This is a genomic window from Bacillus sp. HMSC036E02 (assembly GCF_001836235.1).
In the GTDB taxonomy this organism is placed as follows: Bacteria; Bacillota; Bacilli; order Bacillales; family Bacillaceae_G; genus Bacillus_A; species Bacillus_A cereus.
Map to the genome: position 1 here is coordinate 72,757 of NZ_KV827831.1, position 115,343 is coordinate 188,099.

Genomic DNA, 115,343 nt, shown 5'->3' on the forward strand with positions numbered 1-115,343 from the left:
CAATACCAACGATAGCGTTCGCACCTTTTTCTTTTGCAAGTTCTTTCATTTCGCCCATTGCAATATCACGAGCGTCTTTTAGTTTACTTTCGTAAGCACCAACACGGCCACCGACAACATCACGAACGGAAGCGAATAAATCGCGGACAATATTTGCACCCATAATAGCTTCACCATTTACAATATCAATATACTCAATAATCTCTTTACCTTGAATTCCAGAAGTTGTTGTTACAATCATGACTGACACTCTCCTAATATTTTATAATTTTTGATTAGCTTTCTTATGTCATAGAAAAAGTAGTTCTGGTGCCAAAAATGCTTGATAGAAACATAGAATATTTTTGGCATCAGAAACAAGTCTAGTTTCTTACAGAATGAAAGCAAGGCAATTGTTTAACATATGTATCGCTATAACATATGCAATGGATCTTTTAGAAATAAGATAAGCCGCAGTAAGTATCAACGATCCAGGTAAATAAATAGCAATATCTGAAAGTTGGTTCGTATGAAGAAGTGTAAAAATCATAATCGAAATGATAGATGCAATAGCAGTACCAATATGGTAAGAAAAACGATTTATTAATATGTGGCGAAACACAATTTCTTCAAGTATTGGACCCAGAATACCAAATACAAGCAATGTAAATACAAGCGGTACCTCTGCACCCGTTTCAAGGAGCTGCTCTTGGTTCTCTGGTTGACCAGTTGCTAGAAAATACATAACACACTGTTCCACAATTAACGTAAATAAAACTACCATAGGAATACTTACTATTTTCAAAATTGTCTTCTCTTTAAAATAAGTAAAACTTTCAATAATTTCTTTCCTAAAGCAAATGATTCCTACAATAGCAGGTACAGTAAAACCGATGGCACTAAGAACAAATTCTGATTCAACTAAATTGACATTAGCTAAAAGTGATATGCCAAATAGTATGTACAAGCCAATTTGAAATGGTACAAACAGTGTAAAGATTATTAGCAGAATGATTTCTTTTTTATTCATTTTTATAAAGTTCACTGTATTGCCCCCATAATTAAATTACCTATAATTTTTGATTTTTCTTTCTGCATAACGCTCTCCTTCTAAATATATTTATATAAGATTATAAACCGGACGGTTCGGTCCGAATCGAAATCTAATGATACTACAAGTTTCTAGTTTTTTAAACCCTTTTTATAAAGTATTAACAAAATCAAAATGGAAAAAAGCAAATATATTTATATTTCAGTTGCTTTGTTACAATTTAATTCCAGTAATCATTAATGGTTAATCTTTTATAGAATGAAGTGAAAGTGGGAGTAGTTCAAACACTTTAGCTAAACATATTAATAAAAATTATATATAATAATCATATGTCTATACATTAAAATTAACTATATATTTTTACACCTCTACGATTTTAGATAAAATTAGTTGTATAATATGACTGAACTAAACAATTGGTCATGTCGTTTTGACAGAAGATTCACTTAATTTATGTAGGTAATACAATTTGATTAACTTCTTTTCAAACCGTATTCTTTGAGGTTTCCATAAGATAGGGATTGATAAGATATTTCTGTTCCAAACTTATTTATACTTACAAAAAAATTAAGAAAATAGAGGGTAAACATTACCTAGAATATTAGGATCGTTTTCATTAGGAGGATTACAAAGCATGACTAAAGTTGATAAGGTTAAAGAAAAAATTATTGAAACATCTTTATATTTATTTAATACTAATGGGATAACTCGCACATCCATCCAGGATATAATGACAGCTACTGAACTACCTAAAGGATCTATTTATCGTAGATTCAAAAGTAAAGAAGAAATTGTCCTTGCTGCCTACGACAAAAGTGGTGAGATTATGTGGAGTCATTTTCATAAAGCAATGGAAAATAAAAAGACAGCAATTGATAAAATCCTTGCAATTTTCCTTGTATATCAAGATGCAGCTAATAATCCTCCTATTGCTGGAGGCTGTCCATTACTTAATAGTGCCATTGAAAGTACTGGAGTATTTCCAGAATTACAAAAAGCAGCAGCAAAAGGTTATGATGATACAGTAATGTTAATGGCTTCTCTCATAAAAGAAGGAATAGAGAAACAAGAATTTAAAGAAGATATAGAGGTTATATCACTCGCTTCCTTTCTTGCCTCTTCAATGGAGGGGGCTATTATGGCAAGTCGAGTATCTAACGATAATATACACCATCATTATTTTATTGAACAAATAAAACATCATCTTTTCACTTATTCTAAATAAGTGAGAACTTGCATTGTTTCCATCCAATTTTTATAAAATTAAATTGTGTAAATACCCCTTATAAATAGTAACTTCTGTTTATAAGGGGTATTTGAATAGTTTTTAGATGATGTTTCATGTTTCTTATTGAACGGCTTTGTTATCGTTACTACAGAAAAAATGTGAATTAAATGTTAATTGATTTACATGTTTCAAGCGTATCTATATTGAGTTTGTAAATCTACACAATAAGTTTTCATTATATATTAAGTGTAGTAGAAGTTCAGATAGATAAAATTCGGTAGTCGAATTTTTTTACATAAAGCTGTATAATGCTTGTAACGAAAGGGAAATACAGGAAGGGATTTGTAATGAGTTACTATGGAAAAAGATAAACAACAATTAAGCGTTGAAGTTGCAAGATTATATTATCAATCAGATTATAGTCAGCAAGAAATTGCTAACAAATTAAATATTTCAAGACCAACAATTTCTAGATTGTTAAAGTACGCGAAAGAAAAAGGGTTTGTTCAAATTAGCATCGCTGATCCATTTGCGGATTTAGATAACGTCGGGAATTTACTGAAAGAAAAGTATAACTTATTAGAGGCACATGTTGTATTTTCTCCAGTTCCGGAATATGCAACGATTACAGAGTATATTAGCAAATATGCAGCTGAGTATATGGAAAAGACGGTTAAAAACGGTGATATTGTTGGTGTAAGCTGGGGAATGACGATGTATGAAATCGCTAGAAAAATCGTACCGCAACATGTAAAAGGGGTAGAGGTTGTTCAGTTAAAAGGTGGTATTAGTCATTCGAGTGTAAATACATATGCGAATGAAACAATCGCTTTATTTGCAGATGCTTTTCAAACGACGCCAAGAAATCTCCCCCTTCCAGTTATATTTGATAATGCAGTGACAAAAGAATTAGTAGAGCAGGATCGACATATTCATCACATTATCGAAATGGGGAAACAAGCGAATATTGCAATTTTCACTGTAGGAACAGTGCGAGACGAAGCGCTATTATTCCGATTAGGTTATTTCGATAAGGATGAAACGAGTTTACTCAAAAAACAATCGGTCGGTGACATTTGTTCACGATTCTTTGATGGGGACGGAAATATTAGTAGTGAAGAAATTAATAAGCGGACCATTGGAATTGAGTTAGAAGAACTGAAATTAAAGAAACGCTCTATTTTAGTTGCAGGTGGTAATAGAAAAATCAAAGCAATTGATGGTGCGTTACGTGGCGGGTATGCAAATGTATTAATTATCGATCAGCATACAGCAAAAGAATTGTTACATTATCAAAAAGATTAGAAATAAAAGGCGTTCTCAAGATGTTAATTTTGAGAACGCCTTTTATTTTGTTATGTATGAATGATAGGAGTTTTTTTGAACACAAATTGCCTTTTTAAAAATAATTATGGATATGGAGATACATACTACCATTGTTAACATAAAAATTTTGATTATATATTTGAAATGTTCTTTGTTAGAATGCGCTTTATTTACTACAAGAAAATTCCTTTTAAAAAAGAATGAACAAAATTTCAAAAGTGTATTTACATTTGTTCAACTAAGAGTTAGAATGAAGTTGTTAAAAGATATGAGGAGTGAAGATAATGAACATTGCAAAGTTAATTGACCATACAATTTTAAAAGCTAATACTACTAAAGAAGATGTTATGAAAGTAATCGAAGAAGCAAAGGAATATAAATTCGCTTCTGTTTGTATTAACCCAACATGGGTAAAATTAGCGGCTGATGAACTAGCTGGACATGATGTAGACGTTTGTACTGTAATCGGTTTCCCATTAGGAGCAAGCACGACTGAAACAAAAGCATTTGAAACAAAAGATGCTATTGCAAAAGGTGCAACTGAAGTTGATATGGTAATCAACGTAGGCGCTTTAAAAGATGGTGACAACGAACTTGTTGAAAAAGACATTTATGAAGTAGTACAAGCAGCAAAAGGAAAAGCTCTTGTAAAAGTAATCATTGAAACTTGCCTATTAACAGATGAAGAGAAAGTACGCGCTTGTGAATTATCAGTAAAAGCTGGTGCTGACTTCGTAAAAACTTCAACTGGATTCTCAACTGGCGGAGCAACTGCTGAAGATATCGCATTAATGCGTAAAACAGTAGGACCAAACGTTGGTGTAAAAGCATCTGGCGGTGTTCGTACACGTGAAGATGCAGACAAAATGGTAGCTGCTGGAGCTTCTCGCGTTGGAGCAAGTGCTAGTGTTGCAATCGTATTAAATGATGCAAAAGGTGCTACAGATAACTACTAATCATTAATGAAGTGAAGAGCAATAGATACACAAAGTAAAGTGTATCTATTGCTTTAATAATTGAAAAAAATGTAAGCGGATACGAATGGGAGGAGACGGCTTATGAAATACTTAATTGGTATTTTTGGCCTCGTATTGATTTTAGGTATCGCTTGGCTTGCTAGTAATAATAGAAAGAAAGTCAAATATCGCCCAATCATAACGATGGTTATATTACAATTTATTTTGGGGTTTTTATTATTAAATACAAGTGTAGGGAATATATTAATTAGCGGAATAGCAGATGGTTTTGGAGAGTTATTAAAATATGCCGCTGATGGTGTGAATTTCGTATTTGGTGGATTAGTAAATCAAAAAGAGTTTTCGTTCTTTTTAAGTGTATTAATGCCAATCGTATTTATATCAGCTTTAATAGGTATTTTGCAACACATTAAAGTATTACCTATTATTGTGAAATCTATCGGTCTAGCATTAAGTAAAGTAAATGGAATGGGGAAACTAGAATCATATAATGCAGTTGCTTCTGCGATTTTAGGACAATCTGAAGTGTTTATTTCAGTTAAGAAACAATTAGGGTTATTGCCAGAGAAAAGAATGTATACATTATGTGCATCTGCAATGTCTACCGTTTCAATGTCTATCGTCGGATCATATATGGTGTTATTAAAACCGCAATATGTTGTAACCGCTTTAGTGCTTAACTTATTCGGTGGCTTCATCATTGCTTCTATCATTAACCCGTATGAAGTTACTGAGGAAGAAGATATGTTAGAAGTACAAGAAGAAGAGAAAAAGACTTTCTTTGAAGTATTAGGGGAATACATTATTGATGGATTTAAAGTTGCGATTACAGTAGCAGCTATGTTAGTCGGTTTCGTTGCTCTTATCGCATTCATTAATGCAGTATTTAAAGGTGTAATCGGTATTTCATTCCAAGAAATTCTTGGTTATGTATTTGCACCATTTGCATTTATTATGGGTGTACCTTGGCATGAAGCAGTTAATGCCGGAAATATTATGGCAACAAAATTAGTATCGAATGAATTTGTCGCTATGACAGATTTAGCACAAGGAAACTTTAATTTCTCAGATAGAACGACAGCGATTATATCTGTATTCTTAGTTTCATTTGCAAACTTCTCTTCAATTGGGATTATTGCAGGGGCGGTTAAGAGCTTAAATGAAAAGCAAGGGAATGTAGTCGCAAGATTTGGTTTGAAATTACTATTCGGTGCAACATTAGTAAGTTTCTTATCAGCAACAATCGTTGGCTTATTATTTTAATAGATTCGTATCATATAAAAAGGAATGGTGATTGTAATGAGAATGGTAGATATTATTGCAAAAAAACGTGACGGCAAAGAATTAACGACTGAAGAAATCAAATTCTTTATTAATGGATATACAGACGGAAGTATTCCTGATTATCAAGTGAGTGCGCTTGCAATGGCAATCTTCTTTAAAGATATGACAGATCGCGAACGTGCAGATTTAACGATGGCGATGGTTGAGTCTGGTGAAACGATCGACTTGTCAGCAATTGAAGGAATTAAAGTAGATAAACATTCAACTGGCGGTGTTGGTGATACGACAACATTAGTATTAGGACCATTAGTAGCTGCTTTAGATGTACCAGTAGCAAAAATGTCTGGTCGTGGTTTAGGACATACAGGCGGAACAATTGATAAATTAGAAGCGGTAGAAGGATTCCACGTTGAAATTACGAAAGAGCAGTTCATTGATATTGTAAACCGTGACAAAGTAGCTGTTATTGGACAAACAGGAAACTTAACACCTGCAGATAAAAAGATTTATGCATTACGCGATGTAACAGGAACGGTTAACTCAATTCCTCTCATTGCAAGTTCAATTATGAGTAAAAAAATTGCAGCAGGTGCTGACGCAATCGTACTTGATGTAAAAACAGGTGCTGGTGCATTTATGAAAACAGAAGAAGATGCAAAAGAATTAGCACATGCAATGGTACGTATCGGAAATAATGTAGGACGTCAAACTATGGCTGTTATTTCAGACATGTCACAACCGCTTGGTTTTGCGATTGGTAACGCTCTAGAAGTAAAAGAAGCGATTGATACGTTAAAAGGTGAAGGTCCAGAAGATTTAACAGAATTAGTACTTGTATTAGGTAGCCAAATGGTCGTACTTGCGAAAAAAGCAAATACGTTAGAAGAAGCTCGTGAAATGCTAATTGAAGTGATGAAAAACGGAAAAGCAACTGAGAAGTTTAAAGAGTTCTTAAGCAATCAAGGCGGAGATAGCTCAATTGTAGACAATCCAGAAAAAATGCCACAGGCGAAGTATGTAATTGATGTACCTGCAAAAACTTCAGGTGTTATTTCTAACATTGTTGCAGATGAGATTGGTATTGCAGCTATGTTACTTGGTGCAGGTCGTGCAACGAAGGAAGATGAAATCGATTTAGCAGTAGGATTAATGTTACGTAAAAAAGTTGGCGATGCAGTAAAAGAAGGCGAGCCATTCGTAACAATCTACGCAAATCGTGAAAATGTAGAAGATGTAAAAGCAAAAATTTATGAGAACATCTCTATCGCTGAAACAGCAGTGGCTCCTAAATTAGTTCATACAGTTATTACTGACTAATCATCATTTCGTTTACTTTGAGGGGGAAATAATATGGGTAAGAAAAAATATATTGAAGAAGCAAACAAGATGTTATCGAAAGCGTATATTCCGTATTCTAAATTTCCTGTTGGCGCAGCGTTAGTTACGAAAGAAGGGAAAATCTATACTGGTTGTAATATAGAAAATGCTTCTTACGGTTTATGTAACTGTGCAGAAAGAACAGCAATATTTAAAGCAGTATCAGAAGGTGAGCGCGATTTTAGTTACTTAGTTATTACAGGAGAAACTGATGGACCGATTTCACCATGTGGTGCGTGTAGACAAGTAATTGCTGAATTCTGTGATCCGAAAATGCCTGTATTATTAACGAATGTAAAAGGTGATGAAAAAGAAGTGACTGTTGAGCAGTTACTGCCAGGTGCTTTCTCAATAGAAGATTTAAAATAAATTGAAAAGCCATTCTACAATTATTATTTGTGGAATGGCTTTTTTATTTTCAAAAATTGAATGTAATATTTTGTTCATACTCCGTTCATAAACTTTGCTTAAAATAATTGCAGCGAATATAGAAAGTTTACAACAGGAGGAATAGAATGAAGAAATTATATAATGCGGCATTTATTTACTTAATTATTGGTTTATTATCAGGTGTATTTGCAAGAGAGTATTCGAAAGCACAAGGAATTAAAGGATCCACAATGTTGCAATTAGTGCATACACATGTATTAGTGCTCGGTTTTGTATTCTTTTTAATTGCTTTAGCCTTATGTAAAGTGTTTCATGTACAAGAAACAAAGAGCTTTTGTGCATGGTTTGTTGTTTATAATGTAGGAGTAATCTTTACTATTGCTACAATGCTATGGAGAGGTCTTCTACAAGTAAATGGAACTGACTTTTATGGTTTAAGCCATATGGCTGGATTAGGTCATGTTATTATAAGTGTCGGGCTCGTTTGGTTTATGATTTTGCTCAAAAAGTCTTTTAAGTAGATAGGAGTGGGAAGAGTATGATAGCACTTTTATCAAGTATTTTAGCGGTTTGTATGGCTGTTGGTGTCATGTTTCTGCGCTTTAAAGCAGCGAAAAAACCGGTAACGAAAAAGAAAATTATATTGCCGCCAATTTTTATGAGTACAGGCGCAACGATGTACTTTTTACCAGAGTTTCGATTAACATCGTTAGAAATAGTTGAGGCAATTAGTATAGGGCTTATCTTTTCTATTTTTCTTATTAAAACAACTAAGTTCGAAATAAAAGGCGAACATATATTTATGAAACCGTCAAAAGCATTCATATTTATTTTAGTAGGCTTATTAGCTGTACGCGTGGCATTAAAGTCATATTTAAGCCAATCAATTGATTTGGCAGAGTTAAGCGGTATGTTTTTCTTACTTGCATTTGCGATGATTGTGTCGTGGAGAATTGCGATGTATCGCTCGTTTACTAAATTAAAAAAGACAATAAAAAGAGCTGGAATTTCTATATAGGAAATCCAGCTCTTTTTATGTTTTATTAGAATTCTTTAGCGCGGAACTCATTTGCTTAATTTTAAACGTATTTGAGCATCTTGTAATGCAGCAGGTGTAACGTTAAGACCATTTTGATCAACAATTTTTGTGTTTAATAAAATGGAATCTAAGCTTCCACGAAATGTTTGTGTATAGTTTTGGCGCAACATTTGTTGTTCTTGTTTTTCATCAACTGTTAATCCATTCGCTTTTTCTTTTTTTGACAATTCGTTAATACGGAATAAAATGTTTTTCATTTGTTTCACCTCTAGTTAGATTTAATTACATTAGCTACTTACTAATGTATAGTTATTGTAACCTATCTTTTAATAAGTGTCAATGTCTATAAAATGCTTTGTTTTGTATGTGTATGGATGAGAGAGGATGTAAATGAATACTAATACTTGAAATAGAAAAGATGCTAATATACAATACTATGGTAGGGTATAAAGAGTTGTTGTTTTACATTATGAAAGTAATAAGTAAAAAGGAGTATGCAATAATGAATGCAGTAATTTCAAAGAAAGAAACAATCATCTCATATACGATTGCTATTTTATTTATTTTAGCTATGGTAACAGCTGGTGTGTTATTAAATGATCCGGAAGTCATTTTGCCGGAAATAGCAGCGATGGCAATTGCTTTATGGGCGTATCGTGAGCCAGGATGGTTAAGACAACCAGAAAAAATCTTTATTGCACCGTCAATAACAGCTGTTATTGGTTTTGCAGTGAATCAAATGGATATTTCCTATATAGGAAAAGTTAGCTTAACACTTATATTAATGATGTTGTTTTTATGTGTTATTCAATCCAATTTAGCACCATCCATTGCGACAGGTTTATTACCGTTAGTAACAAATGCGACGGAATGGTCATTTGTTATCGCGGTATTTGCTTTAACATTTATTTTAATGATAGGTGTTCTTATATTTAAATTGAACAACGGTATTGAGCGAAAAGTGCAAATACAGTATAAATATATGACTGTATTTCTAATACTAAATTTCGTATGGATCAGTTTATGCTGGATAACTGGTTATGAACAATTAGCAGTTATTCCACCAATATTAGTTGTTGTGTATGAATCACTTCAAAAGCCGATGTATAATGAAAAAATGGCTTTTAAACAAATATTAGTATTAACTGCATCGGCAACTGTTGGAACTTTATTGTATTTTGCAATTGATTCATGGATTGTAGTCACGTTATTAAATATGATATTAATGGTTATTTTATTAAAAATCGTTGGAGTACGTATTCCAGCAGCGTATGCATTTCCATTATTACCACTCGTATTTCCTGATGAAATGATAAAAATGTTACCAGTAGCTTCATTTGTTGCGGGAGTATTTTTATTTGGTGCAGTACTACTGTATAAAAAGTGGGAGATGAAGCAAAAGGACATGTAGAAGAGTTAAATATAATTTTTAAAAAAGGTAAGTTCAAATGAATTGAACTTACCTTTTTGTATGTATTACCAATATAGAGCAGTATCATAAAGTCCGATTAAAATAAGGAGAACACCGGCTATACGTTGAATGTTTTTTCCTATTTTTCGGCTCTTTTTAAGTAGTGCCCCATTTAATCCTAGATAGGAGATGATGGACATTAATACGACGATAGGCAGAGCAGTTCCTATCGAAAAGAATGTAGGAAACAAGTACCCGTAATTATAGGGTAAAGATAAAGGGAGTAACGTTCCGAAAAATAGCACAAACATAGTCGGACAGAAAGCTAAAGAAAAGAAAAAACCAAGTAAAAATGAGCTGACTTCATTTTGTTTTCGAATAAATTTAATAGGGAAAAGGGTAGAGAAGAAATTTCTTCCTCTTATAATATCTGATAATATTAGACCTATTATTATTAATAAAGGTCCGATCAGTTTGCGTAACCATGGGAAATACAAAGTTAATGTTTGTTGAATTTCTTTTCCTAATAACCAGACTAAAAGTCCAAGTGTCGTAAAAGCTATTACTTTTCCTAAAATGAATAACAGTATATGTTTCCAGGTATGTCCCTTTTGTAAAGATTGATTTCCATAAAGTGTAATAGCGCTAATGTTTCCTGTTAATTGGCAAGGAGCAAGTGTACCTACAATGCCTAATAAAAACGCAAATAAAAGAGGTACTGATTTCGTAGCATTCGCGACATCTATTAAAGGAGACATGAGTTGATAGCTCCATTCACTAATTATTGAAAACACGTTATATTCACCCTTCTAATTAATTTGGAATGTTCCTTCTTTAGTAAGCTGCTTCCATGTTTTACCCTCATCCGTAGAAAGGAACACATTTGCTTTCATTGTAGCAAATACAATTTCAGCTGAATTTTGAGGGTTTTGTGATATATACATAATTGTATCTTTAGGATCTAAAGGTGGAATTTGTATGTTTGTCTCCTCATTTGTAGCAATTGATTTCTTCGTTACGATTTGCTTATTGATAGGCGCGTAAATAACATCTTCATTACTTAATGTAATTGCGGTCGATTCAAGTGATTTAGCGAATATTTCAAACGTATTTCCGTAATCTGTAGATAAGTAAACACCGTCTTTGGCACTTACTGCGACTACACTAGATTGATTCGGATGTACGGAAAAGGAATGAATCGTACTTGAAAGACCTTTTAACTTACTATTTTCCCAATCTTGTCCGTTGTTCGTACTGAAATAAAAACCTTGTTGTAATTTAGAATTTGGACGCTCATTGTATAAATAAATTGCTTCTGTATTATATCCGACAGCAAGGTTATGAAAATCAGATTCTCCGTAAAACGCTAGCTTTTCAAGTGTATTACCGCTATCAGAACTTTTCATTAATCCTAAAGGATTTTTTAAATCTGCTCCTGGTTCAGGATGACCGCTGGCAAAGAACCCGTTCTTCGTTGCCTGAAACCCCATATAATCATGTAATCCAGTCTTAGTTTCAAGCCATTTTCCATCTTGATAAACTTTTATCCCGCTATGAGTGGCGATAGAAACCCCAGATATATTTCCTGCATAGCCAATTCCGTGAATGTGCTCGATTTTTCCAGATGTAATTTCTTTATAGAAGTCTTGCGGACTCGTATTTGCTGTTTCTATATTTTTTGACTCAGATTGCACCGTTTCTTTCTTCACGGGTGCTGTTTCGGTGTTGCTAGAACATCCAGTAATTATGAATAAGGAAGTAATTGCTAACCCTGTTGCTACATAATGTTTCAAAGTTGTGGCTCCTTTCCTATATATGAGATTTTAAGTATATGGAATAAATGTCAAGAAATTGTGGAGTGGTATGCATAATGTAGATTAGATGGGCACTAGTAAGGGGGGATTTTCCTTTTTCTATGAGTACTATTAATTGACGAAAAATTGTAACAATAATAAAATGAATTGATTAGATCATTAGTTTTTTAATCATACATAGAACGCTAGGGGGATTATCATGAAATCAACATTTTTTGCTCAAAATAGAGAACGATTAGCAAACACATTACCAGAGGGATCTATTACGATTTTATTTGCGGGACAAGCACCGCATATGTCAGCTGATGCACATTATAAATTTGTACCGAATCGTAATTTTTACTACTTAACGGGAATCGATGAACCAAATGTTATTTTTATGCTGAAAAAGGTTGGAAGTAGTGTTGAAGAAACACTTTTCATTGAAAAGTCAGATCCAGTAATGGAAAAATGGGTCGGTAAAACAGTTTCTAACGAAGAAGCAGAGAAAATTTCAGGTATAAAGAAAGTTGTATATTTAGATAGCTTTGAAAAGACAATGTCAAATATACTTTTTACAGAAAATGCGAAGCATCTATATTTAGATATAGAACGTCGTGATTGGAATGGTACGGAGACAAAAACATTAGCATTTGCTAAACATGTAAGAGAAAAATACCCACACGTAACAATTGGTAATGTATATCCGAACATTTGTGAATTACGAGTATTTAAAACAGAGGAAGAAATTGAAATTATTAAAGAAGCGATTGCTATAACGAAAGACGGTATTTACAACGTACTTAAGCATGCAAAAGCAGGCATGATGGAGTATGAATTAGAAGCACAATTTGATTTTACACTGAAGTCATCTGGCATTAAGTACCATGCGTTCAATACAATTTTGGCGAGTGGGAAAAATGCTACAGTTCTTCATTATGAAGATAATGATGCACAAATTCAAAATGGTGACTTAGTATTACTAGATTTAGGTGCTCAAAAAGACTACTATAACGCTGATATTAGTTATACATTCCCGGCAAATGGAACATTCTCTAGTCGCCAAAAACAAATTTATAATATTGTATTAAAAGCATTAAAAGAAACAACAGAGATTATTAAGCCAGGATTAAAGTTCGCTGCATTAAATGAGCATACAAAAAAGGTACTGGCAGAAGAGTGTAAAGCAATTGGTTTAATTCAAGAAGATGAAGAGTTATCAAAATACTATTATCATGGTGTCAGCCATTTCCTTGGTTTAGATACACATGATGTAGGAACATATAAAGATAGAGTGTTAGAAGAAGGTATGGTTATAACAATTGAACCTGGTCTTTATATTGAAGGAGAATCAATTGGAATTCGTATTGAAGATGACATTCTTGTAACGAAAGACGGGTATGAAAACTTGTCAAAAGATATCATTAGGGAAGTTGAAGAAATTGAAGAATTTATGAGTGTAAATAATGAACATGTAAAAGGAAACCAAGCTGTAGTTAAATAATAAAAGAGTCATCACTAATTTATTTGAACTTTATCTCGAATCGTGGACAATTAAAAAATCCATGATTCGGGATAGGGTTCTTTTCTTCGAAATACTAATCTTTAATTATTAATCCTAATAAAGTAGCAAACTGAACAGCTTGATATGTCGATACTTTACATCCTCTTAAATCGTTCACTGAAACTGTAAGTGTATCAAAGGTAGAAGAACTAATATCTATCCCCTTCAGTGATGTCTGATCAAAATTAGCTTCATCAAGACTACATAATTGGAATTCAACTTTTTTAAGTTTACAGTCAAAAAAATCTGCATTATTTAATGAAGTTTCATTGAAGATGATTTTTTCTAGTTTAGAATTTCCAAATGCCGCTAAATTCAAAATTGAATTCTCAAATTTAACATTTCCTAAGCTAGATCCTGTGAAATTTACTCCGATTAATTTACTGTTTTTAAATTCGACTCTGTGAACAGAAGAATTACTTAAATTAACATTTGATAAATCACAGTTTTCAAAACAAACATCTGTAATATCAATATTGCTAAAGTCTGTATTAGTAAACTTACAGTTTTTTATCACCGCATCATATAACCGCACTCTATCTACAGATTCATTTTCGAAAGTGGAGTCTATAATTTCACACACTTCCAATGTTGGATCTTCTTCATAAAAAATATCTTGAAAATTCTTTGAAGATAACTCTGGTGAAATTTTTGGTCTATCAATTTTCATCGTATATCAATCCTCTTCTATTTGATATATTTGTGTAATTTGAGTCCATTGTCTGTGAGGAACATTAGTTCTTATTATACAGAAATCTAAGTTCTTTTGTGAAGAGCATTTTAGCTGCATTTTTCTTATTTAATAATAGCAGTGTTATTGTTTCTTAAGAAATAACGTCAAAACAAATACGAGAACGGCTAATATAGTCGCTACAAGGAAAGCATTTTGTATTACTAAAATATTCGTCTCTTGTAATGTCTCCGCTTTTAGTAATTTTCCAATTAGCTTACGTAAGAGCTAATTACATCTCCTTATTTTCTTGAAAATCAACTTCTATAATGATTTTGAAAAAGAATAAGGAGGGATTGTCCATGAAGCGAGTTGTATTAGCAGCCGTTACTGTCTCTGTAATATTTTTAATTGCTGCCTGTTCTGTGACGACAAATACAACAAATGATCATAAAAATATGAATGATAACAAAACACTACAGACTGAAACAGCTACAAAACCATTGAAGGTTGAAAAAGGGCCAGAAGTTACTTTAATAGCGAAAGAAGAAAAGCAAAAATTAAGTAACGGTGTTATTGTTCCAGTCTGGACATTTAATGGCTCATCTCCTGGTCCAGAAATTCGAGTGAAAAAAGGTGAAAAGGTGAAAGTGACATTAAAAAATGAATTATCTGCACCAGTATCTATTCATTGGCATGGATATCCTGTCCCAAATAACATGGATGGAATTCCGGGCGTGACACAAGATGCAGTTGAACCAGGAAAAAGTTTCACTTACGAATTTGAAGCGAACGTACCAGGAACGTACTGGTATCACTCGCATCAAGATTCTGTAAATCAATTAGATAGAGGTTTGTATGGAGCGCTCATTGTAGAGGATACAAAGGAAAAATATGATAAAGATTACACATTACTGTTGGATGAATGGGTTACAGATAAAGAAGAAATTAAAAAGCAGTTAAAAGAAATGACAAAAGGGCAAATAGGTAATAAATCTAAAGGTGATGAAAATACGAAAAAGAATGATGATAAGAACGGCATGGATCATTCTGGTATGGACATGGGCAGTGATCAAAAAGACTCTGGCAATATGGCAGGAATGGACCATGGAAATATGAAGATGGAAGGTCATGATATGAGTATGTATGATTTATTCACAATCAATGGAAAAAGCGGTGATTTAGTAGTGCCATTGAAAGTGAATAAGGGAGATAAAGTTCGTCTTCGACTTGTTAATGCTGGTTATCTATCACATGATATACATGTTCACGGTCATGATATAAAAGTAATTGCGACAGATGGTCAACCAATAAACAATCCAAAAGTTATAAAGGATAAAGTAATTTCAATCGCACCGGGTGAACGTTATGATATTGAATTTACTGCTAATAATCCTGGGAAGTGGTATGTTGAGGACCATTCAAAAAATAAAGGTGCAAAAGGAATGAAAGCTGTTATTGAGTATGATGGCAGCAAAGAGATGAAAGATAAAGCAGATGAAAAGGGAAAATTAGCGAAATTAGATATGACGAAATATGGTGCTAAAAAATTAGGTAGTTTCACGTTAAATCAAGAGTATACTGCCACATATAATATGGACTTAAATACGCAAATGAATGAAAATGAAATGGTATATACAATTAACGGAAAGGTATTTCCGGATATTGACCCAATTCAAGTAAAAAAGGGTGATTTAGTAAAAGTGAAATTGGTAAATCGTTCTAAAATGGATGATCACCCAATGCATTTACATGGTCACTTCTTCCAGGTGTTGAGTAAAGATGGAAAACCGATAGAAGGTTCTCCAATTGTAAAAGATACATTGAACTTAAAACCAGGAGAAGAATATGAAGTAGCCTTTGTAGCAGACAATCCCGGTGAGTGGATGTTCCACTGTCACGACCTACATCATGCTTCAGCAGGGATGGTAACGGAAGTGAACTATACAGATTATAAATCTGACTATGTTCCAAACCAAAACATTCCTAATAAGCCAGAATAATAGGAAGCAGTTATCCTATGGATAGCTGCTTATTCATTTTTGTTGCAAGTACTAATGTATATGTTGATTATGCCCAGGTGAAGGTGCAGGAGTATGATCTGGGAATGTCGCGAATACGGCAACGATAATTACTACACTAATTGAAAGGAATAACAAAAAACGACGTTGGATAAAAGTAGAAAAGTTCTCCGATAACAATTGAATCACACAGGACATAGTAATCGTTATAGTAAGTAAAAGGCTAATGAACAATATACTATGAGCTTGTTGAGCGTTTAACATTTCTGTAATCATTGCTCCCATCATACTTGCCATTAATCCAGAGAACATTCCTTCTAAAGCAGTATATAGGTGAAAACGTAGACCCACTAAAAAACCGATAAAACCACTAATTAAAATAGCAAGTAAAGTAGAATATAGTAATTCCCCCTTAAAGAGAATGCCTAAATAAAAACCAATACTTAAACCGATACTCATACTAAAAGACATAATAAATACCATATACTCCATTAGGGTACCCTTACGTTTAGAAATATTGGATACAATAAGAATTGAGGTACAGCAAAGTGTTAAGGTAGTTAACGTATAAGCAAACATTATGATACCTCCTTGTCCTATCGTTCATTTCATCATATGTGTACTTATGATAATTTATATCTGCATATTATCTGCACAATTTCATAGATGTAAGCAAAGGAACGCTTGATTTTTTAGGGCGTCTTTTTTAATTGTAAGCATGTGAAAGAAATTGTTATATTATGAGTTTCTATTGTGAAGCCATAAAGAATAAGCGTATAATATTATAGGTCTCCCATTTGCGAGACAAACCGCGAATGATAAATAAGATTGTTGTTTTATCATCGCTTCTAAACATATAGACAATGAAAGTAACACTGGAATACAGATAGGGAGTTATAAAATGAAATTAATTATTGCCGAGAAACCAGATCAAGGGTTGGCTCTTGTTTCACAGTTTAAATATCGCCGGAAAGATGGATATTTAGAGGTAGAAGCGAATGAGTTATTTCCAAATGGAGCGTACTGTACATGGGCAATTGGTCATTTGACGCAGTTATGTAATCCAGAGCATTATCACGCAGAGTGGAAAAAATGGTCACTTAATACATTACCGATGATTCCAGAGCGTTTTCAATTTGAAGTAACAAAGTCAAAGTATAAGCAATTTAACGTTGTGAAACAGCTGTTACATAATCCACAGGTAACAGAAATTATTCACGCAGGCGATGCTGGGCGTGAAGGGGAACTAATCGTACGAAATATTATTAATCTTTGTAACGTGCAAAAGCCTATGAAGCGTCTATGGATTTCGTCTTTAACGAAGCAAGCTATTTATCAAGGGTTTAAAAATTTACTTGATGAATCAGATACAATTAATACGTATTACGAAGCATACACGAGATCTTGTGCTGACTGGGTTGTTGGCATGAATGCATCACGTGTGTTTAGTATTTTGTTAAAGAAAAAAGGAATGAATGATGTATTTTCTGCTGGTCGTGTCCAAACACCAACGTTAGCATTGATTGTAAAGCGTGAAAAAGAAATTGAAAACTTTAAGTCAGAGCCTTTCTGGGAAGTGTTTGCAACCTTTAATATAGAAGGAAAGAAATATGACGGGAAATGGGAGAAGGATAATGAATCCCGCTTAAAAGACCCTGATATGGCGAATAAAATTGCGGCATTTTGCCAAGGGAAACCGGCTGTTGTGAAGGAAATGAAAACGGAGCGTAAAGAGTTTCAGCCGCCGCTTTTATTCAACTTATCATCACTGCAAGCAACGGCAAATAAAGCCTTTAAGTTTTCACCGAAAAAGACGCTTGATATAACGCAAGCACTCTATCAAAAAGGGATTGTTTCTTATCCACGTTCAGATTCTAACTATGTTACTCAAGGAGAAGCAGCGACTTTCCCTGATATTTTACAGAAGTTAAGTCAGTTTGATGAATATAAAGGCTTATTACCGGCACCAATTGAATCCATTATGAACAATAAGCGTTATGTGAATGAAAAGAAAGTAACAGATCACTACGCAATTATTCCGACAGAGCAAGTTACAAACCCAAGCAGATTATCAGGTGATGAAAAGAAAATATACGATATGATCGTAAGAAGGCTTATTGCAGCTCATTATGAAGTTGCAATCTTTGACTATACAACGATTGTAACGCTTGTAGATGAACGTGCTGAATTCATTTCAAAAGGAAAACAGCAAATTCAAGAAGGTTGGCGTAAAGTTATTTTCCAAGACGATAAAGATGACGAAACCATTCTTCCAATTGTAGCTGAAGGTGAAGAAGGAAAAGTTGTAAAGGTGAAAGTGAAAGAAGGAAAAACACAGCCACCGAAGCGTTATACAGAAGGACAACTTATTACGTTAATGAAAACAGCCGGTAAGTATTTAGAGAATGAAGAGCTAGAGAAGGTATTGAAGAAAACAGAAGGTTTAGGTACGGAAGCGACCCGCGCGGGTATTATTACGATGCTGAAAGACCGTAAATATATAGATGTAAAGAAAAACCAAGTGTATGCGACTGATAAAGGAAAAGTATTAATTACCGCAATTGGTGACAAAATACTAGCTTCACCGGAAATGACTGCGAAATGGGAACAGCGTCTTGCGGAAATTGGTGAAGGTACAGCTTCACCAGCAACTTTTATGGAACAGACGAAAAAGCTATCAGCTAAAATTATTGAAGACGCAGTGGAAATGTCTGAGAAGTGGGATTTCACGGGACTACATGTTGAATCGATTGAACGAAAAGGATCGAAATTTACAACGGGTAAAAAGGTTGGTAGCTGTAAAAAATGTGATGGCGATGTAATTGATAAATCAACGTTTTACGGTTGTTCTAACTATAATACAACGCAATGTGATTTCACCATTTCAAAGAAGATATTAAGTAAAACAATTTCGCAAAAGAATATGACAAAGCTCTTAAAAGGTGAAAAGACTGATTTAATTAAAGGCTTTAAAAAGGGCGAGAAAACGTTTGATGCGAAATTAGAGTGGAAAGATAATAAGATTAATTTTGTATTTGAGAATTAATTTGTTAAAAGAGCATGACATAAAACTGTCATGCTCTTTTGTTTTTTCTTTTATATAAAATTTAACAATAAAAAAAATCCTTTAAATAATAATTTTTTATTGTAAAACGATAAATTTTGTATTAAAATCATAATAAATGAGTGAGGTGCTTTTGTTAAAAGGTAACAACCTTATTTTTAAAATTAGAGGAGGTATAACTATGAATATTAACAATTTGATTGTTAAACATATGGATAACCCCCATGAGTTGGAGAAGATGTATAGAAAAGATCCGAAAGCTTTTAAAAAAGCATTCTCACAAGCATGGGACCAAAACCCTGATTCCCAGGTTCTAGGTGCTTGGTATGAAAGGTTGCATTTCAAGGAGAAAGTAAATAAAGAAAAAACATCTTTGTTTCAAAAAGGTTTCTTATTCATGGGCCTTTTAGCTATTTTGGCCGGCATAAGCACCAGGATCATTTTCCACTTTGTTGAGCAGGAAGCAATTGCTCCAATAAACTTGGCTTTTGGTGTAATTCCCTTTATTGCTGCTTATTTTGTTTACAATAATAAGCCGAAAAAAAGTATTATTTATTCCCTTATAGCGTTATTCCTAGTTTCCGGGGTGTATCTTAATACATTGCCAATAAATTATAAAGACAGTACGATACTTGCTTATTTACATCTTCCTATATTTTTATGGGTCTTAGTAGGGCTTGCATTTACAGGAAATGAATATTCAAAAGGCAGTACAAGATTAGCCTATATTAAATTTAATTTAGAATATTGTCTTCTCTACGGGAGCATGGCAGTGAGCGGAATGATACTAGCAATATTCACCATGCGTTTATTTAGCTTTGTTGACTTAGATATAGGAGAATTCTATTTTAGTAATGTTGTTTTATTTGGAGCAGCGGCTCTCGCTATTGTGGCTGCATACTTAGTATCAATGAATCTTAAGCTTGCTAAAAATATTACACCATACATATCTAAAATTTTTAGTCCTCTCGTCCTGATCACGTTGCTTATCTATCTTATAACGGTAATTTGGGTGGGGAAAAATCCGTTCTTGGATCGCAATTTCCTAATGGCTTTCAACGGAATACTCCTTGGTGTATTGGCTGTTACCATATTTTCTATCGTTGAAAGTGACTCGGACGAGAAAAAGAACATTTCAGATTATATAAATTTTTCCTTAATTGTTCTGGCACTTATTATTGACACTGTCGCATTGTCAGCCATAGTATTCAGACTTTCTTCTTACGGGATTACGCCTAATAGACTTGCTGTTTTAGGAGTAAATGTACTGATTTGGGCAAATCTCATTTGGATTATGTTTTCCTATATGCGTTTCTTGCAAAACAAATCAGGACCAAAAGCTATCCAAGATGCCGTTACGAAGTATTTGCCAATATACGGACTTTGGGCAGCTTTCGTTATATTTACGTTTCCTATCATTTTTAATTAGAAAGGATCTGTTAATGCGGGAGTGGTGAGGGCTAATAATCATTGGGGGATGAACAAAACCCCCAATGATTAAAGTTTCACTTTATTATAATTGGTATTATTATGTTTGTAGTTTCGGTAATTTCATTTGTAATGATAAATAAGAAATAAGTGTTGTATGTAATCTTTCCATAATAAAAAACGTCCCAAAATGGGACGTTTTTTATTATGCGTATTGCCGTTTTTTCTTAATAAGCAACAAAACTTGTGACACACAAGCTAGTACCGGTAACTCAATCAATGGTCCAATAACGAGTGCAAGTGCGATAAGAGGTTCGTCTGGAAAAGCGGTTACAGCGATAGCGAGTGCAACAGGTGAGTTTCTTGCTAACGTTGTTAAGCTTAGACTTACTGTATCTTTGTAAGATAAATGCATCATGTGCCCGATAAATTGTCCTAGTAAAAAATTAATGATGAAGAACAATAGAACAGGAACGAGTAATAATAAAACAACATTCATATTTTGTAGTAAATATTTACCTTGTGATGCAAACATCGCTACTATTGCTAAACTTAAAAATACAATTTGAGCAGAGCTGAAAAACGGAATGAGTTTATTCTCGAGAGTTTCAGCTTTTTTCATTTTATTCATAATGAACTTTGTAGCGTGTGCAAGTATAAATGGTAAGACGATTACGATAACAATACTTTCTACTAAAACAGAAATCGCTACAGTTTTCATGACACCAGCAAATAAAAATAAATAAATGGGAAGGAGCAGTACTTGCAAAATTAAATTTACAGGTAAAATTGTAGTAGAAAGTGCTACATTACCTTTCGCTATTTCAGTAAAGATTAAGTACCAATCTGTACATGGAGTAACCATTAACATTATAAATCCAACCCAAAGTGCTGGATGATCGGAAAGAAATAGTGCTCCTAACCCCCAAGCGAGTAAAGGTGTCCATAAGAAGTTAATAGTAAGACTTGTTCCAGCAAATTTTAAATTGCGAAATCCGTTTTTTATTTCTTTTAATGGAATGCTGAGGAATAATCCATATAGCATGAAAAATAAGAAGGGGACAATAAATTTGTCTGAATACGAATGTATCATATTAAATTGTCCGAGTACGATGCCGCATGTAACAGCAAAAAGAATAATAAAAGTTTGAATCTTTTCTATAGTGCTCATGAATAAATCCTTTCTATATATGAATTTTCCTCTCTAAGTTTATTATACAAGTAATAAAGATGTATTTGGTGTTCAATTGTATCTCGCTTAATATTTTTAAGTCGAGATTTTATTTTTTATTAAAAGTTACTTGACTAAAGTAAGTGGCTATATTACAATCACTTACATAAGGTAATTAAATAACAAAAAGTTACAATGGCGTAACTTAAGGTATCTATTGGAACTTTTTCTTAGAATAAGAATTTTTATGATGATGAATAATGAATATGAAAAGAAAGATTAGGTGAAGAAAATGGGACTATTTAGCTCATTATTTGGTAAAAAAGAAGAAAATAAGAATGTAGAGGGGAATAAAAAAATGTCAAAAGTATTATTTGTAAAAGCAAACGATCGTCCAGCGGAGCAAGCAGTTAGTTCAAAAATGTATGAAACATTTGTAAGTACTTATAAAGAAGCAAATCCAAATACAGAAATTACGGAATTAGATTTATTTGCATTAGATCTTCCTTATTACGGAAATATCGCGATTTCAGGTGGATATAAACGTAGCCAAGGTATGGAGTTAACAGCTGAAGAGGAGAAGGCAGTTGCTACAGTAGATCAATATTTAAATCAGTTTTTAGAAGCTGATAAGGTTGTATTTGCATTCCCATTATGGAACTTTACAGTACCAGCACCATTAATCACATATATTTCATACTTATCTCAAGCTGGAAAAACGTTTAAATATACAGCAAATGGCCCAGAAGGTTTAGTTGGTGGTAAGAAAGTAGTTGTGTTAGGTGCTCGTGGTTCAGATTACTCTTCAGAACAAATGGCTCCTATGGAAATGGCAGTTAATTACGTAACAACTGTACTTGGATTCTGGGGAATTACAAATCCAGAGACAGTTGTAATTGAAGGACACAATCAATATCCAGATCGTTCACAACAAATTGTTGAAGAAGGTCTAGAAAACGTTAAAAAAGTAGCAGCGAAATTTTAATTTATGATAGTAAATGGAAAAACCAACATGGATGACCGTGTTGGTTTTTTAGTCTATTTTTCATGTTAAAAAATGTATATTTATAAAATAAAAGAAAAGTTCGAAAATAGTATTGCAAAATATTATATAGCAAACTATAATGAGTTCAAGAATAGTTGATACTTAAATTAAATATTCAGAAAATTCAATTAGTTAAAATTGGAAAATGAGATAAGGAAATTTGAATGGGGGTTATATTATGGCGAATAAAGTACCGTTTTCGTTCATAGTAGTTATTGGATTAATGTTATTTGCACTATTTTTTGGAGCAGGAAATTTAATTTTCCCAGCGATGCTTGGTCAATCAGCAGGAGAGAATGTATGGATTGCTAACGCTGGATTTTTAGTAACTGGTGTTGGATTACCATTACTAGGTGTACTAGCATTTGGTTTTTCAGGTAAAGATGATTTACAGTCATTAGCAAGTCGTGCTCACCCAGTGTTCGGGATTGTATTTACAACAGTTTTATACTTAGCGATCGGTCCATTATTTGCAATACCGAGAACAGGAAATGTATCTTATGAAATTGGTCTTAAGCCGTTTATGCCAGAGGGAGTAGGTTCTACACCTTTAATTCTTTTCACAATTATATTCTTTAGCATCACTTGTTTTTTTTCGCTAAATCCCGCGAAAATTGTCGATATTGTTGGAAAAATTTTAACGCCAATTAAGTTGACTTTCATCGGTATTTTAGTAATCGTTGCTTTTATACATCCGATTGGAGATATGCAAGCACCAGTGGAAGCTTATACATCACATGCATTCTTTAAAGGATTCCAAGAAGGATACTTAACGATGGATACGCTTGCATCATTCGTATTCGGGATTATCATCATCAATGCTATTAAAGAAAAAGGTGCGAAAACGAAAACACAAATTATGGTCGTTTGTGCAAAAGCGACAATAATTGCAGCATCTATTTTAGCAATTATCTATACAGCTCTTTCTTATATGGGTGCTTCAAGTGTTGCAAAGCTTGGACATTTAGAAAACGGCGGAGAAGTATTAGCGAAAGTTTCTAACTACTATTTCGGATCATATGGCGGAGTATTATTAGGATTAATGATTACAGTAGCTTGTTTAACAACTAGTGTGGGACTTGTATCAGCATGTTCTTCATTCTTCCATAAGTTATTCCCAAATGTTCCTTACAAAGCAATTGCAATCACGCTATGTGTATTTAGTGCAATTGTTGCAAACGTAGGATTAACACAGTTAATCGCAGTTTCTGTTCCAGTATTAACAGCAATTTATCCACTAGCAATCGTATTGATTTTCTTAACATTCTTCCATTCATTATTCAAAGGAAGAGCTGAAGTTTATCAAGTGAGCTTAATCGTAACATTTATCATCAGCTTATTCGATGGATTAAGTGCAGCTGGAGTTAACATTGAAGTAGTAAGCCAAGTGTTCACTAAATTCCTTCCGATGCAGGAAGTAGGATTAGGCTGGATCTTCCCAGCGATTATCGGTGGATTTATCGGATATGGCATTAGCGTTGTAAAAGCAAAAAATCAAGTTCAACCAGCAACTAGAGCGGATAAGAAAATAGGTTAAATAAAAAAGTTATAGAACTTGTTTCTATAACTTTTTTTGTTACTATTAATAATGAGAAAAAATAAAGTAGTAGGGGAAATAAAATGAAAAAAACAATTGATCATATCGGAATCGCAGTTCGTGATATAGATAGTACCATACGTTTTTATGAACAGGTTCTATCAGGAGAATTAATAGATCGTTACGTAAGTGAGGCACCAGGTGTAGAAAGCGAAGTAGCCATTCTTGAAGTGGATGGAGATAGAATTGAATTACTTGCGCCGACAAATAACACCACTTCACCAATTGCCCGATTTATAAAACAAAAAGGTAAAGGTGTACATCATGTTGCGTATCGTGTCGATGATTTAGATGTGGCTCTAGAAGAGTTAAAAGAACAAGGTATTCGGACATTAGAGCATACACTACGCATTAATAAGCACGGTAGAAGGTTAATTTATCTTAACCCAGCGGATACTGAAGGAACGATTATCGAGTATTGTGATTATCCGGAAGAGAAATAGAAGAGGGATATTTTTTTAAAGGTGTTACGTAATAACGTAATACCTTTTTATTTATGTATTTCACATTTTCTTCACAAATGATTCACGATAACTTTTCTTCTTTGATAACTTACATAAATATATTTTATGATATAATAACAATCGGCTTTAAAAATGTAAGTTGTATCTATCGTGATAGTTACTATTATATTAGAAGTTTATATTTAATCAGGTTAATATTTCGCCCGAGAATCAAACTTCGGAAGTTAAAGTAATGAAAATAGAGCAATGAGGAAGAAAGAAGTGAAATGAGTGTGAAAGTAATGAGAAGATTAGGGACATGGCTATTACTTGTGTGTGTGCTTATCATATTGATACCGCAAAGTGCATCTGCTCATGCGTACGTTGTGAAATCAAACCCTACTGAAAATGAAACATTGAAGAAAGCACCATCTGTTGTAAAAATCGAATTCGATGAGGACATACAAGTTTCAAGTTTTAATACATTGTACGTGAGAGATACATCAGGTAAAAGGGTCGATTTAAAAGATGCTCATATTGATAAAAAAAATAAAAAGCTATTAGAAGCTGGATTAAAAGACAATCTCAAAAATGGTCTTTACTCTATTCAGTGGAAAGTGATTTCAGCTGATGGACATCCAATTCAAGGAGTTATCCCGTTCCGGGTTGGATTAGCGGAAGCGGAAACAGACGATATACAAGTGGAAGAGATGGGCTACGTCCCACAAATCGATATGATTATGGAACGTGGAATTTTATATACAAGTTTCTCACTATTTATAGGAGTGCTATTCTTTAATCTTATTATGTATAAAGGCAATGCAACCTCGGTTCGATCAAGGAGTAAGAACATAATATGGATCTCTTTATTTGGGATATTGATTAGCTTGTTATTCAATCTACCACTGCAAGCGAAAATAAATGCTGATGTTTCATGGCTAGAAGCATTCAATCCTTTACTATTAAAAGAAACATTACAGCTTTCTGTTTTTGGTTATGTATGGATTACTCAAATGGTTCTCATTAGTACGCTTATAATTGTTACGTATTTTGCGGTGAAGCATGAGAAGTTTTCGTCGTTTAAAGTATGGAGTATTCCAATACTATTGTTTATAGGGCTACTTGTTATGAAGGCCTTTAATAGTCACGCATACGGTTTAAAGTTTAAAGACATTGCTGTCGTTATGGATTTTCTACATTTATTAGCAGCTTCATTATGGGTTGGTGGTTTATCATCTATTATTCTTCTTTTATGTAAAGAGGATAATAAGTGGCATATGTATTGGGATATGATTAAGCGTTTTTCACCGTGGGCAACAGGTGCTGTCATTGTGATTTTAATAACAGGCCTTTTTAATAGTACATTTTTTATTCCAACAATCCACTCGTTATTTGATACGAAGTATGGATTGGCTTTATTAGCAAAGATACTATTATTTATTTTCATGGGGATATTGGGAATTATTCATTATGTGAAAGGGAGAATAAGAGCGCAGCAAGGATTAGGAGCTACGGTGAAAGTAGAGTTTGTCATTGGAATTATCATTTTCGTAATCGTAGCTTTTATGACAAACGTACAAACACCACCGATGCCTCCTACTGGACCATTTACAGAGAGTAAGCAATTAGATAATGGATATGAACTTACGCTAAATGTAAGTCCGAATAAGGTAGGACAAAATAAATTCCATATTACACTAAAGGACGAAAAGGGACAGCCTGTTACTGATATGGAACAAATGATATTGACGACTCAATCATTAGATATGAACATGGGAAAAGGTTCATTTAAAGTTTCAGTAGTTTCACCAGGAGAATATGAAGCAGAAGGTATGTATATTAATATGACAGGAAACTGGAATATACATGTTCATGGATTAACAAAATCTCTTGATAGTTTCGATACAGATTTTAAATTTATTGTAGGTGGCAGATAAAATTTTACCAATCATGCTGCTAGCGAGTAGCAGGATAAACAGATGTTATAGATGAAAAGGAGTAAATAGAAAATGAAACGTATAAAAAAATTAGGAACAACAATGATCGCAACAATTATTGCAATGGGAATGTTTTCGTTACCTGTTAGTGCGCACGTCACTGTAAAACCAGCAACTTCTGACGTTGGTTCTTGGGAGACTTATACGATAAAAGTACCAGTTGAAAAAAATGTAGCAACGACAAAAGTTACACTGAAAATACCGTCTGGAGTGGAGTTCCAACAGTATGAACCAGTGCCAGGATGGAAAGTTGAGGAGCAAAAAGATAATGCCGGAAAAGTTAAAACTGTAGTATGGGAAGCGACAGGAGAAGGAATTTTAACAGGTCAGTTCCAGCGATTTACTTTCGTCGCTAAAAATCCGGATAAAGAGCAAAAAATAGCTTGGGACGCATATCAACAATATAAAGATGGAGAAATTGTTGAATGGACAGGTGATGAAAAAGCTGAAAAACCGCATTCACTTACTACAATTGCAAAAGGTACGTCATTAACAGGAGAACATGGTGAAGTGTCTAGTGTAGAAAAAAATGAAGGTACTAGTAATATGCAATTGATAGCAATTGTCTTATCTATTTTTGCCATAGTATCGTCGGTAAGTGCGTGTGTTTTTGTAGTACGTCGTAAAAAGTAAGACGTAAGAAAGAGCCTACAAACAGTAGGCTCTTTCTTACGTTTATTTCAATTCAACTTGCTGCCTTACAGCAAGTGTTTTCGGTTTTATATTTACAAAACAAATACTCACAACAATAAATAATAGTCCGATGAATAAGCTAATGGTAATAGCCTCATGTAAGAAAATTGAACTTACAATAATAGCTATTAGTGGAATGAGGAATGTATAAGCCCCAACTTTACTTGCTTCACCAGCTCCAACAAGTGTGAAGTATGCAAGCCACCCCATTGCAATAACAAAGAATGAAATAAAGAGAAGTACGCTAACAAATGGCATACTCCAAGCGATACTAGACCAGCTTTCAAACTCTGAACCAAATCCAATTAAGCAAAGGCCACCAATAATAAGCTGAAGTGTTACCATCCAAATGGCATTAACACGGTGACCAGTCTTCTTAATAAATACTGTGCCAAGTGCCCAGCCGATAGCGCATCCTAACGCGAGAAGGATTCCAATGATAGAAATATGTCCTGTTAAACTGCTAGAGCTAATAACACCTACACCAATAAATCCGAGAACAAGCCCGAAAATTTTCAAGCCGTACATTGATTCTTCAAGCCATATCCACGAGAAAATACCGAGTAAAACTGGTTGTAGAAATACAATGGCGGAAAATAACCCAGCAGGCATATATTGAAGGCCGACAGTTTGTAATCCGTAAAATATAATGATGTTAAGTAAAGAAGAAATAACGTATAAATGCCACGTTTCTTTTAAATGTAACTCTTTGTATTTCGGTAATGCGAACAGGAGTAAAATGAATCCTCCAATTAAAGTTCGAACGCCTGCAAATAAAACAGGTGGTGTATAATGCAGGGCAAACTTTGATAAAGGCCAATTGATTCCCCACATGAAAACGAGAAAGGTAAGGATGATGGCCGTCTTAGTTCGAGAAAGCTGTGTCACTGAAAGACCTCCTTGTTGTTATTCATTTCACTATGATATGATATCGACTGTAATAAATAAAATGAATCTTTTTTATGAGGAGTATAAGTGATTAGTTATGACCATTACACAACTGCAAGTATTAATAAAAACTGTTGAGTTAGGTAGTTTTACGAAAGCTGCCAGGGTATTAAATATGACGCAGCCAGCTGTTAGTCATGCGATTTCAAGTATTGAGTCAGAGTTAGGAGTTACTATTCTTATACGTGATAAACGAAAAGGGCTCCTCGTTACGGATGTAGGAAACAGGATTCTTGTACATATTAGAGAGATTTTGAACGGTGTAGAGAAGATTGAACAAGAAGTTGCGATGGAGAAAGGACACGAAGTTGGGACGATTCGAATTGGTAGTTTTCCGAGTGCTTCTGCACATTTCTTACCCAAAATGATAAACCTTTTTAAGGAGAAGTATCCGAAATTAGAAGTGGTTCTTTGTGAAGGAACGATTAAAGAAGTTGAAGATTGGTTAGTATCGAGGGTTATTGATATAGGAATTGTTATTTTGCCTAATAAAGATATGGAGATTGTTCCATTAACGAAGGGGAAAATGGTTGCTATCTTAAGAGAGGATCATCCTCTCTGTAAGAAGGACTCTATTACAATTAGTGATTTAGAGAATGAACCAATCATATTATGTAAGGGCGGATACGAACCACCTATTATTGATATGTTTAAACAAGCAAACGTACCACTTCGGGCTGAGTATGTAATTTCGACAGTTACTACAGCTTTAAATATGATTCAAGAAGGATTAGGCATTGCAATATTAGCTGAATTATCTTTAACGAATTTACCAAAAAATGTGCAAACGAGAGAATTGGAACCACAAGTATGGAGAGAAATTGCTTTAGCTGTTCCTTCATTAAAGGATTCTTCAATCGCTGTGCAGCTATTTATTGAAGAATTTCAATCGCTATTTGCAGAATAAAAAGAGGTGTCTCATATATCATAATGGGACACTTTTTAATTTACTTATAAAAAATCTATGAAAAGGATTGACTTATTTTTCAGTTGTAACTATAATGATTACATCGAGGTGGTGATTACGATGAAAATTAGTAGCCGCTTTTCCATAGCTGTTCATATTTTATCTATTTTGAAAAACAATCCATCTTCACTTTGTACTTCAGACTATATGGCTGAGAGTGTCAATACAAATCCAGTAGTCATTCGTAAAATCATGTCGTACTTGAAACAAGCTGGCTTTGTTTACGTAAATCGTGGACCGGGTGGCGCGGGATTACTAAAGGATTTACATGAAATCACATTGTTAGATGTGTATCATGCAGTGAACGTAGTCGAAGAAGACAAGCTATTTCATATTCACGAGCAACCAAATCCAGATTGTCCAATTGGGGCGAATATTCAAGCGGTGTTAGAAATTATTTTAATTCAAGCACAATCCGCGATGGAAGAAGTTTTGAGAAATATTACGATGGGGCAGTTGTTTGAAACTTTGCAAGAAAAAATGAATGCTTAAATAATATTTATATTTTTTTATCATTAATGTAACTGATTTGATTACAACGATAAGGTAAGGTGTAAAAGTTATGACTGTAAAAATGAAAGTATACTCAGATTTTATATGTCCGTTTTGTTTTTTAGCAAAAGGTCCATTAGATGAGGTAGCGAAAGAGAAAGATGTAGAGATTGAATGGATGCCATTTGAATTACGTCCAAGTCCATATTCAAAAATAGATCCATGGAATGAACCAGAAAAATTAGGTTCATGGGATGCTTTCATTCTTCCGACAGCGAAGAAATTAGGAATCGATATGCGCTTGCCACGTGTTTCACCGCACCCATATACACATTTAGCTTTCGAAGGATGTCAATTTGCAAAAGAACGTGGACTAGGTAATGAGTATCACCACCGCGTATTCACAGCATTTTTCCAAGAAGAGCAAAACATTGAAGATATTGATGTGTTAACAAAATTAGCGGTAGAAGTAGGACTTCCTGAAGCAGAATTTAAAGATGCTTTAGTAACTCGTAAATATAAGGAAAAACATCAAGAAGCAATTCAGCACGCATATGATGAAGCGAATATTATGGCTGTTCCAACTGTCATGATTGGAGATGAAGTCATTCAAGGGCTTGCTAGTAAAGAAACACTAGAAAGGGTCATTGATAAAGAAATTGAAAAGGATAAAACAAATTCATTTGAAGGTATGCAATGTAATACCGATGGATATTGCTAATTAGCTTGTTATGAAATAACAAAATAAATTATAAAACAAACATTTGGAGGAATTAAAATGTCAGCAACTACAACAAACTTAAAAGAAGCAATTGTGAACCGCCGTTCAATTCGTAAAGTAGCAAAAAACGATGCAATTACGAAAGACAGAATTGAAGAAGTGTTAAAAACAGCTTTACACGCACCAACATCTTTCAATATGCAAAGTGGTCGTATGGTTGTATTAATGGATGGAGAGCATGAAAAGTTTTGGGATATCGTTAAAGAAACACTAAGAGCCCGCGTACCAGCAGAAAACTTTGAAGCGACTGTAGAAAGACTAAAAGGCTTCCATGCAGGTGTAGGAACAGTTCTATTCTTTGAAGATCAAGCAACTGTAGAAAAAATGCAAGAAAATGCGCCATTATATAAAGATCAGTTCCCATTCTGGTCTCATCAAGGAAATGCGATGTTACAACATACTGTGTGGATGCTATTATCTGCTGAAGGAATTGGAGCGTCATTACAACATTACAACCCAATCGTAGATGCTGAAGTGAAAGAAACTTGGAACATTCCGGCAGAGTGGAGCTTAGTAGGTCAAATGCCATTTGGTGAACCAAACGAACAACCAGCAGAAAGAACGTTCTTACCTACTGAAGATGTAGTGAAATTTTATTAAGAAATACAATATGTAACGAGAAGGAAGCTGTGCTTAAAAACAGCTTCCTTTTTTGTAGTGGTGTTAATTTATGCGTATTTAGGGAAGAAATATAAGAAATAATACGGTGAGAAGGGAATTAGAAAAATGAATGATGAGAAAAAATATACAGTGGTAGGTACTGATGTTGAGGAAGTAAAGCGTTTAAATAAAAATTCAGGGTTAACGTATAATCAAGTGAAAGAAATGTTAGCAAAGCAAATGCAAAAAAAGAAGTAATTAGATTGAAATCTTTCATTTTTTCATTTAGCATTTTGATTGGAGAGAGTTAAGTAAAAGGTAACTCTCTTTTTTGTATAGCTAAGCATCTTATAGAGTGGAGGAAGCAACATGAAGAAATGGGTAAAGGTAACGCTGTCTATCACTGGAGGCATTGTCTTATTAGCGTGTGCTGGTGGATATTACGTGTATAAAAATTATTTTCCAAAGGAATCTGAGCGTATTGTATATGATAAAGAAAGAGTGCTACAACCGATACATAATCAGCTTAAAGGAATCAATATAGAAAATGTAAAGATAAAAGAAAAAGAAGTCGTAAATGCGACTGTAGATGAGCTTCAAAAAATGATTGATGATGGAAAGTTGTCATATGAAGAATTAACGAGTATTTATCTCTTTAGAATACAAGAACATGATCAAAATGGAATAACATTAAATTCTGTTACAGAGATAAATCCTAATGCGATGGAAGAAGCAAGAAAGTTAGATCAAGAGCGGGGTAGAAACAAAAATTCGAATTTATATGGTATTCCTGTCGTTGTAAAAGATAATGTACAGACGGAAAAAGTGATGCCGACTAGTGCAGGAACTTATGTATTAAAAGATTGGATTGCAGATCAAGACGCAACAATTGTGAAGCAGTTGAAAGAAGAAGGAGCATTTGTTTTAGGAAAAGCGAATATGTCTGAGTGGGCGAACTATTTATCTTTTACAATGCCAAGTGGGTATAGCGGGAAGAAAGGACAAAATTTAAACCCGTACGGTCCGATTACATTCGATACTTCAGGATCAAGTTCAGGATCTGCTACAGTAGTTGCAGCAGATTTTGCACCGCTTGCAATTGGAACAGAAACGACGGGATCGATTGTTGCACCAGCGGCGCAGCAATCAGTAGTTGGGTTACGTCCATCTTTAGGTATGGTAAGTAGAACAGGAATTATTCCGTTAGTTGAAACTCTTGATACAGCAGGACCTATGGCAAGAACGGTAAAAGATGCAGCAACGTTATTTAATGCAATGATAGGTTATGACGAAAAAGATGTTATGACAGAAAAAATGAAAGATAAAGAAAGAATTGATTATACAAAGGATTTATCAATAGATGGATTAAAAGGGAAAAAGATAGGGCTTCTTTTTTCTGTAGACCAACAAGATGAAAATAGAAAAGCAGTAGCAGAAAAAATTAGAAAAGACCTTCAAGATGCAAGTGCGATATTAACTGATAATATCCAGTTAAGTGCTGAGGGTGTAGATAATTTGCAAACATTAGAATATGAGTTCAAGCATAATGTAAACGACTATCTTTCACAGCAAAAGAATGTACCGGTAAAATCGTTAGAAGAGATTATAGCGTTTAATAAAAAGGATAGTAAAAGACGAATAAAATACGGACAAACATTAATTGAAGGGTCTGAAAAATCTGTTATAACGAAAGAAGAGTTTGAAAACGTAGTGCAAACGAGTCAAGAAAATGCAAGAAAAGAGCTAGATAGGTATTTAGTAGAAAAAGGTTTGGATGCTCTAGTTATGATTAATAACGATGAAGTTCTTCTATCAGCTGTAGCTGGTTATCCGGAATTAGCGGTTCCTGCTGGATATGATAAAAATGGAGAACCAATCGGTGTAGTGTTTGTAGGGAAACAGTTTGGTGAAAAAGAGCTTTTCAATATTGGATATGCGTATGAACAGCAGTCTAAAAATAGAAAATTACCTAGTTTATAAAAGATTATATGAAAAATAACTGGAATCCACCGAAATATGTTGGTGGATTCCAGTTAAACGAATCTAACAATATGAAAAGAAAAAAAGGATTCTTCTCAATTAGTAAGAAAGATTGTCTATAGGAGTTCATAAAATGTAATATATTCAATTTCCATCCATTGAAGGGGGAGGTTAATTCTTAATGAATGAAGTAAAGAGTTTTTTTCGAAGTAGAGGGTTTCAACGGTTTCTCGTTTTAATAATAGTAGCGCTTGTATTATACGCATTAAAAAGTATGATTAATTTAATATTAATTACGTTTATACTGACGTTTTTAATGGATCGATTTCAACGTTTTATTTCAAGAAAATTGAAAGTAAACCGGAAAATTGTTATTGCATGTTTATATATAATACTAGTTTCCTTTATAGGCACAACGTTATATAAATATTTACCTGTGCTGACGATACAAATTTCACAATTAATTTATCAGTTTAAACTATTTTTTCAAAATCCACCTGATAATGAAATCGTTAAATATGCACTTTCGACAATTAATGGGATGGAAGTATCAAAATATATAGAACAAGGTGTAGATGTCATATATCAATCAATAGCAAATATAGGGAAGGTAAGTTTACAAATATTATTATCTCTAATTTTAAGCTTATTTTTCTTATTAGAAAAAGAGCGTATTATTACATTTACATCTAAGTTTAAAGATAGTAAGTTAAAAATCTTTTATGAGGAAATTGCATATTTTGGTGAAAGATTTGCAAGATCGTTCGGAAAAGTAATTGAAGCTCAGTTTTTAATTGCCGTGGTAAATTGTATTCTTACTGTTATTGCATTAATCGTTTTAGGATTTCCACAGCTACTTGTATTAGCTGTTATGATTTTCTTACTAGGCTTGATTCCTGTTGCAGGTGTGATTATTTCTTTGTTTCCACTTTGTATCATTGCTTACAACGTAGGCGGAGTTATGTACGTAGTATACATACTCGTATTCATAACAGTAATCCATGCTCTTGAAAGTTATTTTTTAAATCCGAAGTTTATGTCTGCAAAAACAAATTTACCAATATTCTACACATTTATGATTCTTATCTTCTCAGAGCATTTCCTCGGAATATGGGGGCTTATTATCGGGATACCAATCTTTATCTTTTTATTAGATGTACTTGATATAAATAATGAGGATGCGACTAAAAAATAAGAAATGATAGAAAATCACAAAAAGTCATAGGAGATAATGAAAATAAAAAGCAATCCAAAATAAATTGGATTGCTTTTTATTTTCATTAAAGAACCGGAGCCATTGTTTCTTTCAATACTTGAACAGAGTGATCGAATTTTAATTCTTCATCTTCACTTAATTCAACTTCTAAAATTTCACGAACACCGCCGCGATTTAAAACAGCAGGTACCCCTATATAAACATCTTTTTGACCATATTGCCCTTCTAAGTAAGCTGATACAGTTAATACACTATTTTCGTCGTTTAAAATTGCTTTTGTAACACGTAGAAGTGACATGCCGATACCATAATAAGTTGCGCCTTTACGCTCAATAATATGGTAAGCTGCATCACGGACGTTTATGAAAATTTTGTCTAAATCTTCTTGATTATACGTGTTGTCTTTTTCAAGCAGTGTTTGTAGTTTTTGGATACCAACGGAAACATGGCTCCAAACTGGAAGTTCAGTATCGCCGTGTTCTCCGATAATATAAGCGTGAATGTTGTGTGGACCAATATCGAAGTACTCACCTAACATATAGCGGAAACGAGCAGAATCAAGCGTTGTACCAGAACCGATTACACGTTCTTTCGGTAAACCAGATTCTTTCCAAGTTACATAAGTTAAAATATCTACAGGGTTTGTTGCGATTAAGAAGATGCCATCAAATCCGCTATCCATAATACTGCGAACGATTTGTTTAAAGATTTTGGCGTTTTTCTCAACTAAATCTAAACGTGTTTCGCCTGGCTTTTGTGGTAATCCAGCTGTAATAACTACAAGGTCAGCATCTTTACAATCTTCGTAGCTGCCTTTCCATACTCTAGTTGGAGCTGGTGCGAATGGAACAGCATGACTTAAATCCATTGCTTCTCCTTCAGCTTTTGCCTCATTTACATCGACTAAAACAAATTCTTCAGCTACGGCTTGGTTAATCATGCAGTAAGCATAACTACATCCAACTGCTCCTGTTCCTACTAATACAACACGGTTAATACCTTTTTTCATTTCAAAATTCCTCGCAATTTCATTGGTTTTGTTATGTAAGATAATACGTCTTACTTCTATAGAGTCATATCTAGTTTATTACATTTTATAAAAGATATTCAAGTATTTGAAAATGTATCCGTGCAAATCCGCGAACAAAACATAGGAATTCAGTGAACCGAATATAATTCAGTAAAATCCTTTGTAAAAGGGGAAATGGCATGGGGAACCCATTAGCAATGGAAGAAATGCTTCATATTATTCATGCAGGGCTTTTTAAAAAGAATAACCCAAAACGGATTACGATTGCAGGTGCAGGGATTTCTGGATTAGTTGCAGGTTCTTTATTAAAAGAGGCTGGGCACGAAGTAACGATTATAGAAGCAAATAACAGAATAGGTGGCAGGGTGTATACGATTCGGGAACCATTTAGTGTGGGTTTATATTTTAATGCGGGACCGATGAGAATCCCTGACACCCATAAGTTAACCTTAGCGTATATTCATAAATTTAAACTACCTTTAAACCTTTTTATAAATAAAACTTTTGCAGATATCATTTATACGAATAACATTCAAACGAGATTGAATGTGTTTGAAAATGATCCAAGTGTACTTGAATATCCGGTTTTGGATAAAGAAAAAGGAAAAACGGCAGAAGAGCTAATGATTGAAGTATTAGAACCAATACTAAATTATATTAAGAAGGATCCTGATAAAAACTGGCTTATCGTTGAAAAAAAGTATAAAACGTATTCGCTTGGTTCATTTTTAATGGAGTATTATTCAGATGGTGCAATAGATATGATTGGGGTACTTCTTGATATGGAAGCTTATATGGGAATGTCCTTAATTGAAGTATTACGTGAAATGATTTTCTTTACTTCAACAACGAAATATTATGAAATAACTGGTGGAATGGATAAGTTATCGAATGCATTCTTACCACAATTAAGGGAACATATTTTAATGCAGTATAAGGTTGATAAAATTATACAAGAAGATAATAAAGTAATGTTACAAGGAAATCATGAACAAACGCTAGAGCAATTTACAATAACAAGTGATTTTGCTATTATTACAATTCCATTTTCAGCGTTAAGATTTGTAGAAGTTCAGCCATACTATTTATTCTCTTATTTTAAAAAAAGAGCAATTCGTGAATTAAATTATATTGCTGCAACTAAAATTGCAATAGAGTTTAAAAGTAGATTTTGGGAGAAAGCGGGACAGTGTGGAGGTAAATCTATTACTGATTTACCGATACGGTTTACATACTATCCGAGTTATGGCATTCATACTCCAGGACCAGCTATCGTTATAGCAAGTTATACGTGGGCAGATGAGGCGTTAACATGGGATAGTCTCCCGCAAAGAGATCGTATTCGTTACGCATTAAAAAATTTAGCGGAAATATACGGTGACATCGTCTATAGTGAGTTTGTCACTGGAACATCTTTTAGCTGGAGTAAAAATCCGTATTCTTGCGGTGCATTTACAGCTTTCGAACCAGGCCAAGAGCTCGAGTTATTTCCGTATATTACACCACCATCTGGAAAAGTACACTTTGCAGGAGAGCATACGACATTAACACATGGGTGGATGCAAGGGGCAATTGAGTCTGGAGTTAGAGTTGCATATGAAGTAAATGAACAGTGAATCTCTTATATTTACAAATGGTCATTCTTTTAATAAAATAATAAGTATAAATCGTAATTATTACGCTTTGAATACATTTGAAGTAAAGAAATGGATGGTCGGTTGAATGAATAAAGTGGAGATTCATATATTAGGTGGTTTTTTAGGTAGTGGAAAATCAACATTATTACAAAATTTATTGTTAGCAGAGAAAAAGAAGAATAGAAAAGTTGCAGTATTAATGAATGAAATTGGTGAATACTCAGTAGATACAGATATTATTGGAAAAGAGAATGTTTTAAGAGAACTTCTTAAAGGATGTATTTGTTGTACATTAAAAGAAGAGCTTGAAATACAATTACATTCGTTATACCAACAAGAAAGACCAGATGTAATTTATATAGAAACGACAGGTGTTGCGCATCCAATTGAAGTGTTAGACGCGTGTGTCTCGCCAATTTTAGCTCCTTTTCTGGAAGTGAAATCAATTGTAGTCGTTTTAGATGCAGTAAGGTGGTTAAATCGAAGTATATTAAGTGCAAATGTACAACAGCTATTGCATGAGCAACTTAAATTTGGTAGTCACATTCTTGTTAATAAAGCAGATTTACTAACAGATGAAGATAAGAACACAGTATTTGAAGAAGTAAAGGCAATAAATGATCATGCGAAAATGTATGAGACAAAGTATTGTAATATATCTTTAAAAGATATAGAAGAAGCAGAATTTCCAAATGATGAGGAACATGAGACACTACATGTCAAACAGCATTTACATATACAAACGATGACATATCAATTTACGAAACCGATTGATCAAGACAAATTATATGAATGGCTTTCGAATTTACCAGATAGTATTTATCGAGTGAAAGGTTTTGTGAAATTCCATGGAGATAAATACCCTCACCTATTCCAATATTCGTTCGGAGTACCAACTTTATTAGAACAAGACTTCGGTTTCCCGACAAACTTAGTAGTAATAGGAGAAGGACTAGATAAGAAACAATTGGCTGAAGGGTTAGAGAAAGTAGAACTTAACTCTAATTAAGGGGAAAAGACTAACTTAAAAATAAGTTAGTCTTTTTGTATGGTCATTACTGAAATGAAACAGTATTTTCAATTGGATTGCAGAATATATATTGATTGTATGTCCGTTTCCATTACATAGGAAGGTGATTATATATTTGTGCCGAATGTAGAGGGTACTACAAGAGTTTTCCATTATCTATCGAATTAGTTAGTCATGATTACGGACAGGGGATTTTGGCGTGTTTGATTCTATCAGAAAGTAAAGTATGGGGAGGATCACAATGTCGATGAAAAAACGTAAGTGGCTAAAGACAATGTTTACTGGTTGTGTTTTAGGTTCGTTATTAATAACGGCAGCTTGTTCAGGAAAGAAAACAAGTACAGAGGATGAAAAAACGATTAAGGTAGGAGTTCTTGCTTCTTTAACAGGACCGCTAGAATCGTATGGAAAACAAACAGTGAACGGATTTGAATTAGGGTTAGACTATGCAACTGGTGGAACTGGGAAAGTAGATGGGAAAAAGATTAAGTTTGTTGTAGAAGATACAGAAACGAAAGCGGATGTAGCAGTTAAAAAAGCTACGAAGTTATTAGAAGAAGAGAAAGTTGATTTTTTAGTTGGATCGTCTAGTTCAAGTGATACGTTAGCGGTTTTACCACTGGCCGGGGAATATGAAAAGATTATGGTTGTAGAACCGGCAGTTGCGGATAGTATTACCGGGAAGAACTGGAATAAATATATTTTTAGAACTGGAAGAAGTTCCTCACAAGATGCGATTGCAGGAGCAGCAGCAATTGCGAAAAAAGATGTAAAGATTGCGACATTTGCCCCAGATAACGCTTTTGGTCGTGAAGGGATTGCTGCATTTAAAGCGGGTGCGAAAAAATTAGGTGCGAACATTGTGAATGAGCAATACGCGGATACAAATTCAACAGATTTTACAGCGAATATTCAAAATATCATTAGTTCAAAACCAGATTATTTATTTATCGTTTGGGCAGGGGCAAATTCACCTTGGAAACAGTTGAAAGATATGAATGTGGAAGCGCAAGGTATTAAAATTTCTACAGGTGCGCCAGATATACCAGCATTAAAAACAATGGATGCATTAGTAGGTATGCAAGGTTTTTCTGTATATTATCACACACTTCCAAAAAATAAAGTGAATGATTGGCTAGTTGAAGAGCATAAAAAACGTTTTAATGGTGCAGTGCCAGATTTGTTTACAGCGGGAGGAATGTCGGCAGCAATTTCTATTGTAGAAGCCTTAAAGAAAACAAAAGGTGATACAGATGTAGATACATTGATTAAGAAAATGGAAGGAATGGAATTTGATACACCGAAAGGAAAGATGAAGTTTAGAGAGAAGGACCACCAAGCGATGCAGACGCTGTATTCTATCACATTGAAAAAGCAAGATGGTGTTGATTATCCGGTGCCAGTGTTAGAGCGAGAATTAACGATGAAAGAAACAGAACCACCAGTTCAAAATAAATAGACTGAATTTTCTGTTGTTTTTGTATAAAGAGGGGGGGACCCTCTTTATACATATTTCTTTCATACTCACGGCTTTAAAGGGAGGGATTTCGTGACACATTTGCTAGAGACGAAAAATCTTAGCGTATCTTTTGGTGAACATCATGTTATTAAAGATGTAAATTTAACTGTCCAAAAAGGAAAGCTCATTTCTATTATCGGGCCAAATGGTGCGGGGAAGACAACATTATTTAATTTACTAAGTGGACAGATTTTACCTACAACAGGTGAAGTGTATTTTAAAGGGCAAGATATTACAAAACTATCGATTTCAGATCGAACACGCTTAGGAATCGGTCGCTCTTTTCAGCTTACAAACATATTCCCAGAATTAACGGTACTTGAAAATGTCCGTTTAAGTGTTCAATCATTCGTACAAGATTACTATAGTTTTTTCCCGAGTTCAGCAAAATTAAAGCAACAAGTTGGAGAGGCGAGACGTTTCTTAAAAACAGTATTACTTCACGAGAAAGAGAACGTATTAGCGAAAGATTTGGCACATGGAGAGAAAAGAAAGCTAGAACTTGCGATGTTATTAGCTTTAAAAACGGATGTGTTATTGCTTGATGAGCCGACGGCAGGTATTTCGGTTGAGGAAGTCCCTGCTATATTACAAGTGATTGAAAATATTAAGAAACATCCAGAGAGCACAATTGTACTTATCGAACACAAAATGGATATGATATTAGGTTTGTCAGATCATCTTATCGTTTTATTTCATGGAGAGTTATTGGCTGAAGGATTGCCAGAAGAAATTATGAAAGATGAGCGTGTACAAAGTGCTTATTTAGGGGGATTATATAGTGGCACTATTACAAGTGAATAATATAGAAACGTATTTAGATCAGTTTCATATTTTGCAAGGAGTATCTCTTACTGTTGAGAAAGGGACGATTACTGTACTGTTTGGTAGAAACGGGGCAGGGAAAACAACGACATTACGTTCAGTTATGGGGTTTCACCGGATTGCAGATGGTGAAATTTATTATGATAGTGCAAAAGTAAGTGGATTACCTACACATTTAATTTCAAGGAAAGGAATAGGGTATGTACCAGAAAATCAAGGTATTTTTCATGATTTGACAGTAGAAGAAACATTCGCTCTTGCTAGGGGGAAAGGTGAAGAAGTAGAAGGGAAAATAGAGTGGATGCTGGAACTATTTCCGGATTTAAAGCAGTTTTGGAATAAGAAAAGTGGGCTCTTGAGCGGAGGGCAAAAGCAAATGTTGGCTATTTCAAGAGCGTTTATTAATAGTGATGGATTATTACTTATTGATGAACCGAGCAAAGGGCTATCCCCGATAATGGTGGAGAAATTAATGGTAGCTATTTTGAAGATGAAAGAGAAAACAACAGTTTTACTTGTTGAGCAAAATTTTATGATGGCTAGTCAAATTGGTGATTATTTTTACATTATGGATAACGGACGAATTGTTCATAACGGTTTTATGAATGAATTAAAAAAGGATAAGGAAATGTGTCATAAATATTTAGGAATCTCTTAACATGAATCCGAGGTGAAAAGGATGGATGTGTTAATCAATTTATTTGTAAATGGGATTTCAACAGGGATGCTCATTTTTTTGTTAGCATCAGGTCTTTCACTTATTTTCGGTCTAATGAGCGTTTTAAACTTTGCACACGGTGGTTTATTTGCATGGGGAGCATTTACAGGTGTTTGGTTATTTAATATGACAGGAAGTTATATATTAGCTTTAGTTGGAGCAGTAGCCATGGGAATGTTCCTAGGATTTATTTTAGAAAGGTTTCTTATTAGACCGGTATATGGAAATCATGTTCGACAGCTGCTCGTTACGCTTGGAGGAATGCTCGTTCTTAGTGAGTGTATTAAAATATTTTGGGGGCCAAACCCTATTAGTGCAAAATTACCGTTATGGTTACAAGGAAGTTTTACATTCGGAGGTATTATATTAATTAAATATCGTCTATTTGTTATTTTGATTGGGATAATTATTTACATCGCACTACTACTATTACTCAAAAAGACGAAGATAGGTCTTATGATCCGTGCAGGTGTAATGGATAAAGAAATGGTTCAAGCGCTTGGTATTAATGTAAAAGCGATATTTTCTTTCGTCTTTTTATTAGGAGCAGGGATGGCAGCTTTGGGAGGATTCTTATTAGCACCGTATTCGGGCGTTATTTTCGCCGAGATGGGCATGCAGTATGCAATTTTAGCTTTTATAGTAGTAATTATCGGTGGATTAGGAAGCGTACAAGGTTCAGCTATTGCTTCTTTAATTGTTGGATTAGCTGGTGCTTTTACAGCGTATTTTATACCAGATTTATCACTTGCAATTAATATGTTAATGTTACTATTTTTCTTAATAGTGAAGCCAACTGGACTTGTTGGTGAAAAGGGGTGAAATGGTGAACAACACATCGGACCGAATTAAAGTATACTTCGGAGTATGTATGCTCATTTGTTTAAGTGTATTTCCGTTCGTAAATGATTCACGGAGCCTGTTAATTTTGTTCACTCAAATCTTCATCTTTGCTATTTTTGCAATGAGTTTTGATGTATTGCTTGGGTATACAGGAATTGTATCGTTCGGTCATTGTATGTTCTTTGGGATAGGAGCATATGGGGTAGCGCTTTTATTTGATCGACAAGGCGTATCAATAACGAACTTTTTAATTGGAATAGTAGCTGCAATTATCGTTTCAGCAATCGTTAGTTATATAATTGGTTTGCTTTCTTTACGATTGAAAAGTCATTTTTATGCAATGTTAACACTTGCTATTTCACAGTTGTTTTTCGTCCTTGCTGAAAAATGGCGTGGGCTCACTCACGGAGGAGATGGTTTTACATTTGGTGTACCAGACGTATTCCGTGATCGTTTTACGTTTTATTATGTAACACTTATATGTTTACTTATCATTTTTGTTCTCTTACGTCTTTTCACCAAATCTTCTATTGGAAAAGTATTAAAAGCGATTTCACAAAATGAGCAACGTGTTGAAGCACTAGGATATAAAGTGCTTCATTATAAAATTATTGCTAGCATTGTTGCAGGAGTAGTAGCTGCGATTAGCGGTGGTTTATTTGTTATTACATTACGTTTTGTTAATACGACTGTATTTTCAATTGAAATGACATTAAATGCATTATTGATGACGATGATTGGTGGGGTTGGAACGTTAATTGGAGCAATTGCAGGAGCTGGAATTATTGAATCACTAAAATATTATTTATCAGAACTAGCGACGGAATATCCGATTTTTGAAAGATGGACGATTATTCTAGGTTTATTGTATATTATCGTGCTACTCGTTTTTCCGAAAGGATTGGTTGGGACGGTTAAGGGACTGAAGAATATGAAACGGAATAAGAAGGAGAAAAGCGCAGAAGTGGAGCAAAATGTGTGAAAAATCAATTGTATAGAATATGAAAATCCCTCTTTTAGATTCATAAAGGAGGGATTTTTTATTAACCAAATAGTTCATCAGGGATTTGTTTGAAAGAGTTTTGATTTGTAAAAAAATGAACAGCTAATTTCTCAACTGGAACATCTTCAATTGGTACCAATTTATCATTTTTAATCGGCAAAAAGGCTATCCCTTTTCCGTCCTGAATAAACTCTTCCATAAGCGAATAAGAATCTAATTGTTGAAGTTGACGCTGAGATAAATTATTTTCTTTTAGAAATTGTATCGTCTTATTTCTAAAAGGACACTTTTTGTCATTACTAACGAAGAAGAGTTCCTTTGAATAGTCAATGATACATTTTTCTTGATCTTTTAGTAAGCCTATAGAAATTGAAGTAGTAAATACTTTTTTAAAACCTGCACCAGAATCATCCTCATAAGTGATGACCATATCAACTTTTTGTTGCTGCAGTAATTTTGGCAAATGACTACTATTTTCTACATATATTTGATAATTCATGAAATTTTCTTTAATACGCTTACTTAAATAATTAGTCAAAATCGATTGTGACGTCGCGATTATATAAGAAGACCCACTTGTTTTAATTTTATCTTTCGCTTCTTCTAATAGAGTTAATATTTGATTCGTGTAATCTAATAAAATGTCACCAGAAGGTAATAAGGAAACGCCTTTGTTATCTCTATGTAGTAAAGGCGTTTCTAATTCTTGTTCTAATTTTTTGATTCGCTCAGTTACGTTCGGTTGAACATAACCTAACTCTTTAGCAGCTTTACTAATAGAACCCTCACTGGCTACAGTTTTGAATATAATAAGATCATTTATTTCCATATATCTCAGCCCCTTATGCACTATCATTATAAATGATACCAAACATAATTTATACCTATTTTACGTTAGCTACTTATCGATTTATCATAATGTATATAAGATTGAAAGCGAGTGATAAACATGATTGGAATGCAATATAAGGTCATTTTGCCAAAGGATTATGACATGGAAATTATTAAGAAAAGGGTAAAGGATAATGGTTATAAAACTGATGGTTTCCAAGCACTAAATTTTAAAGCTTATTTAATTACGGAAATGGAGAAAGACGGGAATTTTTATAACTGCTATGCACCTTTATATATTTGGAATGGTCATGAAGGGATGAATAAATTTATCTTTGAAGGGTATTACGATAATATTTTACAATCGTTTGGTTGGCAACAAATACATATAGGTGTTCCATTAGTTGTTAATCTAAGTGATGATTTTAAGAAATGTAAGTATGTTGTTGAATACGTGGGGAGTATTTCTCAAAAGAATTCATTGATTGAAACTCAATTTAACTTTTTTAATAAGAATGTCCAGAATACAGAAAATTGTAAAGGGAATGTAATAGTGTATAACCCAGATAAGTGGGGGTATAGTCAGTTTGAATTTTATGAAGTAAAGCCTGAAATTGAAGAGATAGGGGATATTACATTATATGAGGTTTTACACATTTCACAGTAGATGCGGAATTGAAATAGAAATAAATTATTTATAAAAAATCCATTTTGATTCAAGTAATAATGTTCAAAATGGACTTTTCTTAATTATCTTATGTATATTCAAAACAAATTACTGCTTTTCTTAATTCTTTATTAAAGAATAAGTAAATACGATCGGCACCATAAGCTTGAAAATAATATCCTGTAACAAATCCAACATATGTAAAGGGATGTCCATATTCATCTTTTGGTACATATAGAAGATTCGTAAAGTCAAAAATTTCGTCTTCGTTATCGCAGTCTTCTAATAATTCTTCACCTTCTTCTGTCATAAAACGAACATCATCTAGGATACCATTTACCACAGGATAATTTAATCCCCAGCCATTTGTTTGTTTTTCAGCAAACTCTTGTTCTAATACTTCTACAGATGTTATTTCTTTTCCTAAGCTAGAATAAGGATAAATTTTTTGATTACGTTGAAAATACTCTTTACGGATTTGATAATCTCTTTTATTACTCTCATAGGCTTGTTCTATTATGTCAGAATTATTTTGTTCGATTTCGAAATAATTCCAATCCGCTTCAAATTTATATTTTCCATTAATGACATCGAATCCTAATGTATCTGCTTTCGTAAAATTTGTGTGAAATGGTTTGGTGAAATCACCCACGCAACCATCATGGATTTCTTTTGCTGACACAATATGTACCCATTCGTCCAATTCCGGTTCAATACATTGTAAGTTTATAGAACAAATGGGTAAAAAGTGCTTTTTATGTTGTTCCAAATCATCATAAAATATGTCTTCATATTCAGGGAATGGTTTTATAAATTGTTTAGAAATATGCATGTTCTGCCCACCTTTATATTAGTGATTTGTTTAATTTTATCATTTTATTTTAATTTTTTCTTATTTAAAAATTTATGATACACATAGTTATGGGAATAAAGAGTTCGTAAGTAAGGTGGATGTCTTATTGTTAAAATTTTATCATATGTCGAACAGTTGAGAGATGAAGCAAAGTAAGACTTCATACTTATACATAGCCTTATTACATTCGACACATAACGACAATATACTGTTCATTTATCTGTTAGTATAATATATAGTTTTTGGGGATTTTTATCATTTTTACATTGGGGGAAGGGAATTTATGTTTAAAAAAATCGCGACAGTCACTTTAGCAGGGACGTTAGCTTTCAGTTTATCGGCATGTGATGAGAAGAAAGAAGTAGCTAAAACTGTATCAAATAATACGAAGGAAGAGCAAAGTAGTGCCAAAAAAGAAAATACGAAGAATGAAGATACAAGAGAATATAATGTTGAAAAAACTACTCAAATTAGAAATCAAAAATTAACAGTCCATAAAGTACAAATAGCACAAGTGGCAGAATATGATAAGCTGGAAAAAGGTAATGAGTTTGTTATTGTTCATGTTACAGTAGAGAATATTGGTAATCAAAAAGTTAGAATTAATCCATTAGATTTTTACCTTGAAAGAGGAGATGGAAGTATCGTGGACCATACATTTTCAACTAGTAATAAAAATATTTTTAAAATTAAAGATGTAGATCCAAACGGTAAGTTAACAGGAGCTATAACATTTGAAGCGAAAAAAGGTGATTCTAATCTTGAATTAATTTATAGACCTGATGTTATGTCTAAAGAGGAAGTAAAAGTAGAACTTAAATGATTTATCCCGTAAGAGCCCAATTGGTGTAAACAAGAGCCTTTTATGCAAACTTATACAAGTTTTACATGAAGACGGTATGCTCAAATGAATTTACGGTACGATAAAAGAAAATAATAGATTAGAAGACGATGTGAATTTCAAACATATTGTTTTGAAAACAAAAAATAAATGCATGATAAGGATTGGCGTTGGAGCTTAATCCTTTTTTTATGGAGATGTAGAGAATGGCAAGTAGACCTAATACTACACGAGTGATGCCTTTAGTTAAGTAAAAGTAAGTTGAGTTATATAAAAAATGTGATTTTCTCTTGCATTACTATCACTTGAGTGGTAAAGTGATAGTAAGATTCACGATAGGAAGTGATCAAACATGCGTGATAATACGATAGGATCATTAATATGGTTACGTTTAATACGATTTACGAACCAAAGTAATCAAATGTCAAATGAGTTTTTAAAACGTTTTGATTTAACGACAGCTCAATTTGATGTGCTTTTGCAAATACGTACGTATCAACCACTAACACAAATGGAGTTAGCTGAAAAGGTAACTGTTACACAAGGTGGCATTTCTCGAATGTTAACTCGTCTTGAAAAAGAAGGATATATTGTACGAAAACAAGATTGGAAAACGAAAACAATTAGTCTTACAGAGCAAGGAGAAGCAGCTTTAGAGAGAGCATTGCCAGAGCAACTTGCATTTCAATCTTCGTTTTTTGATGATGTATTAAATGAAGAAGAGCAGAAAATATTATACGAGCTAATGACGAAAGTTCATAAGCATAGTGAAAAAAAAGAATTACCGCAAGAGTAATTTTTTTTACACTATCAATTGACTAATCAAGTGAAGGCGTAGGTAATACGGAGATATACCTGACTTACCAACGTTTTTAGAAAAAAACTAATACTACTTTATTAAAGGGGAGAGTAACTATGGAAAAATACCGTATAGATATAAGAAAAGGAATTGAGTTTGGATTATATTCAATTGGTGATCATGTTTTAAATCCACATAATGGGGAGAAAATTACGCCAGAGAAAAGAATTCACGAACTAATTGAAACAGCTAAGTTAGCAGATGAGGCAGGGCTTGATGTGTTTGCTGTCGGTGAAAGTCATCAAACGCATTTTACAACACAAGCTCATACAGTTATTTTAGGTGCGGTCGCGCAAGCTACGAAAAATATAAAAATTGCAAGTTCAGCAACGATATTAAGTACATCTGACCCAGTTCGAGTATATGAGGATTTCGCTACAATTGACTTGATTTCTAATGGACGTGCAGAAATTGTGGCTGGTCGTGGATCTCGTATTGGAGGATATAGTTTACTTGGTTATGACGTGAATGATTATGAAGAATTATTCGAAGAGAAGATGGATCTTTTATTAAAAATTAATAACGAGGAACATGTAACATGGAATGGACAGTTCAGAGCACCGCTCGCACATGCATCGGTTATTCCGAGAGCGAAAAATAATAACTTACCAATTTGGCGTGCGGTTGGAGGTCCACCAGCTAGTGCAATTAAAGCGGGACGCGCGGGTGTACCAATGATGATAACAACACTTGGTGGTCCAGCAATTAACTTTAAAGTGTCAGTAGATGCTTACCGCGAGGCGGCTGTACAAAGTGGATTTGATTCAGCTAGTTTACCAGTTGCGACAACGAGTTTATTTTATACGGCAAAAAATTCACAAGATGCACTTAGTGAATATTACCCTCACATTAATGCTGGTATGCTTACACTGCGCGGTGGTGGGTATCCGAAACAGCAATTTACAAATGCAATAGATTACCGTGATGCTTTAATGGTTGGTAGCCCACAACAAATCATTGAGAAAATGCTGTACCAATATGAATTATTTGGCCAACAACGCTTTATGGCACAAATTGATTTTGGCGGTGTACCATTTGATAAAATTGAGAAAAATATTGAATTAATTGCTACTGAAATTTTACCAGCCGTTAGAAAACATACAGCAAAATAAATAAAAAAACTGAGAGTCTAATCGACTTTCAGTTTTTTTATTTGTTCTGGAAAAATGACAAAAAAATGAACTTTTAGTCGAGGAAGAGGGAAGTTATTTTCTATTTTTGAATAACATTATTTCGAGTTTGAATTTTAAAAATACATTTTTCTCTTGACAAAAAACAAGCGTTTATCGAGGGTAGTTTCGAGGACATTTTTTCGGGTGAAAGTCAAGTGTATGAAGAGAAAAACGATTGTTTTATAGATATAAAAGTAAGAAGTATATTGAAAAAACACATTTTGCTAATGAGAAAAATCTGATTCAAAAAAATGACAAAAGACATATTTCAGACAAAATGATGTCAATAATACGTCAAAAATAACCTGAATTTACTATGCAGGTATATTATACAATTCGATTAACGAATAAAACACTACAGAAATAGTGAAAAGGTAAAAAATAGCATTACAATAGTTTGAAAAACTGAAACTTCATATTTTTCGACAATACATACAAAATGTTTTTGTCTTTTCGTATTTCTTAATAATTGAGTTTGATAAGATTGCTCAATTAACTTTTATTATAAAAACTATGAAGGAAGTGATTTTAGTATGGAAACGCTCGAATTGGCACGAATACAGTTCGCATCAACAACGATTTTCCATTACTTTTTTGTTCCGCTGTCAATTGGTTTAGCTTTTATTATTGCGATCATGCAAACGTTGTATGTGGTAAAAGGGCAAGAAGTATATAAGAAGATGGCAAAGTTTTGGACGCAATTATTCCTTATTAACTTTGCAGTAGGTGTAGTAACAGGTATTTTACAAGAATTCCAGTTTGGTATGAACTGGTCAACGTATTCACGTTTTGTAGGTGATGTATTTGGTCCATCACTTGCGATTGAAGGATTACTGGCATTTTTCATTGAGTCTACATTCCTGGGGTTATGGGTATTTGGTGAGGATAAATTACCGAAGCGAATTCACTTAATGTGTATTTGGCTCCTTTCAATTGGAACGATGTTATCAGCATTCTGGATTTTAACTGCAAGTGCATTTATGCAGTCACCTGTCGGGTATGAAATGGCAGCTGATGGTCGTGCGCAAATGAATGATTTCTTAGCCATTATTCAAAACCCACAACTATGGGTACAATTCCCGCATACAATTACAGCGGCAATTGCAACAGGTGCATTCTTTATTGCTGGTGTAAGTGCATGGAAAATTACAAAAGGACGAGAAACTGTAGTATTTAAAAAATCTTTCCGAATTTCTATCATTGTTGGAACAATTACAACGGCGCTTGTATTATTCTTCGGTCATGCACAAGCGCAACAATTAATTAAGACACATCCAATGAAGATGGCGGCAGCTGAAGCGCTATGGAATACAAGTGAGGATCCAGCACCATTTACAGTATTTTCGAAAATTGATACAGAGAAGAAAGAAAATTCGTTTGAAATTCAAATCCCTTATATGCTAAGTCTATTATCGTATGATAAGTTTAGCGGTCAAGTTGAAGGGATGAATCAAATTCAAAAACAATATGAGGAAAAATATGGACCTGGAGATTATATTCCTCCAGTGCATACAATGTTTTGGAGTTTTAGAGCGATGGTAATGAGTGGAACATTCATGCTTCTTCTAGGAGCTTACGGATGGTTCTTATCAAGAAAAGATCGTTTAGCGGAAAAAACGTGGTATTTAAAATTAATGGTGTATGCAATTTCTCTTCCATTCATCGGTAATACAGTAGGGTGGATTATGACTGAAATGGGTCGTCAACCTTGGGTTGTATTTGGTGTAATGAAAACAGAAGATGCTGTATCACCAAATGTAACATTCGGTGAAGTATTATTCTCACTTATTTCATTCACATCAATGTATTTAATTATGGGTGGAATTTGTGTGTACTTATTTGTTCGTACCATTAAGGGCCACACGAATAAGAAAACGAAAAAGGATTATCAAAGCCATGATCCATTTGATAAGGAGGAAGAGTATGTTATCTCTTAATGAGTTATGGTTTTTAGTTATTGCAATCTTGTTTGTTGGATTCTTCGTACTGGAAGGTTTCGACTTTGGGGTAGGAATGGTTTCGAGGTTTTTAGGAAAGAATGATTTTGAAAAACGAGTTTACTTAAATACAATAGGACCGTTCTGGCACGCGAATGAAGTATGGCTTGTTTGTGCTGGCGGAGCGATGTTTGCGGCATTTCCGCACTGGTATGCAACTTTATTTAGTGGTTTTTATATTCCGTTTGTATTTATGCTTCTTGCTTTAATTTTAAGAGGTGTTTCCTTTAAATTTCGTGCGAAAATAGATAATCATAAATGGAAGAGTGCATGGGATTGGGGAATGTTTATTGGAAGTATGTTACCTCCTATCCTTTGGGGAGTTGCGATTGCAAACTTTATGGTAGGTGTACCTATTGATGAGAGTAAAAATGTTGTAGGTGGATTCCTGCAATTACTTCATCCATTTGCGTTACTTGGAGGAGTAATGTTTCTCCTACTATGTATTGTTCACGGATTACAATTTCTTACGATACGTACAACTGGTAAATTGAGAGAACGTGCACGAATTGCTGCAATAAAAATTGCACCATTTTCATTAATTACACTTCTTGTTTTTGCTGGTGTGGGGTTATGGAAAACCGACATTTTCACTGCTCATGGAACAGAATGGATTATGGTGCCAATCGGAGCTTTTGTAGCACTATTAGTGTCCACTTTATTAAATAAAAGAAGAAGAGATGGTTGGGCTTTCTTTATGACGAGTTTAACAATCATTTTACTAAGTGCGAGTGTATTTATCGGTATGTTCCCACGTGTTATGATTAGCTCTTTAGGAGCAATGAATGATTTGACAATTTACAACGCAGCATCAGGAGCTTATGCATTAAAACTTATGACTTACTTTGCGATTGCTATTTTGCCTTTCGTTATCGGAAGTCAAATATGGAGTTATTATGTATTTAGACAACCTGTTAAGTCAGACAACGATTTGGAGTACTAATGAAAAGAAAAAGAGGACTTCCGTCTTATCCCGGTAGCCGTATTTTATATGTAGCGTTAACGATTATTAGTATTTTAGAAGCTTTTAGTATTATTGCGCAAACAATCTTTTTAGCACGAGCTATTACGTTTTTATTTCATGGAGAGACAGTACAAACAATATTAAGTGAAATTGTTTATTTTGGTATCGCGTTTGCAGCGCGTCATATAGTAGTTCGAACATCACAAATATTAGTGGAACGTTTTGCTGAAAAAACAGGGTCGTTACTAAGAAAACAACTAGTAGAGGCATATTTCACATTAGGTCCAAGGTATGTTCAAACTGTTGGGACTGGTCATCTGGTTACCTTATCAATTGAAGGGATTGAGAAATTTAAAACATATATTGAATTAACGATTCCTAAAATGATTAGAAGTAGCATCGTTCCAGGTCTAATTGTACTATATGTTTTTACGCTAGATATTGAGTCTGGAATCATTTTAGTTGTAACGATTCCTATCGTGATCATATTTATGATTCTTCTCGGATTAGCAGCGCAAAAAATGGCAGATAGTCAGTACGAGATATATCGTGTACTTTCGAACCATTTTGTAGATACGTTAAAAGGTTTAGAAACATTAAAGTATTTAGGGAAAAGTGAACAGCACGAAGGAAAGATTGAAAAAGTAAGTAAAAGGTATAGAAAAGCAACGATGCGTACTTTGCGAGTTGCTTTTCTTTCTTCTTTTGCATTAGATTTCTTTACGAGTTTATCAATTGCGTTTGTGGCAGTTGGATTAGGGATACGTTTAATAGATGGAACGATTATACTATTACCAGCCCTTACAATTTTGATTTTAGCTCCGGAATATTTTCTGCCGATTAAACAAGTGGGAGCAAATTATCATGCGACATTAGATGGACAAATTGCGATGGAGCAAATAGAAGAGATTTTGCAACAACAAAAAGGAATACAAAAGAAAGATTTAAATGAAGATATAGTATGGAATGCCTCTAGTAGCTTGAAATTACAAGACATCAAAGTTAATAATACTGAATCTGAAAAGGCTATATTAGAAGGAATTAATTTTACTTGGGAAGGTAACGGTGCTATTGGTGTTATTGGTGAAAGTGGTGCAGGCAAATCGACGTTAATCGACGTATTAGCAGGTTTTTTATCTCCTTCGAGTGGAAAGATGTTAGTAAATGGTGTAGAAGTTGATGGATCTACTCGTGAAGATTGGCAAAAAAATATCGCTTATATTCCGCAGCAACCTTATATTTTTCCGCTTTCATTAAAGGATAACATTCGTTTTTATGAAACAAATGCAACAGATGAAGAAGTTGAAAGAGTTATTAATGAAGTCGGCCTTCGTTCACTCGTTACATCACTTCCAAATGGGATGCACGAAAGAATTGGAGAAGGTGGACGTATGCTAAGTGGCGGACAAGAACAGCGTGTTGCTATGGCGCGTGCGCTTTTAAGTAAAAAACCAATCATTTTATTAGATGAGCCTACGGCACATCTTGATATTGAAACCGAATTTGAAATAAAGCAAGCGATGTTACGTCTATTTAATGGAAAGTTAGTATTTTTAGCAACCCACCGTCTACATTGGATGAAACAAATGGACCATATTCTTATTTTAAATAAAGGGGAAATGAAAGAAAGTGGGACGTATGAAGAACTTTTAGAGAATGAGACATTACATTTTCATAGGGAAGAGAGGGGAGAGAAATGAGTAACTGGGTTAAACCTTATATAAAACAAAATAAAGGTAGAATGACTTTAACTATTTTCCTTGGTCTTCTTGGAGTTAGTTCAGGAGCGATGTTACTTTTTATTTCAGGTTATTTGATCTCAAAATCTGCCCTTAGACCAGAAAATGTAATGGCTGTATATGTTCCTATTGTTGCAACAAGAGCGTTTAGTATAGGGCAAGCTGTATTTCATTATATAGAGCGCTTAGTCGGACATGATGTCGTACTACGTATATTAGAAAAAATGAGAACGAGGCTATATAGAATAGTAGAACCACAGGCGTTATTTTTCCGTTCTCGATTTCAAACGGGTGATATGTTAGGAGTGTTATCCGAAGATATAGAGCATTTGCAAAACCTATATTTACGTACAATATTTCCTAGCATATTAGCGCTAGTTGTTTATAGTATCTTCGTACTTGTTATCGGTGCATTTGATTTTGTTTTTGCACTTATTGTAGGTTGTATGTTAGCTATTATCGTTTTTCTTCTTCCGTTTGTATCATTACTTTTGATGAAGAAACATCATGTTACTTTAAAGCAAGGAAGAAACCGTTTGTATCAACAACTGACAGATGCTGTTTTTGGATTATCCGATTGGCAAGCAAGTGGTCGTAAAGATGAATTTATTAATGAGTATGTAAAACAAAATGATCAGTTGTTAAAAATCGAAAAGAGAGTGAAACGCTGGTATCATATTCGGGACAGTATCATTCAATTAGTAGTAGGTATTGTAGTTATTTCGATGATCATATGGACTGGGAATGAAGCGGCAAGTGAACAAATTGCTCCTACAGTTATCGCAGCTTTCGTATTAATGACTTTATCTGTAACGAACGCGCTTATTCCTATTGCAGATGCCATCGATCGAATACCGTCGTATGTAGAATCTACCCATCGTCTTAATGGCGTAGAAAGTGATAGTGTTTTACATGATGAAACGGATTTGCATGGAGAGAAAGATTATATTGAACCAAAACATGTAGATATTGAACTGAATCACGTATCGTATAGTTATCCAGATAGTAATGAGATTGTATTAAAAGATGTATCATTACAAATAAAAGCAGGGAAGAAAATTGCTATTTTAGGGAGAAGTGGGACAGGGAAATCTACTTTACTAAAATTGTTAACAGGGGCGTTAAGCCCAGTAAATGGCCAAGTTGTACTAAATGGTGAACGAGCTAATACGAATCTTTTATCTAAATATATTTCTGTATTAAATCAAAAGCCGCATTTGTTTGATACGACAATTGGAAATAATGTACGAATTGGCAAACCAGAGGCGACGGATGAAGAGATATGGAAAGCTTTAGAGAAAGCACAATTAGCTTCACATGTTACTTCTCTTCCAGACGGATTACAAACAAAAATGCATGAAATGGGAAAGCGGTTTTCTGGTGGGGAAAGACAAAGGGTTGCTTTTGCTAGAACTCTTATGCAAGAAACACCAATTATTGTACTTGATGAACCGACTATCGGTTTAGATCCAAAAACAGAATTGTCTTTAATTGAAACAATGTTTTCTGCAACGGAAGAAAAGACTGTTATTTGGATTACGCACCATCTTGTAGGAATAGAACATGTAGACGAAGTTATATTCCTTGATCGTGGCCAAATTGTCATGCAAGGTAGTCATAAACAACTTCTGAAAGAAAATGAAAAGTATCGTAAACTTTATGAGTTAGATAAAGGAATATAATTTGAATAAGCAATAATTGCAAAAATAGCTACGCCTAATGGTGGAGCTATTTTTTTTGTTAGATTGCAGGTGTATATGATTGTTACGAATTAAAAATGAATTTCATATTATACATATAATGGAGGGGATGTACATGAAGGAACAATATAAAATCATTGTTTTAAGTGATGAATTATCAGGGGATAGGATTCGAAATACGTTAGACAAAAATAAATGTAAAACAATAGTTCATGTTGTGGACGTTTCAGATGTTGTTCGTATAGAAAGTTCTTTTCAATATATAGTCATTTGGAGAGGGGACGCAGAAAAACTTACAAATGATTTGATAAATAGGGGCGTGCAAAGTTCAAAAATTATTAATTTAACAAAATACATGTATGAATGGAAGGATAAATTAATTTCTATCTATCAAATAAATCCGGATCTTATGTCTTTATACATTTCTATGAAAAAAGCAAAGAGTGATCCGACGTATGAATTGTTTGCTACCGGTTTGTCTTATCCGCATTGTGGCATAAGTACGGAGCTTCTCTCAAAAAAGTCAATAAAATTAACACTTCCATCGCAAGATCTATACTATGATTATTTAATAGCGTCACAACTTTTATCAAACAATCATTCATTTCAATATTGTTTAATAGGAATAGCCTATTTCTCGTTTTACTTTGATATGTCGTTATCCTCCGAATCATATAGAATTCACAAAGTATATTATCCATTGTTTCAAGATGGTCATCATACTGTAGTTCACTCTCCTCTACCCACTGATGGATTCTCCCATCTAAATACTCCGAAACCACTTCTTTCTATTTTTAATTTGCATTTTGAATATATTTTATTAGATGAACTAAAAGATGAATCATTGATACTGCCTTGGGTAAATGCTGAATGGAATACTACTCCTCTTCATATTCCTTTTGAAGAACACGGGAAAATAAGAGCAGCTTCACATGCTAAATTGGCGTATCCTCAAACTTTAGTTGAAAATAAAATAATTTTTAAAAAATATTTAGAATTACTGTTAAAAAATGATATAAAACCATTAATTGTTGTATTCCCAGTTACTTCACATTATTTCAATTGTAGTAGTAAGAAATTAAAAGAAGATTTTTATAAAGTTATAAATTATTTTCAAACTCAATATTCTTTTCAAATTATAGATCTATTTGATTCACCATTATTTTGTGATGATGATTTTTATGATAGTGATCATATGAATAAAAAAGGTGCAAATAAAATGTCCGCATTATTAAATATGTTTATTCAGGAACGAAAAGTATGATAATTTGTTTCATGTTTGCATAAAAGTATATAGGCTCCATACAGTTAAAGTAATGTGATTTTTGTGTCGCGTATATAAATAATATGCGAAGAGGTGAGAGAGTTAAAATGAGAACTCGTATTGAAAGAACTGAAGAGGTGGTAGAGCAACTTCCGTTGGTAAGTGTATTAATTCCTACGTATAATCGTCCTCGTTACTTTGAAAAGGCGCTATGTAGTGTGTTAGAACAAACGTACCCTAATATAGAAATTATAGTTGGAGATGACAGCACGAATGATGAAACAGAAAAAGTGTTACAAAAATACTTATGTGATCATTCAAATATTATTTATATAAAAAATAGATCAACTCTCGGACAATTTGAAAATGCGCTAATGTTATTTAATGAAGCGAACGGTGAATATATAAATTTTTTAATGGATGATGATGTATTTCATGTGAATAAAATTGAAAAAATGATGAAGTATTTTTTCGATGATTTAGATAATGAAATTAAGCTTGTAACATCTCATCGTCAAGTCATTGATGATAAAGGAAAAGAGCTACGACATATTTATTCGACTGTCCGTTTATTTGAAGAGGATACCATTATAGCGGGAACAGAATTAGGAAATAAGGTAATTGTGGATCAAAAAAATTATATTGGAGAACCGACAACAGTTTTATTTCGTAAAAATGATTTACAAGAACCGTTTGGGATTTTTGATAAGAGGCGGTATTTATGTAACGTAGATATAGCTTCATGGTTATCTTTATTAAGTAAAGGAAAAGCTGTATATATAGCAGAGACACTTAGTTACTTTCGATTACATCCAGATCAACAGTTAAATGAATCTAATAAAATGATGGATGGGTTAGAAGATTTTTCACACAGTATTATAGCAGGAGAACAATATGGTTTCTTATCCACTGAAAAAGAGTTAGACAAAGCGATAACTAATTTTCTAGATTATGCAAGAAGGATAGTTCCATCATCAATATTATATACATTAGACTATTACCAAAAAATTAGAGCGAAGAAAATAAACATAGAAAAGAAAAAACAACATATAAATAATAATTCTTCTTTACCGAAAGTAAGTATACTTATTCCTGCATACAATAGACCTTATTACTTGGAATTAGCACTCAACAGCGCTTTGAATCAAACATATGAAAATATTGAAATTATTATTTCTGACGACAGTACAAATGATGAAGTCAATGCTATGATTCAACTGTACTTACGTGAATATGAGTGTATTACATATGTTAAAAATGAAACGCCGTTAGTTGCCGAAAACTTTAATAAGTGTGTAGAACTTGCGAATGGGGACTATATAAACTTTTTATTAGATGATGATTTATTTCATCATGAAAAGATCGAGAGAATGATGAAATACTTTTTGACGTTAGAAAATATTTCATTTGTAACGTCATATCGTGAACTGATTGATGAGAATGGAGAGATATTACCACCTTCAACATTAAATATGAAAATCGCGAAAGAAACTACACTTTTTGAAGGAAAAGAATTAGGAAATTATATGTTAAAAAACTTGAAAAATGTAGTTGGTGAGCCGACAACAGTTTTGTTTAATCGGAATTTGTTTGACGGGAAGTTTGGATATTTTAAAGGAAAGGCTTATTCCGCTATTAATGACATTGCAACTTGGCTAGATATGATGAGGAAAGGAAAAGTAGTTTATATACATGAACCTCTTAGTTATTTTAGACAGCATAGTGGACAAAATCAAAAACAAATGCATTTTATTTTAATGACAATTGAAGAGTGGATTGAATTAATTATAGATGCATATAATAGTGGGTTTTTAAGCTCCGAAAGTGAGTATAAAGAGAGTTTATCTTATTGTTTAGAAAATGCGGGATTTATAGTTAAGGATGCAGTAAGAAATGGCGAACTAGATCAAATTTATAATGAAAAGATAAAAAAAGGCTTAAACAAGTTAGTTGCTCATATGTTCGAGAAAGAATGTTGTTATTGTCAATATTGCAATCAACAATTTGAAAAATTTTCACCTTGGCCAGCACATTATGATTTTCCGAAATATAAATTTGAAATGTGGAATAAAGATACAGGGATATGTCCAGTTTGTAATTCGATGGATCGTGAAAGATTGTACCGTGCGTACATTGAAACGGAAACGGACTTGTTAAATAGAAAATATACTATGCTTCATATTGCACCTGAAGCAAAGTTAAGAGATTGGTTTAACGAGTATAAAAATATTACGTATGTATGTGGTGACTTAGAACCAAAGGATCCATTAATGAAGGAAATTGATGTTACAAGGATTACATATGATAGTAATACTTTTGATGTAATAGTATGTAGCCATGTGTTAGAACACGTTCCTGATGATGACAAAGCAATGCGAGAGTTATATAGAGTGTTAAAGCCAAATGGATGGGGAATTATTCAAGTACCGATCGTAATGAATGTAGATTTTATTATAGAGAATGAATTAATTGTAACACCACAATTGAGGAAATTAGCTTTTGGTCAAGAAGATCATGTGAGAATTTACAATCAATCGGGATTTATTCAACGATTAATGAATGCAGGATTTAAGGTAGAATTATATAACATAGCGGAAAAACAAGGAATGAAAAGTGCTAGGAAATTTGGATTATCTGAAACAGATATGCTCTATATTGTCCGAAAATGATAGGAAGGAATAGATAGATATGGAGAGTATTCCTTTTTTACGTGCTTCAACTGTACCTGTAAGTGAGTATTTGGATGAATTGAAGGAAATTGATACATCTCACATATATACGAATTATGGACCTATAAATCAACGTTTTGAGGAAACAATTATGTCGTCATTTTTTCAAAACAGGGGAGCTGTTACAACAGTAGCAAACGCAACGTTAGGGTTAATGGCGGCTATTCAACTAAAGAAAAGAAGAAAGGGAAAGTATGCTCTCATGCCTAGCTTTACATTCCCTGCGACTGCCTTAGCCGCTATTTGGTGTGGATTGGAACCTTACTTTATTGATATTTCAATAGATGATTGGTATATGGATAAAACCGTACTTTTGCATAAGATAGAAGAATTAAAAGAAGAGGTTGCGATTGTTGTCCCGTACGCCACTTTTGGATCATGGATGAACTTAGAAGAATATGAAGAATTAGAGAAGAAGGGGATTCCGGTTGTCGTAGATGCGGCGCCGGGATTTGGTTTAATGAATGGAGGAATGCATTACGGTCAAGATTTTAGTGGAATGATCGTATATAGCTTTCATGCAACAAAGCCTTTCGGAATTGGTGAAGGAGGGCTCATATATAGTAAAAACGAAGAAGATATACAACGTATTAAAAGAATGGGGAATTTCGGATTTGATAGAAATCGTGAATGCACGATGATGGGGTTTAATTGTAAAATGTCTGAATACGCAGCAGCTATTGGGATTGCGACTATAAAAAAGTGGGATCAAAAATTAAAAGAACGCACTCGTATTTCTGAATGGTATAAACAGTTGTTACAAAATACTGGGTTAATGAAAAAAGGGTGGAAAGTCCAAAAGACAGAAGCAGTTATTCACCAATTTATGCCTATCATTTGTCCAGAAGAAGTTCGCAACATACAAGTAATAGAAGAACTGAAAAAACAGAAAATAGAAGCTAGATTATACTTTTCACCATCTTGCCACCAACAAGTTCTTTTTAAAAACTATAAGTCTACAGATTTAACAAAGACGAATAAAATAGCAAAACGAATCGTAAGTTTACCTTTATGGGAAGGAATGACGAAAGAACTAGTAGAGCAAATTGTAATCTGTTTAGAGCAGAAGGTGGTGTCGGTAGATGAATAGTTTTTATAGTCAAGAAGAACTAAAGGAAATTGGATTTTTATCTGTTGGGAAAAATGTATTGGTTAGTAAAAAAGCAAGTATATATAATCCGAGTGCTATATCAGTTGGCAATCATGTAAGAATTGATGATTTTTGCATTTTAAGTGGTAAAATCACAATTGGAAGTTATTCGCACATATCAGCGTATACAGCGTTATATGGAGGGGAAGTTGGGATTGAAATGCATGATTTTGCAAACATCTCAGCTAAAACAATCGTATATGCAGTACTTGATGATTTCAGTGGAAATACATTAATGGGGCCAACCGTCCCGAATCAATATAGGAATGTGAAAGCAGAAAAAGTTATTTTAAAAAAACATGTGATTATTGGTGCTAATTCTATTATTTTTCCAAATGTAATTGTAGGAGAAGGTACGGCAGTCGGCGCGATGAGTATGGTAAAAGAGAGTTTAGATGATTGGTATATTTACGCTGGAGTTCCCGTAAGGAAAGTAAAACCTCGTCAAAAAAAGATGCTAGAGTTAGAAATTGATTTTTTAAAAAGCATTTATTCTTAACAAAAAAGAATGAATGCTTTTTATTTTTATCCCGCTATTTGCCGATAAAGAGTCGACTGGTGAGGGCTAATTAAAGTTTCACTTTATGATAGAGCAGAGTGTATCTTAACTTATTATGTTTTAAATTTTGCTGACCAAGGCAATACTGAGCCATAGTGAATGTAAAGTTGGAGGGCGAGCGTATATGTTTGATGAGGATGGGATTGTTTTAATTATGGAACCAGCTGATGAAAGAAACTTGAGGAGATTTATTTTTTCAGTGCCAAAGTCAGTGTATGAAAAGAAGGGGCTTACATTACACTATGGAACAGCTATAGGACAAGGGTATATGGATATAATTGAAGATATTATAAGCGTACATATAGAAATAGATGTTGTAACGATAATAGGGCATGTAAGAGGGTAAATAGCTATTTGAAAAAGGTTATAAACAATTTAGCTAGAAGTTATGTATAGAGAAAATTACAGACAATTATAAGAACGAAGGGGGTCTAAAATGAAAATAAAATCAATTGTATTAGTATTCATAGTTTCAATTGGTTTAATGGGATGTTCAATAGTGGAAGAAGGAAAGAACTCCATAGATTATGCTCAAAAGGCGACAGACTATGTAAATGAAATAAGTGCATTTGCAAATGATGCACCAGCATTAGCAGAAAAGGCCGTTAATGATAGCGAGGCTCGAAAAGAATTAGAAACGAAGCTTAGTGAAATTAAACAAGATATACCCGCATTCAATGAATTAACGCCACCTGATGTAGCAAAGGATCTTCATCAACAAATCGTCGGATATAACGAAAAGTTAAATACGTTAATTGATACGGCGAAGACAAAGATAGAAGAAGGCAAAGTGGATGTAGAGCAATTTAAAAGCTCTGAGCTTATGCAGACGGTAGATCAAGTTCGAGATTTGAAAGATAAAGTGCAAAATTTAGGTCAATAGTAAAAAGCTCCGTTTGTGATAAACGGAGCTTTTTACTATTGGATACAATAAACGATTACACCAACGATAATAATCATGTTGCCGATGAGTTTACGTTTCGTTATTTTTTCTCCTAGGAAATACCAACCAAAAATTAATATGATGATATAACTTAAGGATTCTAATGCTGATGCTTGTTTTAATGCCATGCCCTTCATGGCGATAACATTTAATCCGGCGTTAATTACAAATAAAGAGTAGCCGATAATAACATAAGGATTCACATATTCTTTTATTCTAGAATCGTATTGTTGCAAAGTAGCTTTTTTTAATAATATTTGTGAGTAATTAGCTAAAATTATCCCGAAAATAAATAATAACATATAACTATTCATCTTTTGTCACCACCACAATTCCGACGATAATAATAGCCGCACCAAGTAAATGATTCCACTGAATCGTATCTCCAAATAGAAATACTGACCAAAGCATTGACCATAGTATAATAATTCCGCGATGTGAATATGCTTTTGAAATTTCGAAATGTTTAATTACTTGTTGCCATAAAATTGCATATCCGAATAAAAGTATAACTAGTCCGAAATAAGCAACAAAAAATGAGATGGAAGCAATGGGGAATTTAGCTGCCCATTTCATGTAAACCATAATGATAGAATATATCAAAAAAGCTACATGTAAAAATACGTAATTTTTAATAGTTGGTTTCATTTATTCACTCTCTTTTGCATATAAATATATATTTATACCTAATTTTTCTAATGATATATATTGGAACGTATTTTGTTTAACCTTTCACATTCCAAATTACATAGTATCATGGCTTTTATTGTAAAACAATAGAAGCTATGCATTCATTTTTTCCAAGGTTCTACAATATGTATCGATTTATTTGTTGCATCCAACTCTACTTGAACACCGATAGGTATGGTAATCATTGGATGTGTATGACAACAATCGAAGTCAGCTAGAAAAGGAATTCTTTGATTTTGAAGTACTTCTAATAGTATTTCAAAAGGTTTTCGATTGGTACCACAATCATCAAATTGCTCGTGTTTTCCAAGAATAATACCTGAAATTTTATCGAATACACCGTTAATTTTAAGTAATGAAAAGCTTCTTTCAATAGTAGCTGCATCTTTTGAACTGTCCTCAATAAAGAGAATGTCGCCTTTTTGAATATGTGGCATATAGGGACTACCAAAAATTCCTTGTATCGTATTTAAATTCCCGCCAATAATACGCCCAGTAGCTTTTCCATCAATTACTGAAATCCAATCGTTTGGTCGAAGTTCTTTCTCCTTCGTCTTTTCTTCCCAATTAATAAATTCATCTGACCAAAATAATGGTTGTTTTATATGATAAGGAAGAGAATGATCATGTAGTAAAGTTTCAGCAAAATATTTGTATGTACAATCAACAAAAGGTTCAAATTCGCCAAAGGAAGGGACGAGAGCTGGTCCATAAAATGTAGGGATTCCTGTTTTGGCGTAAATTCCTAGTAATAAAGCAGTTGCATCTGAATACCCAATCATTATTTTAGGGTTCTTTAGAAAAGCATCATAATCAATATAAGGTAATATTGAATTTGAATTCATCCCACCAATTGTTGACATAATACAAGAAATATTAGGATTTCTTATTAAGACATTTAGCTCCTCAGCACGCTCTTGTATACTACCAGAACGATAAAAATCATATCGACCTGTTAATGAACCTTCTAATATATGAAACCCTTTCTGTTGTAAGTAAGATTTTGCTCGTTCAAATCTTTTTGGAGAAGTGTAGGTTACTGGTGAAGAAGGGGAGTAGATCCCAATTGTGTCTCCGTATTTTAATGATTTTGGAAGTAGCATTTGTATGAATCCCTTCTATTAAATAGTTTATCTCGCTATTTGACGGGTAGCCCGATTGGGGGGCTGATTAAAGTTTCGCTTTATTTACGAGATTTTATTATTGAATATTCTTACGTTTCAATATTGTAAGTTTAACATAAATAAATTAAAATAATCATTGCTGTATATGAATAAATATACCTTTTACCTTGACTATATAAAGGAATTGTTGTTAAGGTTAAATATGAGTGTATAAAAGGTTTGCTAAAGGAGTTTTGAAATGAATCGGTTAAAATGGGGAAGGATGACAGTCCTATTAGTTATTATTTTAGGGATATGTTGGTTCTTATTCCAAGGAAATCAAAAGAGCATAGCGAATGTAGAGGGACAACCTTTGCAAGTGGCAGAACTACCTAAAGCAGGATTTACTGAAAAAGTAGTCCCGCCAAAGTACATCCCACCAGAAATTAACGCAAAAGCAGCTATGATTATCGATGCGAGTGATGGAGATATTATTTATCAATATAATGAAAATGAAGCTTTTGCACCGGCTAGTATGTCTAAGATGATGACAGCGTATCTCTTACTAGAGAGTATACATAACGGGAAAGTTCGCTGGGAAGATCCAGTAAAAATGAGTGCGAAGGCGGCACAAACAGAAGGAGCGAGAATCCCAGTACAAGTTAATGACACATTAACTGTTAAAGATTTATATCATGCATTAATGATTGAGTCAGCTAATAATTCGGCTGTGGCCTTAGCAGAACATATGGCAAAATCGGAGAAAGATTTCGTTCAGCTTATGGATGCAAAAGCGAAACAGTTAAAAATGTCGGAACATGCTAAATTTGCAAATGCTTCTGGATTACAAGAGCCAGATGGAAGTGAAACAAAAATGACGGCTGCTGATGTAGCGCAATTGGCGTATCATCTTATAAAAGATTATCCGGAAATATTAGAAGTGACTCACTTACGTCAAAGTCAGCTAGCATTTAATAATATTAATGTTATAAGCACAAACGACATGTTAAACAAAAATAATAAAAGTTTATATATAGAAGGAATGGACGGACTAAAGACTGGATTTACAGATAGCGCAGGATACTGTTTTACTGGGACTGCAAAGCAAGGTGATAATCGAATTATTACAGTGGTCATGGGGACATCAAGTAAAACAAAACGTTTTACAGAGACAAATAAGTTAATGTCGTATGCATTTGGATTAGTTAATTAAGTAAGTAAAATACGAATCTAGATCGCTACATAAGTAAGACTGTTTGTTGTTACTAATTTTAGATAACAACAAACAGTCTTTTTATTTTTATTTTTATTTTAAAAAGGAAAAAGCTTCTAAATATAAGTGTTATTATTTGAGTTTGTTTGTTGCTGTGATATTATAAAGTTATAAGCTTATTAATAATAAGTTTGAGGGGCGTAATATGATATATACATATGAAATAGCCTCAATTGAAAATTGGAGGGAATTATGATGGCAAAAGATTTTTACTCAGCAATTGAAGACAGAAGATCTATTTATGCAATTAGTAAAGAGCAAGTAGTTTCTGATGAGAAAATTCAAGAAGTGATTTATCATGCTGTAAAACATACACCTTCAGCTTTTAATTCTCAAAGTGCTCGCGTTGTTGTTTTATTAGGAGAACAACATGATAAATTATGGGATATTACGAAAGAAACGTTACGAAAAATTGTACCTGAAAATAACTTTGCACCTACTGAAGAAAAAATGAATGCATTTAAAAGTGGTTATGGAACGGTTTTATATTTTGAAGACAGTGAAGTAGTGGAAAGCCTTCAAGCTAACTTTGCATTATATAAAGATAATTTCCCAACTTGGTCTCAGCAATCATCAGGAATGTTACAATTTGCAATTTGGACAGCTTTAGAAATTGAAGGGTTTGGTGCTACGTTACAGCATTACAATCCGCTAATTGATGAAGAAGTGAGAAAAGAGTGGGATGTTCCAGAGAATTGGAAACTTATTGCACAAATGCCATTTGGTAAACCGGTAGTACATGCTGGTGAAAAAGAATTCCAACCGCTAGAGGACCGTGTGAAAATTTATAAATAATTTAAAAAGGTGAACAGGAATATAACCTGTTCACCTTTTTTATACGTAATAAGGGTTTTTTTGTCCTGCATTTTTCATCTGATTTTTTAATTCGTTTTTACGTGTTTCAATAGCTGATACTTTTTGTAATGTTATCATTGAAACGAATTGAATAAAAGCATAGTATAGCTCTATATTTTTTTGTATTGGATCATCTATTATATTTCTCACAAATATGCCTCCTCTTTTTATTCCAATAAAACTCCGTATTAATGGGCAGCCCGAGTGGTGAGGGTTAATAATTAGCGGAGGATGTATAAAACCCTTACTGATTAAAGTTTCATTTTATAAGGGAATGAAACTTTAATCAATTCGCTAAAATTCTTTTTTATTAAGATATGTATATAATACTATAAATATCCTATAAATTCCATTATGGGAAAAAGAGAACAGTTGATATAGTGTGTGTTTTCTTTAAAGGAGAAATGGCTTTTTTGAAATAAATCTTACAATTCGTCAAATTATTTCAAAATTGTAGATAGTATAGAAATTTAGTTTTCTAAAAATATTATACTATTGATAAATAGAGTGATTTTTGTCATGATGAAAGTATACTTCATGTAAGGAGCTTTATAAGGAAATACATAATGTGGTTTGTATTAGGTTAATAGAATTTTTTATAGAAGATAGAAAAGGGATGTTTTATATTGAGATATTAAATGGAATGTCGAATTTTCATGCGATATATGAGAAATTTGAAAAAATCATTGCAAAAACACTATAATTAATGATAAAGTTCACATGAAGTTCACACAGATTTCACTTCGTTCATTTAAAATGAACTCTGTGTGAAAAATAAAACTCTTGCTAAAAAATGGAACTGGATGAATATTTTACTTTGATAATATTGTAAAGTATTAAAGTTTTAGTTTTTTTTAAGAGGATAGTAGGGAAAGGAAGTAAAGACAACTTATGAAAAAAGTAATTGCAGGTTTAGCAGCAGCTTCTGTAGCTGGCGTTGCAGTTCCAGGAATGGATTCTGCTCATGCACAAGTTTCAAATGAAGCGCTAAAAGAAATTAATGGACAAACTCAAACTCAAACGACTGTAACTGAAACAAAAACTGTAGAAACAACTTCTGAATTAAAATACACAGTAACTGCTGATGTATTAAATGTTCGTTCAGGTGCTGGTACAGGACATAACGTTATTTCTAAAGTAAAGTCAGGCCAAGTGCTACAAGTAGTTGGACAAGAAAATGGTTGGTTCAAAGTAAACGTAAATGGTCAAACAGGTTATGTAAGTGGTGACTTCGTAACGACTGGTGGCAAAACAGGAACGACTGTTCAACAAGGAACAGGTACTTACACAGTAAACGTTTCTTCACTTAACGTACGTACAGGCCCAAGTACATCTCATACAGTATTAGGTTCTGTAAACAAAGGTAAAACAGTACAAGTTGTAGGTGAAGTACAAGATTGGTTTAAAATCAACTTCAATGGTGGAACTGGATACGTAAGCAAAGACTTCGTAACAAAAGGTGGTTCTGCTGTATCTAACGAAACACAACAACCAACTACAAACAACAATACTACAACAGTTCAAACTGGTGGTTCTTATGTTGTTAACACTGGTGCTTTAAAAGTACGTACAGGCCCAGCTACATACAACGCTGTAATCGGTGGAGTAACAAATGGTAAAGTATTAAACGTTACTGGTGCTGAAAATGGTTGGTACAAAATTAACCATAACGGCCGCACAGGTTACGTAAGTGCAGACTTCGTTAAGTTTGTAAAAGGCGGAGTAAACAACGTTACAAATAACAATAATGTTACAAATAACGTTCAACAACCAGGTAAAGACGTACAAAAACCAACAACAGGTGGAGATACATCTTCAATCGCTGGATTCGCTAGATCTTTAAATGGTTCACCATACAGAACTGCTGGTACAACACCTGCTGGTTTTGACTGCAGTGGATTCATTCACTACGTATTAAATCAAACTGGTCATAAAGGCGCTCGTCAAACAGTTGCTGGATACTGGAGCTCTAAAACAAAAACTAGCAATCCACAACCAGGTGATTTAGTATACTTCCAAAATACTTATAAATCAGGTCCTTCTCACATGGGTGTTTACTTAGGAAACGGTCAGTTCATTAGTGCAGAAACAGATGCAACTGGTGTACGTATTAGTTCTGTAAGTAACTCTTACTGGAGCAAGCACCTATTAGGTTACACAAAAGCATACTAAGAAAAAGTAGTTTTATATACTTTTCGTATAGAGAAAAGGCTTTCCAAGGAAACTTGGGAAGCCTTTTTATAGTTGAATAAATTGGAAGTTTAATAGTTTTTATTTTAACTTTCCATTTAAAAATCGATCATATAAGTCATGGAAATAGTTAGGACGAAATAAGTTCGCTGCATGTCCCGCTAACGGTATTTCCTTATATAGAACGTTAGGCAAAATAGATTTCAAATCAAATAGACAAGATTTATAGAGATGATCATGCTCTCCCATTACCCATAGTATAGGGTGAGGAAGTGATTTTAATTTAGATTTTAAATCGAATTCTAACCGATGTCGTAATGACTGGGCAATTATAGATGAATGTAATTGTAATCCGAAACGGTAGTAAATATTTCTTGAAATGACTGCGAACGGATTTGCTTTTAATATACCGCTTGGAAAAATAGTATTTGCGTATTGAGAGAGCCATTTAGAGTATTCATCTCCTCGCTTCTCCCAAAAATTTTGAAATACATTATATAAACGAGAAGGGTTATTGTAATGTCCTCCAATATGACAAATACTTAATACTTTTTCTGGATGCATTTGTGCAAAAATTGTAGAGATGTAACAGCCGTAACTTAGCGCACAAATATGTGCTTTTTTAATACCTTCTTGTTCATATAAGTTTAATAATTGATCTACGAGGCGCTGTAATGAAAAGTCGATTGCTTCTCCTTTATCATCACCGTGACCTAATAAGTCATAAGTTATAATGTTGTAGGAGGCAGAAAATCGTTTTTGCTCTTTTTTGAAGGCGCGACGATTGCCAACTAATCCATGAATAAAAATAATTGTTTCCTTTTCAGAATGTATATTTGTTTGCAAAAAGGATACTCCTTTCACTAGCTGGAGATTTATATCGTGTTGTAAATTATTTATCTATAATTTACATAGAATAATATTAAGTACCAGGTAATAATATCAGATGTTTATATCTGTTGTAAAGATGAGTTTTTATGTATATTTTGTAAAAATAGAAAAAGTGTGTTTACATTCAGTTTACATTTGTATCGTATTCTAATTTTAGAAAGAACAGTTTTGTTTAACATGAGGAGATGAACAGGAATGGAAGTTAGAAATGAAATAAAGAAAAAAGGGAGTTGGAGGCAGTTTTTACGCCTTATTCAAGATACAAATCCTCCGAAAGGAATTTTAGTTTTTGCGTTGTTAATGAGTTTGCTTTCTACGGGAGCGAGTTTATTTATTCCTATGCTGACAAAAGGATTAGTAGATAATTTTTCGCTTTCTTCAATTAGTGCAGGACAAATTGTTGGGTTAGTTGCTTTCTTTGTAATGCAAACTATTGCGGCAGGGTTGTCTATATATTTACTAAATTATATTGGGCAGAAGATTGTAGCGGGACTAAGAGAACGTTTGTGGAAAAAGGTACTTATCTTGCCGGTATCTTATTACGATCAAAATAGAACAGGTGATACTATTAGCCGTATGACGAATGATACAGGTGTTGTGAAAACGTTAATTTCTGAGCATTTGTCAAACTTATTAACAGGTGGTATTTCAATTGTTGGATCGTTAATTGTATTATTTGTTTTAGATTGGAAAATGACTGCGTTACTTTTAACGGTTATTCCGTTGTCTGTGTTAATTTTAGTTCCACTTGGACGAAAAATGTATAAGATTTCAAAAGCGCTTCAAGATGAAACTGCATCTTTTACAAGTGTGTTAACGCAAGTGTTATCAGAAATTCGTTTAGTGAAATCTTCAAATACAGAAAAGAGAGAATATGAAACGGGTAATACAGGTATACAAAAGTTATTACAATTTGGTTTGAAAGAAGGAAAAGTGCAAGCATTAATTTCGCCAGTTATGTCGTTTGTTTTAATGGCACTACTTGTTATTATCGTAGGGTATGGTGGGATGCGAGTTTCTAGCGGTGCATTAACAACCGGTGAACTTGTAGCGTTTATTTTGTATTTAGTTCAAATTGTAATGCCAATGAGTCAATTATCTATGTTCTTTACACAATTCCAAAAGGCAATTGGTGCAACGGAAAGAATTAGTACGATTTTAGAATATGAAGTAGAAGATCATGAAACTGGTGTGAAAGTGACAAATGCTAAGCAACCGATCGTTCTTGAAAATGTACATTTTGAGTATAACGAAGAAGAGCAAGTTTTGAAAAATATTGATTTCACAATTGAATCTGGAAAAGTGACAGCGATTGTAGGACCAAGTGGTAGTGGGAAAACAACGTTATTCTCATTACTGGAACGTTTTTATGAGCCAACTAGTGGTGCCATTAAATTAGGAAAAGAATCAATTACGAGTTATTCATTAGAGTCATGGCGACGTCAAATCGGTTACGTATCACAAGATAGTCCGTTAATTGATGGAACGATTCGTGATAATATTTGTTATGGTGTCGAGGGCGAAGTAACGGATGAAGAAATTGAAAAAGTAGCTGCAATGGCATATGTTGATGCATTTATTCATGACTTACCAAACGGTTATGCAACAGAAGTTGGAGAACGCGGTGTGAAACTTTCTGGAGGACAAAGACAGCGAATTGCCATTGCCCGAGCGTTACTTCGAAATCCGCAAATTCTTATGTTAGATGAGGCGACTTCAAGCTTAGATAGTAAATCTGAGTCTGTCGTTCAAAAAGCGTTAAATAACTTAATGAAAGGCAGAACAACGTTAGTGATTGCGCATAGACTTTCTACTGTTGTAGATGCAGATAAAATTGTCTTTATTGAGAAAGGGAATCTTACAGGTAGTGGTACGCATGATGAATTATTACAGACGCATGATATGTATCGTGAGTTTGCAACGCAGCAATTGAAAATTAAAGAGGGGGCATTATAAAATGAATCATCAGTGGGATTTTACTCAACTGATGATTCATTTTTAAACAATATATTAGATGCTAAGTAGAAAGGAAATGGTTCCTTTGATACCTAAAATTTTAATAGTAGATGACGATCCACACATTAGAGAACTCGTTTCGGTATTTTTAGAACGAGAAGGTTTTCAAACATATGAGGCAATTGATGGAGTAGATGCACTTCAGAAAATGGATGACGTAAAAGTCGATATGGTTATTCTTGATATCATGATGCCAAATATGGATGGATTTGATGTATGTTTTGAATTAAGAAAATACTATGATATCCCGGTTCTGATGCTAACTGCCAAAGGGGAAACATCACAAAAAGTAAAAGGATTTCACCTTGGGACAGATGATTATCTTGTAAAACCATTTGACCCTATAGAATTAGTAGTGAGAGTAAAGGCATTATTGAAACGTTACCAAATTACAGTTTCCCAATCGATTCAAGTTGGAAATGTATTATTAAATCGTAAAACATTCGAAGTTACATCTGGAGAACAAACGGTTACATTACCGTTAAAAGAATTTGAGCTGCTCTTTACTTTAGGGTCTAAATCGGGAAGAACTTGTTCGAGAGAGCAATTAATTGAAGAAATATGGGGATATGATTTTGAAGGGAATGAGCGTACACTAGACGTTCATATTAATCGGTTACGTGAGAAGTTTCAAGAAGAGCAGTCGAAATTTAGTATTAAAACAATAAGAGGATTAGGGTATCGCTTAGAGGTAAGTAAATGAGAAAAAGAAAACGAATGAGTAAGTTGAAGATGCTGAAAGTATTTGGAGCGGTATTAGCGCTCTTTTCTTTTCTTACTATCATTTGGTCTATCGCATTTTATGTAGCAACTAGTATATTGAATGCTTTTGACGTAAACGTATCGCCGTTTGTTGCCTTTCTAATTAGTGATATGGTCGGTTTTGTATTTATTATTCTTATTTGGACATTGATTGGAATATTAATGAGACCAAAACGAGAGGCGATGATTTGGACTATTATTGAACCGATACAAAAAATTGCAAAAGGAGACTTCTCCGTAAAAATACGAAATGAAGAAAAGTATGATGGAGAAATTGGCGTGCTCGTAAAAAGTATAAATGATATGACAGATGAACTGAATACGATGGAGAAAATGAGACAAGAATTTGTATCGAATGTTTCTCATGAAATACAGTCACCATTAACTTCTATAAAAGGATTTGCTAGAGCACTACAAGAAGATAATTTTTCTGAGGAAAAAAGAAAGCATTATCTTACCATTATTGAAACTGAAACAACGAGATTATCTAAACTAAGTCAAAACTTATTGAAGCTAACTCTTTTAGAATCAGAAGAGTATACACCAGAAAGAGTGAGCTATCGATTAGATCAACAGTTAAAGCAAATTGTGTTAAATAGTGAACCACTCTGGGCTGAAAAAGAAATTGAGTTAGAACTAGATTTAGAAAAAGTACATGTTATTGCTGACCAAGAAAGTATGAGTCAAGTGTGGATTAATTTAATTCATAATAGTATTAAATTTACTCCAAGCGGTGGTACGATTACTATTCAGTTAAAGGAACATGAGACAGTAGTGGAAGTGCGTATCCGTGATTCAGGAATTGGTATATCAGAAGAACAGAAACAACATATTTTTGAACGTTTTTATAAAGCGGATTCTTCACGAAATCGTGCCTATGGAGGAAGTGGCTTAGGTTTAGCTATTGTAAAGAAAGTACTCGACCTTCATCAAGGAGAGATAAAAGTGGAGAGTGAGGAGGGAAAAGGTACTGAATTTATTGTGCGTATGCCGAATCATGAAGAGAAATAGTGTTAGAAGGAGAACCTTCTAACACTATTTCTCTTTAAAAATGCATTTGCCGTTACTGCAATTATATTGATAAGCTTTTCCTTCGCTTTTCATACTCATACACTCCCCTATGCTGGATTTGTTTTTATTTTACATGAATAATGGTAAAAAAATGAAACTTATAAATAAAAACTTTCTATAGTTACCTACAAGTAACCTACGCACATGAAAGTGCATCATTGCCTTTTTACATAAACATAGATACAATTTTAATATAATACATAACTGAAATGATTAAGGAGTGTTATACTTGGCAGAATTATTACAAGGTAAAAATGCTTTAATTACAGGAGCCGGTAGAGGGATTGGTCGCGCTGTAGCGATTGCATTAGCGAAAGAAGGCGTAAATGTAGGACTTTTAGCTCGCTCAGAAGAAAACTTAAAAGCTGTAGCGAAAGAAGTAGAAGCAGAAGGCGTAAAAGCTGTTATTGCAACTGCAGATGTTTCTTCATACGAAGAAGTAACAACTGCGATTGAAACGTTAAAAAATGGTTTAGGATCTATTGATATTTTAATTAATAACGCTGGTATTTCTAAATTCGGTAAGTTTTTAGAACTAGACGTTGCTGATTGGGAAAAAATCATTCAAGTAAACTTAATGGGTGTATACTATGCAACTCGTGCAGCTTTACCGAGCATGATTGAACAACAATCTGGTGATATCATTAACATTTCATCTACAGCAGGACAAAAAGGTGCACCTGTAACAAGTGCATATAGTGCTTCTAAATTTGGTGTCCTTGGTTTAACAGAATCGTTAGCGATGGAAGTTCGCAAACATAACATTCGTGTAACAGCTTTAACTCCAAGTACAGTAGCAACTGATATGGCTGTAGATTTAGGATTAACTGATGGAAACCCTGATAAAGTAATGCAAGCGGAAGATATTGCAGAATTTATCGTAGCGCAGCTGAAATTAAATAAACGTACATTTATTAAATCTGCTGGGCTTTGGTCTACTAATCCATAGGAATTAAATTTAACTTTAAAAGAAGGGATATCTATTCTGTAAGGGGTAGATGTCCCTTCTTTATTTTTTGTATTCGAGACAGAATTTTCGGTATAATTAAAGGTGAATGGTAGAAAGCATTGGTAAATTGAAAGGAATGGCAGTTGTAAAAGAGTGATGTAAGGAGGGAAAAGGATGAGAAAGAAGTTTCAAAAATTATAACATGTATCGTGTATAACGAGATTAGCTCGTGGACCTCCAGTATACATAGCATTATTGTATATTAAAAAATTGGAGGCTATAAGTAGATGAGAACTGAAAAAGAAATGTTAGATTTAATTATAAATACAGCAATAGAGGATGAAAGAATTCGAGCTGTCATCATGAATGGATCGCGTGTAAATCCAAATGTGAAAAGAGATTGTTTTCAAGACTATGATATTATGTATGTTGTAAATGATATACAATCTTTTACGTCTAATCATAATTGGATTCATAGATTTGGAGAAATAATGATTGTACAAATGCCAGAAGAAATGTCGTTAGTTCCACCAGATGAAGATGGGAAGTTTCCATATTTAATGCAGTTCATGGATGGGAATCGGATTGATTTAACGCTAGTTCCAGTTGAGTTAATAAAAAAGTTCGTTGGACAAGATAGTTTAAGTAAACTGCTTCTTGATAAAGATAATTGTCTGGAAGAATTCCCGCCAGCAAGCGATAAAGATTACTTAGTAAAAAAGCCTACAGAAAAAGAGTTTTTAGATTGCTGTAATGAATTTTGGTGGTGTAGTACGAATATCGCAAAAGGGTTATGGAGAGAGGAGCTTTCTTATGCAAAAGGAATGCTTGAAGGACCAGTGCGAGATATGTTCATCGTAATGCTAGAATGGTATATTGGTATGAAAACAGACTTTACAGTTAATACAGGGAAGTTTGGAAAGCATTTTGAGCAATATATTGAAGAAGATATGTGGGAGCAATTTAAAAGAACATTTTCTAATGCAGAATATGAAAACATATGGGATTCATTCTTTGTCATGGGTGATTTATTTAGGGAAGTGGCGAACGAAATTGCTAACACGTATGAATATCAATATCCGCAAGATGATGATGATAAAGTGACGAACTATTTAAAACATGTGAAAGCTTTGCCGAAAGATAGTACATCGATTTATTAATAATATAAAGCAGCAAGACTGTCCTAATTAAGGACAGTCTTATTTTTTGTTTATGAATAACAATTTCTCTAACAAAGTGCAGATGAATCACATATGAAACTTTAGGGAGGTTTTTATTATGTATTATTTTTATTCGCCACAAATGTTTGCCCCATATCATTGGGGACTAGAACGAGATGTTTCATACGCCTATATGCCATATGACTCATTTTATTATGGAGACTATATAAGTTCATTGCCATACGTATATACCCCTCAAAACTATGAAGTACAAATGAAAGCAGATGATCGTGGATCGTGGACACCATTTTCATGGGTCGAAAAATATGCGTACGCATTTTCCGGACCGTACAATAAAGCGGAAGTAGCTCTTACATTTGATGATGGACCAGATTTAGAATTTACGCCAAAAATTTTAGATAAGTTAAAACAACATAATGTAAAAGCGACTTTCTTCTTACTTGGTGAAAACGCAGAAAAATTTCCGAACGTAGTAAAGCGTATTGCGAATGAAGGGCATGTAATTGGTAATCATACGTATAGTCATCCGAACTTAGCGAAAGTAAATGAGGATGAGTACCGTAATCAAATTATAAAAACGGAAGAAATATTAAATCGTTTAGCTGGTTATGCACCGAAGTTTATACGTCCACCATACGGTGAAATACTTGAAAATCAATTAAAATGGGCCACGGAGCAAAATTTTATGATTGTACAGTGGAGTGTTGATACGGTTGATTGGAAAGGTGTGAGTGCTGATACGATTACAAATAATGTGTTAGGGAATTCATTTCCTGGAAGTGTCATCCTCCAACATTCAACACCAGGTGGGCATTTACAAGGATCTGTAGATGCACTAGACAAAATCATTCCGCAGTTAAAAACGAAAGGGGCACGTTTTGTAACACTTCCAAGTATGTTCCAGACATCAAAAGAAAGAAAGTGAATGTGTTATGAATTGGGAAAATAAGGTTTATGTCGTATAATGAAAGTGTAAGTTAGGGGGGATATAATTGATTTATGCACTAGTAAACATAGGAATAAGCATATTGATTAGTATTATTTTTATATTTGCGGCAATTATTCTTCAAAAGAATCCACCGACCGATATTAATGCGGCATATGGTTATCGTACGAAACGATCTATGAAAAATAAGGAATTATGGGGTGCGGGTAACAGGTATAGTGCAGAAGTGATGAAGCAAAATGGATTCATCATGATGTTAATTGGAAGTGTTATTAGTATACTGTTTAGATACTCCCATACAACGTTAGCTATAATGATCTTTATGCTAGTACTAATCATTCGCTTATTCATACGAGTAGAGAAAAGATTGAAGGCACTTGAGCAATAATGAAAAATAGGACTCCACGCAATATAATGCTAGGAGTCCTATTTTATTTATAAACTATTATTTTCTAGTAAGTCTTTTCCTTGTTCAACAACAAATTCATAGTATGCAAGATCATATGGATAAATATCATCAAAAGTTATCGTTATCGGTTTATTGCTCAAAACAGAAGTAGCTGTAAAAGATGAAATTTCACCATTTAATAGCTGTAGAAAAGAAGTTGCATGTACTTTCATCACATCGTCTACTTCTTCACCTGGTGCGAATGGAAGTGGATTGATGACATTGTGAAAATACATATGACAAAATTCACGATCAGTAAGATTTGAAATTTCATAATCTATTTTAAAGATTCCTTTGTATACTAAATCAGTAGTTTGAAAGGAAAGCCCCAATTCTTCTTCGATTTCACGAAGACCACCAATTTGTACATCTTCATCATGCATAATATGTCCAGCTGAAGTAATATCCCATATAAGTGGAGCTTCTTTTTTATTTTTAGAGCGTAATTGGAAATATAAGAATATATCTTTAGCATCTTTTTCTACAAACCAACAATGAAATGTTTCGTGCCAATCACCGTCACGATGCACTTCATCGCGTAATTTCTTCCCAAGTGTATTTCTTTCAGAATCAAATATTGTTAACCACTCTGTCATTTTAATTCCCCTTTCTGCAAATTTTATTATACAATATTCGTATTGAATTTTGGGAAAATAAAGAAAAAGGGGCGATTATAAGTGGAGATAGAGCGTATGGAAATAAAATCGATTATTTCAACAGAGGAAGAGTTACGGAAAATATTGGGGAAACCAAGTGAGCGAGCATTGAAAAAAGTTATTTCATCATTAGACCACCATTGTGTAGATTTCCTTTCTAAATCTCCTTTTCTAGTATTATCTACTGCAAATAAGTTGGGGGAGTGTGACGCCTCGCCGAGAGGAGACGCACCTGGATTTGTATACGTACTCAATAATAATAAAATTATCATTCCAGAAAGGCCAGGAAATCGTCGTATAGACTCCATTTTGAATATTATTTCAAATCCACGTGTAGGACTAATCTTTTTTATTCCAGGTCTTGGGGAGACACTTAGAATAAATGGCCGAGCGTATATTACAAACGATGAAGAAATTTTGAAAGAAATGCAGGCGAATGGACGTAATCCGTTGCTTGGAATTGTTGTTGAAATAGAAGAGTGTTACATTCATTGTGCAAAAGCGTTTATTCGTTCGAAGATATGGGATCCAGAATCTTGGTTACATAAAAAAGAGTTACCTTCAGCAGCAAAAATGTTGTTAGAGCATGCGAAAGTGAATGCTTCAGAAGAAGATGTTGCACGTTCTTTAGAAGAAAGTTATACAAAAAGATTGTATTAAAAATTTTATTGATATAATTTTGTAAGGTGAGTATGTACGGGTTTTAGAATGGGGATTTATCCCGCATTAACGGGCAGTAACACCCCTACCTCAAAATTCAGCGAAAGCAAAGAAGTTAGGTGGGGATCAACTGCCCGTAAAAGCCCGATTGGTGAAGGCTAATAATCAGTGGGGATGAACAAAATCCCCACTGATTAAAGTTTCACTTTATATATGAACCGTTGATTTATAAACTGGAGAAATGACAAAATAGGTAAATTGAGTGGCAGTTGCATAATGCTATTGTGAAATATAATAAAAAATTATTTTGAAAATAGTTAGTAAAAATAGGCTTGCTTTTTAAAAATTTGATAACTATAATAAGTTAACAAATAGACATGAACGAAAAAGTAATGATAAGGACACGAAATCATTTTTACGGTTTACAGAGAGGGAAGCCAAGGGTGTGAGCTTCCTAACACGAGAAATGATTTTACCACCTTTGAACTTCAATAGTGAACGAGTAATCTAGTAATTATTGGCGGTATCAGCCGTTATCTGAACTTGAGCAATCTAGGAGGAAATACGTCTAGATTGGAACAAGGGTGGAACCACGAAAACACATTCGTCCCTTTCCTAGGGATGAGTGTGTTTTTTATGGTATAAGAGATTGAAAATTTAAAATAATTAAAAAATAGTATTGATTTTGTTTTTTATGCGAGTATAATGAGTTAACAAATAAACATGAACGAAAAAGTAACGATAAGGACACGAAATCATTTTTACGGTTTACAGAGAGGGAAGCCAAGGGTGTGAGCTTCCTAACACGAGAAATGATTTTACCACCTTTGAACTTCAATAGTGAACGAGTAATCTAGTAATTATTGGCGGTATCAGCCGTTATCTGAACTTGAGCAATCTAGGAGGAAATACGTCTAGATTGGAACAAGGGTGGAACCACGAAAACACATTCGTCCCTTTCCTAGGGATGGGTGTGTTTTTTTACTTTGAAAGGAGGTGCGGTAATATGAAACGATTTATAAGTACGGAAATAACCACCACCTGCATGACAAAAAAGCAGAGTAAGGTGATTTATAGATGTAATAATTAAACTTTTAGGAGGAGATTAGAAGATGAATAACGTTATAAATGTTGGGGTATTAGGTTTAGGTACGGTCGGAAGTGGTGTTGTTCATATTTTGAAAGAACATTATAAAAAAATCGCACTTGATACAGGATACGAAGTGAAAGTGAAAACAGTCGTTGTACGTGATTTGGAAAAAGAACGCGATGTTTGTATTGACGGGATTGCAGTAACAAGTCATGCAGATGAAGTTCTAAATGATTCAAATATTGATATTGTAGTAGAGGTAATGGGCGGAATTGAAGAAGCAAAACAGCATATTGTTAAGGCTTTACGAAATAAAAAACATGTCGTAACAGCAAATAAAGATTTAATGGCTGTATATGGTGCAGAGCTTCTTCAACTGGCGAACGATAATGATTGTGATTTATGTTACGAAGCGAGTGTAGCGGGCGGTATTCCAGTGTTAAGAGGACTAACTGATGGGCTAGCATCAGATCAAATTGAAAAAATAATGGGAATTGTAAATGGTACAACAAATTATATGTTAACAAAAATGAGTCAAAATGGATGGTCTTATGAAGAGGCTTTACAGGAAGCACAAAAATTAGGCTTTGCAGAATCGGATCCGACAGCAGATGTAGATGGACTAGATGCGGCGAGAAAGGTAGCAATTCTTGCAAACTTAGGTTTTTCGATGAATGTTTCATTAGATGATGTGCAAGTAAGAGGGATTCGAAAGGTCGAAAAAGAAGATTTACAAATGGCTGACAAGTTAGGATTTACTATGAAGTTAATTGGTAAGGCTGAAAAACAAGGACCAGCCATTCATTTAAGTGTAGAACCGACGCTTTTACCGAGCCAGCATCCATTATCAAATGTGAATAATGAATTTAATGCGGTGTATGTCCATGGCCAAGCGGTAGGAGAAGTGATGTTTTATGGACCCGGAGCTGGGAAGTTACCGACTGGTTCTGCTGTAGTAAGTGATATTATTTCAATCGTTAAAAATATGAATCAAGTTCCGAAAAATAAAAGTGCGTTAAAAGAACCAGTTCCTTATGAATTACAAGGTGATGAAGAAGTAGTTTCGAAATATTTCTTACGCATTTCATTACAAGATGAGCCTGGGATGTTACAAAAAATAACAGAATGTTTCGTTAATTATTCTGTAAGTTTAAAAGAGGTTATTCAATTACCTTTAAACCGTGAACTGGCAGAAGTCGTTGTTGTGACACATCGAACTTCCAAGTATCAATTTGAACGAGTTTTAGAAGCGATAGAAGCTGTCGCAAGTGAAATAAACAGTTACTACATTATTGAGGAGGAAAAACAATATGTATAAAGGACTATTAAAACAATATGCGTCTTATTTACCGGTGAATGAAAATACACCTGATGTCAGCTTAATGGAAGGAAACACACCACTTATTCCATTATTAAATATATCAAAACAATTAGGGATTCAGCTATATGGTAAGTACGAAGGAGCGAATCCGACAGGTTCTTTTAAAGATCGTGGTATGGTCATGGCAGTTGCTAAGGCGAAAGAAGAAGGTTCAGAAGCAATCATTTGTGCATCAACAGGTAATACATCAGCATCAGCTGCAGCATATGCGGCACGTCTTGGGATGAAATGCATTATCGTAATACCGGAAGGAAAGATTGCACATGGAAAATTAGCGCAAGCGGTCGCTTATGGAGCTGAAATTATTTCAATAGAAGGGAATTTCGATGATGCGCTTAAGGCTGTAAGAAATATTGCTGCAGAAGAGCCGATTACGTTAGTAAACTCAGTAAATCCTTATCGAATTGAAGGGCAAAAAACAGCAGCGTTTGAAATTTGTGACCAATTGCAAAATGCACCAGATGTTCTAGCTATCCCTGTTGGGAATGCAGGGAATATTACAGCGTATTGGAAAGGCTTCTGTGAATATGAGAAAGAAAAAGGTTATAAAAAGCCAAGAATTCATGGCTTTGAAGCGGAAGGAGCAGCTGCAATTGTAAAAGGGCATGTAATTGAAGAGCCTGAAACAATTGCAACAGCGATTCGCATCGGTAACCCAGCAAGTTGGGCGTATGCAGTAGAGGCTGCCGAGCAGTCTCGTGGTGAAATAGATATGGTATCAGATGAAGAAATTTTACATGCGTATAGGTTATTAGCAAAAACTGAAGGAGTTTTCGCTGAACCAGGATCAAATGCTTCATTAGCCGGCGTAATTAAACATGTTCAATCTGGGAAAATCAAAAAGGGAGAAACAGTTGTTGCGGTATTAACTGGAAATGGTTTGAAGGATCCTGATATCGCTATTTCTTCAAATCAACTAGACATCGCAAGTGTGTCAAATGATATAGAACAAATTAAAGATCATATTAAAGGGGTGATTATGTCGTGATACCATTTAGCGTTCGTGTCCCTGCTAGTACGGCGAATGTTGGTCCTGGATTTGATTCAGTTGGAATAGCTTTGTCATTGTATTTAGGTGTGGTGGTTAAAGAAAAAGCTGATAAATGGCAAGTAATCCATTCCTTTGAAGAATCAATTCCGACAGACGATAAAAATTTAATCGTTAGCACGGCATGTAAAGTATGTCCTTCTATATCACCCCATATAATAGAAGTTACTAGTAATATCCCATTAACGAGAGGGCTAGGAAGTAGTGCATCAGCGATTGTAGCTGGGATAGAGCTTGCGAATCAACTAGGCAATTTGAACTTAACTGCTGATCAAAAAGTTCAAATTGCTACAAATTTTGAAGGACATCCTGATAATGTTGCTGCTTCTATATTAGGTGGAACTGTAATTGGAGTACTTGATGGAAAGGATGTTTCCGTCGTAAGAATTGAGAGCAAGGAATTGGGTGTAATTTCTCTCATTCCGAATGCAGAATTAAATACAGATGAAAGTCGATCTGTATTACCAAAGATGTTTCCGTTTCATGAGGCAGTTAAAGCTAGTGCGATAAGTAACGTATTAGTAGCTGCATTATGTCAAAAGCGGTGGGAAGTTGTAGGTGAAATGATGGAGAGAGACCATTTTCACGAACCATATCGTTTAGAACTCGTACCATTATTACCATCTATTCGTAAATGCGCAAAAGAATTTGGTGCGTACGGCACAGCACTTAGTGGTGCGGGGCCATCTATTTTTATATTAACGCCATATGAGAAGCGTCAAGAAATCGCTGAGCAATTAGCGAGAGTATTTACAGATATGAAAGTATGTGAGCTTGAAATCGACCATAAAGGTATTATTGTAAATAAGGAAGAGCATATTGGATCGTAAAGAAAGCTGGCATGGCTAGCTTTCTTTACGTTGCAAACCTATTTTAAATTAGGTTTTTTCGGAAAAATATAAAACAAATGTTGATTTTGAATAATGTAAGTAAAGAGTGCATTCATTTTGGAGGTGATTAAATGAATAAAGAGTCACCAGAAGAAAAAAGAGAGCGTATGAGACAAAGTGAATTAAAAAGTAATCCTACGGGTTCTTTACGTGACGGACTCAATAGAGCGGAAACGGGTAGTCCAGTTGATATAGCAGGCGGTATGAATTGGAAAGGTACAGGAATAATCATTTTAGTACTACTTTTAGGATACATTGTATACACTTATTTTTTCAGTTGAAGAATGCTTGTTAAAATTTTGATTTGTTTAGTTTCATAATTGTTGAGAAAAAATGTAGTTACTGTATTACATATCTTCTAAGCGAATTATAGTTGTTCATATCAACTTTTAATACTCCAAACAGAGCTAGCAAAATGCTAGCTCTATTCTTTTTTGCCACATTCCTGTAACAAAGCATCTGTATATTCATTGGTGGAGGTGCAGAGGATGAAAAAAACGATAGCGATATGTCTTCTTACAACTATGTCGTTTTCGACTTTAGTCGGTTGTGACGTAAAAGGTAGTAATGCTGTACAAGAGTCTAAAATAAAGAAAGCGACGTATAAAGATTTTACTTATGATGTAAATCCAGAAACATTCACATTAACTGTAGAACATGAGGGGGCAAAGGAACAGGCATCACAACCCCTACCGAAAATGAAGGTATCGAATGTAAAAAAAGAAAAGGATCGTACATCGTGGGAATATCCAGATCAAAAAGTAAAAATAAAATTAGAAAAGAAAAAAGACCACTTAAACATTGAAGTGGAATCGACTGGTGCAGAAAGCTTTACATGGCCGAAAGTAGAAGCTGAAAATTATACACTTCCGTTATGGGAGGGTAAGCAAATTCCGAGCAATGATGAGAATTGGAAGAAGTTTTTAAAGGATGATGCATATTCATTTGCTGAATCATTTTCTATGAAGTTTTTCGCATTAAATGGTTCGAAATATTCAATTGTATATATTGCAACAAATATGTTTAATAATGAATTGAAATTTCATTCGGATCCGAAAATAGGATTTGATTTTACACATGAATTTCCGAGCATAAATAAAAATAAAACATATGGATTTCAATTATATGTGACAAATAATGATGCGGTAAGCATTGCTAAACTGTATAAGGATGATATTGTTCGAAAAGGTGAATTTAAAACATTACAAGAAAAGGCTAGAAAAAATAAAGAAATCGAAAAGTTATATGGAGCGGCGCATTTTTATTTTTGGAATCAAAATGGTTTATTAGAAAATAATATAAATTGGCCAAAACTAAGGGAGCAAATAAATAGCCCGCTGTTTAGTCATATAAAAGAACTTATTCAAAAGAATAGTTCCGAGCCTGGGGAACTGAATGTATTGGATCAAGTAAGTAAACAAGATTTCATTGATAAGTATCAAAAAAATGTTATTTTACGTTATATAAACGAAGTATTATCGATGAAGGAATTTTATAAAGAGGATATTTTTCAAAACGTTAATCAGGAAGCTAGTGTGCTATTAAAGAAAGGTGTAGGTCACTTAACGAATACAGAATTGTATAGCTTAAATAAGCATTTATTAAAGTCGCTACTTGGTGATGCGGTTGAAGAGGTAAGTAAATGGGGTAATGCAGATGGAACGGATATATTAAAGGAAATGAAAGAGGCAGGAATAGAAAAAGCGTGGATTGGTCTGCCGAACTGGGAACAAGGATTTATGCAACCTAATTTCGTAACAAAAGCTAAGGAAATGGGGTATTTAGTTGGTCCGTATGATTCGTATCATTCCATTCACGAAAAAAGTGATAAAAATTGGAACACAGCATCCTTTAATGACCCGTCATTATACGAAGAGGCTACTGTAACGAAGAAAAACGGAGAAAAGGTGCAAGGCTTTTTAGGAAGAGGTCGCAAGTTAAACCCGACTTTATCGCTGCCTAGTGTAAAGGAACGCATGAATGATATATTACAAAATGGTCCTAAATATAATTCATGGTTTATTGATTGTGATGCGACAGGTGAAATTTACGATGACTATTCAGCGAAACATATAACGACGCAAGAGCAAGATTTAAAAGCACGTTTAAAACGAATGGACTACATTGCGCAAGAAAAGGGTATGGTCGTTGGTTCTGAAGGCGGAAATGATTTTGCTAGTAGTACGATTGCATTTGCACATGGAATTGAAACACCTGTTATTAAATGGGACGATGAAGATATGCGGAAAAATAAAACAAGTCCGTATTATGTCGGTGGATATTGGTCACCAAATCAAAATGTGCCTGAAAAATATGCAAAACAAGTACCATTGAAAGAAGAATATAAACAAGTATATTTAAACCCAGTATATTCGGTACCATTATATAAATTAGTATACAATGATTCCGTTATTACAACACATCATTGGGAATGGGGAAGTTTAAAGGCAAAAGATGAAGTTGGAAATCGAATGCTGTCTGAATTATTGTATAATGTTCCTCCGTTGTACCATTTAGATGAAGTAGAGTGGAATAAGCATAAAAAAGAAATTACAGAGCATCTAAAAGTTTGGAATGAAGTTCATGAAAAAGCAGTAAAAGAAGAGATGACGAATTTTGCGTATTTGTCAGAAGATAAGCTAGTACAATCTGTTTCTTATGGAAAAGATATTAAAATCATTGTGAACTTCTCAAATGAAGACATGGAAGTAGAAAAAACAAAAATAAAAGCAAAGTCGGCTTACATTGATAATCAGGGGAAGAAAAGCGTGTATACGCCGTTTGAGAAATAATAACGTCAAATATACTGTATTCATAGAGATTTTATAATTAGCTGGATTCTTTATTCATATCGTTTGTTAAGAAAAAGACATCCTAATTTAAAATGAAAGAGTTAATAAATTTGTAAATTCATATGTTGCGAAGTGCTAAATTTTTGAAATTGGTAAATAGTGACTTGCCAAAAATAAGTACGAGAGTATAATGTGAAATGGAATACGTATTGGGTTTAAGTAGTAACCTTACAAAATTGTAAGGTTAGTGAAAGGAAATTCAATATGAAGATAAATAGACTTACATTATACTTGGTAAAGAGAAAGAGAGGCGAATGGGTATGAGCTCTGAATTAGAACAAAATACGAGAAGTAATAAAAAGCGTTCTAAAAGAAAGTCAATAAAATGGTTCATATTAATTCCATTTTTCCTACTTATTTTTGGAGGAGTAGGATATGGTTCGTTTATATATAATAAAGCAAAAGCTGTTGTAAATGATGCGTATGCAAAAATTGATAAGTCATCAAAGCGTGATAAAGAAGTCGAACCTTTAAAGGATAATATTTCAATATTAATCATGGGTGTAGATGGAAGTGAAATGAGAAAAAGCCAATATGGCGAAGCAGTTCGAACAGATGCACTTTTATTAGCAACAATTAATAAAGATGATAAGTCTGTTAAGCTAGTAAGTATTCCACGTGATTCACGTGTTTACATTCCAACTAGAAAAAAATTAGATAAAATTACTCATGCTCACGTATTTGGTGGCGTAGAAAGCACACGCGATACGGTGGAAAGATTTTTGAATGTACCTGTTGATTATTATGTGAAGTTTAACTTTGAATCATTCGTACAAATTGTCGATTCAATTGGTGGTATTGATATTGATGTACCAGTTACTTTCACTGAACAAGATAGTAAAGACCAAGCTGGTATGATCCATTTAGAAAAAGGTTACCAACATTTAAATGGAGAACAAGCTCTTGCACTTGCAAGAACGCGTAAAATTGATAGTGACGCAATGCGTGGACAGAGACAGCAACTTGTAATAGAAGCAATTGCTAAAAAAGCGATGTCTGTTCAATCAATTAGCAAAATGGGCTCTTTACTAGATGCGGTTGATAAAAACATGAAAACGAACTTAACATTTGACGATATGCTTGCTATTACAAAAAATATGGCAGGATCTAATTTGGAAATGGAAAAAATGCAAATAGAAGGTACAGATAAACGTATCGGTGGTATTTATTATTACATTCCAAATGAAAAAAATGTAAAAGATATTTCCAAAAAATTAAATGATCATTTAGGTGTAACGCCAAAATCAGTCCGAAACGAATAATAAAAAAAGATTGGCTTTTGCCAATCTTTTTTTTTGGAATGTATTTGTAACTTTTCTGTAACGATTTTTTAGTTTAGAAAAATTATACTCATATGTATGAGTATAATGGATAGGTAAAAAAGTAAAAGGACATATTCAAAATTTGTGGTAAGGAAAGATATCATATGCAGAAATGGTTAAGCATGATGGGAATTATCTTTATATTGACTGGATGTAAAATGTCTGAAGCTCCAACAAGTCTAATGGAAGCTCCTACAAATGAAAAATGGATTAATGAATTAAAGGAACAAATTGATAAAGATTTACCTGTTAATTATCGCTTACTTACTCCAATGTCTAACAAAGATAAACAGATGATTTGGTCAATGAATTTTAAACAAGATAATAAGAAAGAAGCCATCTTATTTTATAAATTGCCGAATGAAGATCATAGCGTATATTTAGCCGTATATGAAGAAATTGGAAATGGCTGGAGAATAAAGTCCACACATAAATTTGATGGAGGAGATGTAGATATCGTTGAAGTCGGTGATTTTACAGGGAACGGGAAGAGAGAGTTGTTAATCGGAATCTCTGTAAATCGTGAATCGTTAGAACATGTTATGTATGTTTTTTCGGAAGAAAATGAAGAGATGAAGGAAATATATAATCGAAGTTATACGAAGTTATTCATAGAGGATCTAAATGAAAATGGACTGAAAGATATAAGCCTTGTTACATTTGAAAAAGATGAGAAGCTGACAGTTGAGTTCATGGAACAATTTAAGACTTTATCTGAAGTGTCATACGATCCATTTATAAATAGTATTCAAAGAATACAAATGGGTCGTATATCTAAATCACTAAAGGCGGTAGTAATTGATGCAGGAGTTGGCGCTCATTCAGGTATAACTTATGTAGCAAAATTTGATCAGGATCATTATGAAGTATTACCTATAGATGGGAAAGAAGATTTATTTAATGAATATGTTGTAGAAAGTAAAGATGTTAATGAAGACAGCATTATTGAATTTGTTCGTACTGTACGTCCAAAAGGTTGGGAGGATAAATCACATGGCGATAGTCCGCTTTTTGAACGTTACATACAGTGGAGTGAATCTGGAATTAAACCAATTGAAGAACGATATATAGATATAGAAAAAGGGTATTATGTGAAAATTCCTAAAGAGTTAATAGGGAAAATTACAATACCAGATCAGCAAAAAGAATCAAATTCTCAAAAGTTTTTGGATACAAGAACAAATAAAATATGGCTTGAAGTTCATATTTTTAAGCGGAAAGAATGGTTCAATATAAAAGGCTACAGCGCAGCAATTAAAACGGCTTCTCACGTATATGCAGTACCGAAGCAATCGGAATTTGAAAAAGTGAAAGCATATATAAAACCGCTAGCGGATTATCAACAAGAGTAGGAGGTGGGAATTATGTCAAAAATTTTAGTTTTAGAAGATGAATTAACGATCCGTAGCTTTATTGTTTTAAATTTAAAACGTGCTGGATTTTATGTAATAGAAGCTACTACTGGAGAAGAAGCGTTACAGATTTTGAGTGAACAAACTGTTGATATAGCACTGCTGGATGTAATGTTACCGGGGATTGATGGTTTAGAAGTTTGTAAGGCTATCAGGAAAGAAAATAAAAAAATGGGTATTATTATGTTAACCGCACGTGTACAAGATGAAGATAAGGTGCAAGGACTAGGAATAGGTGCAGATGATTATATTGCAAAACCGTTTAGTCCAGTAGTATTAACCGCACGTATACAGTCTTTATTAAGAAGAATAGAAGTACATGAAGAAAAAACGAATATTGTTACGTCAGGTCCATTTTCGTTAAATATTATAGAAGAAAGATTGTATAAAGATGGACAATTAGTCGATTTAACACCTACAGAGTATATGATATTACAGTATTTAATGAATCAGGCTTCAAAGCCAGTTTCGCGTGATGAAATTTTAAATATGATTTGGGGAACCAATTACGTAGGTGAGACGAAAGTAGTAGATGTAAATATGAGACGGTTACGTCAAAAGATAGAATGTAATCCATCAGAACCTGAATTTATTCTTACGGTGTGGGGAAAAGGATATGTGTGGAAGGAAAGTATGAGATGAAACGGAAAGTGACTTTATATTTTATGACGGTCATTACACTTATGCTTGTATTATTTGAAGTTGTATTTTCAGTCTCAATTTATCGATACTATTATAATGGTATTGTGCAATATATAGAGTCTCATGCGAAAACGAGTACACGTTTTTTTTCAGAATACAATTCACTATACTTTATTCGATTACAAGAATATAGTGGTGACATAATTAGTAGCTTTCAATTAGAAGGAACAGAATTACAGTTAATTGATCGTCACGGCTCGGTTATACAATCTTCAAGTGGTGAAAAGGTAGAAGGTAAAGTGAATATTCCACAATCATTATTAGAAGGTGAAATGTATAATCAAGTTACTACGAAAGGTAATAAAAAACAACTAGAGGTGCTAAGCCCACTTATACATCAAGGACAAACTATTGGTGTTTTAAAATATACGACTGTTTTAACAAATGTAAATAAAAAGATTATTGAAATTATTACGTTTACTATTTCTGTAGGTATTGTTATTTCGGGAGTCGCCTTCTTAATTAGTAGACGTTTGGCAAATTCATTTGTTGAGCCAATTGAATCCATTATTCAAGCCTCTTCACAAATTGCAGAAGGCACATTAAAGCAAAAAATTAAAGAAGATTATCCTGGAGAATTAGGTGAATTGGCACATAGTTTAAATTATATGGCCTATAAAATAGATAAGGCTGAGCAGATGAAAAATGAATTCATTGCTTCTATTTCGCACGAAATACGAACGCCTTTAACAGGAATTAAAGGTTGGAGTGAGACGTTAAAAACAGTAGATTATTTAACAGAAGAAGAAATAAAGCAAGGTATGGGCATTATTTCAGGTGAGACAGATAGATTGATTCATTTAGTAGAAGAATTGTTAGATTTTTCAAGATTACAATCAAATCATTTTAATTTATATAAACAAAAGGTGCAGTTGTACGATATACTAGAGGAGACGATTTGGCAATTAACTCCTAAATCGGAAGAGAAGGAAATTCAATTTATTACTACTATAGACCGAATTGAATTGATGGGAGATCGAAATAGGTTAAAGCAAGTTTTCTTGAATATTGTTCAAAATGCAATTAAGTATTCACATAAAAAAAGTACAATACACATTGAAGCGACTAAAATAGAAGGACAAGCAGTGATTAAGGTAAGAGACGAAGGGATTGGAATTGCTAAAGAACATTTACCATATATTGAGCAATCATTTTACCAAATTAATAATCATGCTGCAGGTGCAGGTATTGGTTTAGCTATCGTTAAAAAAATGGTAGAGCTTCATGGTGGTGTGCTTAGTGTTACAAGCAAAGAAGGAATAGGAACAACAATTTTGATAAAACTCCCATTATAATACAAATAAAATCTATTTATATGGTGAAATAAAAATAAATAGATGTATAATTATATTGGGCGATTTATATATAAGATTAATAGGGAGAGGAATTCGATAGAATGGAAAAAGCTTTAAAAATTAAACAAATAGTAGTCGTTTTAATAGCGATTGCCGCAGTAGCTATTGGGTATTACATGTTCCAATCAATTACTTCACCAGCAAAAGCTGTTGCGAAACAAGAAAATGTAGTGCAGCTTGCAAGTGAACAGCCGAAAGTTGAAATGAATAAAACGGCACCAAGTCGTTTTAATGGAAAAGAAAGAAAAGTTGCTTATCTTACATTTGACGATGGGCCAGGGAAATATACGGCTGAATTATTAAATACGCTAAAACAACATGATGCGAAGGCGACGTTCTTTTTAATTGGAGCGAATGTAAAAGAATTTCCTGATTTAGTGAAACGTGAAAATGCTGAGGGTCATTATGTAGGCATGCATAGTATGACACATAATTTCGCAAAGTTATATAAAAATGGCGAGTATGTAAATGAGATGAAAGAAGATCAAGGTTTAATCGCTAATATTATTGGGAAATCACCTAAATTAACACGTCCTCCATATGGTTCGATGCCTGGATTGAATGAAGGTCTTCGAAATAAAGTGGTAGAAGGCGGATTTAAAGTATGGGATTGGACAATTGATTCATTAGATTGGAGATACAATAAAATGCCAGTTGATGCAGCTGCAGCACAAATTGCTCAAAACGTATTAACCAACGCAACAAAACCACAAGAAGTAATTTTAATGCATGATATTCACCCGCAATCAGTTGCTGCTGTGCCAGCAATTTTAAAGGGGCTAAAAGAAAAAGGTTATGAGTTTGAAGCTTATCATGAAGAGAGTCACTTCCCAGTGAACTTCTGGCATGATAACCGTATGTAATGGAGGAATTGACGTTGAAGTATGGAAAAGTAGCAGTAGTTGGAGCGTTATCAGTAGGACTTTTAACAGGTTGTTTCGGTGAAAAGCCAGAAGAAAATTTATATACAGCTTTTGAAACAGCAGCAACACAAGAAAAATCTTTAGTGGATGAAGCAAAAAAATTAGAGCAGTTAGAGAAACAAGGCCAAGAATTATATTCTCAAATTTTGCAAGAAGGCAAAGATCATAATGAAGCAGTTGTGAAGAAACTAGAGCAAGCTACTGCAAATGTAGATGATCGTGAAAAAGTATTGAAAAATGAAAAAGAAATGCTAGAAAAAGCTCAGAAAGAAACAAAATCTGTACAAGGAAATATAGAGAAGCTTGAAGATAAAAAGTTACAAAAACAAGCAAAAGCAGTAGAAGAGTCGTATAAGAATCGTTATGATGCATTCCAAAAGATGAATGAAAATTACACGAAAGTGTTAGCGACTGAAAAAGAACTGTATGAAAAATTAAAAGTAAAAGAAACGAAATTAAAAGAAATCGGTGAAAAAGTTAAAACTGTTAATGAATTAAATGTGGAAGCACAAAAGTCGAAAGAGCAGTTTAACAAATTTACAAAAGAGTATAATGACAGTAAATTAGCATTCTACAAAGATGCAGAAATTAAGATTAAAGATCAGAAATAAAGAAGAATCTAAAGTGTAATAAAAAGCCGGAGAAACATCGTTATAAATGTTTTTTCGGTTTTTTACGTTAAATGAATAGAAAAGACTGGAATTGATATCATAAAAGAGTTATAGTGAGTTATTCTAAGGGAAACATTGTAAAGTAAGGAGAATGGGAATATGTCATATGAATTTTTACTCAAATTAGGTTTAGCACTCTTTTTAGGATTATTCATCGGGATAGATAGGCAGCTAAAGAATAAACCACTTGGTGTGAAAACAAGTATGGTTATTTCTGTAGCAAGTTGTTTAATTACGATGGTTTCAATTGAATCTGTGCATGTATATTCTGTTCCAGGACATACAAATATGGATCCGATGCGACTGGCCGCTCAAATTGTTAGTGGAATTGGTTTTCTTGGCGCAGGTGTCATTTTACGAAGAAGTAATGACGTTATTTCTGGATTAACAACAGCTTCTATGGTGTGGGCTGCTTCAGCTTTAGGAATCGCAATTGGTGCAGGATTTTATTTACAAGCGACAGTTGCTATGGTTTTAATTATTTTAGCGATTAATGTACTTCCGCAACTTGTGAAAATTGCAGGACCGTATTCATTAAGACAAAAGGATTTATCTATAAAAATTACTGTTAAAGAGCATCATGAATTAGATGGTATATTTAAGCAAATTAAAAATTTAGGCATGCATGTGAAACGCGTGAAAATTAAAGATATAGATAGTGGAGCATTTCAGCAACTGGAGATGGTTATTTTAGCTCCAGAAGATTTATATACAACAGAGTTATATAGTTCCCTGAAAGAGATTGATCGAGTAGTTTCAGTTGAAGTGGAAAGTAGATAATTGTGATAAAAAAGAGTGAAGTGAATTCACTCTTTTTTATTTGGATTTTTAAGGAATGAAATTGATATAATGATGAGTAATAAGGGGAGAGAAATGATGGGAATACATATTAGAAGAGCAATAAAGGATGATATACAAGGTATAGCAAAGGTGCATGTTGATAGTTGGAAGACAGCGTATAAAGGGATATTTGCTGAAGAAATTCTAGATAATATAGCATATGAGAAACGAGAAAAACAATGGGAAGATATTTTTCAAAAAGAAGGTAATCATCAATTTAGATTTGTAGCAGAGAATTTAAATGGAGAAATAGTTGGATTCATCGATGGGGGAGTAGAAAGAACTGGTACATATAATTGTGATGGAGAATTATATGCAATCTACCTTTTACAACAGTATCAAGGAATGAAAATAGGACAAAAGTTATTTCAAGCTTTATTATCGGATTGTATAAACAATGATATGCAATCACTTTTAGTTTGGGTTGTTACGAATAATCCTTCTAAAAAGTTTTATGAAAAATTTAACCCTGAAAAAATTGATACGAAATTTTTAGAGAGAGTAAGGGTAGAAGAAACAGCGTATTGTTGGAGAGATTTGAATTTGTTATACAAAAAGTTATATAGATTTGCTTAAATAATATTATTATGTAAACTTTATGTTTGAAAGAGGTATACCAATTAAGGTATACCTCTTTTGTTTAACCATTTTGGATAGATTACTAATGAAAAATAATAAGTATGTAGTTTGAAACTGAGTATTTTTTTCTTGTATTTTTAACTAGATTAAAGAAAAGAGGGAAAACAAGAAAAATTAAATCAGATAAAAAAATTCTGAAATATACTCTTGAATTGAATATCATTATCAATTAGAATCATAATTGATAACGACATTCAATTATCGTTTATTATATAAAATTTCGATAGCTTTAATATAAAGAGGAGGACCAACATGCAGCTTGCGAAACAAATCGCAGAACATGCAACATTACAAAGCTTTTTAAACTGTTATTTAAGAGAAACAGGGAGTGGAGAATGGATTACAGAGGATGAAAGAATGAAAAGTATCTTCAGTAATACGTTGAATAGAGATACAGTCCCCACATATTTATGTTGTCGGCTATCGGCACAGAACGTTACTTTGTATGGAGAAGTTATATATAAATCACCAACAGATCGCCATTTGTTTGGAGAACAATTTTATTATCAAATTGGAGATAGTAATTCTGTTATTACAGCAGATTACGTTACAGTTATTACGTTTTTAATAAAAGAGATGTCGATCAACTACGGAGAAGGAACGAATCCTGCGGAACTTATGCTTCGAGTTATCCGTAGTTGTCAAAATATTGAGGAATTTACAAAACAGAGAATAGAAGATACATCCGCATTATACGGTTTCCATACAACTTTTATAGAAGCGGAGCAGTCTTTATTATTTGGGCATTTAACTCATCCTACACCAAAGAGTAGACAGGGGATATTGGATTGGAAAAGTGCAATGTATTCTCCAGAATTAAAAGGGGAATGTCAGCTTCATTATTTTCGGGCACATAAAAGTATAGTAAATGAAAAATCATTATTATCAGATTCTACAACAACGATTATAAAAGAAGAATTAAGTAATGATGAGATGGTTAGTAAGGAATTTATAGCGAAGTACTGTAAGGAAGATCAATATGCATTAATTCCAATTCATCCGCTTCAGGCAGAATGGCTCTTGCATCAAGCTTACGTACAAGATTGGATAATTCAAGAATTGCTTGAGTATATTGGTCCTGTAGGTAAGTATTATATGGCAACATCATCACTAAGGACGCTATATCATCCCAATTCGAAGTATATGCTTAAGTTTTCATTTCCGGTGAAAGTAACGAATTCAATGCGTATTAATAAACTGAAAGAACTTGAGAGTGGTCTTGAAGGGAAGGAAATGTTAAATACGGCTATTGGTGAAGTACGAGAAAGATTTCCAGGATTTGATTTTATTTGTGATCCAGCCTTTATTACATTAAATTATGGAACACAAGAATCTGGATTTGAAGTGATTATTCGTGAGAATCCTTTTTATAGCGAACATGCAAACGACGCAACATTAATTGCTGGGCTAGTTCAAGACGCTATACCTGGGGAGCGTACGCGGTTATCGAATATTATTCATCGCCTAGCAGATTTAGAAAGTAAAAGCTGTGAAGAAGTAAGCTTAGAGTGGTTTAGACGATATATGAATATTTCTTTAAAGCCAATGGTATGGATGTATTTACAGTATGGTGTTGCATTAGAAGCTCACCAGCAAAATAGCGTTGTTCAGCTAAAAGATGGTTATCCGGTCAAATATTATTTCCGTGATAATCAAGGATTTTATTTCTGTAATTCAATGAAAGAGATGCTTAATAATGAATTAGCTGGTATTGGAGAACGTACTGGAAATTTATATGACGACTATATTGTGGATGAGAGATTTCGTTACTACTTAATTTTCAATCATATGTTTGGCCTCATTAATGGTTTTGGCACAGCAGGATTAATTAAGGAGGAAATTCTTCTCTCGGAATTAAGGTCTGTACTTGAATCATTTCTTCCATATAACCGGGAACCTTCTACATTTTTAAGAGAATTATTGGACGAAGATAAGTTAGCGTGTAAAGCAAATTTACTAACGAGATTTTTCGATGTCGATGAGTTAAGTAATCCATTGGAGCAAGCTATTTATGTGCAAGTACATAATCCACTCGTTAGAGAAGTGGCTGTTCGTTCATAAATAATGTTAAAATTTCACGTAATACAAATAATGGTATTTTGTCATAAAGTGGAGGGTTTTTATGAGAGTGGACATGTATCATACGAAAGTATTGAAGGCGCTCGAATCAGAAGATTACATTTCAGTACGAAGAAGAGTGCTACGTCAATTAGTAGAATCGTTAATTTATGAGGGGATTATTACACCGGTTCGCATAGAAAAAGAAGAACAACTTCTTTTTCTAATACAAGGACTTGATGAAGAAGGCAAAAGTGTCACGTACAAATGCTATGGCAGGGAACGGATGACATTTGGACGTATTTCGTTAGACTCATTAATAGTAAGAGTTCAAGATGAACAGCAAGAAATACAATCTGTCTCGCAATTTCTAGAAGAAGTTTTTCGGGTTACTAGTGTAGAACAAGCTAAATTAGATTCTTTTATACACGAATTAGAACAAACAATATTTAAAGACACGATTGCACAATATGAAAGAAATAATAAGAGAGAATATACTCAAAAATCTTACGATGAGTTTGAAAGCCATTTAATAGACGGCCATCCATATCATCCTAGTTATAAAGCACGTGTTGGATTTCAATATCGTGACAATTTTCAATATGGTTATGAATTTATGCAGCCAATAAAACTCATATGGATTGCAGCGCATAAGAATTATGCGACTGTAGGTTATGAGAATGAAGTGATGTATAACAACCTTTTAAAAGAGGAGATTGGCGATCGTAAATTAGAAGAATTTATGGAACGAATTCGTAATAAGGGATGTAATCCAAAACAGTACGTGTTTATACCTGTTCACCCATGGCAGTGGGTGAATTTCATCATTTCAAATTATGCGGATCATATACAGGGGAAATTTATTATTTATTTAGGAACATCAGAGGACGATTATTGCGCGCAACAGTCAATGAGAACATTAAGAAATATTACGAGTCCAAAGAAACCGTACGTTAAATTATCGATGAATTTACTCAACACTTCAACACTTCGTACGCTGAAACCATACTCTGTTGTGAGTGCACCAGCAATATCAAATTGGTTAAATGATGTTGTAAGTAATGACGCCTATTTAATGGATGAAGCACGTTTAATCTTGTTAAATGAGTTTTCCAGTGTAACGTATGACACGAATAAAAAAGCTATATATGGTTCATTAGGATGTATTTGGCGCGAAAGCATTCATAAGTATTTAGATGCACAAGAAGATGCAATTCCTTTTAATGGTTTATACGCTAAAGAGAAAGATGGTACACCAATTATTGATGCGTGGTTGAATAAATATGGAATGAAGGATTGGCTACAATTACTTATTCAAAAAGCGATAATACCAGTTATACATCTTGTTGTAGAGCATGGCATCGCACTGGAATCACATGGACAAAATATGATTCTAGTTCATAAAGAAGGGGTGCCTGTTCGTATTGCGTTAAAGGATTTTCATGAAGGGCTTGAGTTTTATCGTCCATATTTGAAAACGGTTGACAAATGTCCCGACTTTACTAAAATGCATAAAACATATGCGAATGGAAAAATGAATGATTTCTTTGAAATGGATCGCATTGAATGTTTGCAAGAGATGGTGTTAGATGCACTATTCCTGTTTAATTTAGGAGAATTAGCATTCGTACTTGCGGATGAATATGGATTGAAAGAAGAACATTTTTGGATGATGGTTGTTGAAGAAATTGAAAATCATTTAAGAATATATCCACATTTGAAAGGTAGATTTGAAAATATTCAATTATATGCACCTACATTCTATGCTGAACAATTAACGAAACGTCGATTATATATGGATGTGGAATCGCTTGTTCATGAAGTTCCAAATCCATTGTATAAAGTAAGACAACTTATGAAACAAAAATCAGCTGTTACAGGGGGAAATTATGCTAATCGTTAATAAACAAGAGTATAGCAAAAGTGATTTTGAATTGAGATTACAAGTTTATGAGGAAATGGAACAATTTAAAGAAGCAGAAGGAAATAGATTTGCACTTTGTCTGAAAGATCCATTCGATATTATTACGATTGTGTTTTTCTTAAAAGAAAAGAAATCATCAGTATTACTTATACATGAAGATACACCAAAAGAAACAGCTATTGAAATGGCAAAGCGTGCAAATTGTGTAGGAATTTTATATGGAGAATATGGCGATTGTACAAAATTAGAAGTAGGGAACTTTTTACTAGAAGAGCCTTCTTTACTGCAATATAGTTCTGGAACTACAGGGGAACCGAAACTAATTCGTAGAGCATGGACGGAAGTTGATACGGAAATTACCGCTTATAATGAAGCTTTAAACTGTGAAGTAGATGAAGTGCCAATCGTTATGGCTCCTGTTTCACATTCATACGGACTAATATGTGGTACTTTATCAGCAATTACGAGGGGGAGCCAGCCTGTAATCATTACGAATAAAAATCCTAAATTCGCATTAAATATAGTTCGCAATACAGAAAAACATATTATATATGCAGTACCACTTATGTTACACATTATGGGGAGTTTTCCATTAGGAACGTTCCATTTTCATAAAATTATGACATCAGGATCGCCTTTGCCAGAAGCACTATTTTATAAACTAAAAGAAATGACAACATATATGATGCAGCAATATGGTTGTTCTGAAGCAGGTTGTATTAGTATATGTCATGATATGAAGAGCCATTTAGATTTAGGAAACCCTCTACCTCATGCGAGTATAAGCATAGGTTCAGATGAAAATGCACCGGAAGAAATCGTCGTGAAAATGAATGATAAGGAAATCTTCACGAAAGATTTAGGGTATAAATCTGAGCGTGGCATTCATTTTATGGGGCGTATGGACGATGTAATTAATGTTTCGGGATTAAAAGTCTTTCCTATAGAGGTAGAAGAAACGATGCTTCGATTGGAAGGTGTTCAAGAGGCAATTGTATATCGAGGGAAACATCCTGTCATGGGCGAAATAGTTAAAGCGAAAGTGATCTCTCATGTTGATCCAGTACAAATAAGAGAATGGTGTATTCAGCACTTACCTTCTTATAAAGTTCCCCATGAAATTGAAAGTGTAAATGAAATTCCTAAAAATAAAACTGGAAAAGTAAGTAGAAAGTTACTAGAGATGGGAGAGGTTACAACATGAGACGGGAAGCGTTAAAGAATGCCGTGTTAAAAATTATGATTGAAAAAATGGAACTGAAAAATGTAACGCATTTAGAAGAAACGATGCGCTTAAATCAAGATTTATATATAGATTCGGTAATGATGTTACAGCTTATTGTATACATAGAAATGGATGTAAAGCTATGCGTTCCAGAGGATGAGGTAGATCCAAAGGCATTTCTTACTGTAGGATCTTTGCTTGATTTTATGGAGGAGTTACAGGAAATAAATGTGAATAACTAACCTTTAGGAAAGTGGATGAGAGTATGACTTCAATTAAAGTGCACTGTTTAGTGAGTTGTTTTTGTGAAATTATAAAAAGGCGTAGCGACATTGATTTTCGTCCATTTTATTTTGGACTATGGGATGGAGATTTTGATATAACAGAAGGCGGAATTATTTCATATCACTCTGAAAACATTAACCATGATCATTATTTACTTTGGTTTGAAAAATTGTACGGTATTAAAGTAAACGAATGGTATGATCATGCAAAAGATAAAGATAGCAATGTAGAAACGTTTTTAGAATTAGTAGAAAACAAGCCGGAAAATCGTTATGTCATTGTAATGGTTGATATGTCTCTATTACCAGAGAGGGAAAATAAATTTCATCAAAAACCGTTTCCACATTATTTAATGATATCAAAAACAGAGAAAGAAGAAGAGTGGTTCATGCTAGATCCTGATTTTCGTTGGGAAGGAAATATGGAAAGAGAAAAAGTACTTCACTCTATTCAAGATAACCCATTTGGTGGAGGGTATTTCATTGATATAGAAGGAATTGGGGAGCCAACGCAAGAAACAGTAGCTAGTTATTTCACAGAAACATTCAAAAAGAACGACAATGAACTGACTATGGAGCTGAAAAATTTAATTGTAAAAATGGCAAATGAGGAAGAAGGATATGCGCTTTCTGGACTTGTAGCAGCAGTAAAACAAATACCAGTACTTGCAATTCGTAAATATAGTTATGAGCATGCCTTTGCATACTTCCGTGAAACGTTGCAATATTCGGAGCAAGAATTTGATTATTGGTGTGATCGGGTAGAGGATATTGTACAAGGATTTACAAATGTACAGTATCGTGCAATTAAAATGGCAATGACGAATAATAAAGGTATGCTAGTATCGATTATTGAAAAACTGGATGAAATGAATGCAATTGAACTGCAAATTAAGAAGGAATTAGAGAGACAGTTTCTATCATGGAAAGGTATGAAAACAAATCAGTCTGTCGCAACTTTTTAATAAGCTAACTGAATTTAAGATAGGGGAGTTTAATGCTATGAAATATTCGCTATGTACCATTTCATTTCGTCATCAATTAATTTCATTTACTGATATTGTTCAATTTGCATATGAAAACGGTTTTGAAGGAATTGAATTGTGGGGGACTCATGCACAAAATTTGTATATACAAGAACGCGAAACGACAGAACGAGAATTGACTTTTCTAAAGGATAAAAACTTAGAAATTACGATGATAAGTGATTACTTAGATATATCATTATCAGCAGATTTTGAAAAAACGATAGAGAAAAGTGAACAACTTGTAGTACTAGCTAATTGGTTTAATACGAATAAAATTCGCACGTTTGCTGGGCAAAAAGGGAGCAAGGACTTCTCGGAACAAGAGAGAAAAGAGTATGTGAAGCGAATACGTAAGATTTGTGATGTGTTTGCTCAGCACAATATGTATGTGCTGTTAGAAACACATCCCAATACACTAACAGACACATTGCCTTCTACTATAGAACTATTAGAAGAAGTAAATCATCCGAATTTAAAAATAAATCTTGATTTTCTTCATATATGGGAGTCTGGCGCAGATCCAATAGACAGTTTCCATCGATTAAAGCCGTGGACACTACATTACCATTTTAAGAATATATCTTCAGCGGATTATTTGCATGTGTTTGAACCTAATAATGTATATGCTGCAGCAGGAAGTCGTATTGGTATGGTTCCGTTATTTGAAGGTATTGTAAATTATGATGAGATTATTCAGGAAGTGAGAGGTACGGATCTTTTTGCTTCCTTAGAATGGTTTGGACATAATGCAAAAGAGATATTAAAAGAAGAAATGAAAGTATTAATAAATAGAAAATTAGAAGTAGTAACTTCGTAATGTGAAATGATGTGAGAGTCTCGTTTTAGAGGCTCTTTTTTTATGGTAAAAAATAACCAAAAATTTCCATGTATTTTAATTTGAATTTAACACAATTTATATATAAATAAGGAGGTGATTGGTAATGGCTAGAAATCGTAATTCTAATCAATTAGCATCACATGGAGCACAAGCAGCTTTAGATCAAATGAAATATGAAATTGCACAAGAGTTTGGTGTACAACTTGGCGCTGATACTTCTTCACGTGCAAACGGTTCTGTAGGCGGTGAAATTACAAAACGCCTTGTAGCGATGGCAGAACAACAACTTGGTGGCGGATATACTCGCTAATTGTAGAAGGTTATAGGAGAAAGGAAGGATTCTTCCTTTCTTTTTTTTTCAATTAATTGGTATGGATATATTGTGAACTGGATTCAAAGAATAGGAATAATACTATAATTTCCCCAATTTCTTTTGTTGTGAATGGGAAGTAGTAAAGATGTAATAGCCCTGGTGGAATGAAAAGTTACGTTCCAGCGGGGCTATTATATGGTAAGAAATATATGATGAAAGGTTTCGAAGCCAACATGTTAAAAAAAGAAAACTGTTGTTTAATTGCGCTTGCATCAGTTCCACTTGTTATGACATTAGGGAATTCAATGCTCATCCCAATTCTGCCGACTATTGAAAAGAAATTACATATTTCATCGTTTCAAGTATCCATGATTATTACAATTTACTCTATCGTAGCCATTCTACTTATACCGATTGCTGGTTATTTATCAGATAGATGGGGACGAAAGATGGTAATGGTTCCGAGTTTGCTGATTGCAGCTATAGGAGGAGCGATAACTGGTTGGGTATCTTGGAAAGTTGATAATCCCTACAATTGGATATTGATTGGTAGAGCGATTCAAGGTATTGGTGCTGCTGGTGCAATGCCAGTTGTTATACCGTGTGTTGGTGATTTATACAAAGACGAAAAACAAGTTAGTACAGGTTTAGGAATCATAGAAACATCCAATACATTTGGGAAAGTGCTGAGCCCTATTTTAGGGTCTGCTCTTGCTGCCGTTGTATGGTTCTTACCATTTTGGGCGATTCCAATTTTATGCGTAGTATCAATTGTTTTATTACTTGTTCTAGTAAAGGCAAAGAAACAAGAAGGAGAAGTACCACCACTTAAAGAGTTTATAAAATCTATTCTGTCTACGTTTCGAGAAAAAGGAAGATGGTTAATTGCCATTTTTGCATTAGGTGCAATTATTATGCTTATTTTATTCGGAATTCTCTTTTATTTGTCGACTATACTGGAATCAAAGTATGACATTCATGGTATATGGAAAGGGTGTGTGCTTGCTATCCCGTTACTTGTACTGTCACTTAGTTCATATATGGCCGGTAAAAAAATTGGAGATAATCAAAATGTTATGAAGAAGTGTATCTATATTGGTTTTTTAATGGCAGCTGCATCAGTCATCATTCCTTTATTTATAAAAGGGATTTATTTACTACTTCTTTGTCTCGTTATTATGGGGATAGGGATTGGTATGGCACTCCCATGTTTAGATGCCCTCATTACACAAGGAATTGAAAAGGAGCAAAGGGGAACAGTTACGTCATTTTACAGTTCAATGCGATTTATCGGTGTAGCAGCTGGACCACCTTTATATTCTTTTTTCATGAAAGGGGCGGACCATGAAGTGTTTTATTTGACTAGTATTTTCGCTGCCATTGGTGCTGTCATAGCAATCATTTGGATTAAACCAGCAAAGGATGCAAAGGCGGTAAAACAGAAACCGGAACCTACTTCATAATTTGTAAGAGAATTGCATGATGTTTTGAGTAACATGCAATTCTCTTTCGTTCATTAAGAATAAATAACTTGTTTTAACATATAAAGTGCGACACCCCATATGATGAGACCAGAAAATTTATTTAATAATAAAATTGTCTTTCCGGTTGAGTCTAGTCTTTTTAGAAATTTCCCCGCTAAAGCTAAGCTTATAAACCAAATCCAAGAAACGATAATAGTTGCAAGTGTGAAAGCCCATTTTTCACTTCCTATGTATTGAATAGAATTTGTTCCAATTACACCGATTGTGTCTAAAATAGCATGTGGATTTAATAACGAAACTGATGCTGCGAAAAGGATTTGCTTTTTTAAGGGCATACTTTTTTCTTGTGTTACATCGTTGGAAGGGCTACTTCTCCAAATAACAAAGCCCATGTATAGGAGAAAGAAAAATCCAATTATATATAATGAGTTAGTTAGCCAAGAAAAAGTAAGGAGTACAAGGGAGACACCTTGCACTGCAATCAATATGAGTAACGTATCACATATAGAGGCAGTTAATACTACAGGGGCTGCCCTCCAAATGTTTGGTTGGCTCGCACCTTGGTTAAAGACAAAAACATTTTGTACACCTAATGGAATGATAAGTCCAAATGCAAGAATGATACCATGAATAATTGCTTCACTCATCATATTACCTCCTATTTTAATTCATTATGATAGTGTATATTGTATAGAAGAAATGAAAATTTGTATCCATCCATATGGTTGGGGAGGTTACCAACCAAAAAGAATATAAGGTGATATGATGGAAAGATTCGTTTGGAAACCGGATATGTCTCTAGCGACGCCGCTGTATAAACAAATAGAAACGTATATAAAAGAAAGGATCGTTAATGGAGAATGGACCGTTGGAACGAAATTACCTTCACAAAGAGATTTGGCCCATACATTTGGTGTGAATCGAAGCACAATTGTAATGGCTTTCGATGAACTAGTTGCGAAGGGATATATTGAAGGGAATGGCAGGAAAGGAACAATTGTTGTAAATAATAATGAGAATGTTTCAACTTACGCACCCCCGCCTAATTGGCAGTCTTATGTAGAAACAGGACTTCATTATCCGAATCTCCCAGCTATTCAAGAGATTAATCAAGCTGAATTTTACCCACATGTAATTCGGTTAGGAACAGGTGAGCTCGCGCCGAGTCTCTTACCTGAGAAAAAGATGAAAGAAATTATGAATAACCTTTTAAAGTCAAATGTGACGCTTGGGTATGAAGAGCCGAAAGGAAATCTTTATTTAAGGGAAAAGATTTCCGAATACTTAAAGGAGCATGGCGTATATGTATCTCCTGACTCTATATTAATTGTTTCAGGAGCAATTCAAGCGCTGCAACTTATTTCTATGGGGCTTCTTTCGAAAGGGGCATCAATCTTATTAGAGAAACCATCCTATTTATATTCGCTTAATGTTTTTCAATCAGCAGGAGTACGTTTAATTGGAATCCCAATGGATGAAAGCGGGTTACATACATCATATATTAAGAAATATAAGAAGCAATTTAATGCCTCTATTTTATATACAATCCCGTCTTTTCATAATCCAACGAACTTTAGTATGAATGCGAAGAAACGAATAGAAGTGATGGAAATATGTAATGAAATTGGATTACCTATTATAGAGGACGCAGTGTATCAAGACTTATGGTTTGATGCACCTAGTTCGAAACCTTTAAAAGCCTATGATAAAAATGGAATCGTACTACATATTGGAAGCATGTCCAAAGTAATTAGTCCAGGTTTAAGAATTGGATGGATTGTTGGACCCGAGCCAGTAATTCAAAGATTGTCAGACATAAAGATGCAAACAGATTATGGTTCAAGCACTATATCCCAGCAAATTGCAGCAGAGTGGTTTACAAATGGTCTATATGATGAGCATTTGCGATTTGTAAGAAGTGAATTGAAAAAACGAAGAGATTTTATGTTACTAATGTTAGATAAATATCTTCGTGAAATAGCAACTTGGCATGAACCAACAGGCGGGTTTTATATATGGGTACATATAAAAGTACCCATTTCATATCGCAGTTTATTTGATAAAGCTCTGCAAGAAAAGGTTTTATTAAACCCAGGTACTTTATATGATAGAAGTGCAAATCAATTTTTGCGCCTATCGTATTCATACGCAACGTTAGAAGAAATTGAAATAGGTATAAAAAAACTTGCACAACTAATGAAAAAGTAAGAGGAGAAAGTAATGAAACAATATGTAATTTGCCAAATGATCAATGGAGAAAAATATTTAGCTGCTTATGCGGAGACGAAGCAAGAGGCGATTGAAAAAGCAGAACTGTTAGGATTAAGAACGGGAAATCGTTACATAGTTATAACTGCAGAAGAAGCCGAAGGCTTAACGTATCCTTAAACAATGTATGAGATTATATAGGAAGTAAATAAGTCTAGTAATATAAGAATTTACTAGGCTTATTTACTATTAAGTTGTTAAACGTTCTCGTATTTATACGCAAAGTAATAATATTATGAGTCAAGTTGACGAAAAAATCGATTTGTCTTTCGGTCTTGATTTCCTTTTCTATACTCATCAATATATTGCCTAAAGTTCCAAGCTTGTAAAAATTTATTAGCAGAGTTATAACCAGAATTGTAAAGCCAGTCTTTTTCTTCCTTCGTCAGTTCAAAATTAGTACTTGTAATCGTTCCTGTTGGAATTGTAATCGTTCTTGCTTTTGATTCCTTATCTAAATGACGTAAATCATGAGCTTGCATCATTGTTTTAAATAGTCCTTTGAACATAGAAATAGGCTCGTTATAGTGAGCAGGGTCAGCTTGAATCTCATCTTTTACAAAATGAAATCCGAAAGTCGGCCAGCGAGGAGCGGTAGGTGAATCGAAGATCCAAATTGGATAATTACTTAGAATTCCTCCGTCAACCATATAACAAGGCTGCTTCCATTTTGGAGTTCTCCATTTTACGGGTTCAAAGAAGAAGGGGATTGTACTACTCATTCTTACCGCTTTAGCGATAGAGAAGCGATAATTTAAAAATCCATAGTTTGGTAAGTCGTCAGGAAAGACAACCATTTTACCATTACTAATATCAGAAGCGATGATTTTGAGTTTGTTTAGATCAGGTAAATCAGTAAATAAATGAACACCTTTTTTTCGAAGTAATTCTTCAATCCATTCTTCTATAAATACATTAGAGTATATACCTAGAGTAGTCCATGCACTTAGTCCTTTTCCGATAAAGGGGATTTTGTCAATAAAGGTTTTCTTCGTAAATTTGTTATAATCGATATCAGTTATAATGGTTTTTAGCTCTGAACAAGAATATCCTGCAGCTAAAAGTGCCGCGATAATTGCACCAGCTGATGTTCCAGCTACACGTTCCCATTCATAACCTTTTTCGGCTAACGCGCAAATTGCCCCAACATGCGCAATACCGCGCACACCGCCTCCTTCAAAAACACCATCAATCTTCATTAAACATACTTCCTTTCAAATGAAAGATTTGGAAATGGCAAAAAAGCACGTATTGTACGTGCTTTTTTACAATGGTTTTTAAGTTTACTAGCAGCCTACAAAGCCGCCCCAACAGCTAGCTCCGATGATGATTAGAAGGATGAATAAAACGATTAATAAAGCGAAACCTCCGTAACCACAACCACCACAGCTACCGCCGTAACCGTAACCGCCGCAACTATATCCGTAACCCATGTGGAATTCCTCCTTATATTAAAAATAAAAATGAACGAGGGGAAAATGTACTGGAAGAACTAAAGAACTATCGTGTTTGTAGGAACAATGTATAGTATGCTTTTTTAAACTTGTTCGCGTACGAAGGATAAGCCCGTTTTTTGGAGGCTTGTTGATTTTGTAAAGAATGAAGTATAATCTTTGTACTATGATATAAATAAGTATGTAAATGTAAGGAGAATTTATGAATAAAAAAATTGAAGTATTAATTGATAAATATGAACTAACACACTTGAAAGAGGAACTTATTAATACTGTATTTCCTTGTATAAAAGTTGTGCCAAAGCAGCAGGAAACTGTTGCGATAGGTAGTTCGAAAATGGGAGGAGTTCCTGATTTACCAGCTTTATTTGAATATCCAAAGCATAAAGGAAATCCACTACAATTTATCGCACAATTTAACTTAAGTGATTTACAAAACGTTGGTATGGATCACAATCTTCCTAAGACGGGGATGCTGTATTTCTTTTGCATTGAAAATTATTTTGAAGAAAATGTGAAGCTAACAGAGGCTGGGCGTGTACTTTATTATGATGTTCCTGTAGAGCAATTACGAAGAGGAAATGAAGTACAAGCGAAATATAACCAGTGTGCAATTACTTTTGAACTGACATACAAATTACCAGAACTTTTCATTGAAGATGAGGCTGATTCAGATCGTTTCTTGCAATTACTTGAAGAGCTAATTCCGGATAACTACGATAACCATCAAATGTTTGGCGAGCCATTCTCTGTACAAGAAGAAGTGTTATATGAGACGGGAGAATATATGGGAGTAGACCCGCAGCAAATGACTCTTTTATTCCAAATTGATTCAGATCATAAAAATTGTAATATGGTTTGGGGAGAACTAGGGATGCTATATTTCTGTATTAGTAATGAAGATTTGAAAAATCAACGTTTTGAAAATACATGCTGCGTATTACAAACATGCTAATGAAAAAAGGTTGTTCTTTTAAAAAGAACAACCTTTTTATGTGAATTAGTTAATATGCATAATCTCATATGACCTATACGAAAAAGTATTGTATACTCTGAAACTATACGATACTTTTTCGTATAGTTATAGAATATAAGGAGTGACAAGATGGGAAAGACAAGTAAGTATGTGACAGCTGCCGCACTTTGTTCAACTATAGTAATGGGAGGCTTACAAGCGTCATCTGTATCTTATGCAGCTACAAATCCGACTACAGTGACAGCACAATCAGATGTAAAGTTATTAGATGATTTCAGAAAAGAATTAAAAAAACAGATTGATAATCGAGAAGAAAATATTACAATCACATATAAAACAAAAGATAGAAATGCTAGAAATATTATGGATCAATTGTATGGTGAGTTTAATAAAATTGTAGATGCTGATGAGTATGTAAAATATAATGTAGCGTCTACTAGATATTCCATTAAAGGAATGCCAGGGGACTATACGTTTACACTGCAAGTAAAATACCGTGAATCAAAAGAACAAACTCAATATGTAAAAGCTCAGGCGAAATCAATTGTTGGATCAATTGTAAAACTAGGGATGGATGAGCATGAGAAAGTAAAAGCTATTCACGATTACGTTGTTAAGCATGTGTCTTATGATACGTCTTATCAAGCGTATACAGCATATGAAGCATTAGCGAATCGTTCTGCCGTTTGCCAAGGATATACATTATTGACGTATGAGTTGTTAAAAGAGGCAGGTATTCAAAATCATATTGTAACAGGCACAGGAAACGGACAAGCTCACGCGTGGAATTTAGTGAACATTGAAAACAAATGGTATCACCTAGATACTACATTTGATGATCCAGTACCAGATAAAGCAGGGCGTGCAACTTACTCATATTTTAATATGTCTGACGAACAGTTAAGTAAAGATCATGAATGGGATCGTAGCAAATATCCAGCGGCAACTACAAGTTATTTTGGTGAATTAACAAATAAAATAAAAGCTGGTAGCTCAAAAACTGTCGTATATGAGCAGATGTTAAAAGAAACAAATTTACAATACTTATCTGCAGAATACGGAGCAGAAAATTATAATGAATTTAAGCAAAAGTTGCAGCAAAAGTTTGCAGCCAAGCCAGAAAAAGTAGAAGTGCGATATAAGCAGTCCATGGATGGAACGATGCAAGATATAAAGAAAGTATTAAATGAAATAAATTGGCCAAAAGGTGCAAAGCGTGTGTCTTATCAAGTAGCGCCTTACAGTGCATTGGCGGGTTATTCATTAGCGACAATTACATTTACGTATTAAGCAATGGGAAAAAGCATCTGTAAAAGGTGCTTTTTTTATTAATTGATTGCTTTTGAATATTAAGAATTGTGTGATAGAATAAATGAATAAGGATGTGAATGCTGAATGAACTTGTTCGAAAGTAATATTTTTACATTGATATATACTTGTTTAGTAATCGGACTTATCGTTTTGTTTTTCATATCATTTACTTTGTTTATTAGAAGAGTATTACAAAGCAGTGCTGCAAAGAAACACCACGTGATTGATATGAACCAGAAGCTAGATCGAATCATTGAATTGCTTGAAAAAGATAAGAAATAGCGATAGAAGAGGTATGAAAAGGGGAAAGAGAATGGCCAATTATATAAAAGAATTACGTGAAAAAGTAGGACATGATTATGTTTTCTTAAACTTTGCCGGTGGTTGTGTATTTAATAAAGAAGGAGAAGTATTACTGCAAAAAAGAGGAGACTTTAACGCTTGGGGATTTCCAGGTGGTGCAATGGAGATAGGAGAATCAGCTGCGGAAACTGCAATCCGAGAAATAAAAGAAGAAACCGGGTATGATGTAGAAATAAATGAGCTTATTGGAGTGTATACAAAATATTTTCAATCATACCCAAATGGAGACAAGGCCCAGTCAATTGTGATGTTCTTTTCATTCTCAATAGTTGGAGGTGACAAAAAAGTAGATGGTGATGAAACGTTGGATTTGAAGTTTTTCCCGTTAGACGACATGCCACCGTTATTTTGTAAACAACATGAAGATTGCCTGCAAGATTTATTGGAGAAAAGAGTAGGGGTATATCGTTAACATATAAAAAAGAAGCTAAATGAAGATTAGCTTCTTTTTTATGTTTAATTTATTTCCACCAATCATCAAACATTGACGCTGGTACTTGTCTTTTATGCTCACTCACTGTGTAACGTTTTTCAATTTTCTCTGCAACGTCAGCTGGAACTGCTTTACCTTCTAAATAATCATCTAATTGATCATAAGTAATACCTAACTCTGTTTCATCAGCTTGACCTGGTTTTTCATCTAATAAATCAGCTGTTGGCATTTTTAAGTACAGTCGCTCGTCTGCGCCTAACTCTTGTAATAATGCACGTCCTTGGCGCTTCGTTAATCCCGTTAATGGTAATAAATCTGCACCACCATCTCCGAATTTTGTAAAGAACCCTGTTACAGCTTCTGCAGCGTGATCTGTTCCGATAACAAGTAGCCCTTTTTGTCCACCAATTGCATATTGAGTAACCATACGGATACGTGCTTTCACGTTACCTTTATTGAAATCTGTTAATGATTCACCCAATAAGTTTTCATATTGATTTGAAAAAGCATCAACAGTTGAAGCAATATCAAATGCAACAGATTGATCTGCTTGAATGAATTGTAATGCTAATTGTGCATCATCTTCATCTTTTTGTACTTTATAAGGAAGACGCACGGCGATAAACGTTGCATTACCACCTTCGTTACGAATTTCTTCAACTGCAAGTTGTGCTAAGCGTCCTGCTAATGTAGAGTCTTGTCCGCCGCTAATACCAAGTACAAATCCTTTTGCACCTGTTTTTTTTACATAATCCTTTAAGAAATCAACTCGTTTACGAATTTCAACTTTTGGATCAATTACAGGCTGAACATGTAATGCTTTCATAATCTGTTCTTGTAATGTCATTATGTTTCCTCCTATTCATATTAAAGCGGTAATTAAGTTTATATGTATAATGGTACATACTTCTATCCTTTATTATTTCGCAAAATTAACGAATATACAATAGGATGTGTGTATGAATATGAATGTAGTCATTATAAATAAAGTACTACGTATAAGCAATTTTTTTAAACCTTTCAAAAATGTAAGGTTTTTGTCATTTGAATCGATGGAAGGTATTTCCGCACTTTACTAATATAAAAACATAGATAGTAGAAGGGCGGAGAAGTAATATGAACATTAGAGAACTAGCATATCGGAATGTAACCCGAAATAGACGGACATACTCAGCCTATTTTTTGAGTAGTGCATTTGCAATTATGGCCTTTTTTGTGTATTCATTTTTTGCGTTTCATCCGGCATTAAGTGCAGGAGAATTAGGTCAGTACGTATTCGTAAGTATGTCTTTTGCACAGTCTATTATTTACTTATTTACATTCTTCTTTATTTTATATTCGATGGGAATGTTTTTAAAAACGAGAAAGCGTGAACTAGGAATTTTAATGATGTTAGGTATGACGAAATATCAATTAAAGCGTCTAATCTTTTTTGAAAATATTATGATTGGAATAGGGGCAATTATTTTTGGTATTCTTTCAGGTATGTTATTTTCAGGGGTATTACTATTTGTCGCTCCGATGATATTGAAACTAGATATCTCCTTATCCTATTACATACCGATGAAAGCAATTGTTGTAACGAGTATTATGTTTTTTATTTTATTTATGATCATATCATTGTTTAGTGCAGGAATGATTCGTAAAAATAAGATTATGAAGTTGTTTAGAGGATCGGCAGAGGCGAAACCTGAACCGAAAGCATCAATCATTTCTTCCATATTAGCAGTAGTATTGCTTAGTGCTGGCTATGTAGGAGCTCTTCTATCACATGGAGCAATGGTATTTATTATGATGATTCCTGTTACAACGGTAGTTATTATTGGGACGTATTTGTTGTACAAGCAGCTGAGTGTCTTTATTATTCGATTATGTAAAAAAAGTAAACGTTTCTATTGGACACAGACTAATATTATTACGTTATCAGATTTAGCGTATCGCATGAGAGATAACGCAAGAATGTTCTTTATTGTAACCATTATTTCTACTGTAGCATTTTCCGCAATAGGGACATTAGTTGGCTTCGCATCCATGACGAAAGGGATAATGGAGAGACCGATTTCGTTTCATTACCATTCTAAGCAAGGGAATAGTAACGAATCACAGCATATACAAATGATTGACAAAGGATTAAAGAAACATAGTATAGCAGCTTCAAAAACTAATATTTCGACAAAGAAAACGGAGGAACAGTCGTTAAGAAGCGCCATTTTTATAAAAGAATCAGACTATAAGAAATATGCAAAGTTAACAGGAGAACCATTTAATACTGTAGCAAATAAAGAAGTTGTATTTTTGTCAGCTAATATACCAGGGCCAACGATGAAAGAAAGAAAAGAAATTACTTTACCTAATATGAATGAAAATTTAAAAGTGAAAAAAGTTACTTCATCTTCATTGGGGAAAATATTAAGAGGAAATGTTTATGTAATCTCTAATAATCAATATGATTCATTACAAGATGGGTTTATAGAGACAAAAGATTATATGTATAAAACTGAAAGAACGAAAGATGAGATTGAAATTGGTAAAGAGCTTACGCATCAAATTAAACCGTATCAAGAATATTCAACGTTTAGTGCGGAAGAGTACGAGCAAAACCAAAGTTTACAAATTGCAGGACCGATTTTATTTGTAGGTTTCTTTATTGGTATAGTATTTTTCGTTTGCGCAGGAAGTTTCCTTTACTTCCGTTTATTCTCCGATTTGGAGGATGATGTTCGTTTGTTCGAAATGATTCGTAAAGTTGGATTGACAAGTAGGGAATTATCGAAGGTAGTTACAATTCGATTGGCGCTTTTATTCTTCGTTCCAATTGGTGTTGCAACATTACATGGAGCAGTAGCTTTAACGGCGTTAGGGCAAATGTTTGAGTACTCATTGTTTAAAGAAAATACAGTTGTATTAAGTATTTTCATAGGTATTCAAGTTGTATACTTCTTACTTATAAGATCCCGTTATGTAAAACAATTGAAAGAGAGATTACGTATGCATTAAATGTGTTTTTTTAACTCGAGTACAAAATTTTCTAAAAAGAGGCAAGTATTGTCAAAAAGTGATAAAATGGAAAAAGCGAGGTGAAAAAATTAATAGAGAGTAAGGGGGGAGAAATATGAAAGCAACAGGAGTTATTCGAAAAGTAGACGAATTAGGACGAATTGTTATCCCTAAAGAATTACGCGATGTATTGGGAATACAAATCAAATCACCGCTTGAAATTTTTGTAGAAGCAGATAAAATCATTTTACAAAAATATCAACCTTACAATGCTTGCCAAATCACAGGTGATGTTTCAGGGCAGAATATTACATTAGCAAATGGAAATATTACAGTTGGCATAGAGGGAGCGGAATATTTAGTAAAAGAAATAGAAAAGTTTTTAAACAAGAGTGAGGTTTAGTCTTAATTTATATTATTTTTCAAATTACATATCATTCTTTTAAAAAGACTGTGAGAGGACCATTAATTGGTCCTCTTATTTTGGTTAGTAGTTGAACGACTCGGGTTGTTACTTCCTACAAATCATAGGGAAAATAAAGAAGTATTATAGAGGTAGTAAATGATGTTGAGAAATATTTGAAAAGAAGGAAAACAAAAAGAATAAAACGAATGTTACATTTACACGTATTCAAAAGTGGTCTGAAATGAAAATAATACATTTTCAGGAGGGATTACGATGAGTAGTACAGTGAATAAACAAAAAGGTATACAATTGATTCCGTTTACCGTAAATAAGGTGGTAGAACAAGTAAATGAAATTCCACCAGGTGTACAACTGATTCACGCTCCGCAAGTATGGGAAAAGAGTGTGAAGGGGCAAGATGTAGTCGTTGCCGTATTAGATACAGGGTGTGATACTAATCATATAGATTTAAAAGATCGTATTATCGGCGGAAGAAATTTCACAAAAGATTATGAAGCTGATCCAAATGTGTATCTTGATAATAACGGACATGGTACTCATGTTGCGGGAACGATTGCCGCGACTGAAAATGGTGTCGGTGTATTAGGAGTTGCACCACTTGCTAAAATGTTAGTATTAAAAGTTTTAGCGGGAGATGGTTCTGGAAGTTATGAGCAAATTATTGAGGCGATTCATTATGCTGTAAATTGGAGAGGGCCGAATCAAGAGAAAGTGAGAATTATTTCAATGTCACTTGGTGGTCCGCAAGATGTTCCAGAATTACATGAAGCAATTCAAAATGCGGTAAAGCAGGATGTTCTCGTTGTATGTGCTGCTGGAAATAATGGAGATTGCGATGATGAAACAGAGGAACTAGACTTTCCGGGTGCGTACTCCGAGGTAATTGAAGTTGGTGCCGTTAATTTAGAGAGGAAGATTGCATGTTTTAGTAATTCAAATCAAGAAATTGATCTAGTAGCGCCAGGTGATGAAATATTATCTACGTATCCAGAAGGAAAATATGCTGTGCTAAGTGGAACTTCCATGGCGACGCCGCATGTTGCTGGAGCGCTCGCCTTGCTCATTAAACAGTGTGAGAAAGAATACGGTCGAAAGTTATCGGAGCCGGAAATATATGCACAACTCATTAAAAGAACTGTACCTTTAGGGTACGAACGTACATCTGAAGGGAATGGATTAATAGATTTATTAAAAGAATAGCCATAAAAAAAAACATCTCATATGAATATGAGATGTTTTTTTTTATGGCTCTGTCGCATGTAATACTTCCCTATTTAAAGAGTCTTATTGTTGTTGAATACTTTTTCTTTGTTTTATTTTTTGTGACAGGAATTTTGTTTGTATTAATGATGAGGCACTTACAAAACATGTCTAGTGTAGCAAGAGGAACAGGAGCCGTGCTTGCAAATGCTTCTATGTACATTGGTCAAATGATTGATGCGGCAATAGCTGGAATGTTATTTGCAACATCTCACAATTTTATACTTATAGGTAGTTTTACTGCGTTACTATATATAGGAGCTTTATTTTTGTTTAGAAAAAGTGAAAAACTTACTGAAAATAGTGAAACAGGAATTGCATCATAAAGCTTGTATAAATATTTCACAAATCAGAATTAATAAGAGTGTGAATACATGAATGTGCTTTTAATTAAAGTGGTTACTAAAAGTATAGAGATAGTAGAAGAAATGTATTGTAACAAAGTTATGAGGAATCAAAAAATAAAAATCCCTATAAAGATAGGGATTTGTATATCGGCATATAGTTCCTTGGAAAAGGATATACTTAGTTTAGCATATCGGACTACTTATATTTGTGAAATAGATGTGAAAGTAATGTGAAAAGTATTGTAATAAAAAGCACTGTTTTAGCTAATGTAGCTAAAACAGTGCTTTTCTCTTTGATTGAACAGTTGCAGCATTTTCATCATGTATACCTGCATCTTTTATAATTCGTTGTTTTGCTTTATTTAATAGATGGTTTACTGCTTCGCCAAAATAGTTAGCTTCGCTTTTTGTGCGGGCTTCTCGTAAACATTTATAGTTTTCTAGCAGTTCCTCTTTTTCGGAGTTTGTTAAGAAATCTTCTATTTTCTTTTTTGTCATACGAAACACCCTTTCTCCTGACAAACGACGCAATAGAAAATATTTATTTCTCATTATAACAATAATTTTAAAAGAAAGTATACACTAACGTCGCAATAATTTGTCAATTTCTTGAATCTTCTCATCAGCTTTCCCAATTTGCGTATTTTTAGCCTGTTCGCCACCAAGAGCTTGATGTAGTAAAAAAGTTTGACCGGAAATAGCAGTTACAATGGATACTTTTATAATTTCTTTTATTGCGGTGACATCGAATAAAACGAGCCCAAGAAGTGCGGCTAGGCTACCAGTAAAAATATCAGTTAAAAATCCAAAATGAAAAAATGTTTTCAAACGGCGTGGAAGCAATAACTTACCTTGGTTATTGATTAGATGGGAAACGAAGCCGGTAATGCCACCAACGAGAACAGCGGTTAGCCATTGATACATTTCCATCGAATCCACTCCTTTTAGTGAATAAGATTCGATTATTTTATATTGATTCCTTTTAATATTTCATATAAGCATATTGAGAAAGTTTGTTTGGGTATATTTTGTATTCAAATTAATTATAACAGAAAATTTAGATAGATTTCAGTCTATTATATGAATCATTTTTACAATAATATGAATGCAGAAAGGGGTGCGTGATATGAATATAGATTATCGAATAAGAAGTGTAGATGGTTATACAAAAAAATAGGGGAATTAGTAAGCCTGCTTGAGCATACGAGAGCTGTAACATTAGGCGAAGTGAAAAATTTATCAGTTGAGCAATTAGATTTAATTATGCAAAGCAGCGGAAATTCAATTGGCGCCTTATTAAAGCATATAGCAGCTATTGAAAAAGTTCATCAGCTTATTTCATTTCAAGATCGTGACTTTACAAAAGAAGAATTAGAAATATAGGAAGATGCACTGTATTTAGGGGAAGCGGGTAGAGCAATCCGTGGTCATGAAATAAAGTATTATGTACAACTTCTACAAAGTGTTCGAGAAGAATCTCTGAAGTATTTAAGTGAACAAGGTGATGAGTGGCTCATGTCAGAAAGAAAGTGGCCTAACGGTGTAGCATATAACCAGCACTATCTATGGTTTCATGTGCTAGAAGATGAAATTAGTCATCGAGGACAAATTAGAATGCTCAAAAACAAGTTATTTGAAAATTACGTAAAATATTGTAGCTTTTTATAGGAGAATTCCATATAATGAGAATAATCAAAATAAGAACGGGGTGATGTATTATGGCGAAAATAACTTATATGAATAATCAACCAAATACAAAGGTGGATGGAAAGGGCGATATTATATAAGGTAATTCGCAATCCTTCCACTTAGTACAAACTAGGGAGGATATTTATTTGAATCAAAATATTTTAGAATCTTTCGGCTGGGATTCATTTTTTGAAGAACAAGTTACAGAGAAAAATTATGAAGTAGGTCGTATTTTACTTGAGCATAAGCATATATATCGCATTATTTGTAATGATGGTGAATATATGGCAGAACTGTCTGGGAAGTTTCGGCATGAAGCGATTACGAAAGGCGATTATCCAGCAGTTGGTGATTGGGTGTATATAAAGAAAATAGAAGATGAAAAGAAAGCGATTATTCATCGTATTTTCCAGCGAAGAAGCTCTTTCTCAAGACAAGAGGCT

At 33.8% G+C, this 115,343-nt stretch carries 113 protein-coding genes, 3 pseudogenes and 2 other annotated features (1 of these 118 running past the window's edge); of the genes and pseudogenes, 91 read left to right on the forward strand and 25 right to left on the reverse strand.

Annotated elements, in window-relative coordinates; translation table 11 throughout:
• A partial coding sequence (locus HMPREF2590_RS09710) for a heavy metal-binding domain-containing protein (RefSeq protein ID WP_070861392.1) occupies window positions 1–241 on the reverse strand: 241 nt, incomplete at its 3' end.
• A 129-nt stretch (window positions 242–370) separates the two neighbouring features.
• Entirely contained in the window at window positions 371–1,024 is a 654-nt protein-coding gene (locus HMPREF2590_RS09715; protein WP_050821767.1) for a CPBP family intramembrane glutamic endopeptidase, read from the reverse strand.
• 640 nt (window positions 1,025–1,664) lie between these two features.
• Here HMPREF2590_RS09715 and HMPREF2590_RS09720 point away from each other — a divergent pair.
• The 8 genes from HMPREF2590_RS09720 to HMPREF2590_RS09755 all read left to right on the forward strand — a co-directional run bounded on the left by HMPREF2590_RS09720 (window position 1,665) and on the right by HMPREF2590_RS09755 (window position 8,630).
• On the forward strand, window positions 1,665–2,255 hold the full coding sequence (locus HMPREF2590_RS09720) for a TetR/AcrR family transcriptional regulator (RefSeq protein WP_000169648.1): 591 nt from the start codon (window positions 1,665–1,667) through the stop codon (window positions 2,253–2,255).
• A 360-nt stretch (window positions 2,256–2,615) separates the two neighbouring features.
• Window positions 2,616–3,563, forward strand: coding sequence for a sugar-binding transcriptional regulator (locus HMPREF2590_RS09725; protein ID WP_000409782.1), 948 nt, complete (start codon window positions 2,616–2,618; stop codon window positions 3,561–3,563).
• Window positions 3,564–3,868: 305 nt separating this feature from the next.
• Window positions 3,869–4,540 carry a deoxyribose-phosphate aldolase gene (gene deoC, locus HMPREF2590_RS09730; RefSeq protein WP_001017441.1) on the forward strand — a complete coding sequence of 224 codons (672 nt, stop codon included), beginning with the start codon at window positions 3,869–3,871 and terminating at the stop codon, window positions 4,538–4,540.
• A 102-nt stretch (window positions 4,541–4,642) separates the two neighbouring features.
• Window positions 4,643–5,824, forward strand: coding sequence for a NupC/NupG family nucleoside CNT transporter (locus tag HMPREF2590_RS09735; RefSeq protein WP_000876173.1), 1,182 nt, complete (start codon window positions 4,643–4,645; stop codon window positions 5,822–5,824).
• Between the two features lie 36 nt (window positions 5,825–5,860).
• Entirely contained in the window at window positions 5,861–7,162 is a 1,302-nt protein-coding gene (locus HMPREF2590_RS09740; RefSeq protein ID WP_001983022.1) for a pyrimidine-nucleoside phosphorylase, read from the forward strand.
• 33 nt (window positions 7,163–7,195) lie between these two features.
• Window positions 7,196–7,591, forward strand: coding sequence for a cytidine deaminase (locus HMPREF2590_RS09745; RefSeq protein WP_000516778.1), 396 nt, complete (start codon window positions 7,196–7,198; stop codon window positions 7,589–7,591).
• A 146-nt stretch (window positions 7,592–7,737) separates the two neighbouring features.
• Window positions 7,738–8,133: a DUF2871 domain-containing protein gene (locus HMPREF2590_RS09750; RefSeq protein ID WP_000737863.1), complete on the forward strand. Its 396-nt coding sequence runs from the start codon at window positions 7,738–7,740 to the stop codon at window positions 8,131–8,133.
• A gap of 17 nt (window positions 8,134–8,150) precedes the next feature.
• Window positions 8,151–8,630 carry a CcdC family protein gene (locus HMPREF2590_RS09755; protein ID WP_000561046.1) on the forward strand — a complete coding sequence of 160 codons (480 nt, stop codon included), beginning with the start codon at window positions 8,151–8,153 and terminating at the stop codon, window positions 8,628–8,630.
• Window positions 8,631–8,677: 47 nt separating this feature from the next.
• On the opposite strand, the gene HMPREF2590_RS09760 is transcribed toward HMPREF2590_RS09755, so the two are convergent.
• A complete protein-coding gene (locus HMPREF2590_RS09760; RefSeq protein WP_000789773.1) occupies window positions 8,678–8,908 on the reverse strand; it encodes a DUF896 domain-containing protein in 231 nt (76 codons plus the stop codon).
• Between the two features lie 245 nt (window positions 8,909–9,153).
• Here HMPREF2590_RS09760 and HMPREF2590_RS09765 point away from each other — a divergent pair, with 245 nt between their 5' ends.
• Window positions 9,154–10,062, forward strand: a complete 909-nt coding sequence (locus HMPREF2590_RS09765; RefSeq protein WP_000994720.1) for an HPP family protein — start codon at window positions 9,154–9,156, stop codon at window positions 10,060–10,062.
• A 65-nt stretch (window positions 10,063–10,127) separates the two neighbouring features.
• On the opposite strand, the gene HMPREF2590_RS09770 is transcribed toward HMPREF2590_RS09765, so the two are convergent.
• Both HMPREF2590_RS09770 and HMPREF2590_RS09775 read right to left on the reverse strand, forming a co-directional pair.
• Window positions 10,128–10,856 carry an urease accessory protein UreH domain-containing protein gene (locus HMPREF2590_RS09770; RefSeq protein ID WP_002061125.1) on the reverse strand — a complete coding sequence of 243 codons (729 nt, stop codon included), beginning with the start codon at window positions 10,854–10,856 and terminating at the stop codon, window positions 10,128–10,130.
• Between the two features lie 15 nt (window positions 10,857–10,871).
• The gene (locus tag HMPREF2590_RS09775; protein WP_000683836.1) at window positions 10,872–11,855 is read right to left on the reverse strand and encodes a F510_1955 family glycosylhydrolase; all 984 of its coding nucleotides are present in this window, start codon (window positions 11,853–11,855) and stop codon (window positions 10,872–10,874) included.
• A gap of 220 nt (window positions 11,856–12,075) precedes the next feature.
• On the opposite strand from HMPREF2590_RS09775, the gene HMPREF2590_RS09780 reads away from it, so the two are divergent.
• The gene (locus tag HMPREF2590_RS09780; RefSeq protein ID WP_000842970.1) at window positions 12,076–13,359 is read left to right on the forward strand and encodes an aminopeptidase P family protein; all 1,284 of its coding nucleotides are present in this window, start codon (window positions 12,076–12,078) and stop codon (window positions 13,357–13,359) included.
• Between the two features lie 94 nt (window positions 13,360–13,453).
• On the opposite strand, the gene HMPREF2590_RS09785 is transcribed toward HMPREF2590_RS09780, so the two are convergent.
• The gene (locus HMPREF2590_RS09785; RefSeq protein WP_000687273.1) at window positions 13,454–14,089 is read right to left on the reverse strand and encodes a pentapeptide repeat-containing protein; all 636 of its coding nucleotides are present in this window, start codon (window positions 14,087–14,089) and stop codon (window positions 13,454–13,456) included.
• Window positions 14,090–14,451: 362 nt separating this feature from the next.
• On the opposite strand from HMPREF2590_RS09785, the gene HMPREF2590_RS09790 reads away from it, so the two are divergent.
• The gene (locus tag HMPREF2590_RS09790; protein ID WP_030025079.1) at window positions 14,452–16,092 is read left to right on the forward strand and encodes a multicopper oxidase family protein; all 1,641 of its coding nucleotides are present in this window, start codon (window positions 14,452–14,454) and stop codon (window positions 16,090–16,092) included.
• A gap of 51 nt (window positions 16,093–16,143) precedes the next feature.
• Here the strand turns inward: HMPREF2590_RS09790 and HMPREF2590_RS09795 are convergent, their stop codons facing one another.
• Entirely contained in the window at window positions 16,144–16,689 is a 546-nt protein-coding gene (locus HMPREF2590_RS09795; RefSeq protein ID WP_000458545.1) for a hypothetical protein, read from the reverse strand.
• A gap of 322 nt (window positions 16,690–17,011) precedes the next feature.
• Here HMPREF2590_RS09795 and topB point away from each other — a divergent pair, with 322 nt between their 5' ends.
• Window positions 17,012–19,156, forward strand: coding sequence for a DNA topoisomerase III (gene topB, locus HMPREF2590_RS09800; RefSeq protein ID WP_000766766.1), 2,145 nt, complete (start codon window positions 17,012–17,014; stop codon window positions 19,154–19,156).
• A 199-nt stretch (window positions 19,157–19,355) separates the two neighbouring features.
• Window positions 19,356–20,603 (forward strand): DUF4153 domain-containing protein, encoded by a 1,248-nt coding sequence (locus tag HMPREF2590_RS09805; protein ID WP_001024714.1) that lies wholly within the window; start codon window positions 19,356–19,358, stop codon window positions 20,601–20,603.
• A gap of 204 nt (window positions 20,604–20,807) precedes the next feature.
• On the opposite strand, the gene HMPREF2590_RS09810 is transcribed toward HMPREF2590_RS09805, so the two are convergent.
• Window positions 20,808–21,773: an arsenic resistance protein gene (locus tag HMPREF2590_RS09810; RefSeq protein WP_050821768.1), complete on the reverse strand. Its 966-nt coding sequence runs from the start codon at window positions 21,771–21,773 to the stop codon at window positions 20,808–20,810.
• Window positions 21,774–22,065: 292 nt separating this feature from the next.
• Between HMPREF2590_RS09810 and HMPREF2590_RS09815 the strand changes: the two genes are divergently transcribed.
• The 5 genes from HMPREF2590_RS09815 to HMPREF2590_RS09835 all read left to right on the forward strand — a co-directional run bounded on the left by HMPREF2590_RS09815 (window position 22,066) and on the right by HMPREF2590_RS09835 (window position 27,488).
• Window positions 22,066–22,758 carry an FMN-dependent NADH-azoreductase gene (locus HMPREF2590_RS09815; RefSeq protein ID WP_000522502.1) on the forward strand — a complete coding sequence of 231 codons (693 nt, stop codon included), beginning with the start codon at window positions 22,066–22,068 and terminating at the stop codon, window positions 22,756–22,758.
• A 238-nt stretch (window positions 22,759–22,996) separates the two neighbouring features.
• A complete protein-coding gene (brnQ, locus tag HMPREF2590_RS09820; RefSeq protein WP_001284785.1) occupies window positions 22,997–24,355 on the forward strand; it encodes a branched-chain amino acid transport system II carrier protein in 1,359 nt (452 codons plus the stop codon).
• An 83-nt stretch (window positions 24,356–24,438) separates the two neighbouring features.
• Window positions 24,439–24,858 (forward strand): VOC family protein, encoded by a 420-nt coding sequence (locus HMPREF2590_RS09825; protein ID WP_000750855.1) that lies wholly within the window; start codon window positions 24,439–24,441, stop codon window positions 24,856–24,858.
• Window positions 24,859–25,145: 287 nt separating this feature from the next.
• Window positions 25,146–26,795, forward strand: a complete 1,650-nt coding sequence (locus tag HMPREF2590_RS09830; RefSeq protein WP_000114337.1) for a copper resistance CopC/CopD family protein — start codon at window positions 25,146–25,148, stop codon at window positions 26,793–26,795.
• Window positions 26,796–26,867: 72 nt separating this feature from the next.
• Window positions 26,868–27,488, forward strand: coding sequence for a YcnI family copper-binding membrane protein (locus HMPREF2590_RS09835; RefSeq protein ID WP_000821399.1), 621 nt, complete (start codon window positions 26,868–26,870; stop codon window positions 27,486–27,488).
• Between the two features lie 42 nt (window positions 27,489–27,530).
• Here HMPREF2590_RS09835 and HMPREF2590_RS09840 read toward each other — a convergent pair whose 3' ends face one another.
• On the reverse strand, window positions 27,531–28,436 hold the full coding sequence (locus tag HMPREF2590_RS09840; RefSeq protein ID WP_000192805.1) for a DMT family transporter: 906 nt from the start codon (window positions 28,434–28,436) through the stop codon (window positions 27,531–27,533).
• Between the two features lie 97 nt (window positions 28,437–28,533).
• On the opposite strand from HMPREF2590_RS09840, the gene HMPREF2590_RS09845 reads away from it, so the two are divergent.
• The 7 genes from HMPREF2590_RS09845 (at window position 28,534) to HMPREF2590_RS09875 (ending at window position 34,511) form a co-directional block, all read left to right on the forward strand.
• Complete coding sequence (locus HMPREF2590_RS09845; protein WP_000156771.1) at window positions 28,534–29,403, forward strand: LysR family transcriptional regulator; 870 nt, start codon at window positions 28,534–28,536, stop codon at window positions 29,401–29,403.
• A gap of 120 nt (window positions 29,404–29,523) precedes the next feature.
• Entirely contained in the window at window positions 29,524–29,955 is a 432-nt protein-coding gene (locus HMPREF2590_RS09850) for an Rrf2 family transcriptional regulator (protein WP_000704073.1), read from the forward strand.
• 70 nt (window positions 29,956–30,025) lie between these two features.
• The gene (locus tag HMPREF2590_RS09855; RefSeq protein WP_000216673.1) at window positions 30,026–30,676 is read left to right on the forward strand and encodes a DsbA family oxidoreductase; all 651 of its coding nucleotides are present in this window, start codon (window positions 30,026–30,028) and stop codon (window positions 30,674–30,676) included.
• Window positions 30,677–30,733: 57 nt separating this feature from the next.
• A complete protein-coding gene (locus HMPREF2590_RS09860) occupies window positions 30,734–31,336 on the forward strand; it encodes a nitroreductase family protein (RefSeq protein WP_001277009.1) in 603 nt (200 codons plus the stop codon).
• Window positions 31,337–31,462: 126 nt separating this feature from the next.
• Window positions 31,463–31,594, forward strand: coding sequence for a hypothetical protein (locus HMPREF2590_RS30685; protein ID WP_000997344.1), 132 nt, complete (start codon window positions 31,463–31,465; stop codon window positions 31,592–31,594).
• Window positions 31,595–31,705: 111 nt separating this feature from the next.
• A complete protein-coding gene (locus tag HMPREF2590_RS09870) occupies window positions 31,706–33,316 on the forward strand; it encodes an amidase family protein (protein ID WP_050821769.1) in 1,611 nt (536 codons plus the stop codon).
• Window positions 33,317–33,497: 181 nt separating this feature from the next.
• On the forward strand, window positions 33,498–34,511 hold the full coding sequence (locus HMPREF2590_RS09875; RefSeq protein WP_001006597.1) for an AI-2E family transporter: 1,014 nt from the start codon (window positions 33,498–33,500) through the stop codon (window positions 34,509–34,511).
• Window positions 34,512–34,596: 85 nt separating this feature from the next.
• On the opposite strand, the gene HMPREF2590_RS09880 is transcribed toward HMPREF2590_RS09875, so the two are convergent.
• Window positions 34,597–35,541, reverse strand: coding sequence for an L-lactate dehydrogenase (locus HMPREF2590_RS09880; RefSeq protein ID WP_000715321.1), 945 nt, complete (start codon window positions 35,539–35,541; stop codon window positions 34,597–34,599).
• A 200-nt stretch (window positions 35,542–35,741) separates the two neighbouring features.
• Between HMPREF2590_RS09880 and HMPREF2590_RS09885 the strand changes: the two genes are divergently transcribed.
• From HMPREF2590_RS09885 to HMPREF2590_RS09915, 7 genes are all read left to right on the forward strand, one after another.
• Window positions 35,742–37,178, forward strand: coding sequence for a flavin monoamine oxidase family protein (locus HMPREF2590_RS09885; protein WP_000527994.1), 1,437 nt, complete (start codon window positions 35,742–35,744; stop codon window positions 37,176–37,178).
• A gap of 106 nt (window positions 37,179–37,284) precedes the next feature.
• Window positions 37,285–38,208: a CobW family GTP-binding protein gene (locus HMPREF2590_RS09890; protein ID WP_001044939.1), complete on the forward strand. Its 924-nt coding sequence runs from the start codon at window positions 37,285–37,287 to the stop codon at window positions 38,206–38,208.
• Window positions 38,209–38,470: 262 nt separating this feature from the next.
• Window positions 38,471–39,688 carry a substrate-binding domain-containing protein gene (locus HMPREF2590_RS09895; protein WP_000062000.1) on the forward strand — a complete coding sequence of 406 codons (1,218 nt, stop codon included), beginning with the start codon at window positions 38,471–38,473 and terminating at the stop codon, window positions 39,686–39,688.
• 90 nt (window positions 39,689–39,778) lie between these two features.
• A complete protein-coding gene (locus tag HMPREF2590_RS09900) occupies window positions 39,779–40,552 on the forward strand; it encodes an ABC transporter ATP-binding protein (RefSeq protein ID WP_000149321.1) in 774 nt (257 codons plus the stop codon).
• Window positions 40,530–41,231: an ABC transporter ATP-binding protein gene (locus HMPREF2590_RS09905; RefSeq protein ID WP_001196709.1), complete on the forward strand. Its 702-nt coding sequence runs from the start codon at window positions 40,530–40,532 to the stop codon at window positions 41,229–41,231. Before HMPREF2590_RS09900 ends, HMPREF2590_RS09905 begins: the two co-directional genes overlap by 23 nt.
• Window positions 41,232–41,252: 21 nt before the next feature.
• Window positions 41,253–42,113, forward strand: a complete 861-nt coding sequence (locus HMPREF2590_RS09910; protein ID WP_000382787.1) for a branched-chain amino acid ABC transporter permease — start codon at window positions 41,253–41,255, stop codon at window positions 42,111–42,113.
• A 49-nt stretch (window positions 42,114–42,162) separates the two neighbouring features.
• Entirely contained in the window at window positions 42,163–43,116 is a 954-nt protein-coding gene (locus HMPREF2590_RS09915; RefSeq protein ID WP_002040965.1) for a branched-chain amino acid ABC transporter permease, read from the forward strand.
• A gap of 61 nt (window positions 43,117–43,177) precedes the next feature.
• Here the strand turns inward: HMPREF2590_RS09915 and HMPREF2590_RS09920 are convergent, their stop codons facing one another.
• The gene (locus HMPREF2590_RS09920) at window positions 43,178–43,966 is read right to left on the reverse strand and encodes a LysR family transcriptional regulator (protein WP_000405005.1); all 789 of its coding nucleotides are present in this window, start codon (window positions 43,964–43,966) and stop codon (window positions 43,178–43,180) included.
• A gap of 120 nt (window positions 43,967–44,086) precedes the next feature.
• Here HMPREF2590_RS09920 and HMPREF2590_RS09925 point away from each other — a divergent pair, with 120 nt between their 5' ends.
• Window positions 44,087–44,635 (forward strand): DUF4865 family protein, encoded by a 549-nt coding sequence (locus tag HMPREF2590_RS09925; RefSeq protein WP_000579889.1) that lies wholly within the window; start codon window positions 44,087–44,089, stop codon window positions 44,633–44,635.
• 88 nt (window positions 44,636–44,723) lie between these two features.
• Here HMPREF2590_RS09925 and HMPREF2590_RS09930 read toward each other — a convergent pair whose 3' ends face one another.
• The gene (locus HMPREF2590_RS09930) at window positions 44,724–45,467 is read right to left on the reverse strand and encodes a hypothetical protein (protein ID WP_000548213.1); all 744 of its coding nucleotides are present in this window, start codon (window positions 45,465–45,467) and stop codon (window positions 44,724–44,726) included.
• 304 nt (window positions 45,468–45,771) lie between these two features.
• Here HMPREF2590_RS09930 and HMPREF2590_RS09935 point away from each other — a divergent pair, with 304 nt between their 5' ends.
• The 13 genes from HMPREF2590_RS09935 to HMPREF2590_RS09995 all read left to right on the forward strand — a co-directional run bounded on the left by HMPREF2590_RS09935 (window position 45,772) and on the right by HMPREF2590_RS09995 (window position 61,345).
• Window positions 45,772–46,311: a DUF4352 domain-containing protein gene (locus HMPREF2590_RS09935; RefSeq protein WP_000473158.1), complete on the forward strand. Its 540-nt coding sequence runs from the start codon at window positions 45,772–45,774 to the stop codon at window positions 46,309–46,311.
• Window positions 46,312–46,681: 370 nt separating this feature from the next.
• A complete protein-coding gene (locus HMPREF2590_RS09940; RefSeq protein WP_001205523.1) occupies window positions 46,682–47,125 on the forward strand; it encodes a MarR family winged helix-turn-helix transcriptional regulator in 444 nt (147 codons plus the stop codon).
• Window positions 47,126–47,244: 119 nt separating this feature from the next.
• Window positions 47,245–48,300 (forward strand): LLM class flavin-dependent oxidoreductase, encoded by a 1,056-nt coding sequence (locus HMPREF2590_RS09945; protein ID WP_000417541.1) that lies wholly within the window; start codon window positions 47,245–47,247, stop codon window positions 48,298–48,300.
• Between the two features lie 593 nt (window positions 48,301–48,893).
• Window positions 48,894–50,297, forward strand: a complete 1,404-nt coding sequence (gene cydA / locus HMPREF2590_RS09950; protein WP_000448873.1) for a cytochrome ubiquinol oxidase subunit I — start codon at window positions 48,894–48,896, stop codon at window positions 50,295–50,297.
• Window positions 50,284–51,300, forward strand: coding sequence for a cytochrome d ubiquinol oxidase subunit II (gene cydB / locus HMPREF2590_RS09955; RefSeq protein ID WP_000950083.1), 1,017 nt, complete (start codon window positions 50,284–50,286; stop codon window positions 51,298–51,300). The genes cydA and cydB overlap by 14 nt, the downstream gene beginning before the upstream one ends.
• Window positions 51,300–53,021, forward strand: coding sequence for a thiol reductant ABC exporter subunit CydD (gene cydD, locus HMPREF2590_RS09960; RefSeq protein ID WP_000824027.1), 1,722 nt, complete (start codon window positions 51,300–51,302; stop codon window positions 53,019–53,021). Before cydB ends, cydD begins: the two co-directional genes overlap by 1 nt.
• Window positions 53,018–54,742 (forward strand): thiol reductant ABC exporter subunit CydC, encoded by a 1,725-nt coding sequence (cydC, locus tag HMPREF2590_RS09965; protein ID WP_000073648.1) that lies wholly within the window; start codon window positions 53,018–53,020, stop codon window positions 54,740–54,742. Before cydD ends, cydC begins: the two co-directional genes overlap by 4 nt.
• A 133-nt stretch (window positions 54,743–54,875) precedes the next feature.
• Window positions 54,876–56,024, forward strand: a complete 1,149-nt coding sequence (locus tag HMPREF2590_RS09970) for a hypothetical protein (protein ID WP_070861393.1) — start codon at window positions 54,876–54,878, stop codon at window positions 56,022–56,024.
• Window positions 56,025–56,131: 107 nt separating this feature from the next.
• Window positions 56,132–58,693, forward strand: coding sequence for a glycosyltransferase (locus HMPREF2590_RS09975; protein WP_001260424.1), 2,562 nt, complete (start codon window positions 56,132–56,134; stop codon window positions 58,691–58,693).
• A 19-nt stretch (window positions 58,694–58,712) separates the two neighbouring features.
• Window positions 58,713–59,843 carry a DegT/DnrJ/EryC1/StrS aminotransferase family protein gene (locus HMPREF2590_RS09980; protein WP_000443946.1) on the forward strand — a complete coding sequence of 377 codons (1,131 nt, stop codon included), beginning with the start codon at window positions 58,713–58,715 and terminating at the stop codon, window positions 59,841–59,843.
• Complete coding sequence (locus HMPREF2590_RS09985) at window positions 59,836–60,402, forward strand: acyltransferase (protein WP_001084165.1); 567 nt, start codon at window positions 59,836–59,838, stop codon at window positions 60,400–60,402. Before HMPREF2590_RS09980 ends, HMPREF2590_RS09985 begins: the two co-directional genes overlap by 8 nt.
• Before the next feature lie 184 nt (window positions 60,403–60,586).
• A complete protein-coding gene (locus HMPREF2590_RS09990; RefSeq protein WP_000459099.1) occupies window positions 60,587–60,808 on the forward strand; it encodes a hypothetical protein in 222 nt (73 codons plus the stop codon).
• 90 nt (window positions 60,809–60,898) lie between these two features.
• A complete protein-coding gene (locus tag HMPREF2590_RS09995) occupies window positions 60,899–61,345 on the forward strand; it encodes a DUF6376 family protein (protein ID WP_000695230.1) in 447 nt (148 codons plus the stop codon).
• A 35-nt stretch (window positions 61,346–61,380) separates the two neighbouring features.
• On the opposite strand, the gene HMPREF2590_RS10000 is transcribed toward HMPREF2590_RS09995, so the two are convergent.
• The 3 genes from HMPREF2590_RS10000 to HMPREF2590_RS10010 all read right to left on the reverse strand — a co-directional run bounded on the left by HMPREF2590_RS10000 (window position 61,381) and on the right by HMPREF2590_RS10010 (window position 63,198).
• Window positions 61,381–61,719: an EamA family transporter gene (locus HMPREF2590_RS10000; protein ID WP_001089868.1), complete on the reverse strand. Its 339-nt coding sequence runs from the start codon at window positions 61,717–61,719 to the stop codon at window positions 61,381–61,383.
• Complete coding sequence (locus tag HMPREF2590_RS10005) at window positions 61,712–62,053, reverse strand: EamA family transporter (RefSeq protein ID WP_000805125.1); 342 nt, start codon at window positions 62,051–62,053, stop codon at window positions 61,712–61,714. The genes HMPREF2590_RS10000 and HMPREF2590_RS10005 overlap by 8 nt, the downstream gene beginning before the upstream one ends.
• A 143-nt stretch (window positions 62,054–62,196) precedes the next feature.
• Window positions 62,197–63,198, reverse strand: a complete 1,002-nt coding sequence (locus tag HMPREF2590_RS10010; RefSeq protein ID WP_000926321.1) for a S66 family peptidase — start codon at window positions 63,196–63,198, stop codon at window positions 62,197–62,199.
• Between the two features lie 259 nt (window positions 63,199–63,457).
• Here HMPREF2590_RS10010 and HMPREF2590_RS10015 point away from each other — a divergent pair, with 259 nt between their 5' ends.
• Both HMPREF2590_RS10015 and HMPREF2590_RS10020 read left to right on the forward strand, forming a co-directional pair.
• Entirely contained in the window at window positions 63,458–64,411 is a 954-nt protein-coding gene (locus HMPREF2590_RS10015) for a D-alanyl-D-alanine carboxypeptidase family protein (protein WP_001080870.1), read from the forward strand.
• A 252-nt stretch (window positions 64,412–64,663) separates the two neighbouring features.
• Window positions 64,664–65,266, forward strand: coding sequence for a nitroreductase family protein (locus HMPREF2590_RS10020; protein WP_001987122.1), 603 nt, complete (start codon window positions 64,664–64,666; stop codon window positions 65,264–65,266).
• Between the two features lie 39 nt (window positions 65,267–65,305).
• Here HMPREF2590_RS10020 and HMPREF2590_RS10025 read toward each other — a convergent pair whose 3' ends face one another.
• Complete coding sequence (locus HMPREF2590_RS10025; RefSeq protein ID WP_001244279.1) at window positions 65,306–65,476, reverse strand: hypothetical protein; 171 nt, start codon at window positions 65,474–65,476, stop codon at window positions 65,306–65,308.
• Window positions 65,477–66,217: 741 nt separating this feature from the next.
• On the opposite strand from HMPREF2590_RS10025, the gene entFM reads away from it, so the two are divergent.
• Window positions 66,218–67,498, forward strand: coding sequence for an enterotoxin EntFM (entFM, locus tag HMPREF2590_RS10030; protein WP_000755525.1), 1,281 nt, complete (start codon window positions 66,218–66,220; stop codon window positions 67,496–67,498).
• A gap of 99 nt (window positions 67,499–67,597) precedes the next feature.
• On the opposite strand, the gene HMPREF2590_RS10035 is transcribed toward entFM, so the two are convergent.
• Entirely contained in the window at window positions 67,598–68,362 is a 765-nt protein-coding gene (locus tag HMPREF2590_RS10035) for an alpha/beta fold hydrolase (RefSeq protein WP_001194306.1), read from the reverse strand.
• 240 nt (window positions 68,363–68,602) lie between these two features.
• Here HMPREF2590_RS10035 and HMPREF2590_RS10040 point away from each other — a divergent pair, with 240 nt between their 5' ends.
• The 3 genes from HMPREF2590_RS10040 (at window position 68,603) to hitS (ending at window position 72,196) form a co-directional block, all read left to right on the forward strand.
• Window positions 68,603–70,363, forward strand: a complete 1,761-nt coding sequence (locus HMPREF2590_RS10040) for an ABC transporter ATP-binding protein (protein WP_000453867.1) — start codon at window positions 68,603–68,605, stop codon at window positions 70,361–70,363.
• A gap of 85 nt (window positions 70,364–70,448) precedes the next feature.
• A complete protein-coding gene (hitR, locus tag HMPREF2590_RS10045) occupies window positions 70,449–71,126 on the forward strand; it encodes an envelope stress response regulator transcription factor HitR (RefSeq protein ID WP_000612414.1) in 678 nt (225 codons plus the stop codon).
• Window positions 71,123–72,196, forward strand: coding sequence for an envelope stress sensor histidine kinase HitS (gene hitS, locus HMPREF2590_RS10050; protein ID WP_001231622.1), 1,074 nt, complete (start codon window positions 71,123–71,125; stop codon window positions 72,194–72,196). Before hitR ends, hitS begins: the two co-directional genes overlap by 4 nt.
• Before the next feature lie 24 nt (window positions 72,197–72,220).
• On the opposite strand, the pseudogene HMPREF2590_RS31180 reads toward hitS, so the two are convergent.
• Window positions 72,221–72,289 (reverse strand): annotated as a pseudogene (locus HMPREF2590_RS31180) (DUF3139 domain-containing protein); the annotation flags it as partial.
• A 196-nt stretch (window positions 72,290–72,485) separates the two neighbouring features.
• On the opposite strand from HMPREF2590_RS31180, the gene HMPREF2590_RS10055 reads away from it, so the two are divergent.
• The 4 genes from HMPREF2590_RS10055 (at window position 72,486) to HMPREF2590_RS10070 (ending at window position 75,720) form a co-directional block, all read left to right on the forward strand.
• Window positions 72,486–73,205, forward strand: coding sequence for a 3-ketoacyl-ACP reductase (locus HMPREF2590_RS10055; RefSeq protein ID WP_000818985.1), 720 nt, complete (start codon window positions 72,486–72,488; stop codon window positions 73,203–73,205).
• A 287-nt stretch (window positions 73,206–73,492) separates the two neighbouring features.
• Entirely contained in the window at window positions 73,493–74,365 is an 873-nt protein-coding gene (locus HMPREF2590_RS10060) for an aminoglycoside 6-adenylyltransferase (RefSeq protein ID WP_001258503.1), read from the forward strand.
• Between the two features lie 118 nt (window positions 74,366–74,483).
• Window positions 74,484–75,311: a peptidoglycan-N-acetylglucosamine deacetylase gene (locus HMPREF2590_RS10065; RefSeq protein ID WP_000291215.1), complete on the forward strand. Its 828-nt coding sequence runs from the start codon at window positions 74,484–74,486 to the stop codon at window positions 75,309–75,311.
• A gap of 70 nt (window positions 75,312–75,381) precedes the next feature.
• The gene (locus HMPREF2590_RS10070) at window positions 75,382–75,720 is read left to right on the forward strand and encodes an SdpI family protein (protein ID WP_025966230.1); all 339 of its coding nucleotides are present in this window, start codon (window positions 75,382–75,384) and stop codon (window positions 75,718–75,720) included.
• A 47-nt stretch (window positions 75,721–75,767) separates the two neighbouring features.
• Here the strand turns inward: HMPREF2590_RS10070 and HMPREF2590_RS10075 are convergent, their stop codons facing one another.
• Window positions 75,768–76,376, reverse strand: coding sequence for an NUDIX hydrolase (locus HMPREF2590_RS10075; RefSeq protein WP_000141384.1), 609 nt, complete (start codon window positions 76,374–76,376; stop codon window positions 75,768–75,770).
• 81 nt (window positions 76,377–76,457) lie between these two features.
• On the opposite strand from HMPREF2590_RS10075, the gene HMPREF2590_RS10080 reads away from it, so the two are divergent.
• From HMPREF2590_RS10080 to bcbE, 22 genes are all read left to right on the forward strand, one after another.
• Window positions 76,458–77,096, forward strand: coding sequence for a pyridoxamine 5'-phosphate oxidase family protein (locus HMPREF2590_RS10080; protein WP_000402130.1), 639 nt, complete (start codon window positions 76,458–76,460; stop codon window positions 77,094–77,096).
• A 383-nt stretch (window positions 77,097–77,479) separates the two neighbouring features.
• Window positions 77,480–77,711 (forward strand) — a binding site (T-box leader).
• A gap of 114 nt (window positions 77,712–77,825) precedes the next feature.
• Window positions 77,826–78,057: a binding site (T-box leader), on the forward strand.
• Between the two features lie 151 nt (window positions 78,058–78,208).
• Window positions 78,209–79,504, forward strand: a complete 1,296-nt coding sequence (locus HMPREF2590_RS10085) for a homoserine dehydrogenase (protein WP_001066897.1) — start codon at window positions 78,209–78,211, stop codon at window positions 79,502–79,504.
• Entirely contained in the window at window positions 79,497–80,555 is a 1,059-nt protein-coding gene (gene thrC, locus HMPREF2590_RS10090) for a threonine synthase (protein ID WP_000276433.1), read from the forward strand. The genes HMPREF2590_RS10085 and thrC overlap by 8 nt, the downstream gene beginning before the upstream one ends.
• A complete protein-coding gene (gene thrB, locus HMPREF2590_RS10095; protein ID WP_000612106.1) occupies window positions 80,552–81,445 on the forward strand; it encodes a homoserine kinase in 894 nt (297 codons plus the stop codon). Before thrC ends, thrB begins: the two co-directional genes overlap by 4 nt.
• Window positions 81,446–81,576: 131 nt before the next feature.
• Window positions 81,577–81,786: a DUF6366 family protein gene (locus HMPREF2590_RS10100; protein WP_001031483.1), complete on the forward strand. Its 210-nt coding sequence runs from the start codon at window positions 81,577–81,579 to the stop codon at window positions 81,784–81,786.
• 207 nt (window positions 81,787–81,993) lie between these two features.
• On the forward strand, window positions 81,994–84,297 hold the full coding sequence (locus HMPREF2590_RS10105) for a glycoside hydrolase (protein WP_000750825.1): 2,304 nt from the start codon (window positions 81,994–81,996) through the stop codon (window positions 84,295–84,297).
• Window positions 84,298–84,617: 320 nt separating this feature from the next.
• Window positions 84,618–85,619 (forward strand): LCP family protein, encoded by a 1,002-nt coding sequence (locus tag HMPREF2590_RS10110; protein WP_001987131.1) that lies wholly within the window; start codon window positions 84,618–84,620, stop codon window positions 85,617–85,619.
• 164 nt (window positions 85,620–85,783) lie between these two features.
• Window positions 85,784–87,031 carry a hypothetical protein gene (locus HMPREF2590_RS10115; RefSeq protein WP_001174865.1) on the forward strand — a complete coding sequence of 416 codons (1,248 nt, stop codon included), beginning with the start codon at window positions 85,784–85,786 and terminating at the stop codon, window positions 87,029–87,031.
• A 12-nt stretch (window positions 87,032–87,043) separates the two neighbouring features.
• Window positions 87,044–87,733 carry a response regulator transcription factor gene (locus HMPREF2590_RS10120; protein WP_000036071.1) on the forward strand — a complete coding sequence of 230 codons (690 nt, stop codon included), beginning with the start codon at window positions 87,044–87,046 and terminating at the stop codon, window positions 87,731–87,733.
• Window positions 87,730–89,088: a sensor histidine kinase gene (locus HMPREF2590_RS10125; protein WP_000824533.1), complete on the forward strand. Its 1,359-nt coding sequence runs from the start codon at window positions 87,730–87,732 to the stop codon at window positions 89,086–89,088. The genes HMPREF2590_RS10120 and HMPREF2590_RS10125 overlap by 4 nt, the downstream gene beginning before the upstream one ends.
• Window positions 89,089–89,189: 101 nt before the next feature.
• The gene (locus tag HMPREF2590_RS10130) at window positions 89,190–90,011 is read left to right on the forward strand and encodes a peptidoglycan-N-acetylglucosamine deacetylase (protein WP_000409484.1); all 822 of its coding nucleotides are present in this window, start codon (window positions 89,190–89,192) and stop codon (window positions 90,009–90,011) included.
• Between the two features lie 14 nt (window positions 90,012–90,025).
• The gene (locus HMPREF2590_RS10135; RefSeq protein ID WP_000873574.1) at window positions 90,026–90,682 is read left to right on the forward strand and encodes a YkyA family protein; all 657 of its coding nucleotides are present in this window, start codon (window positions 90,026–90,028) and stop codon (window positions 90,680–90,682) included.
• A 159-nt stretch (window positions 90,683–90,841) separates the two neighbouring features.
• Window positions 90,842–91,522, forward strand: coding sequence for an MgtC/SapB family protein (locus HMPREF2590_RS10140; RefSeq protein ID WP_000119510.1), 681 nt, complete (start codon window positions 90,842–90,844; stop codon window positions 91,520–91,522).
• Window positions 91,523–91,615: 93 nt separating this feature from the next.
• Window positions 91,616–92,158 (forward strand): GNAT family N-acetyltransferase, encoded by a 543-nt coding sequence (locus tag HMPREF2590_RS10145; protein WP_043328419.1) that lies wholly within the window; start codon window positions 91,616–91,618, stop codon window positions 92,156–92,158.
• A 315-nt stretch (window positions 92,159–92,473) separates the two neighbouring features.
• Window positions 92,474–94,282 (forward strand): IucA/IucC family protein, encoded by a 1,809-nt coding sequence (locus HMPREF2590_RS10150; protein ID WP_001175123.1) that lies wholly within the window; start codon window positions 92,474–92,476, stop codon window positions 94,280–94,282.
• 61 nt (window positions 94,283–94,343) lie between these two features.
• Window positions 94,344–96,182 (forward strand): IucA/IucC family protein, encoded by a 1,839-nt coding sequence (locus tag HMPREF2590_RS10155; protein ID WP_001261834.1) that lies wholly within the window; start codon window positions 94,344–94,346, stop codon window positions 96,180–96,182.
• The gene (locus tag HMPREF2590_RS10160; RefSeq protein ID WP_070861395.1) at window positions 96,169–97,407 is read left to right on the forward strand and encodes an AMP-binding protein; all 1,239 of its coding nucleotides are present in this window, start codon (window positions 96,169–96,171) and stop codon (window positions 97,405–97,407) included. Before HMPREF2590_RS10155 ends, HMPREF2590_RS10160 begins: the two co-directional genes overlap by 14 nt.
• Complete coding sequence (gene asbD / locus HMPREF2590_RS10165; RefSeq protein WP_001250561.1) at window positions 97,404–97,670, forward strand: petrobactin biosynthesis protein AsbD; 267 nt, start codon at window positions 97,404–97,406, stop codon at window positions 97,668–97,670. The genes HMPREF2590_RS10160 and asbD overlap by 4 nt, the downstream gene beginning before the upstream one ends.
• A gap of 23 nt (window positions 97,671–97,693) precedes the next feature.
• Entirely contained in the window at window positions 97,694–98,677 is a 984-nt protein-coding gene (locus HMPREF2590_RS10170) for a DUF6005 family protein (protein ID WP_000200704.1), read from the forward strand.
• Window positions 98,678–98,714: 37 nt separating this feature from the next.
• Window positions 98,715–99,557 (forward strand): sugar phosphate isomerase/epimerase family protein, encoded by an 843-nt coding sequence (locus tag HMPREF2590_RS10175; RefSeq protein ID WP_000877670.1) that lies wholly within the window; start codon window positions 98,715–98,717, stop codon window positions 99,555–99,557.
• Window positions 99,558–99,681: 124 nt separating this feature from the next.
• Window positions 99,682–99,888: an alpha/beta-type small acid-soluble spore protein gene (locus tag HMPREF2590_RS10180; RefSeq protein WP_000113545.1), complete on the forward strand. Its 207-nt coding sequence runs from the start codon at window positions 99,682–99,684 to the stop codon at window positions 99,886–99,888.
• 236 nt (window positions 99,889–100,124) lie between these two features.
• Window positions 100,125–101,354: a bacillibactin exporter BcbE gene (bcbE, locus tag HMPREF2590_RS10185; RefSeq protein WP_033667350.1), complete on the forward strand. Its 1,230-nt coding sequence runs from the start codon at window positions 100,125–100,127 to the stop codon at window positions 101,352–101,354.
• A gap of 53 nt (window positions 101,355–101,407) precedes the next feature.
• Here bcbE and HMPREF2590_RS10190 read toward each other — a convergent pair whose 3' ends face one another.
• Complete coding sequence (locus HMPREF2590_RS10190; protein WP_001287305.1) at window positions 101,408–102,022, reverse strand: LysE/ArgO family amino acid transporter; 615 nt, start codon at window positions 102,020–102,022, stop codon at window positions 101,408–101,410.
• 118 nt (window positions 102,023–102,140) lie between these two features.
• Between HMPREF2590_RS10190 and HMPREF2590_RS10195 the strand changes: the two genes are divergently transcribed.
• Both HMPREF2590_RS10195 and HMPREF2590_RS10200 read left to right on the forward strand, forming a co-directional pair.
• Window positions 102,141–103,583 (forward strand): aminotransferase-like domain-containing protein, encoded by a 1,443-nt coding sequence (locus HMPREF2590_RS10195; RefSeq protein WP_000439399.1) that lies wholly within the window; start codon window positions 102,141–102,143, stop codon window positions 103,581–103,583.
• 12 nt (window positions 103,584–103,595) lie between these two features.
• Window positions 103,596–103,763: a DUF3933 family protein gene (locus HMPREF2590_RS10200; RefSeq protein ID WP_000816389.1), complete on the forward strand. Its 168-nt coding sequence runs from the start codon at window positions 103,596–103,598 to the stop codon at window positions 103,761–103,763.
• A 113-nt stretch (window positions 103,764–103,876) separates the two neighbouring features.
• Here the strand turns inward: HMPREF2590_RS10200 and HMPREF2590_RS10205 are convergent, their stop codons facing one another.
• Window positions 103,877–104,842: a patatin-like phospholipase family protein gene (locus HMPREF2590_RS10205; RefSeq protein WP_000686789.1), complete on the reverse strand. Its 966-nt coding sequence runs from the start codon at window positions 104,840–104,842 to the stop codon at window positions 103,877–103,879.
• Between the two features lie 87 nt (window positions 104,843–104,929).
• On the reverse strand, window positions 104,930–105,076 hold the full coding sequence (locus HMPREF2590_RS10210; protein ID WP_000540425.1) for a YjcZ family sporulation protein: 147 nt from the start codon (window positions 105,074–105,076) through the stop codon (window positions 104,930–104,932).
• A gap of 223 nt (window positions 105,077–105,299) precedes the next feature.
• Between HMPREF2590_RS10210 and HMPREF2590_RS10215 the strand changes: the two genes are divergently transcribed.
• From HMPREF2590_RS10215 to HMPREF2590_RS10230, 4 genes are all read left to right on the forward strand, one after another.
• Window positions 105,300–106,052, forward strand: coding sequence for a YwqG family protein (locus tag HMPREF2590_RS10215; RefSeq protein ID WP_001034836.1), 753 nt, complete (start codon window positions 105,300–105,302; stop codon window positions 106,050–106,052).
• 150 nt (window positions 106,053–106,202) lie between these two features.
• Complete coding sequence (locus tag HMPREF2590_RS10220) at window positions 106,203–107,363, forward strand: transglutaminase domain-containing protein (protein ID WP_000520854.1); 1,161 nt, start codon at window positions 106,203–106,205, stop codon at window positions 107,361–107,363.
• Between the two features lie 105 nt (window positions 107,364–107,468).
• The gene (locus tag HMPREF2590_RS10225; RefSeq protein WP_001048101.1) at window positions 107,469–107,666 is read left to right on the forward strand and encodes a DUF4083 domain-containing protein; all 198 of its coding nucleotides are present in this window, start codon (window positions 107,469–107,471) and stop codon (window positions 107,664–107,666) included.
• Between the two features lie 31 nt (window positions 107,667–107,697).
• Window positions 107,698–108,159, forward strand: a complete 462-nt coding sequence (locus HMPREF2590_RS10230) for an NUDIX hydrolase (RefSeq protein WP_000024999.1) — start codon at window positions 107,698–107,700, stop codon at window positions 108,157–108,159.
• Between the two features lie 49 nt (window positions 108,160–108,208).
• Here the strand turns inward: HMPREF2590_RS10230 and nadE are convergent, their stop codons facing one another.
• A complete protein-coding gene (gene nadE, locus HMPREF2590_RS10235) occupies window positions 108,209–109,027 on the reverse strand; it encodes an ammonia-dependent NAD(+) synthetase (RefSeq protein WP_000174901.1) in 819 nt (272 codons plus the stop codon).
• A 269-nt stretch (window positions 109,028–109,296) separates the two neighbouring features.
• Between nadE and HMPREF2590_RS10240 the strand changes: the two genes are divergently transcribed.
• The 5 genes and pseudogenes from HMPREF2590_RS10240 (at window position 109,297) to HMPREF2590_RS31065 (ending at window position 113,445) form a co-directional block, all read left to right on the forward strand.
• Window positions 109,297–111,177 (forward strand): FtsX-like permease family protein, encoded by a 1,881-nt coding sequence (locus HMPREF2590_RS10240; RefSeq protein ID WP_001026001.1) that lies wholly within the window; start codon window positions 109,297–109,299, stop codon window positions 111,175–111,177.
• A 115-nt stretch (window positions 111,178–111,292) separates the two neighbouring features.
• A complete protein-coding gene (locus tag HMPREF2590_RS10245; protein WP_000648325.1) occupies window positions 111,293–111,580 on the forward strand; it encodes an AbrB/MazE/SpoVT family DNA-binding domain-containing protein in 288 nt (95 codons plus the stop codon).
• A gap of 276 nt (window positions 111,581–111,856) precedes the next feature.
• On the forward strand, window positions 111,857–112,804 hold the full coding sequence (locus HMPREF2590_RS10250; protein WP_000099756.1) for a serine protease: 948 nt from the start codon (window positions 111,857–111,859) through the stop codon (window positions 112,802–112,804).
• Window positions 112,805–112,860: 56 nt separating this feature from the next.
• A pseudogene (locus HMPREF2590_RS10255) lies at window positions 112,861–113,190 on the forward strand (MFS transporter permease); the annotation flags it as partial.
• 48 nt (window positions 113,191–113,238) lie between these two features.
• A complete protein-coding gene (locus HMPREF2590_RS31065; RefSeq protein WP_001101740.1) occupies window positions 113,239–113,445 on the forward strand; it encodes a hypothetical protein in 207 nt (68 codons plus the stop codon).
• Window positions 113,446–113,484: 39 nt separating this feature from the next.
• On the opposite strand, the gene HMPREF2590_RS10265 is transcribed toward HMPREF2590_RS31065, so the two are convergent.
• Both HMPREF2590_RS10265 and HMPREF2590_RS10270 read right to left on the reverse strand, forming a co-directional pair.
• Window positions 113,485–113,709, reverse strand: coding sequence for a hypothetical protein (locus HMPREF2590_RS10265; protein WP_000162602.1), 225 nt, complete (start codon window positions 113,707–113,709; stop codon window positions 113,485–113,487).
• A gap of 84 nt (window positions 113,710–113,793) precedes the next feature.
• Window positions 113,794–114,141 carry a DUF4257 domain-containing protein gene (locus HMPREF2590_RS10270; protein WP_000426317.1) on the reverse strand — a complete coding sequence of 116 codons (348 nt, stop codon included), beginning with the start codon at window positions 114,139–114,141 and terminating at the stop codon, window positions 113,794–113,796.
• Between the two features lie 196 nt (window positions 114,142–114,337).
• Between HMPREF2590_RS10270 and HMPREF2590_RS10275 the strand changes: the two are divergent.
• A pseudogene (locus HMPREF2590_RS10275) lies at window positions 114,338–114,879 on the forward strand (DinB family protein).
• 167 nt (window positions 114,880–115,046) lie between these two features.
• Window positions 115,047–115,343 carry the beginning of a ribosome small subunit-dependent GTPase A gene (gene rsgA, locus HMPREF2590_RS10280; protein WP_001073075.1) on the forward strand. Its footprint extends 756 nt past the window's final position, so only the first 297 of its 1,053 coding nucleotides appear in the window; the start codon lies at window positions 115,047–115,049; its stop codon lies beyond the right edge, outside the window.

Excerpts from the sequence above, each read along its gene's own strand:
- HMPREF2590_RS09895 (WP_000062000.1), top strand. The coding sequence starts at position 38,471 with ATGTCGATGAAAAAACGTAAGTGGCTAAAGACAATGTTTACTGGTTGT.
- HMPREF2590_RS10240 (WP_001026001.1), top strand. The coding sequence starts at position 109,297 with ATGAACATTAGAGAACTAGCATATCGGAATGTAACCCGAAATAGACGG.
- HMPREF2590_RS09810 (WP_050821768.1), bottom strand. The coding sequence starts at position 21,773 with ATGAGCACTATAGAAAAGATTCAAACTTTTATTATTCTTTTTGCTGTT.
- HMPREF2590_RS09760 (WP_000789773.1), bottom strand. The coding sequence starts at position 8,908 with ATGAAAAACATTTTATTCCGTATTAACGAATTGTCAAAAAAAGAAAAA.
- cydC (WP_000073648.1), top strand. The coding sequence starts at position 53,018 with ATGAGTAACTGGGTTAAACCTTATATAAAACAAAATAAAGGTAGAATG.
- brnQ (WP_001284785.1), top strand. The coding sequence starts at position 22,997 with ATGGCGAATAAAGTACCGTTTTCGTTCATAGTAGTTATTGGATTAATG.
- HMPREF2590_RS10000 (WP_001089868.1), bottom strand. The coding sequence starts at position 61,719 with ATGAATAGTTATATGTTATTATTTATTTTCGGGATAATTTTAGCTAAT.
- HMPREF2590_RS09920 (WP_000405005.1), bottom strand. The coding sequence starts at position 43,966 with ATGGAAATAAATGATCTTATTATATTCAAAACTGTAGCCAGTGAGGGT.
- HMPREF2590_RS09985 (WP_001084165.1), top strand. The coding sequence starts at position 59,836 with ATGAATAGTTTTTATAGTCAAGAAGAACTAAAGGAAATTGGATTTTTA.
- HMPREF2590_RS10100 (WP_001031483.1), top strand. The coding sequence starts at position 81,577 with ATGAATAAAGAGTCACCAGAAGAAAAAAGAGAGCGTATGAGACAAAGT.
- HMPREF2590_RS09995 (WP_000695230.1), top strand. The coding sequence starts at position 60,899 with ATGAAAATAAAATCAATTGTATTAGTATTCATAGTTTCAATTGGTTTA.
- HMPREF2590_RS09890 (WP_001044939.1), top strand. The coding sequence starts at position 37,285 with ATGAATAAAGTGGAGATTCATATATTAGGTGGTTTTTTAGGTAGTGGA.
- HMPREF2590_RS09765 (WP_000994720.1), top strand. The coding sequence starts at position 9,154 with ATGAATGCAGTAATTTCAAAGAAAGAAACAATCATCTCATATACGATT.
- HMPREF2590_RS09735 (WP_000876173.1), top strand. The coding sequence starts at position 4,643 with ATGAAATACTTAATTGGTATTTTTGGCCTCGTATTGATTTTAGGTATC.
- HMPREF2590_RS09945 (WP_000417541.1), top strand. The coding sequence starts at position 47,245 with ATGGAAAAATACCGTATAGATATAAGAAAAGGAATTGAGTTTGGATTA.
- HMPREF2590_RS10190 (WP_001287305.1), bottom strand. The coding sequence starts at position 102,022 with ATGAGTGAAGCAATTATTCATGGTATCATTCTTGCATTTGGACTTATC.
- HMPREF2590_RS09870 (WP_050821769.1), top strand. The coding sequence starts at position 31,706 with ATGAAGAAATGGGTAAAGGTAACGCTGTCTATCACTGGAGGCATTGTC.
- HMPREF2590_RS10145 (WP_043328419.1), top strand. The coding sequence starts at position 91,616 with ATGATGGGAATACATATTAGAAGAGCAATAAAGGATGATATACAAGGT.
- cydD (WP_000824027.1), top strand. The coding sequence starts at position 51,300 with ATGAAAAGAAAAAGAGGACTTCCGTCTTATCCCGGTAGCCGTATTTTA.
- HMPREF2590_RS09915 (WP_002040965.1), top strand. The coding sequence starts at position 42,163 with ATGCTCATTTGTTTAAGTGTATTTCCGTTCGTAAATGATTCACGGAGC.
- HMPREF2590_RS09845 (WP_000156771.1), top strand. The coding sequence starts at position 28,534 with ATGACCATTACACAACTGCAAGTATTAATAAAAACTGTTGAGTTAGGT.
- HMPREF2590_RS09740 (WP_001983022.1), top strand. The coding sequence starts at position 5,861 with ATGAGAATGGTAGATATTATTGCAAAAAAACGTGACGGCAAAGAATTA.
- HMPREF2590_RS09990 (WP_000459099.1), top strand. The coding sequence starts at position 60,587 with ATGTTTGATGAGGATGGGATTGTTTTAATTATGGAACCAGCTGATGAA.
- asbD (WP_001250561.1), top strand. The coding sequence starts at position 97,404 with ATGAGACGGGAAGCGTTAAAGAATGCCGTGTTAAAAATTATGATTGAA.
- HMPREF2590_RS09745 (WP_000516778.1), top strand. The coding sequence starts at position 7,196 with ATGGGTAAGAAAAAATATATTGAAGAAGCAAACAAGATGTTATCGAAA.
- HMPREF2590_RS10105 (WP_000750825.1), top strand. The coding sequence starts at position 81,994 with ATGAAAAAAACGATAGCGATATGTCTTCTTACAACTATGTCGTTTTCG.
- HMPREF2590_RS09830 (WP_000114337.1), top strand. The coding sequence starts at position 25,146 with ATGAGTGTGAAAGTAATGAGAAGATTAGGGACATGGCTATTACTTGTG.
- HMPREF2590_RS10210 (WP_000540425.1), bottom strand. The coding sequence starts at position 105,076 with ATGGGTTACGGATATAGTTGCGGCGGTTACGGTTACGGCGGTAGCTGT.
- HMPREF2590_RS10005 (WP_000805125.1), bottom strand. The coding sequence starts at position 62,053 with ATGAAACCAACTATTAAAAATTACGTATTTTTACATGTAGCTTTTTTG.
- HMPREF2590_RS09940 (WP_001205523.1), top strand. The coding sequence starts at position 46,682 with ATGCGTGATAATACGATAGGATCATTAATATGGTTACGTTTAATACGA.
- HMPREF2590_RS10120 (WP_000036071.1), top strand. The coding sequence starts at position 87,044 with ATGTCAAAAATTTTAGTTTTAGAAGATGAATTAACGATCCGTAGCTTT.
- HMPREF2590_RS31065 (WP_001101740.1), top strand. The coding sequence starts at position 113,239 with ATGAATGTGCTTTTAATTAAAGTGGTTACTAAAAGTATAGAGATAGTA.
- HMPREF2590_RS10125 (WP_000824533.1), top strand. The coding sequence starts at position 87,730 with ATGAAACGGAAAGTGACTTTATATTTTATGACGGTCATTACACTTATG.
- HMPREF2590_RS09980 (WP_000443946.1), top strand. The coding sequence starts at position 58,713 with ATGGAGAGTATTCCTTTTTTACGTGCTTCAACTGTACCTGTAAGTGAG.
- HMPREF2590_RS10015 (WP_001080870.1), top strand. The coding sequence starts at position 63,458 with ATGAATCGGTTAAAATGGGGAAGGATGACAGTCCTATTAGTTATTATT.
- hitS (WP_001231622.1), top strand. The coding sequence starts at position 71,123 with ATGAGAAAAAGAAAACGAATGAGTAAGTTGAAGATGCTGAAAGTATTT.
- entFM (WP_000755525.1), top strand. The coding sequence starts at position 66,218 with ATGAAAAAAGTAATTGCAGGTTTAGCAGCAGCTTCTGTAGCTGGCGTT.
- HMPREF2590_RS10110 (WP_001987131.1), top strand. The coding sequence starts at position 84,618 with ATGAGCTCTGAATTAGAACAAAATACGAGAAGTAATAAAAAGCGTTCT.
- nadE (WP_000174901.1), bottom strand. The coding sequence starts at position 109,027 with ATGACATTACAAGAACAGATTATGAAAGCATTACATGTTCAGCCTGTA.
- HMPREF2590_RS09795 (WP_000458545.1), bottom strand. The coding sequence starts at position 16,689 with ATGTTTGCTTATACGTTAACTACCTTAACACTTTGCTGTACCTCAATT.
- HMPREF2590_RS10250 (WP_000099756.1), top strand. The coding sequence starts at position 111,857 with ATGAGTAGTACAGTGAATAAACAAAAAGGTATACAATTGATTCCGTTT.
- HMPREF2590_RS10220 (WP_000520854.1), top strand. The coding sequence starts at position 106,203 with ATGGGAAAGACAAGTAAGTATGTGACAGCTGCCGCACTTTGTTCAACT.
- HMPREF2590_RS10010 (WP_000926321.1), bottom strand. The coding sequence starts at position 63,198 with ATGCTACTTCCAAAATCATTAAAATACGGAGACACAATTGGGATCTAC.
- HMPREF2590_RS09850 (WP_000704073.1), top strand. The coding sequence starts at position 29,524 with ATGAAAATTAGTAGCCGCTTTTCCATAGCTGTTCATATTTTATCTATT.
- HMPREF2590_RS10155 (WP_001261834.1), top strand. The coding sequence starts at position 94,344 with ATGAGAGTGGACATGTATCATACGAAAGTATTGAAGGCGCTCGAATCA.
- HMPREF2590_RS10170 (WP_000200704.1), top strand. The coding sequence starts at position 97,694 with ATGACTTCAATTAAAGTGCACTGTTTAGTGAGTTGTTTTTGTGAAATT.
- HMPREF2590_RS10215 (WP_001034836.1), top strand. The coding sequence starts at position 105,300 with ATGAATAAAAAAATTGAAGTATTAATTGATAAATATGAACTAACACAC.
- HMPREF2590_RS10205 (WP_000686789.1), bottom strand. The coding sequence starts at position 104,842 with ATGAAGATTGATGGTGTTTTTGAAGGAGGCGGTGTGCGCGGTATTGCG.
- HMPREF2590_RS09925 (WP_000579889.1), top strand. The coding sequence starts at position 44,087 with ATGATTGGAATGCAATATAAGGTCATTTTGCCAAAGGATTATGACATG.
- HMPREF2590_RS09785 (WP_000687273.1), bottom strand. The coding sequence starts at position 14,089 with ATGAAAATTGATAGACCAAAAATTTCACCAGAGTTATCTTCAAAGAAT.
- HMPREF2590_RS30685 (WP_000997344.1), top strand. The coding sequence starts at position 31,463 with ATGAATGATGAGAAAAAATATACAGTGGTAGGTACTGATGTTGAGGAA.
- HMPREF2590_RS10150 (WP_001175123.1), top strand. The coding sequence starts at position 92,474 with ATGCAGCTTGCGAAACAAATCGCAGAACATGCAACATTACAAAGCTTT.
- HMPREF2590_RS09885 (WP_000527994.1), top strand. The coding sequence starts at position 35,742 with ATGGGGAACCCATTAGCAATGGAAGAAATGCTTCATATTATTCATGCA.
- HMPREF2590_RS09755 (WP_000561046.1), top strand. The coding sequence starts at position 8,151 with ATGATAGCACTTTTATCAAGTATTTTAGCGGTTTGTATGGCTGTTGGT.
- HMPREF2590_RS09835 (WP_000821399.1), top strand. The coding sequence starts at position 26,868 with ATGAAACGTATAAAAAAATTAGGAACAACAATGATCGCAACAATTATT.
- cydB (WP_000950083.1), top strand. The coding sequence starts at position 50,284 with ATGTTATCTCTTAATGAGTTATGGTTTTTAGTTATTGCAATCTTGTTT.
- HMPREF2590_RS09815 (WP_000522502.1), top strand. The coding sequence starts at position 22,066 with ATGGGACTATTTAGCTCATTATTTGGTAAAAAAGAAGAAAATAAGAAT.
- HMPREF2590_RS09970 (WP_070861393.1), top strand. The coding sequence starts at position 54,876 with ATGAAGGAACAATATAAAATCATTGTTTTAAGTGATGAATTATCAGGG.
- HMPREF2590_RS10270 (WP_000426317.1), bottom strand. The coding sequence starts at position 114,141 with ATGGAAATGTATCAATGGCTAACCGCTGTTCTCGTTGGTGGCATTACC.
- HMPREF2590_RS09910 (WP_000382787.1), top strand. The coding sequence starts at position 41,253 with ATGGATGTGTTAATCAATTTATTTGTAAATGGGATTTCAACAGGGATG.
- HMPREF2590_RS09930 (WP_000548213.1), bottom strand. The coding sequence starts at position 45,467 with ATGCATATTTCTAAACAATTTATAAAACCATTCCCTGAATATGAAGAC.
- HMPREF2590_RS09750 (WP_000737863.1), top strand. The coding sequence starts at position 7,738 with ATGAAGAAATTATATAATGCGGCATTTATTTACTTAATTATTGGTTTA.
- HMPREF2590_RS09805 (WP_001024714.1), top strand. The coding sequence starts at position 19,356 with ATGAATATTAACAATTTGATTGTTAAACATATGGATAACCCCCATGAG.
- HMPREF2590_RS10230 (WP_000024999.1), top strand. The coding sequence starts at position 107,698 with ATGGCCAATTATATAAAAGAATTACGTGAAAAAGTAGGACATGATTAT.
- HMPREF2590_RS10065 (WP_000291215.1), top strand. The coding sequence starts at position 74,484 with ATGTATTATTTTTATTCGCCACAAATGTTTGCCCCATATCATTGGGGA.
- HMPREF2590_RS09855 (WP_000216673.1), top strand. The coding sequence starts at position 30,026 with ATGACTGTAAAAATGAAAGTATACTCAGATTTTATATGTCCGTTTTGT.
- HMPREF2590_RS10115 (WP_001174865.1), top strand. The coding sequence starts at position 85,784 with ATGCAGAAATGGTTAAGCATGATGGGAATTATCTTTATATTGACTGGA.
- HMPREF2590_RS10160 (WP_070861395.1), top strand. The coding sequence starts at position 96,169 with ATGCTAATCGTTAATAAACAAGAGTATAGCAAAAGTGATTTTGAATTG.
- bcbE (WP_033667350.1), top strand. The coding sequence starts at position 100,125 with ATGTTAAAAAAAGAAAACTGTTGTTTAATTGCGCTTGCATCAGTTCCA.
- deoC (WP_001017441.1), top strand. The coding sequence starts at position 3,869 with ATGAACATTGCAAAGTTAATTGACCATACAATTTTAAAAGCTAATACT.
- HMPREF2590_RS10200 (WP_000816389.1), top strand. The coding sequence starts at position 103,596 with ATGAAACAATATGTAATTTGCCAAATGATCAATGGAGAAAAATATTTA.
- HMPREF2590_RS10075 (WP_000141384.1), bottom strand. The coding sequence starts at position 76,376 with ATGACAGAGTGGTTAACAATATTTGATTCTGAAAGAAATACACTTGGG.
- HMPREF2590_RS10140 (WP_000119510.1), top strand. The coding sequence starts at position 90,842 with ATGTCATATGAATTTTTACTCAAATTAGGTTTAGCACTCTTTTTAGGA.
- HMPREF2590_RS09975 (WP_001260424.1), top strand. The coding sequence starts at position 56,132 with ATGAGAACTCGTATTGAAAGAACTGAAGAGGTGGTAGAGCAACTTCCG.
- topB (WP_000766766.1), top strand. The coding sequence starts at position 17,012 with ATGAAATTAATTATTGCCGAGAAACCAGATCAAGGGTTGGCTCTTGTT.
- HMPREF2590_RS09860 (WP_001277009.1), top strand. The coding sequence starts at position 30,734 with ATGTCAGCAACTACAACAAACTTAAAAGAAGCAATTGTGAACCGCCGT.
- thrC (WP_000276433.1), top strand. The coding sequence starts at position 79,497 with ATGTATAAAGGACTATTAAAACAATATGCGTCTTATTTACCGGTGAAT.
- cydA (WP_000448873.1), top strand. The coding sequence starts at position 48,894 with ATGGAAACGCTCGAATTGGCACGAATACAGTTCGCATCAACAACGATT.
- HMPREF2590_RS10060 (WP_001258503.1), top strand. The coding sequence starts at position 73,493 with ATGAGAACTGAAAAAGAAATGTTAGATTTAATTATAAATACAGCAATA.
- HMPREF2590_RS09790 (WP_030025079.1), top strand. The coding sequence starts at position 14,452 with ATGAAGCGAGTTGTATTAGCAGCCGTTACTGTCTCTGTAATATTTTTA.
- HMPREF2590_RS10130 (WP_000409484.1), top strand. The coding sequence starts at position 89,190 with ATGGAAAAAGCTTTAAAAATTAAACAAATAGTAGTCGTTTTAATAGCG.
- HMPREF2590_RS10020 (WP_001987122.1), top strand. The coding sequence starts at position 64,664 with ATGATGGCAAAAGATTTTTACTCAGCAATTGAAGACAGAAGATCTATT.
- HMPREF2590_RS10175 (WP_000877670.1), top strand. The coding sequence starts at position 98,715 with ATGAAATATTCGCTATGTACCATTTCATTTCGTCATCAATTAATTTCA.
- HMPREF2590_RS10085 (WP_001066897.1), top strand. The coding sequence starts at position 78,209 with ATGAATAACGTTATAAATGTTGGGGTATTAGGTTTAGGTACGGTCGGA.
- HMPREF2590_RS10040 (WP_000453867.1), top strand. The coding sequence starts at position 68,603 with ATGGAAGTTAGAAATGAAATAAAGAAAAAAGGGAGTTGGAGGCAGTTT.
- HMPREF2590_RS09935 (WP_000473158.1), top strand. The coding sequence starts at position 45,772 with ATGTTTAAAAAAATCGCGACAGTCACTTTAGCAGGGACGTTAGCTTTC.
- HMPREF2590_RS10225 (WP_001048101.1), top strand. The coding sequence starts at position 107,469 with ATGAACTTGTTCGAAAGTAATATTTTTACATTGATATATACTTGTTTA.
- HMPREF2590_RS10245 (WP_000648325.1), top strand. The coding sequence starts at position 111,293 with ATGAAAGCAACAGGAGTTATTCGAAAAGTAGACGAATTAGGACGAATT.
- HMPREF2590_RS09875 (WP_001006597.1), top strand. The coding sequence starts at position 33,498 with ATGAATGAAGTAAAGAGTTTTTTTCGAAGTAGAGGGTTTCAACGGTTT.
- HMPREF2590_RS09825 (WP_000750855.1), top strand. The coding sequence starts at position 24,439 with ATGAAAAAAACAATTGATCATATCGGAATCGCAGTTCGTGATATAGAT.
- HMPREF2590_RS10195 (WP_000439399.1), top strand. The coding sequence starts at position 102,141 with ATGGAAAGATTCGTTTGGAAACCGGATATGTCTCTAGCGACGCCGCTG.
- HMPREF2590_RS10180 (WP_000113545.1), top strand. The coding sequence starts at position 99,682 with ATGGCTAGAAATCGTAATTCTAATCAATTAGCATCACATGGAGCACAA.
- HMPREF2590_RS09720 (WP_000169648.1), top strand. The coding sequence starts at position 1,665 with ATGACTAAAGTTGATAAGGTTAAAGAAAAAATTATTGAAACATCTTTA.
- HMPREF2590_RS09880 (WP_000715321.1), bottom strand. The coding sequence starts at position 35,541 with ATGAAAAAAGGTATTAACCGTGTTGTATTAGTAGGAACAGGAGCAGTT.
- HMPREF2590_RS09725 (WP_000409782.1), top strand. The coding sequence starts at position 2,616 with ATGGAAAAAGATAAACAACAATTAAGCGTTGAAGTTGCAAGATTATAT.
- HMPREF2590_RS09780 (WP_000842970.1), top strand. The coding sequence starts at position 12,076 with ATGAAATCAACATTTTTTGCTCAAAATAGAGAACGATTAGCAAACACA.
- HMPREF2590_RS10265 (WP_000162602.1), bottom strand. The coding sequence starts at position 113,709 with ATGACAAAAAAGAAAATAGAAGATTTCTTAACAAACTCCGAAAAAGAG.